A 115,343-nucleotide genomic window follows, 5' to 3' on the forward strand; every position below is an offset into this window, starting at 1 on the left:
AACGGTTTGTTAACTATAAAGCGGTCTAGTGCGGAGGAAGGATCACCGCGCACGACTCGTCTCATGCGCATCTTCAGGAGCAGAAGGTGGCAAACGGAACTCAAAGCCGCGTTTTTGGAAATCGTGCTCCCGAGCACGTTCTCATTCTCGCAAGCGGCGAAAAGATCCGCCACATGACGATCCGCCCCTGGATGGCGGCAGTGTCCGTCTGCGTCGTCGGCGCGTTGGCGATCGGATATCTCGGCGCCACCAGCTATCTCGTGATCCGCGACGATCTGATCGGCGCAACGATGGCGCGCCAGGCGCGCATGCAGCATGATTACGAAGACCGGATCTCTGCCCTGCGCGCCCAGCTCGACCGCATCACATCCCGTCAGTTGCTCGATCAGCAGGTCGTGGAGCAAAAGGTCGAGAAACTGCTTGAACAGCAAAACGCCCTCTTTTCGCGGCACGGCAAGCTTGGTTCGCTTCTAGACCGCGCGGAAGAATCGGGCATCGTCCCGTCCGCCGGCACCTCGTCGTCATCAGCTTCAGCCTATCAGGCAGAAGGCAAGGACAAGCAGGCATCCGTCAGTCATGGACTGGACGCGATCGAAGGCCTGTTGTCGAACCATTCCGCTCCGGCGGATCTCGGCGTCGCCAACCCATTGGCCTACACCCCGCTTCGCGAAAATCTCGCGGATCGAGCCGACCGCATCTTTTCCAAGGTGACTCTGTCCTTGAAGGACATCGAGAAGCGCCAGATCGTCAAGATCGCCGATCTCACCACTGGCGCATCGCAGACGGCAGACGCCATCACGTCCATCCTCCGGCGTACGGGCGTGCAGGTCGCGGCCGCTCCTCCGACCGAACCGGACCCGGGTATTGGTGGGCCCTACGTCCAGCCTCAGCTGTTCTCGGACACGTTCGACACATCGCTCGATGATCTCGATTCCGCGCTTAACCGGCTCGAAAGCGTCCGCGACGTGGCGCGCGAGCTGCCATTCGGAAACCCGGCCCCAGGCCGTTCCGTCACCAGCCGGTTTGGTAACCGGATGGACCCGTTTGTCGGACGCCTCGCGCTGCATGCAGGCATCGATTTTCAAGCCGAGACCGGTGACGACGTGAAAAGTACGGGCGCCGGCAAAGTCGTTGTCGCCGGTCCCTCAGCAGGCTATGGCAATCTGGTCGAGATCGATCATGGCCAAGGCATAACCACGCGCTATGGCCACATGTCGCGCATCCTTGTCAGAGCCGGAGAGACTGTGGCTCCCGGCGAGGTGATCGGACGTGCAGGCTCCACCGGACGGTCCACGGGACCGCATGTTCATTACGAAGTGCGACGCGACGGTTCGCCGGTCGACCCCGTGCATTTCCTGAACGCCGGTATGAAGCTCTACAATTATCTCAATTAGGCCGCAAAGATGCGCGAGAGGTCCGGAATGGGTCATGCGTTGCGAAACTGAGCGCGTTCGACAACACATTGGAAGCCTTGCCGCCTCTATTCACCACATCCGGCAGCAATATTCCGGGATTTCTTGACTTTCCGGCATTTTGGTCCTATGTCGCGGGCCAGTTGTCGTACGCCAGTTACCGTCGGCACCGGATCACTTCCCCGAATTGCAACGGAAACAGATTTCCCTTTGACCACATTCGCTGATCTTGGCCTTAGCCAGAAAGTACTCTCTGCAGTCACCGACTCGGGCTACACCATCCCGACACCGATCCAGGCTGGTGCCATCCCCTTTGCCCTGCAGCGCCGCGATATTTGCGGCATCGCGCAGACGGGAACAGGCAAGACGGCATCCTTCGTGCTGCCGATGCTGACACTTCTGGAAAAAGGCCGTGCCCGCGCCCGCATGCCACGGACGCTGATCCTCGAGCCGACCCGCGAACTCGCGGCACAGGTCGCCGAGAACTTCGAAAAATACGGCAAGAATCACAAGCTGAACGTCGCTCTCCTGATCGGCGGCGTGTCGTTCGACGAACAGGATCGCAAGCTTGAGCGCGGCGCCGACGTGCTGATCTGCACGCCAGGCCGCCTGCTCGACCACTGCGAGCGCGGCAAGTTGCTGATGACCGGCGTCGAGATCCTGGTGATCGACGAAGCCGACCGCATGCTGGACATGGGCTTCATCCCGGATATCGAAAAGATCGCCAAGATGATCCCGTTCACGCGTCAGACGCTGTTTTTCTCGGCCACCATGCCGCCGGAAATCCAGAAGCTGGCCGACCGCTTCCTGCAGAACCCGGAACGCATCGAGGTGGCAAAGCCTTCTTCGACAGCAACGACGGTGACGCAGCGCCTGGTCGCCGCCCACAACAAGGATTACGAGAAGCGGGCAACCCTTCGCGACCTGATCCGCGCGCAGGACGACCTGAAAAACGCGATCATCTTCTGCAACCGCAAGAAGGATGTCGCCGACCTGTTCCGCTCGCTCGAGCGCCACGGCTTCTCTGTCGGCGCGCTCCATGGCGACATGGATCAGCGCTCGCGTACCAACATGCTGGCAGGCTTCAAGGACAACCAGATCACGCTACTGGTCGCCTCCGACGTCGCAGCGCGCGGTCTCGATATTCCCGACGTCAGCCACGTCTTCAACTTCGACGTTCCAATCCATGCGGAAGACTATGTCCACCGCATCGGCCGTACCGGCCGTGCAGGACGGTCCGGTCGTGCATTCACGCTTGTGACAAAATCCGATGCTAAGTATCTCGATGCGATCGAAAAGCTGATCACTCAAAAGATCGAATGGCTGAACGGTGACATCGCTGCCCTGCCGGCACCGATGGAAAGCAGCGACAAGGGTCAGGAACGCGGCCAGGGTCGCGATCGTGGCGGCAAGCGTGGCGAGCGCGACAAGGATCGCGGTCGCGGCAAGCGCGCCGAGCAGACCAGGAGCGTAGAAGCTCCGGTCAAGATTGCAGAACCGACGAGCCAGGATGATCGGAGCCAGACGGAAAATATGATTGAAGCCAGGGTAGAAGACGTAAAGCGCGAACGTAGCGCCGACAGGAAGCCGCAGAACAATGGCGCACAACGCGCTCCTCGCCCGGCCCCTGCTCCGAATCCTGCCAATGACGACAACCGCGAGCGTCGCCGTCACTACCGCGACCACGATGACGGCCCGACACCAGTCGGTTTCGGCGACGACATTCCGGCATTCATGCTGATCGTCGCCAACGCCAAGGTCTGAATTTGTCCTTGAGACCCGGCATAGACTTTCCCGGCGTCGGCGCCGGGTTGGTCATTTTGCGGGATGATGGGAGGGTTCTCCTCTGCCGTCGCCTGAAGGCGCCGGAAGCCGGTTACTGGAACATCGTCGGCGGCAAGGTCGATAAGATGGAGCCGTCCGTAGATGCGGCACGTCGTGAGGCCGAGGAAGAAACCGGCCTGTCGATCGGCAAAGTTGAGTTTCTCTGCACGACTGAACAGATCCTCCCGGAAGACGCACAACACTGGATCTCCATGATCTACGTCACACGCGATTTCTCCGGCGAGCCACGCTTGACCGAACCGGACAAGCTTTCGGATCTGGGATGGTTTGACCCTGCCGATCCGCCACTGCCACTCTCGGTCTTCTCGATCCGCGCATTTGAACATCTTTCCAAAATCTGAACACACAACTTCCAGCCCGCGGCGGACGTCGATAAAACAGCAACGCAAAAAGCCGTCCCGGTTTCCCGGAACGGCTGCCCGTGATGAAATAGCGTTGTGTTTTACGTCAGATGGAAACGCACCGACTGCTCGGTAAGCCTGCATCCCCCATTACGATGCCTATTTTAGCGCGAAACCTGTTGCCTATTCAATACGCGAAATCTCGCAGTGCCAAAAATATAGGTTACCTGTCGATTTCACTTCGGATTGCGGCCTCGTAGGCCAGTCTTGTCCACTTTGACATGAGGTCGGGGTCCTCGAACGCATCTTCCGGTACCGTCCAGTAAGGCATCATCACGGACTTGCCCTTCTTGCCTTCGTAGCTCCACTGCCGCGCGCCTGCAGAAGCGAACTCAGGCGCGCTCACGGCATCGGCTTTCAGCATCAGTTCGTCGCGCAGCTCGATCGCGACGATGAGGCCCTGATGGTAGATGCCCTTGCCGCCGAACATCCGACGGATGCTGACGGGCCCGAGACCTTCGAACATCTCTTCGATCGCAATATTATCCATCGTTACGTCCTCAGAACGCCACCTGCAGCCATGACCGCTTCGGGCGTATCCACATCAAGATGGGCTGCCGGACCGATATCGACATCGATCACCGGAAGACCGGAAGTTTCGATAATCGCCCTTGCGCCGACATCGCCCTGCAGGTTCCGTACAGCATCATAGGTGGCGCGCGGCAGAATAACCGGATTGCCGCGCTTGCCGTTGGAGACTGCGCGCACGATCGCCTCGCCACCGGCGTCCCCAAAGGCACCGAGCAAGGCATCGATATGGCTGACGGTCACGCCCGGCATATCTGCCAGCATGACGAGGACCCCATCCGCTGCCGCGACATCCGGCCGCGTGAATCCGGCAATCAACGAACTTGCCATCCCGGCTTCATGGGAGGGGTTGTCTTGGAGACGGACGTCGAGCGAAGATAGCTCGGCAGCAATATCCTGCTGTCGGTGACCGGTGACAACGACCACGGGTGTGGCCTTCGAGGCCAACAGAATCTCGGCGGAGCGGCGCACGAGCGGCACACCGTCAAACTCAGCAAGCAGCTTGTGAAGGCCACTTTCTCCCATGCGCCTGGCCTGACCGGCGGCCAACAGGACAGCCGCCACCGAAAGCGAGACATCGTTCTTGCTCTCGCTGCGGTCCCGCGGCGCAGGCCTTGTCGGGATCTCCATCAAAAGTCCTCCCACACCCAGTGCGGCAATATCGTCCGATGTCGGTCTTTCGCCGGCAAGCAGCCGGTGGAGCATCCAGTCAAAACCGTTTTCCTTCGGAGACCGTGCACAACCGGGGGCTCCCAGCACCGTGACACCACCAATATGGCCGTAAACAAGAAGATTGCCGGGATCGACCGGCATGCCGACGCGGATCACCACACCGCCAGCGGCTCGGATCGCAGCCGGAATGACGTCCTCTTCATCGGCAACGGCGGACGCACCAAACACGATCACCAGCGAAGGCTCGCGACAGTTCCCGAGATCAAGCGCCTGCAGTGCGGCGGTCAGGGCGTCGTGCGTATGCGGAATACGGATCTCGCGCACCAGTGTGCTGCCCGAAAGTGCAAGCCGCTGCTCGATGAGCTTCGCCGTTCGATCCATCACCGACGTCTTCAGCGTCGGAAGCTCCGTTGCAATCAACGTGAAAGCATGAGCCTCGAACGGTTTGACCTCAAACGGTGTAGAAGCCCCAAGCAGCGCCACAGCCTTCCCGAGACAATCGCCATCGACAGCGAGCGGAATGATCTTGAACGTTGCGACCATGTCGCCTGCCTTGACCGATACGCGATCCTTGAGACAGGCCAGCGTGATCGACGGGTCCACGCCGTTGAGCGCGTTGACGACGTGCGTGTTGGCGACGAACAGACCGGCCGTTGCCGCATAAACGTTGACACGTCCCGTTGCTGGCTCCGAAAACGTGAGGTGATCGGGTGCGATTGCGGCGGCCAGCATTCCCGCCGCTTTGTCTTCAAGAACGTCTCCTGCATCTAGCCGCACGCCTATGACGGAAGCGATACCCTCTTCGCGAAGACGCTCGATGTCATCAGGCGCTAGCCGGTGACCCTTGTGCAGTCGTCCGCGCTGACCTTCGAACCGGATTGAATGGGCAAGCACTATGTTTTCGGCCTCACGCAACGGGAAGCTGGCGTATTTCATTCCCTAACCCTGCGTAAGGAGGTCGCGCCGGCGCAACGACCTGACGATGTCGGCAAGTGTGGCAAGCGCAATCTCGGCCGGGTTCGCAGCACCGATGTCGAGACCGATCGGCGCTGAAATCCGGGCAATCTCCTCCTCGGAATGTCCCATATCCTTCAGTCGATCAGCGCGCTTCGCATGAGTTTTGCGGCTACCGAGCGCCCCGACGTAAAAACAGCCCGCCTTCAGCGCCTGCGACAAGGGAAAATCATCGATCTTCGGATCATGCGTCAGGGCCGCGACAGCCGTATAGCTATCGAACGGTCGCTCTCTCAGCACGTCTTCGGGCCACTCCGCGATGACATCGACATCACCAAACCGTTCTTCGGTGGCAAAGGCTGTCCGAGGATCGATGATCGTGAGGTCGTAGCCCGCCACCGGCGCCAGACGGGCGAGCGCCTGGCTGATATGAACCGCGCCAATCACGACGATCCTTGGCGGCGGCAGATAGACATTGATAAACAGAATGCGATTGTCGATTTCGACGCTCGTGGCCTTGCCGCTGCGCATCGCGTCCGCGATGGCGGAACCAAGCGGACCCTCCGGAACCGTTTCCTCGGAAACAAGAGAAATTTCGCCCGACGCAAGGTCGGTTATTGTCGCTGAGGCCCGTCTTTCCTGCCGGGCGCCGTTGAGACGCGCCAGATCATCGAACTTCATCGGCCGAGCCTTTCCACATAGACGCGGATCTTGCCACCGCAGGAAAGCCCGACCTGCCACGCCGTCTCATCGGCAACGCCGAATTCCAGCATCTTCGGCGTGCCTGACGAAATCACCTCTATCGCCTCGGTAATCACGGCGCCCTCGACGCAGCCACCCGAAACGGAGCCGACGAAATTTCCCTCGCCATCGATCGCAAGATGGCTTCCGATCGGACGTGGTGCAGATCCCCAGGTCTCGACGACGGTTGCGATCGCCACATCGCGGCCGCTTTCGGCCCAATTCTGGGCGGTGACGAGTGGATCAAGACTGGATGTGACGGTCATCGGTGCCTTTCAGACGGCAATTTTCGAAACACGCATCGGCGCGTTGTGACGATATGGAAGCCTTACCCGCGCTTTTCCACGTCTGCGCGCAGTTTTTATCGTCGTGACGCGATTCTCTTTGACCGGTCGGATGGGAAAGCTAAATGTGCTGGAACGCAAGCCGCAATGAGTTAAGGGAAGGCATGGACATTCGCACTTTGATATCAGCCGGCCTGTTTGCCTCATTCCTCGCTGCTCCGTCTGCATCGGCTGCGATCATCGGCGTGGTCGCACCGAAATCGGGTCCATACGCCCTCCTCGGAGCCCAGATCTACCAAGGCGCCCGTGCGGCCGCTGAGGCCAATGGCGATACGCTGGTGGAGCTGGACGAGAGCTGTGACGAGAATGGCGGGCTCGCGGTATCGAAGTCTCTGACGGATGCAAAGGCCAGCGCGGCCATCGGCTTCCTCTGCGTGGAAACGCTGACGACAGCGCTGCCCGCTCTGAAGGCCGCCGCTATTCCAGCCGTTTCGGTCTCGGTGCGGTCGAAGATCCTGATGGAGGATGCACTTCGCAACGGCTGGCCGTTCTTCCGTCTGGCACCAACCGAAACCGCCGAAGCGGATGCTGTTGCATCTGCCATCCTATCCCGCTGGAAAGCCGAGCCGATCGCATTCATCGATGACGGTACGATCTATGGCCGCGAGCTCTCAAGCGCCGTGCGCCAGAAGCTGGAACCGTCAGGCATCCGCCCCGCGTTCACCGACGTGTTCAGGCCTGGCCAGGAGCAACAGATCGCTCTCGTCCGCCGCCTGGCAAAGGCCGGCGCGACCCATGTCTTTATCGGTGGCGACCGAAACGATACCGCCATCATCGTTCGCGACGCTGCAGCCGAACGCGTTTCCCTGACAGTCATGGGCGGAGATGCGCTGCGTGCCGCAAACCGTCCTGTTGGCCTTGCCAACGGCGTGCTCGCGGCAGCCCTTCCGGATTACGCAGTTGCGCCTGAAGCTTCCACCGCCGTCACGCAACTACGCGCAGGCAATGTCGAGCCGGAAGGCTACGTTCTGCCCGCTTATGCGGCAACAGAACTTGTTCACCGGGCGGTGACCGAGACGTCCAATGGTCGTTCCCTGACCGACACTCTTGCGGCAGGCTCCTTCACGACTGCGATCGGTCCCGTCGCCTTCGGCCCGGACCACGAGTTGAAGCAGAACCCGTTCCGTCTGGTGGAGTGGCAAGGTAAGGACTTTGTGGAGATCGGGCCGGCCACCGACTGATGGTCTGGCCAGCGATTGTTCCCGTCGCAACGGGATGTTAAAGCCTTCCGAAAACCGGAGACCAATCCCATGACCCTGCCGATCCGAATCGCACCGTCCATTCTTGCCGCCGATTTCTCCAAGCTTGGCCAGGAAGTCATCGACGTCGTGCAGGCCGGTGCCGACTGGGTGCATCTCGACGTCATGGATGGTCATTTCGTACCCAACATCTCATTCGGACCTGACGTCATCAAGTCGCTGCGACCGCATACGGATGCGTTCTTCGACTGCCATCTGATGATTGCACCGGCCGACCCCTTTCTTGAGGCCTTCGCCAAGGCCGGCTGCGACAGCATTACCGTCCACGCTGAATCGGGCCCTCACCTGCATCGCTCCCTGCAGACGATCCGCAGCCTCGGCAAGAAGGTCGGTGTGACGCTCAACCCGGCAACGTCGCTGTCCTCGCTCGAAAACGTGCTCGATGACGTCGATCTGATCCTGATCATGAGCGTCAACCCAGGCTTCGGCGGCCAGAAATTCATCCCCGCCATGCTCGACAAGATTCGCGCGACGAAGTCCCTGATCGGTGACCGCGAGATCGAGATCGAAGTCGACGGCGGCATTACAGCAGACACGATCGGCGCTGCGAGCGCTGCCGGCGCCAACGTCTTCGTTGCTGGCTCCGCCATCTACAAGGGTGACGGCATCGACGCCTATCGCACCAATATCGAAGCACTGAGAACAGCGGCAAGCGGCGCGCGCTAACCATCCGGCGCCCTCTTTCCTGCAAACAAACCCGAAGTTATTGAGCTTTGGCCCGCTTGTTGCTACAGGCTGGGCAACACTTGACAGGAAAGCCGCACGCTCATGATCCCTCGCTATTCCCGGCCCGAGATGGTCGCCATCTGGTCGCCAGAGACGAAGTTCCGCATCTGGTTCGAAATCGAGGCGCATGCCTGCGACGCGCTTGCCGCGATCGGCGTGATCCCGAAGTCGGCGGCTGAGACAATCTGGGAAAAGGGCGGCAGCGCAACGTTCGATGTCGCGCGCATCGACGAGATCGAAGCCGTCACCAAGCATGACGTCATCGCCTTCCTCACCCACCTCGCGGAATTCGTCGGCCCCGACAGCCGGTTCATCCACCAGGGCATGACATCCTCGGACGTCCTCGACACCTGCTTCAACATCCAGCTCGTGCGGGCGACCGACATCCTGATCGCCGGCATTGATCGTGTTCTTGAAGCCCTCAAGACCCGTGCCTTCGAGCACAAGGATACGGTCCGTATCGGCCGCAGCCACGGCATCCATGCCGAGCCGACCACGATGGGCCTCACCTTTGCGCGCTTTTATGCGGAAATGTACCGCAACAAGACCCGTCTGCTCGAAGCCCGCGAAGAAGTTGCCACCTGCGCAATCTCTGGCGCCGTCGGCACGTTTGCCAACATCGATCCCCGCGTCGAGGAGCATGTCGCAGCAGCGCTCGGCCTGAAGGCAGAACCGGTTTCCACGCAGGTCATCCCGCGCGACCGTCATGCGATGTATTTCGCGGTCCTCGGCGTCATCGCCTCGTCGATCGAAAACGTCGCGATCGAAATTCGCCACATGCAGCGCACGGAAGTTCTGGAAGCGGAAGAATTCTTCTCGCCCGGCCAGAAGGGCTCGTCGGCCATGCCGCACAAGCGCAATCCTGTTCTGACCGAGAACCTGACCGGTCTTGCTCGCCTCGTGCGCATGTCGGTGGTTCCGGCGATGGAAAACGTTGCTCTATGGCACGAGCGTGACATCAGTCACTCGAGCGTCGAACGCGCCATCGGCCCGGATACGACCGTCACCCTCGACTTCGCCCTCAACCGTCTCGCCGGCGTCATCGAAAAGCTGGTGATCTACCCAGAGAACATGTTGAAGAACATGAACACGTTCAAGGGTCTGGTCATGAGCCAGCGCGTCCTTCTGGCGCTTACGCAGGCAGGCACGTCGCGCGAGGATGCGTATCGCCTCGTTCAGCGCAACGCCATGAAGGTCTGGGAGGAAGGCAAGGACTTCCTCGAAGAGCTGCTGGCCGATCAGGAAGTCCGGGCCGCCCTTTCCGAGGAAGAGATCCGCGAGAAGTTCGACCTCGGCTACCACACCAAGCATGTCGACACGATCTTCACCCGCGTCTTTGGCGAAGCGTGATACAGGCAGCTTGATATTGAAATCACACAAACACAGATAAGCGGCATGAAAGCATCCGAAGCCGATATCCTCATCATCCCGGGTTACACCAATTCCGGTCCAGGCCACTGGCAAACGCGGTGGGAGTCGAAACTCGCCACCGCCCGCCGGGTCGAGCAATCGGAATGGGCAAAGCCGGTCAAAGACGACTGGGTCCAGCGGCTCCCNCAGCGGCTCGCGGACGAAGTGAATACTTCGACGCGACCCGTTGTGCTCGTCGCCCACTCGCTGGGCGTGGCAACAGCCATCCACGCGATTCCTCTTTTCAAGAAGAAGGTCGCCGGTGCGTTTCTGGTCGCACCGCCCGAGGTGGCCAATCCGAAGATCAGACCCAAGCACCTGATGACGTTCGGACCCTACCCGCGCGATCCACTGCCGTTTCCGGCCTTGACAGTCGCCAGCCGCAACGATCCTTTCGGCTCCTACGATCACGCTGACGATATCGCCGCGTCCTGGGGATCAGTACTGGTCGACGCGGGCGAGTCCGGGCATATCAACGAAGAATCGGGGCATGGTCCATGGCCGGAGGGTACGATGGTGTTTGCCCAGTTCCTCGGCAAACTGAAGCCCTGACCTCGGCGGTCACGCCGGAATCATGACGCATTTTTCCTGCTAGGCTGGAGCGTTGCCGCGGTACACGACTGAGTCGTCTGCGGCCTATGCGGTAGAGGGAGCCGGCATAGCTTTTTTCATCGGGATGAAAACCGGACGGATGGCCCCCGCATTGTGAAATGCGATCTTTTCCGATATGGACCCCTCAAACACGATCCATTGCGCCTGCCCCGGGTGCCAACAACGAGAAAACAATCATGAACCGTCGCCGCCGTATTTACGAAGGCAAGGCAAAGATCCTTTACGAAGGCCCGGAGCCAGGCACGCTGATCCAGTTCTTCAAGGATGATGCCACCGCTTTCAACAAGAAGAAGCACGGTGTGATCGACGGCAAGGGCGTTCTGAACAACCGCATTTCGGAATATCTCTTCACACACCTGAACAAGATCGGCATTCCCACGCATTTCATTCGTCGGCTGAACATGCGCGAGCAGCTGATCAAGGAAGTGGAGATGATCCCGCTCGAGATCGTCGTGCGCAACGTCGCCGCCGGCTCGCTGTCGGAACGTCTGGGCATCGAGGAAGGCACCGTTCTTCCCCGCTCGATCATCGAATTCTACTACAAGTCCGATCAGCTTGCCGATCCGATGGTGTCCGAAGAGCACATCACCGCCTTCGGTTGGGCAAACCCGGCTGAGCTCGATGATGTCATGGCGCTCGCCATCCGCGTCAACGACTTCCTGTCCGGCCTTTTCCTCGGTGTCGGCATCCAGCTCGTCGATTTCAAGATCGAATGCGGCCGCCTTTTCGAAGGCGACATGATGCGCATCATCCTGGCTGACGAGATCTCGCCCGACAGCTGCCGTCTCTGGGATATCGAGACGAAGGAAAAGATGGACAAGGATCGGTTCCGCCGCGATCTCGGCGGTCTGGTCGAAGCCTATTCCGAGGTGGCCCGCCGTCTCGGCATCATCAACGAAAACGAGCCGCTCCGCGGGACCGGCCCGGTTCTTGTCAAGTAATTCGGGGGATATTCAGTGATCAAGGCACGCGTGACCGTTACGCTCAAGAACGGCGTTCTAGACCCGCAGGGCAAGGCCATCGAAGGCGCGCTCGGAAGCTTGGGCTTCGAAGGCGTCGGCCATGTTCGTCAGGGCAAGGTGTTCGACCTTTCCCTTGAGGGCACCGACAAGGTAAAAGCCGAAGCAGACCTGAAGTCGATGTGCGAAAAGCTTCTGGCTAACACGGTAATCGAGAACTATACTATCGCAATCGACTAACGGTTGCGGGGTGTGTGATGGCTGACGTCACGAATGAACTGATGTACGAACTGGTGAAGCGCGTGCAGGCAGACATATCTGACATCAAACTCGGCCAACGGGAACTGAAGTCAGAAATGAATGCTATGCGTGGTGCGATGGTATCGCTTCATCAGGACATGCATAATATCCACACGGCTCTGGCGCGCCATGACATGCGTCTCGACCGTATCGAAAACCGCCTCGAGTTGCGCGAGCTGTCTGAGGCCAAGGCAAGGTTTGAACCGCACCCATGAAGTCCGCCGTTGTCCAGCTCCCCGGCCTCAATCGCGACCGCGACATGATCGCCGCCCTCACCAAGATCTCCGGCCAGGCGCCCGTCACCATCTGGCAGACGGAAACTGAGATCCCTGATGATATCGACCTGATCGTCATTCCGGGCGGGTTCTCCTACGGCGACTATCTGCGCTGTGGCGCGATTGCTGCCCGCATGCCGGTCATGCAGGCCATCAAGCAGAAGGCCGAACAGGGCGTGAAGGTCATGGGCGTCTGCAATGGCTTCCAGATCCTGGTCGAAGCCGGCATGCTGCCGGGTGCGCTGATGCGCAACACATCGCTGAAGTTCGTCTGCAAGGACGTGAAGCTCGAAGTGGTGAATGCCGAAACGGATTTCACCCGCGCCTATGGCAAGGGCCAGATCATCCGCTGCCCGGTCGCCCACCATGACGGCAACTACTTCGTTGACGCAGAAACTCTCGCGTGCATGGAAGACAAGGCCCAGGTCGTGTTCCGCTATGCGGAAGGCACCAACCCCAACGGTTCGTTGAGCGATATCGCTGGCGTCATCAACGCGCGCGGCAACGTTCTCGGCATGATGCCGCACCCGGAAAACCTGATCGAAGCCGCGCATGGCGGCAGTGACGGTCGCGGCCTTTTTGCCTCGGCGCTCGACGTGATCGCTGCCTGACCGGTCTCAGGTCTCCGTAGAAGACAATACCATAACCCTCCGGGAACGACATGCAGATCTCTTACCGTACTATGACTGCCATTTCTCTTGTCGCTCTCGGGACCGCGCTCGCGTCCTGCCAGTCGAAACCACCCGTCAAAGCGGTCAGCAACGCATCGGCGCTCGACGTGATGGAAAAGGTTGCCGTTGGCGCCAATCGCTGCTGGTTCCGGTCGGGCGACCCGGCCTTCAAGTCCTACGCGTTCGCGCCGGAACTGACGTCCTTCTCCGGTCGTCCACGCTTTCTTCTGACACGCAAGGGCTCGTCCGATATCCGTCCGCTTCTCGTGGTGCAGGCGGAGGGCAGACCTGCCAAGCTTTCCACCTTCGGCCCGCTGATGAGCGAGCCTGTGTCGGGCCGCGTCAACGCCGATGTGCAACGCTGGGCCGCTGGCAACACCAACTGCTGATCTCGACCGTCAGAAGCCTTCTGTCGATAGCGTAAGCTCCGTACGAGTTTCGCAGACCACTCTCTCCTCAAACGGCAACATAATGCCGATTCGGAGAGTAGTTTGCCGCCGATTTCCCTGACACTGCCGGCGCGGATCGCCCTCGCTGCACCCTTGGCATTCCTGTCCATGGTCGCGACACCGATCGTTGCTGCCGAACAACTGTTCGACGACGCGCGTTTTGGAGTCCTCACCTCCCTGGACAGCGGTCGCAAGGAAAACGGCGTCTTCCTGACGGGAATGCTCCTCACCGATCCGTTCGGTCGTGAACAGGCGACGGGCGTTGAGAAGGTCCTGCGGCCACGCCTTCACGTCGGCGGCGAACTCAGCACCACGGGCGAAACGAGCCAGGTCTATGCAGGCTTCTCGTGGACAGTGCCGGTCACGCGCAATGTCTTCGTGGAAGCAGGCTTCGGCGGCGCGCTGCATGACGGCAACCTGGACAGCGGCGACGACCCCCAGCTTGGCTGCCGCGCACTCTTCCACGAATATGTCGCCGCAGGCGTCAAACTTCTCGGAAACTGGCAGCTCTTGGCGCAGGCGGGCCATTCGTCTCATGCCAATCTCTGCGACGGACCAAACGATGGTCTGACCCGCGCGGGTCTCACGGTAGGTTACCGGTTCTGATCTCGGCTTTTGCCTGTGGCGCGCCGGCATTTTCTTGTCGCGCCTCGTCAAGACATAGGCTAAAGAGCGGCGCATATCTCGCTCCGCAACATAGAGAAGATCATGACCATTCCGAACAGCTTCCCGATCACGCCAGAACTCGTCGCATCCCACGGCCTCAAGCCCGACGAATATCAGCGGATCCTGGATCTGATCGGCCGCGAGCCGACCTATACGGAACTCGGTATCTTCTCGGCCATGTGGAACGAGCACTGCTCCTACAAGTCGTCCAAGCGCTGGCTGCGCACGCTGCCCACCAAGGGCCCGCGCGTCATCCAGGGGCCTGGCGAGAACGCCGGCGTGGTCGACATCGATGATGGCGATGTCGTTGTCTTCAAGATGGAGAGCCACAATCATCCGTCCTATATCGAGCCCTACCAGGGTGCGGCGACGGGCGTCGGCGGCATCCTGCGCGACGTCTTCACCATGGGTGCACGGCCGATTGCGGCCATGAACGCCCTGCGTTTCGGCGCTCCTGACCACGCGAAGACAAAACACCTCGTCTCCGGCGTCGTTGCCGGCGTCGGCGGTTACGGCAACTCGTTCGGCGTGCCCACGGTCGGAGGCGAAGTCGAGTTCGACGAACGCTACAATGGCAACATTCTGGTCAACGCCTTCGCAGCCGGTCTTGCTAAGTCCGACGGCATCTTCCTGTCGGAAGCCAAGGGCGTCGGTCTGCCTGTCGTCTATCTCGGCGCGAAGACCGGCCGCGACGGTGTCGGTGGCGCCACGATGGCATCGGCCGAATTCGACGCCGATATCGAGGAAAAGCGCCCGACCGTTCAGGTCGGCGACCCCTTTACCGAAAAGTGCCTGCTCGAAGCCTGCCTCGAGCTGATGAAGACCGGAGCCGTCATCGCCATCCAGGATATGGGTGCCGCCGGCCTCACCTGCTCGGCCGTCGAAATGGGCGCCAAGGGCGGCCTCGGCATCGAACTGCAGCTCGATCAGGTCCCGGTGCGCGAAGAGCGCATGACGGCTTATGAAATGATGCTCTCGGAAAGCCAGGAGCGGATGCTCATGGTGCTGGAGCCTTCGAAGGAAGAAGTCGCCAAGGCGATCTTCGTCAAATGGGGCCTCGATTTCGCAATCGTCGGCAAGACCACGGATGACCTGCGTTTCCGCGTCATCCATCAGGGCGAGGAAGTCGCCAACCTGCCGATCAAGGAACTGGGCGACGAAGCGCCGGAATACGACCGCCCCTGGATCCAGCACAACCCGCGCCCTGACCTATCCGCGGCAGACGTTGCAGCCCCGACAGATTACAACGATGCCATTTTGAAGCTGGTCGGCTCTGCCAACCAGTCCAGCCGTCGCTGGGTCTGGGAACAGTATGATACTCTGATCCAGGGCAATTCGCTGCAGCGCCCCGGCGGCGATGCCGGCGTCGTGCGCATCGAGACCCATCCCACCAAGGCGCTGGCCTTCTCGTCTGATGTCACGCCGCGTTATGTCGAGGCGGACCCGTATGAAGGTGGCAAGCAGGCTGTGGCCGAATGCTGGCGCAACATCGTCGCAACCGGCGCCGAGCCGCTCGCGGCGACCGACAACCTCAATTTCGGCAATCCCGAAAAGCCTGAAATCATGGGCCAGCTCGTCGGCGCCATCAAGGGTATCGGCGAAGCGTGCCTCGCCCTCGATTTCCCGATCGTCTCCGGCAACGTGTCGCTCTATAACGAGACCAACGGCGTCGCCATCCTGCCTACCCCGACGATCGCAGGCGTTGGCCTGCTGCCCGACTGGCAGAAGATGGCAAGGATCGGCTCGGCCGGCGACGGCGACGTGCTGATCATGATCGGTACCGATGGCAGCCATCTCGGCTCCTCGATCTACCTGCGCGACATCCTCGGCTCGACGGAAGGCCCGGCGCCCACAGTCGACCTTTCCGCCGAACGCCGAAATGGTGACTTCGTCCGCTCGGCAATCCGCAACGGCCATGTCAGCGCCTGCCACGACATCTCCTCCGGTGGCCTGGGTCTCGCCCTCGTCGAAATGGCGATGGCGTCGGAAAAGGGCATGACCGTCAGCCTGTCGGAACAGCGCGGACCGGCGCATGCTCTCCTGTTCGGGGAAGACCAGGCGCGTTACGTGATCGCCGTTCCCGCCGACATCGCGAATTTCCTGCAGGCCAATGCCGAAGGTTCAGCCGTACCCTTCCGTCAGCTTGGCAAGGTAACGGGTGATCGCGTCGTCATCGACGATATCGTCGACATCACTGTTGAGGATCTGACAATCGCCCACGAAAGCTGGTTCCCCTCCTTCATGGCGTGAGTCACGGTTAGGGCAGCTTGGATCGATCCAAATCCTCTAGCAATCTGGATTTGAGGTTGTTACCTCTTTGACCGGAGGACGGCTTTCAGGCAGTCTTTCGGTCAAAGCATGCCGCGATATGAGTCTGCGGCCGAATATGAGGAAGACACCATGCCCATGCGTCCCGGTGATATCGAAGACATGATCAAAGCCGGAATTCCCGGCGCCAAGGTCACGATCCGCGATCTGGCGGGTGACGGTGACCACTACGCTGCCGAGGTCGTCGCGGACGCGTTCCGCGGCAAGAGCCGCGTCCAGCAGCACCAGATGGTCTACGAAGCGCTGAAGGGCAATATGGGCGGCGTTCTGCATGCCCTGGCGCTTCAGACCTCCGCCCCCGCCGAGTAACGGAGCTGCCGGTGCGATGTCCGACCTGATCAAGCAGATCGTTACCAGCGTTGTGGACGATGTCGTCAGGCAGCTTCTGGGCAAGTCGCACGGGCGCACGCCTTCCAAGCGCAAAAAGCGTCAGACACGCGCCGCTACATCCCCAGGCACAAGGTCCGCGACCACCGGCAGGTTCACCGCGAAGAAGCCCGGTGCACGATCGAAAGTCGTAAAGCCCGCCAAAAAGCAAACGAGCCGCCGGCGGAGCGCGACCAGTCGCAGCAAGCAACGCAGCCGGTAAACCTCTGCGCGAGGACATCGGGCCTCTCGCCCCAGGGCAAAAACAGTTTGACAGTTCAAGCGGAATTGCGCTGGAATTAGTAAGGTCACCTTGCTATTTAAGGGGCAAGACACCGCAGCGGTCCTTGAAACCGCGTGTGAAAGGAAAGATCATGAGCGGCATTCACGACTTCATCGCAAACGAAATCAAGACGAACGATGTCGTTCTCTTCCTCAAGGGCACGCCTCAGTTCCCGCAATGCGGCTTCTCCGGCCAGGTGGTCCAGATCCTCGATTACCTCGGGCTCGACTACAAGGGCGTGAATGTTCTTGCCGACGCGGAAATCCGCCAGGGCATCAAGGACTACTCCAACTGGCCGACGATCCCCCAGCTCTACATCAAGGGTGAGTTCGTTGGCGGATGCGATATCGTCCGCGAAATGTTCCAGTCGGGCGAGCTCAAAACCCATATCGAGGAACAGGGCATTACCGTCCGCGCAGCCTGATCCGGCTTGATATACTCTCCAAAATTTTGAAGGCGCCGCTCCCACGGCGCCTTTCCCATTCTTTAGGAAATCCCCCGTGACAAATCCTTCACATCCCGTTGTCCCAAAGCTGCAAGGCATGGGAAGGGCACAATTCATTGCCATGATGGCCGCTCTGATGGCACTCAACGCCCTCGCCATCGATATCATGCTTCCCGGACTACAGCAGATCGGCGCAGCACTCGGCGTCGAGAACGAGAACCATCGACAGTATGTCGTCTCGGCCTATCTGTTCGGCTTCGGCATCGCCCAGCTCTTCTATGGCCCGATCTCCGACCGTTTCGGTCGACGCACGCCGCTCCTGATCGGTCTCGGCATCTACATCGTCTCCGCGATCGCCGTCGTTTTCGTCCCCTCCTTTGCGGGCCTGCTCATCCTGCGCTTTATCCAGGGCATCGGCTCGGCCGCGACTCGCGTCATATCTGTCTCGATCGTCCGCGACGTGTTCGGCGGTCGCGCCATGGCGGAAGTCATGTCTCTCATCATGATGGTGTTCATGATTGTGCCGATTATCGCGCCCGGAACGGGACAGCTCGTGCTGCTGTTTGGTGACTGGCACCTGATCTTTGTCTTCATCGCCGTCGTCGCAATCATTGTCACGATCTGGGTTGCCCGCAAGCTGCCCGAAACGCTGGATCAGGCCGATGTCCGCCCGTTCACGGTAAAGTCCATCGTCGCCGGCTTCCTGATCGTTCTCACCAACCGCATGGCGCTCTGCTACACGCTTGCGAGCACGTTTATCTTCGGCGCCCTGTTCGGCTTTATCAACTCGGCCCAGCAGGTCTATGTCGGCATCTACCAGCTCGGCGTCTGGTTCCCAGTGGCATTTGCTGCGGTCGCTCTGTTCATGTCGATCTCGGCCTTCCTCAACTCCCGCTGGGTCGGCAGGCTCGGCATGCGCAAGCTGTCGCACGCCGCCATCATCGGCTTCGTCGTGGTCACCTTCCTGTGGCTGAGCGTACAGCTGCTGTCATCCGAACCGATGCCCTTCCTGCTGTTCCTGGCCTTCTTCGCCATGGCCATGTTCCTGTTCGGCCTGATCGCCTCGAACTTCAATTCGCTGGCAATGGAGCCCCTCGGTCACGTGGCGGGCACTGCTTCGTCAGTTCTCGGCTTCATGGGCACGGTCGGCGGCGCAATCATCGGCGCATCCATCGGCCAGGCCTTCGACGGCACGGCGACGCCGATGGTGGCGGGCTTCTTTACCGTCTCCGTCATCGGCCTGGTCTTCGTGCTGATCGGCGAAAAGGGAAAGCTCTTCCGGCCCCATAACCACAAGGCCTGACAGTCCATCACGTCAGAGCGCAAAAAAGGCCGGAGCGATCCGGCCTTTTTCGGTTCCGCTTTGTCTCGAAGGGTCGGTCAGGTAGAGAGCGAAATGACACTCTAACGGAGAGAGTCAGCTTTCGGCCCGAAGCGGACAGACGGTATGTGCGGAAGGGTAATACAACGGGATTATCGTCCTTCTATTTTTTGCTGCAGTATCATCCGTGTACCTTCTTTCCTTCGTCGTTCCGCCTTGCCAAGTAGCGGTGACGTAGCGTTTTGAAGGATTGAAATCGATGAACCAGACAGTTTCCAATGTGAAGTCACGAAACATTCTCGTGCTCGGGGCCGGGGAACTCGGCATGCCCGTCCTTCGCAATCTGGCCCGTCGCGCCAAGGGCATTGAAGACGCAAAGATAAGCGTTCTGCTTCGCGCCAGTGCCGTTAAATCAGACCCACTGGCCAAACAGCGCGACGTCACCGAAATCCGCGACTTGGATATCGAGATCGTCACAGGTGATCTGGTCAATAGCTCAATCGATGAACTCGCATCTCTGTTTGCACAGTACGACACCGTGATTGGCTGCGCTGGCTACGCGGCTGGTATTGATACACCGATGAAGTTGGCCAAGGCGGCGTTACAGTCCGGTATTCCGCGCTACTTCCCCTGGCAGTTTGGTGTCGATTTCGAGGCAATTGGTCGAGGCGGTCCGCAGGACATCTTCGACGCTCAACTCGATGTGCGCGAACTCCTTCGCTCCCAGAGCAAGATGGACTGGGTCATCATCTCCACCGGCATGTTCATGAGTTATCTTTTCGAACCGGAATTCGGCGTCGTTGATCTGGAAAAGAACGCAGTCAACGCTCTTGGCAGCTCCGATACCGCTGTTACGCTGACGACGCCCGACGACATCGGCGTGCTCACCGCTGAAATCGTCTTCTACGAGCCGACCATCAGCAACGAGATCGTCTTCCTGGCGGGCGACACCGTCACCTATGGCGAGCTTGCCGACAAGCTGGAGGCGGGTTTGAACCGGCCCTTCAGCCGGTCCGTATGGACTGTCCCCGTCCTGATGGAAGAACTGGCAAATGACCCGCAAAACATGATGCGCAAGTACCGCACAGCCTTTGGTATTGGGCGAGGAATGGCATGGGACAAGGCCGGCACATTCAACGCGCGCGAAGGCATCAAGGTGACGGATGTGTCCGATTGGATCAACGCGAACCTGAGCGGCAAGTGACATAGCCTCTGAGACGCAGATCGACGGACGATAACAAACGGGAAGCGCGGTATAGCCGCGCTCACAATGAGAGTTGATCCGCAGCAATCATTACGCGGTCGAACACCATGCCGCCGGCATCAGCGGAGCGGGGGCATGTCTCGATTGTTAAAACGTCTGCCAGGAGGGCTTTTCTGGCGGACGGGCATCAAAATCCTCGCGTGACGTTCGAAACTGCTCGGAATTCTCCACGACCCACGTCCACAACGGGATCATGCGAATGAGAAGACCCATTCCCAGTTCTGTCAGTTCGTATTCCACCCGAGGCGGCACCTCAACGAGATCGCGACGCGTAACGAGACCATCTCTTTCGAGTTGGCGTAGCGTGCGAGTGAGCATCCGCTGCGTTACACCGTGCATTCGTTTTCCGATGTCTGCGTGGCGAAGCCTGCCATAGACACCGAGGGTGTGTATGACGCCGAGCGACCACCGGCTTCCGGCATGAGTGAGAACCTCGCGTCTCACCCCATCGTCGTCCTCACGAAGACCATCGCAAACCGCTTGGGAATAGCTAAGAATTTCTTCTCTGGTCATTGCTCTTGCCTCCGGTATTGCTGCCTGTCGTATTACCAACCTTCAGAAAGCATTTCACCTGTCTCCCCCGACGTGTTGGAACGTTTATAAAGTCGGCAGGGATATGCGCGTCGTTGGTGTCGCCGATGGCCGAGGACGTCCGTCGTTGGCGCAAAGCTGCAAAAGACATCTTTCGGCCCGTTGCGGACATAGAACGGCGCCGCGAGATTGGTTTGCTTTGCCTTCACCACCCGCGAAAAGCTCGGTGGGGTAGCGCCTAAGGCATACGTTGCCCCGATGCGTTTCCGCAACCGCGCTACTCAGCTTTGCTGGTCAGCAATTCGTCGAGCTGGTCCAACTGCTCGGGCAATGCGACCGCCGAGCCCTGCATGGCCTCCTCAAGTGCCTCCTTGGACGGATAGACCTCGTGGAAACGCAACAGCGTCATGCCGCCCTGGTCCTTGAGGCTCACGGTCGTGACCGCGCCCTCTTCGCCCTCGTCGTTGGTCCAGACAATGCGCTCGTTCGGTACGACCTCGAGATACTTGCCATAGAAGGCCATGGTATCGGAATCGCCACCGGCACCGAATTCCAGCCGATACTTGCCGCCGGTACGCACGTCCATGTCGCACGATACGAGCGACAGGCCAGGGACCGATTTTGGCACCCACCAGGCCTGGAACATCTCGGGCTCACTCCACGCCTTGAAAACGGCCCTCGGCGGCGCATTGAATGTCCGCATGACGACCAATTCGCGATCGCCCCTGCGCTCCACTGATGTCCCGTCAACTTGCTGTTTCATCGGTTACCTCCCGTTGCATGGTACTGATGAGTTCATTCAATGGTTCGAAGCGGGCCTCGAAAATCTTTCGATGCGCCTCTATGCACTCGGCTTCCGCCTCAAGTCCGTGCTTCGCAAGCCTGCAGGTTCTCACCCGTCCGGTCTACTCGGGGACAACGAGCCCCGCTCGTTCGAGAACCTGGATATGCTTCCGCATGCCGCCCTCAGGCACCAGAATACACGAGGGTTCAACGGGGACAACGGAGTTGGCTTACGGTGTCGTTTCACCCTCTACTGGGACCGACCCCTTGAAGGCTCAGTCGCCGATGAGTTCGCGACGCAGCATCTGCCAGCTGTCCTTGCAGGTCGCGACCAGCAGCCCGCCATCCACGTGGTCCGGCAGGTAATCGGATCCGTCGAAGCGCGCCGCATAACCGCCGGCCTCCGTGGCAATCAGGGTGCCCGCCAGATGATCCCAAGGCATGAGCTTGTTGTAGAGAAGGTATTGCACGTGCCCGCCGGCAAAGGTGCGATACTCGTGCGCGGCACATCGATAGTTGGCAAAGAAACGCACCTTCGCCAGATTGGCCAGCAGCCGCTCTCTCTCCTCGCCGAAGAAATACCCGGGTGACGCCATTCCGACCATGTCGCCGATCGGTGTCGCTTCCGCGACCGCAAGGCGCACCGCATCGCCGTCAGGACGGCGCAGGAAGGCGCCTGCGCCCTTTTCCGCCATCACCCAATCGTCACCCATCGGATCGTAGATGATGCCGGCGACCGTTTCGCCTTTCCAGACGACAGAGGCCATGACACCGAAGGCAGGAATGCCGGAGGCGAAATTGAACGTGCCATCGACAGGATCGACGACGATCGCGAAATCCGAGCCTCCAAGCTTGGCGAGAAGCGACGGATCGGCGGCCACCGATTCTTCGCCAACAAACAGAGCATCAGGCGCCAGCGCTTCAAGCTCGCGGCGGATCAGACGCTCGGCTGCCTCGTCCGCTTCGGTCACCAGATCCGACGGCTCGCTTTTGGAACGCACGTCGCCGCTTCCAAGCCGCCGGAACCGCGGCAGGATCTCTTCCTTCGCCGCAAGGCGCAGGATGTCGGCAAGCTTGGCTATATCGAGCGGCATGGTCATGGTGTGAGATCCTGCAGTGGTGGGAGCAGCTTGTTGGGGATCAGGCGGCGGGGTTGGCGCTGAGGCCGGAGAAGTCGAACAGTTTCGGGTCAAGCAGATGCGACGGGTTCACATGCGCCAGCGCCCGCAGCATCGTGTCCTTGCGGCCCGGCATGCGCGTCTCGATATCGGCAAGCATGGCCTTCATCGCGTTGCGCTGCAGCCCGTCCTGCGAGCCACAGAGGTCGCAGGGGATGATCGGGAATTCCATGGCGGCAGAGAATTTCGCCAGATCGTCCTCGGCGCAATAGGCAAGCGGCCGCAGCACCATCACGTCGCCTTCGTCGTTCAGAAGCTTCGCCGGCATGCCGGCAAGCCGTCCGCCGTGAAAGAAGTTCATGAAGAAGGTTTCGAGAATATCCTCCCGGTGGTGCCCGAGAACCAGTGCATCACACCCCTCTTCGCGGGCAACCCGGTAGAGATTGCCGCGCCGAAGCCGCGAACAGAGCGCGCAGTAGGTTCCGCCCGCAGGCACCTTTTCCTTCACGATCGAATAGGTATCGCGATACTCGATCCGGTGCTTGACGCCGATCGAGGTGAGATAGTCCGGCAGGATGTGTTTGGGAAAGTTCGGCTGTCCCTGATCGAGATTGCAGGCCAGCAGCTCGACCGGAAGCAGGCCGCGCCATTGCAGATCAAGAAGGATGGCCAGCAGCGAATAGCTGTCCTTGCCGCCCGACAGGCCGACAAGCCAACGCTTCTGATCCTTCAGCATGCCGAAATCGTCGAACGCCTGGCGAACCTGCCGCAGCAGCCGCTTGCGCAACTTGTTGAACGAGACCGAACTCGGCGCATCCCTGAATAGGGACGGCACGAGGCCATCCACGACCTCGTCGATCTCATCCGGTATCGTTGCGTTCAATCCCATGTCCAAACCTCATGTGAAACGGGCGGCCAGTGGCCGCCCGATCATTCCAACTCTCAGGCGCCGAGCGCTGCGGCCACGGCTTCCAGCGCTTCACTGGCCTTGGCACCGTCAGGGCCACCGGCCTGCGCCATATCCGGCCGTCCGCCGCCGCCCTTGCCGCCGAGCGCTGCAGAGGCGATCCGCACCAGATCGACAGCACTGAAGCGACCGATAAGATCAGGCGTCACCGCCACGACCGCACTTGCCTTGCCGTCTTCGGACACGCCAACCAGCGTCACGACGCCGGAACCGAGCGTGGCCTTGCCCTCGTCCGCGAGCCCCTTCAGGTCCTTCGCGTCGATGCCGGCCAGTGCCTTGCCCATGAACTTGATGCCCGCGATGTCACGGATGTCGTCGGCAGAACCACCCTGCTGACCGCCACCCATGGCGAGCCGGCGCTTGGCGTCTGCCAGTTCCTTCTCGAGCTTGCGACGCTCGTCGATCAGCGCCTCGACACGGGAGACAAGCTCACCGGGCTGAACCTTTAGCGCACCGGACAAGGTCTTCACGCGCTCATCCTGCTCGGCGAGATAGACACGCGCCGCATCCCCCGTCACCGCTTCGACACGGCGAACACCAGCGCCAACGGCGCTTTCGGAGAGAATGCGCACGAGGCCGATATCGCCCGTCGCGTTCACATGCGTGCCACCGCAGAGTTCGATCGAATAAGGCTTGCCGGCCTTCGGGCCATCGACGGCCTTGCCCATGGAGACAACGCGAACTTCATCGCCGTATTTCTCGCCGAACAATGCCATCGCACCTTCGGCGATCGCATCGTCGACGCTCATCAGGCGCGTGGTGACCTGCGCGTTCTGCAGAATGATGGCGTTGGCCATATCCTCGACGACCTGCAACTCCTCGGATGACATCGGCTTCGGATGCGACACGTCGAAACGAAGACGCTCCGGCGCAACCAGCGAGCCCTTCTGCGCCACATGGGTGCCGAGCACTTCGCGCAGGGCTTCATGCAGCAGATGCGTGGCGGAATGGTTCGAGCGCAGGCGCGAACGGCGTGCGTGATCGACGGCGAGGATGACCGCGTCACCAGCCTTCAACGTGCCCTCGGTCACGGTCGCGATATGGACGAACAGCCCCTCGCCCCGCTTCTGGACGTCGGTCACTTCAAGCTTGGCGTGGTCGGTCGAGATCAAACCGGCATCGCCCATCTGGCCGCCGGATTCACCGTAGAACGGCGTCTGGCTCACGACGATTTGGACGGCATCGCCGCTCGAGGCACTGTCGATGGCCTTGCCATCCTTGACAATCGCCTGGACGACGCCTTCGGCAGTCTCGGTGTCATAGCCGAGGAATTCGGTGGCGCCGAACTTTTCCTTGATTTCGAACCAGACGGTTTCGGTCGCCTTGTCGCCGGAGCCTGCCCAATGCGAGCGGGCTTCCGCCTTCTGGCGTTCCATCGCATCGGTAAAGCCGGAGAGATCGACGCCGATTTCGCGGGCGCGGAGCGCGTCCTGCGTCAGGTCGAGCGGGAAACCGTAGGTGTCGTAAAGCTTGAACGCCGTCTCGCCGTCGAGCATGTCGCCCTTGTCGAGCGTGCTGGTCGCGTCCGAAAGCAGCGACAAACCACGTTCGAGCGTCTTGAGGAAGCGGGTTTCCTCGAGCTTCAGCGTTTCCGCGGTCAGCGCCTCGGCGCGCACCAGTTCCGGATAGGCGCGGCCCATTTCCTGCACCAGCGTCGGCAGGAGCTTGTACATGACCGGTTCTTTGGCACCGAGCAGCTGCGCATGGCGCATGGCGCGGCGCATGATGCGGCGAAGCACGTAACCACGGCCTTCGTTGGATGGCAGGACGCCGTCGGCAATCAGGAACGCGGACGAACGCAGATGGTCGGCGATGACGCGGTGGCTGGCACTGCCCTCGGCCTTCACGCTCAGGACATCCTCGATCGTTCCGATCAGCGTCTGGAACAGATCGGTGTCGAACACACTCTGCTTGCCCTGCAGGACACAGGCCATGCGCTCGAGACCCATGCCGGTATCGATCGACGGGCGCGGCAGCAGCGTACGCTCGCCGGGTGCCGTCTGCTCGTACTGCATAAAGACGAGGTTCCAGAATTCCAGGAAGCGGTCGCCGTCTTCTTCAGGCGAGCCCGGAGGTCCACCCCAGACATTCTCGCCCTGGTCGATGAAGATTTCCGAGCACGGACCGCAGGGGCCGGTATCGCCCATCTGCCAGAAGTTGTCGGAGGTCGGAATGCGGATGATCTTGTCGTCGGAAATGCCGGCGATTTTCTTCCACAGCGTCGCAGCTTCCTCGTCTTCCGAATAGACCGTGACCAGCAAGCGGTGCTTGGGCAGATCGAAGCCTTCGGTAACCAGCTTCCAGGCAAGCTCGATCGCGTTTTCCTTGAAGTAGTCACCAAACGAGAAGTTGCCGAGCATCTCGAAGAAGGTGAGATGGCGGGCGGTGTAACCGACATTGTCGAGGTCGTTGTGCTTGCCGCCGGCGCGCACGCATTTCTGCGAGGTGGTGGCCGTGGTGTAGGGGCGCTTTTCAAGACCGGTAAAGACGTTCTTGAACTGCACCATACCGGCATTGGTAAACATCAGCGTCGGGTCATTGCGCGGCACAAGCGGGGACGAGGACACAACCTCGTGGCCGTTCATTTGGAAATAGTCGAGAAACGTCGACCGGATTTCATTCACGCCGCTCATGCTAAGCCCTTTTTATCGCCGGGTGCGATGCTGTTATTCGAAGACGAAAGGCTTGTATCGTCCGCGTTCCCGACTGTCCAGCCACAGCACCCCTAATCATCCCAAACCCACCCGAAACGCAGACCGGCCGCGCATCTCGTAGATGGCGGCCGGCAAGATTTGAAAGCCGAAAAACCGGCGAAGATCAGCGACAGGATACCCTAGATCGGCATCCCAACCCAGGTCCGATCAAGGGTCGGGGGCCTGGTCGCCGTCATTGGCATCGGGTCCGCCATTCTGCAGGAACTTATCGGCGATCAGGCCGGCATTCTGGCGCAGCGACGTTTCGATTTCGCGGGCCACTTCCGGATTGTCTCGCAGGAACGACTTCGCGTTCTCGCGGCCCTGACCAAGGCGCTGGCTGTTGTAGGAGAACCATGCGCCCGACTTCTCGACGATCCCAGCCTTGACGCCGAGATCGACGAGCTCGCCGGTCTTGGACACGCCTTCGCCATACATGATGTCGAATTCGACCTGCTTGAAGGGAGGCGCCATCTTGTTCTTGACGACCTTGACGCGTGTCTGGTTGCCGACGACTTCTTCGCGTTCCTTGACCTGGCCGATGCGGCGAATGTCGAGACGGACAGACGCGTAGAATTTCAGCGCGTTACCGCCTGTCGTCGTTTCCGGCGAACCGAACATCACGCCGATCTTCATGCGGATCTGGTTGATGAAGATCACCATCGTCTTCGACTTGGAGATCGACGCCGTCAGCTTGCGCAGTGCCTGGCTCATCAGACGGGCCTGAAGACCCGGCAGGCTGTCGCCCATTTCGCCTTCGATTTCGGCGCGTGGCGTCAATGCCGCAACCGAGTCGATGACGAGAACGTCGACAGCACCGGAACGCACCAGCGTATCAGTGATCTCAAGCGCCTGCTCACCGGTGTCAGGCTGCGAGATCAGGAGGTTATGCAGATCGACGCCGAGCTTGCGGGCGTAGACCGGATCGAGCGCGTGTTCCGCGTCGACGAAGGCGCAAACACCGCCACCCTTCTGAGCCTCGGCAATGGTCTGCAGGGCAAGCGTTGTCTTGCCCGAGCTTTCCGGACCATAGATTTCGACGATACGGCCCTTCGGCAGGCCGCCGATGCCGAGCGCAATATCGAGGCTCAGGGAACCGGTGGAAACTGTCTCGATCTCGACGATGCTATCGTTCGAGCCAAGCTTCATGATCGATCCCTTACCGAAGGATCGTTCGATCTGTGAGAGTGCTGCTTCGAGCGCCTTGCTCTTGTCCACGCCTTTATCCTCTACGAGCCGCAATGAATTCTGTGCCATGAGGTCCCACCTTTAGGTTATTGCCGCCACGCAAGCAATGAAGCAGCCGATGGACATCGTGTACTCTTTTTGTTCTCATCAATCAAGGGTCTTTTATCAGCTTGATTGAACAGCATTATCGCGATTTCGTTCCCGGAAGGTTCTCGCGCGCATAACCTGTGGAAAATCAGGCGTTAAAGCAAGAAGCCTCGCGGTTCGACGGACGAATCGCGAGGCTCCATAAAGGTTGGCAGGCGGATCAGAAAATCAGTCCGAGTCGAGCATCTCGCGAACCGCAACGGCAAGCTGCTTCAGCGAAAACGGCTTGGGCAGAAAACCGAACTTCGCATCGGCCGGCAGGTTGCGCGCAAACGCGTCCTCCGCGTATCCGGAGACGAAGATGAACTTCAGATCCGGATAGGATTTCCGCAGTTCCGTCAGAAGCGTCGGCCCGTCCATCTCAGGCATGACAACGTCGGAAACGACGATATCAACCTTGCCTTCGAGCTCGTCCATGATGTCGAGTGCTTCGACGCCGGATCCGGCTTCGTGCACGGTATAACCGCGCGTTTCCAGCATGCGCTTGCCGCCCCGCCGAACCGCTTCTTCATCTTCCACAAGCAGCACGACCGCAGACTTGCCCGTGAGATCCATATCCTCTGACGGCGCCTTCAAAGCCACGGGCTGTGCGGCTGCCAGAGCTGCAGCCTCTGCGGCCTCCGGCGTGATGACCGGTATTTCGGGAATGTGACGCGGCAGGAACAGCCGGAAACTCGTTCCGCGACCGACTTCCGATTCCGGATAGATATAGCCGCCGGACTGTTTGATGATGCCATAGACCATCGAAAGGCCGAGACCTGTACCCTTGCCCACTTCCTTGGTGGTGAAAAACGGCTCGAAGATCTTGTCCATGATCTCGGGCGGAATGCCCGTGCCGCTGTCGGCAACCTCGACCATCACGAGATCTTCCGCCGGCAGATCGGCCTGATGGAAGCTGCTGGTTTCCTCGGCCGTCACATTGCGGGTCTTGATCAGGATCGTGCCGCCCTGCGGCATCGCATCGCGCGCGTTGACGCAGAGGTTGATGAGAACCTGCTCGAACTGCGACAGGTCGGTACGCACCGGCCACAGGTCACGCCCGTAGTCGACATCGAGCTTGACATTGGTGCCGGAAATCAGCCGGTCGACCAGCATGCGCAGGTCGCCCACCACATCGGTGAGGTTCAGCACCGCCGGACGCATCGTCTGCTTGCGCGAGAAGGCCAAGAGCTGGCGCACCAGAACGGCGGCCCGGTTGGCGTTGCGCTTGATTTCCATCAGGTCGGCAAAGCTCGCATCGGACGGACGCGCCTGCAAAAGCAGGTGATCGGAGGACAGAAGGATTGCCGTCAGCACATTGTTGAAATCGTGGGCGATGCCGCCGGCAAGCGTGCCCACAGCGTTCAACTTCTGGGTCTGCGCCATCTGCGTCTCGAGCGCCTTCTGCTCGGTCGTCTCGACGGAATAGATGATGGCCGCCTCTTCGGGTGCCTCGTCGCTCTCGTCGATCACCGCATTGACGTAGAAACGCAGATAGCGGGTCTCGTCGCCCGGATGCCGCGAATCGATCGGAGTAATGTCGCCCTGACGGTCGCGTGCGGCAGCAAGCGCCGCCATCAGCTGATCGCGGGTCGTCTCGTGCGCGATACGCTCCAGCGACGCACCGCTTTCCACGTCGTCGCGGGTCAGAACCCCGGCGAACAGTCGCAGGAACGGCGCATTGATGCGCAGGATCCGGCCTTCGCCATCAACGGACGCAATGGCCATCGGCGTGTTGTTGAAAAAGCGCGTGAAACGCATTGCCGACGCGGATTGATCGGTGTCCTCACCATGCGGCCGGTTGATCACGACACTGCGGCTTTCGCCGGGCGCACCGTCGCGCATGGAGCTGACGCTGTGAACAAGTCGCACCGGCAGGCTCTGGCCGTTGGCACGGCGCAGGTCGAGATCGAGCGTCTCCGTGCGCTTCAGACCTGGCGCCGGTTGAACCGACTGGATCAGCGCCATGCCCTCGCCCGCCACGAGATCGTCGATCGTCATCGATCCCGGAGAAAACTTGGTCAGATCGAGACCCAGCCATTCAGCCAGCGTGGCGTTGAGATAAAAGATCTCGCCCTTCTTGCCCGCGGAAAAGAACCCGACCGGCGCATGGTCGAGGTAGTCGATGGCGTTTTGCAGTTCGCGAAAGAAGCGCTCCTGGTCCGACCGTTCCGAGGTCGTGTCGGTAATCTGCCAGATGTCGAGCTGCGCCTTGTTGTTTCCCGAACCCGCCAGAAGGCCGGCCTTCAGCCTGTACCAGAAGGCGCCCGCACCATTCTCTCCAACGACGGCAGTGCCCGTGCTGCGGCCAAGCGGCTGCAGCAGGCGGAATTCTTCATGACCCTCGCGGCCTTCCCGCAGCGCGGATGTCAGCCTGTAAAGCGCCTCGTTGGATTCGCGCGACTTGGACAGAAGCGTTTCAAGGGACTGGATATCGCTCTTTTTCGTCGCACCGGTCATCCGACCATAGGCAGCGTTCGCGTAGACGATGCGACCCTTGATGTCCGTGATCAGGATACCGTCCGGATGGCCGGCCAAGAAAGCGCGGGCGAGATCGTCGGACCGCGATTGCGGCATGACTTCCACGAGGCCTATCATCGAAGAGACGAGGAAAAATATGCCGACCATGGCAAGGATGCCCAGCAGGCCGAGCACAATCTCATTGTCGAGTGCCTGCTGAAAAACCACAAAAGCGACTGCAACGCCCAGCAGCACCAGCGCCAGAAGCACGATCCGAAGAATGGTTCCACCCCGCGTCTTACGCTCGACCAGTGGGGTCTCGTAGTTGCCGCCCTGCTGCAACTTCGTCATCAATCCCTCGCATTTCGCAACGGCCGACTGCCGAAGCCATCCTACTGCGGCCGTCATGCTCCACGGAGCCGAAAACCCTATGATTCCTTCTTAGCAAGTTGTCGGCGACGCAAAAAGCTCCGTTGTGCCAGAAAACCCGGGACAGTGAAGACTTGTGCCCTATCTTTCCTCTCCGAAGTGATGTTTTCCATCAAGACAGCATCGCAGCACCCCTTGATCGAAGCGAAAATTGTCGTCTTTTCAAATGTGACGATTGGCATGAGGAGTATCAGCATATGGCCGAAGAACTGATGGGCGCCTATGGCAGCCGGATGGTTATCGCGGTCCTCGGTGTCGGCATCGGGCTTCTCTTCCTGTTCGGCATCTTGTGGATGCTGCGCGGTCGCAATGGACCGTCGCCGTTCGTCCGCGGGGGACGCAACCGCAATCCGCGGCTGCAGGTGCTGGATGCGGCAGCCGTCGATGCACGCCGCCGCCTCGTGCTGATCCGCCGCGACGGCGTGGAGCACCTCGTCATGATCGGCGGGCCGACCGATATCGTGATCGAAACCGGCATCGCGACGAACTCGCCCTCACAACCCTCCGCCATTGAAAGCGCGCCTTCTGAACCGCGTCCCGCACTTGCCCAGAGGCAGCGTCCGGACCCTCGCCCGGCAGCTCTGCCAGAGGCCGAACGGCCTGAGCCCATGCGGGAGATTTCTGTGCGCGACGACGCCCCGCGTGCGAAGCCACCACTCGCGACCCAGCCATCTCCCATTCCCGCTCGCCCTGTGAGCCCGGTATCCCGGTCGGAGCCGACGCCGACTGCGTCCGTATCGCCACCCGCCCCGCAGCGACTGGATCCGCCGGCAAGACAATCCGCCCCCGAGCCACAGCGTCCGGCACCGACCGTCGTCATCCCGGCAACGGTTTCGACAGCCGCTGGCGTTGCCGCAGCGCCGATCGCCGCGGCAGCGATCACGGCGATCCCGCAGCCTGCACCATCCAGGGTCGACGATGCGGCAAACGCGCTTGAAGCCGCGCGCAGTCGGGTTCTTGCTCACGCCGAGCCCGACCAGCCGACAGAACCGTCGCGCGTTGTCCCGATCAATCCTGAGGACCTCTCGACCGGCGGACAGCCGGCCCTCGAAAAGCCGAAGATGCTCGGGAGCGATTTCGAGAAAATTCTGGAAGAGGAAATGGCACAAAACCTTGCGGCGCGGGAAAACGCCGGCCGCGAGACGATCGCGGTACCAGCACCAAACCGCCAGTTGCCGCAGCGCGATCCTGCTGTCGCACCGATTACCGGCGCGACTGCCGAGCCATCACTTCAGGACGAAGTCGCCCGTATATTTGGGGAAATGTCCGCCACGCGCGATAAATGACATGCAGGGCCGCGGGCTTTGCACGTATCCATGACATCAAACGACAAAAGGCACGGTTTCCCGTGCCTTTTGTCGTTTCTGCCGTAGACCATGCGTCAAGCAGAAATCATTCGTCGCGATAGACCTTTTCGCGACGCTCGTGCCGCTCCTGGGCCTCGATCGACAGGGTTGCGATCGGCCGGGCGTCAAGACGCTTCAGTCCGATTGGCTCGCCGGTTTCTTCGCAATAGCCATAGGTCCCGTCGTCGATGCGCTGCATCGCCGCGTCGATCTTGGAGATCAACTTGCGCTGCCGGTCACGGGCACGAAGCTCGATGGCTCTATCGGTTTCCGAAGATGCGCGATCGGCCAGATCGGGATGGTTGGCACTTTCCTCTGCCAGATGATCCAGAGTCTCCCGCGCCTCCCGCAGGATATCGTTTCTCCAGGCCGTCAGTTTTGCCCGGAAATACGCCTTCTGGTTTGCATTCATGAACTCGTCGGTTTCCGAGAGTACATAATTGCTAAGATCGATCTTCTCACTCAACGCGATTCTCCTGAAGAACATCTCGTGGCCGCTCTATATCGCTTTGGTTGTTCCGGTTCAAGCCTTCCGCTCGTTATTGAGGCAATTTTAAAATTGTCACAAAAATCAGCTAAATGACTATTTTCTATGCTTTAATCGACTTCGGTTGAAACCGGTTCCTGGGCAGCGCAACTGGCAATCATGGCGCAGGCGTGGTTGAAGTTCCGAAGTCACGGAATTACCGTCCAGGCGGTCAAAGGAGAATGAAATGGCGTCTTTCACCGATATGCCGACACTCGCGCCGCCGCCGTCACGCATCTACCTTCTCCGGCACGGCCGGGCGGCCAACCCGGAACAGGGTCAGAGAGATTTCGATCGAACACTGACGACGGACGGTTTCGCCGAAGCGGAAATCGTTGCCGACAAGGCGGCGGACCGTCGCTACCGCCCCGACGCTGTTATCAGTTCGACGGCTATGCGTTGCCGCCAGACTGCGGAGGCGGTGCGCCGCGCAATCAGCGAAACCATCGAGCCCGAATTCATCGACGAGGTCTACAACGGATCGGTCGGCACCTATCTCGCGCTGATTTTTACCAGCGACCGCAGCGGATCGGTGATGCTCGTCGGGCATAACCCGACGATCGAGGACGTGTTCGGGGAACTGATCGGAAAAGAGCATGCAGCCCGCGCCCTGCCCTCAGGGTATCCGACGGCAGGCCTTGCTGTCATCGATCACGCAGGCCGAAGCGACGGCTCGCGACCCGCATGGAACCTGACGGATTTCATCACGCCGTGACCACAGATTCCAAGGCATCCCATCCCTTTGCGCATTGCCTGACGGTCCCTATATAGCGACAAACAGTTTTGGAACGACACCTTGCCGCCAGCGCTCACCAGTATCACCGACGACGCGAAGATTGCTCTCGATAATCTCGCCGATCGCGCCTCGAACTTGGTCAATCCGTCGATGCGGCTTGGCGTTACCGGCTTGTCGCGTGCCGGCAAGACGGTGTTCATCTCGTCGCTTGTCCACAATCTCCTGAACGGCGGCCGGCTGCCACTGTTCGAGGCAATGCGATCCGGCCGGGTCTCGCAGGCGCGGCTCGAGCAGCAGCCGGACGACGCGATACCGCGCTTCCAGTATGAGGATCACATCGACGCACTGGTGCGCGAACGGATCTGGCCGGACTCGACGCGCGCGATCTCGGAACTCCGCGTCACGCTGGAATACCAGAGCGCCAGTGGATGGAACCGGATGTTTTCCCGCGGAAGGCTGTCGATCGACATCGTCGACTATCCCGGCGAATGGCTGCTCGATCTGCCGCTGCTGGCACAGGATTACCAGACCTTCAGCCGCAACACCGTAGACCTTGCCCGGACCGGCATTCGCGCCGAGTTGTCGAAGGACTGGCTTTCGTTCGCCTCCGGCATAGACATGGACGCACCGGCGGACGAAGGAACCGCGCGTCGGCTGGCCGAGAGTTTTGCGGCCTACCTGAAAGCCTGCAAATCTGATGAGCGCTCGCTCTCCACCCTGCCGCCCGGGCGATTTCTGATGCCCGGCGACCTGGAAGGTTCGCCCGCCCTCACCTTTGCGCCCCTCGCCGATCTTCCGGATACGCCGGCCCCGAAGGGGTCGTTCCGGGCAATGATGGAGCGCCGCTACGACGCCTACAAGACAATCGTCGTCAAACCCTTCTTCCGCGAGCATTTCGCACGCCTCGACCGGCAGATCGTGCTGATCGACGCGCTCCAGGCGATCAACCGTGGCCCTGAGGCCGTGCAGGATCTGGAACGCGCACTGACCGACGTACTCGCCTGCTTCCGTCCCGGCCACAACAGCTTCTTCTCGTCGCTGGTCGGCCGGCGCATCGACAAGGTGCTGGTCGCAGCCACCAAGGCCGACCATCTGCACCACGAAAGCCACGACCGGCTGGAACGCCTGACCGGCCGCCTCGTCGACCGCGCCATCGAGCGGATCGGCATGGCCGGCGCCGGCATCGACGTGATGGCAATCGCCTCCGTGCGCGCCACGCGTGAAGCTTCCGTGAAGGACGGCAGTCACCAACTGCCGGTCATCGTCGGCACACCGATGGCAGGCGAAACCATCAATGGCGAAGTCTTCGACGGCACGCGGCAGACGGCGATCTTCCCTGGCGACCTTCCGGCCGACCCGGAATCCTTGTTTCGGCAGCTCGGTCAACCCGGCTCCGAGCTTCCGGATGTCAACGTGGTGCGCTTCCGTCCCCCGGCCCTCGACGAAAAGGGCGGTATCACCCTTTCGGTCCCGCATATCAGGCTCGACCGCGCCATGCAGTTTCTGCTGGGAGATCGCCTCGCATGACCGACCGCAAGATCACCGATGACCGCCGCCGCCCGTCTTCCTTCGTCGTGGACGATGACATTCCGACGAAAGAAGAGCCGCAGACCCATCCGAACCGCGCACCCCGCCGGTTTGACGACGGCGTTGCCATCACGCCGGACGAGCTTGATCCGTTCATCAGCCCGCAGGAACTTTCACCAGAAGCGCTGGCCGTCGCCGTGCCGGTGAAGCGGAAGCGTTTCTCCTTCGCCAACCTCGCGGCCGCGGCCTTCGGCACGTTCCTGTCGCTTGCGTTCGGCCTCTGGGCGGATCGGATCATCCGGGATCTCTTTGCACGGTCCGACTGGCTCGGTTACGCCGCAGCGGCAGCACTGGGCGTCGGCATCGTCGCGCTTCTGGTCATGGTCGGTCGCGAAATCATCGGGATGATGCGGCTTGCTGCGGTCCAGACGCTGAAGACGCAAGCGGAAGACGCCCTGAAATCACCAAGGCCGACGGCAGCCAGAACCGTCGTCGCCGCGCTCACGAAACTGACGGGTCACCGTGCGGAGACCGCCCGCGGACGTGCCGCGCTTGATGCGACGAAAGACGACATCATCGACGGCCCGCAACTTATCGATCTTGCGGAGCGAGAACTGCTGTCGCCGCTCGACCGGCAGGCACGCGTCCTCATTCTTGGCGCCTCGAAACGGGTCTCGGTCGTCACCGCTGTCAGCCCCCGCGCGGTCGTTGATCTCGTCTATGTCCTGTTCGAGGTGACACGACTGATCCGCGCGATGGCGGACCTCTACGGCGGGCGCCCAGGCACGCTCGGACTGTTGAAGCTCATGCGGGACGTGATGGCGCATCTGGCGGTGACAGGTTCGATCGCGGTTGGAGACGGAATCGCGCAGCAGGTTCTGGGCCATGGTTTGGCATCGAGGCTTTCAAGCAAACTCGGCGAAGGCGTCATCAACGGCCTGCTGACGGCGCGTATCGGCATTGCCGCGATGGATCTTTGCCGCCCGCTTCCCTTCCGCGCTGTGAAGCGCCCGGGGATCGGCGATTTCATGTCCGACATCTCTCCCGTCGGCCCGCGCAAGACCGATTGATCGCGCCTCTGTGACCCCTAATGACCCGAAAAGATACCAGTCATTAACCATTCCAAGCTAATTTGCGAGGCACTTGAAGTTTCTGGTTTCCAAGGGAAAGCACATGTATTCGCGCTTCTTTTCGCTTTTCGGTGGCATCGTTGCACTGACCATCGCAACTGCTCCCGCCCTGGCACCGGAGGCCTCCGCGGCTTCGCGTGACAAATCCTTTTTCCAGCAGGTCGGTGGTGTCTGGAAGGGTCCGGGCGAAATCGTCGCGGGCAAGTACAAGGGTACGAAGTTCAGCTGCAATCTGATTGGCGCTGCCCAGCCGGATGGCACTGTCGGTATCAAGCTCGACGGCACCTGCCGCGTCGGCGTCTTCCAGCAGCCGATGTCCGCTGTCATCAGCCAGAGCAGCACCGGCTATTCCGGCAAGTTCCTGGACGGCGCCCAGGGCAAGGGCCTCGACATCGTCTCCGGCTCCGTCAATGGCGACAAGGTCGTGATGGGCATCAACCGTGCCCAGCTGAACGGCGCCATGGTCGCCAGCCTGCGCGGCGAGAACAAGATGAACATCACCATTTCGGTGAAGGTCGAAGACCAGATGGTGCCCGTGATCGGCCTGTCGCTGGATCGCGATCTCGATTCGATCGCCGTCGGTTCGATCAAGCCGTAATCCACCAGTCCCTGTCTGCGTCAACGATCCTGATGCCTTCGATGTCCGCCTCTGCCAGCCAGGCGCGGACATTTTTCTGTCCGAGGACCATTTCCGGCGCGACATCGGCAAGCGGCATCATCACAAAGCCCCTCGCCGTCATGCGCGGATGCGGAAGCTCCAGCGTCTCGGAGTGATACGCGCTGTCGCCGTAGGTCAGTATATCGATATCGATCGTTCGCGGGCCCCAGCGCTCGACGCGCTCACGCTTGCGCCGCCTTTCCATATCAAGACAGACATCGAGAAGCGGCTCGGGATGAAGCAACGTCTCGATCAGGGCGCAGCAGTTCAGGAACTCGGCCTGATCCGTCTTCCCCCATGGCGGCGTGGCATAAAGCCGGGATACGGCGAGCACCCGACAGTCCGATCGGGCATCGAGTTCCCTCAACGCGTCTGCCATCGCAGCCCGCGGATCACCGACGTTACCGCCGAGCCCAAGGGCTACCAATTCCATCGAGCCGTCACGCGACATGCTCGATCCTGACTTCGGCATGATCAAGAATTCCTGGGATCGGCACGCTCGGCTTGCGCACCGCCACCTCGACCCGTCGGATCTGCGACGACCAGGCGCAAAGCGCCTTAGCAATGTCCTTGGCCAGCGTCTCGATCAGGTTGCGGCGCGTGCCAGTCACGATCTGCTCTACAATTTTAAAGGCTTCGCCATAGTGCACGGTGCTCTCGACGTTGTCGTCCTCCAGCGCTTCTTCGGCATCCACATGCATGACGAGATCGACATAGAATCGCTGACCGAGCCTCTCTTCTTCCGGAAAGGCTCCATGACGAGCGAAGAAGGCGCAGTTTTTCAAGGCGATGCTGTAGGTCCCCATCAGCTCTCCTCCCGTTGCGCCGCACGGGACGCCAGAACCGCATCTGCCATCAGCAGGGCGTCGCGGTTGGCCGCGACATTATGAACCCGGAAGATCGCCGCACCGGCGAGTCGGAGGATCGCAGTCGTTGCAGCCGTGCCGATATCCCGCTGATCGGCCGGATCCCGCATCGTGACTGAACCGACAAACCGCTTCCGCGACGTCCCGGCGAGCAAGGGAAATCCGAGTGACTGCAACTCGCGAAAGCGGGCGATCAGTTCCATGTCGTCGTCCCGGTTCTTGGCAAATCCGAACCCGGGATCGAGCACGATCGCCGCATCCTTGATCCCGGCAGCATGCGCGATCTTGAGAGACCGCGTGAGGAAATACTGCTGGTCTTCGATCATGTCCGCACGTCGATCCGTCCGGTCGCGTCCCGTATGCATGATGCAGATACCGGCACCTGTCTCGGCCGCGACGTCAGCCATATCGGGTTCGCGCTGAAGTCCATGTACGTCATTGATGACGTGGGCGCCGGCAGCCATCGCCAGCCGCGCCGTTACCGCACGATAGGTATCGACCGAGATGATAGCGTCGGTTTCGCCGACAAGCTTCTCGATCACCGGCAGGATGCGATCCTGTTCTTCGGCAGGCGTCACCGCCGCCGCGCCGGGCCGTGTCGATTCGCCACCGATATCGAGGATGGCAGCACCTTCGGCGACGCAGCTCAGCGCATGCCGCACGGCGCCATCCGTTTGCGCATGCCGACCGCCGTCGGAAAACGAGTCTGGGGTCACGTTGACGATCGCCATGATATGGCCTTGCGCGCCGAGTTCCAGCACGCGTCCGCGCGCCAATTGCCAGTGCGTGTTGCGCCGCGATATCACCGGCCAATCATCTTCGGAGAGTTGACACAAAATTCAGGGACCTCGTGTTGCGCTTGGTCTCGCTATGCCCCAAGCTCTTTTAAAGTTCAACGTTGCAGGCCACAGAATGTTTTCAATGCGCGCGGTTCGCCGTCTCATCGGTACCGTACTTCTTGCAGGCGTCTTCGCCTCTCCCGCATCGGCCGCACCGATCATCACCAAGACTTACTCGTATTTTCAGATCGGCGGCAAAACTGCCGAAGACCTCGACAAGGAGCTGGAAAAACGCGGTCCGCTGACCCGCACGACCGGCCACCGTCATCCCGGTGCAACCGAAATCAAATTCGGCGGGGAAGTGACCTATGTCGAGCGCGCCAATCGCTGCACGGTCGGCGCCGCAAGGGTCACACTGCGTACCCATATCGTTCTGCCACGCTGGATCAATCGACGTCGTGCAGACGCGGATCTTGGCATGATATGGGACACGCTTTCGGCAGACATCAAGCGCCACGAAGAACGCCATGCCGAGATTGCCCGCACCCACGCCCGCATTCTCGAGAGACAGCTTCTGGACCTATCGACGCCCAGCAGTTGCGATAGTCTCGAAAAGAAGGTGGCCGATGCGACTCGCGATCTTCTGGAAGCACACGACCGGGAACAGATGCGGTTCGACCAGGTCGAGTCGAAGAACTTCGACGAGCGGATGACCCGTCTTCTGAAATACCGGATGAAGCGCGACTGATCGGGCAGCGAAAGACGACCTCGATCGGCACAGCCAATCCACCGACCCGTAGCCCGGCCTTTCCCGAGACTTGCGCGGAGCTTTCGCACCACCCTGTCATTCATCGGTGACTTATAATAATATACTAATGTGTGTGTCTGGGCTAAAACCGTAGCAACAGAACGGCGCTGCCAACGACCCATATCAAGGGTCATCCAGCCGCCCGCGATCCCGGCCACGGTGCCCGGATCCACCCGTTCAGGCGCCGCAGATGTTCGCGGCCGCGATCAGGCACTTGGACCGAGAGAGGTCCCGCGTTGTTGCCTTGTACAAGCTTCACAGGTCTCCCCGGCGCAATTGCGGCCGCAGGCGTTTTCCTCCCTCGCCTTGCGGCTATGCGCCTGCCTTGCCTCGCTTGCGCTAACTGCGCAGCGAGGCATTTTTTTGGAGTAACGTCGTCTGGTTTGGTTCAGGCCTGACGTTCTGGAACGTGCACGATCAGACCGTCGAGATCGGCCTTGATCTTGATCTGACAGGACAGCCGCGAGGTCGGCTTCACCTCAAAGGCGAAGTCGAGCATGTCTTCTTCCATCGCTGCCGGAGGACCGACCTTTTCGGTCCAGCCATCGTCGACATAGACATGACAGGTGGCACAGGCACAGGCGCCGCCGCATTCGGCCTCTATGCCTGGCACGGAATTGCGCACGGCGTTCTCCATCACTGTGGAGCCGTTGTCAGCTTCGATATCGAAGCGCGTACCGTCGAAGGCAACGAGGGTCAGTTTCGTCATAATCAGGAAATCCGCATTGAGTGGCAGTCTTGGCCGGTTGTCTTCCGATAAATCACCGGTCCAGTCAACACGAACGGACGACGCGCCGTTGTCTTGCGGCGCCCTTCAACTGTCACGGATCAGCGGCAGAGTTTCAGGATGAAGTTCTCCGCTTCCACGACACACGCGGCAAGCGCGGCCAAATGCGCGGCGTCGGCACCGTCTGCTTCGAGTTTTTCTGCAGCTTTGGAAACGCCGAACGCGCCGACCGCAGATGCAGCACCCCTCAGGCGATGCGCCGTCATCGCAACCCCGGCAGCGTCTGCGCCCGTCATGTCCTGCAGCGCCCGGCGGGCGTTGCGGGCAAACATCATCAGCACTTCGTTTTCCAGTGTCTTGTCGCCCATCGTCTGGCGGGCAAGATGCACGAGATCGATCGGGCGCGACTGCGAAGGACATGCCCCGCGCGGGCTAGTGGGCGTTGAAAAAGCAGTATTCGCCGCTGACATGAAACTCTGTTCCTCTTTGGGGCTCAATCATGCGTCCCAGTGATGCGGGACAGCGGCTGCCTATCCCGTTAAATTCCGGCACAATCACGGCGCAAATTTCGGGACATGGTTAATTTCCATCAACCTCACGGAATGTCAGGGGTTTCGACATTTTTCGTGGTTTAAATTCTGTTAACAACAAATCTGCTTTCCGGGCCGATCCCGGCCGAGCAATTGTGTGAAAGACACGAATGTGTCACTACAGGACGGTTGAGATGGGTGTGTAAACCATCCTGCGTCTGACGGCGGAACGGTGGTAAGCTTTCATTATCATCCGTTTGCAACAACGGCCGTTCGAATTGTGAGTAAAGTGGAATTGCGGCCAGCATGACGCACGGGCCGGGTTCCGGTCGGCGACCCGACTTCCAGCCTGCAGGCGGCAGAGCTGGAACGAAAGCGCCGGGTGAGTGTAACGAGGCGTAACCGCATGGCGAAGAAAACGAGCAGCGAGTCGGTCGATGAGACGGCTTTCCAGGCACTGGAAGAAGCGCTGAAGATCGACTTCAACGGCGAGCAGCCTCGCGCCCGACCAACTCAGACCGCTTCGGAGACCAGAGTGTCGGATACGCCAAGGCAGCGCTCCCCATCGTCCTCACAAAATCCGCAATCCGCTCCGCCTCGTCAGGCCGGTCCCGAAACGACAGCCCGACAGCCCGCTTTCGAGCCGGCCAATGATGCCGGTCGCCGCACCCCGAATGCGATTCTTCGTTCGCTCGAAGGCGGCTCGATCAAGAGCGCCGTCCGCAATGCCGCCATTATCTCGTTCTTCTGGGTTGTTGCGGGTATCGGTCTCGGCCAGCTGATCTACGGCAGCCAGCTGTGGGAATTCACCTCGGTCGCCGGCGTCCTCGCTGCACCGGGAATCGTCGCCCTCGTCGTCGGCATCCTGCTGCCGATCATGCTGTTCTTCGCCTTCGCGATCATGATGGCGAGAGCTGCCGATCTGCGCAATGCGGCCCGCTCGATGGCGGAAGTGGCCCTGCGTCTCTCCGAACCGGAAACCATTGCCTCCGAGCGCATCATGTCGGTCGGCCAGGCTGTCCGCCGCGAAGTGTCTGCGATGAACGAAGGCATCGAGCGCACCATTGCGCGTGCCTCCGAGCTGGAAACGCTGGTTCATTCCGAAGTCAACGCGCTGGAACGCAGCTATACAGACAACGAGCTGCGCGTCCGCGGCCTGGTTCACGAACTCGGCGCCGAGCGCGACGCGATCGTCAACCACGCAGAACGTATCCGCTCGTCGATCGTCGGCGTGCACGAGCAGCTGAAGGAAGACCTGTCGCTGTCGACAGAGGAGATCTCCGTTCGCCTTGCCACGTCAGGCGAGGCCTTTGCCTCGATGATCGACACCCGCGCCGCGTCTCTCATCGCAAAATCCGACGCTGCCGGTGAAGCGCTCAGCTCCCTGATGGCGGCCCGTGCCGAAAACCTCGTCTCGAGCCTGGCATCGTCCGGTATCGCTCTGGCCACCGAGTTCGATATCCGCCTCGACACGCTCACATCGACCATGTCCGAACGCGGTCAGGAATTGCTCGGCCAGTTCGAAACCCGTGCGTCGACCATCGATGCCAACACCGAAAAGCTCAACGCCGCCCTCGCCGACCGCACCCGTCAGCTCAACGAAACGCTGCTTGCCCGCACCCGCGAAATCACCGAGGGTCTGAACGACAGCGAGAAGACGCTCGGCGGCACGCTGGACACGGCGATCGCCGCACTCAACCGCTCGCTTGACCAGAAGAGCGCCACCTTCCGTCAGAGCCTGCAGACTGCTTCCGACGACGCGATCATGGATCTCGACCTCCGCTCCGGCCTGTTTGAAGACCGTCTCCAGGCAACCGTTGGCCAGCTTTCGGCAACCTTCGACGACGGCCTGTCGCATTTTACCACGGCATTCGACCAGCGCGCCGGCACGCTCGACAGCAAGCTGATGGACAGCCTCGCCCGCATCAACGAAACCGTCGCAGGCGGTTCGGATGCTATCGAAGGCATCCTGTCGTCCAGCATCGACCGGATCGGCAATGCACTGACCGACCAGTCCCTTGCGCTCGCAACGACGCTTGGAACCGGCCAGGAAGTGCTGGACTCCATGCTCGAAAACCGCGCCCGCGAGTTTTCCGATGCGCTTGCTGCCCGCAGCAACGAAATCAGCCACAGCTTCGGCGACGCCCACAACAAGGTCGACGCCGTCATGGTCGAACGCGGCACGGCACTCGCCGCCGCACTTTCCGATAGCCAAGCCCGTTTCGAGGACGCCGTCGGTTCACGCGCGGACGCCCTCATCGATGCGGTCACCGGCAGCCACGATCGTCTTGCAGAAGTCCTCGACAGCCGCACCTCGGCAATCAGCGAGCTGATGTCGGGAACACCCGAGCGCCTGTCCTCGATGTTCGACGACAAGACTGAAGTCCTGTCGAAGGCGCTGTCCGAAAGCGAGATCCGGCTCGGCAGCGAACTGGAGCGCAAGGTGACGAGCCTCGACACGACGCTTGCCGCCAACCGCGACCGCCTCGCTGAAATCTTCGATGACCGATCGATGGACATCGCGACTTCGCTTGCCCTGCATGAAGATCGCCTCACAGGCGCACTCGAAGAAAAGACGGCAGCTCTGATCGGCGCCGTATCGGATGCAGACAGCCGTATCGAACACACGTTCGCCGCTCGCGCCGAGGCAATTCGCACGGCCTATACGGACGGCCAGCTCGGTCTCGATCTCTCGCTCGAAAGCCACGTCTCCGAGCTTTCCCGCATCATCGACAGCGGCAGCGAACGGCTCGATAAGTCTGTCGGCGGTGCAGCCGAACGGATCGAAGCCACGTTGGCCGAGCGCACCGAAGCGATCCGCAGCGTCTATCAGGACGGCCAGATTGGTCTCGACATCACGCTTGCGACCCAGACCTCGGAACTGGCGCGCATTCTCGACGGCGGCAGCGAACGCCTCGAGAATTCCGTAGAAGGGGTTGCCGGCCGCATTGAAGCTGCCTTTGCCGATCGCACCGACGCGATCCGCAACGCCTATCAGGAAGGTCAGCTCGGTCTCGACATTACACTCGAAACGCATGCTTCGGAACTCACCCGCATCATCGAAGGCGGCAGCGAGAAGCTTGAGACATCCGTCGGCGGCGCAGCCCAGCGCATCGAGAGCGCCTTCGCCGATCGTACCGAAGCGATCCGCAACGCCTATCAGGAAGGTCAGCTCGGTCTCGACATCTCGCTCGAAACCCACGCCTCGGAACTCACCCGCATCATCGAAGGCGGCAGCAAGAAGCTTGAGACATCCGTCGGCGGCGCAGCCCAGCGTATCGAAACGGCGTTCGCAGATCGTACCGACGCAATCCGCACTGCCTATCAGGAAGGTCAGCTCGGCCTCGACATCACACTCGAAACGCACGCTTCGGAACTTACCCGCATCATCGAAGGCGGCAGCGAGAAGCTTGAGACATCCGTCGGCGGCGCAGCCCAGCGGATCGAAAGCGCCTTCGCCGATCGCACCGATGCGATCCGCACCGCCTATCAGGAAGGTCAGCTCGGCCTCGACATCACACTCGAAACGCACGCTTCGGAACTCACCCGCATCATCCAGGGCGGTAGCGAGAAGCTTGAGACGTCCGTCGGCGGTGCAGCCCAGCGCATCGAAAGCGCCTTTGCCGATCGTACCGATGCCATCCGCAGCGCCTATCAGGAAGGCCAGCTCGGCCTCGACATCACGCTCGAGACCCACGCCTCGGAACTGTCGCGCATCATCCAGTCCGGCAGCGCGCAGCTTGAGACATCCGTCGGCGGTGCAGCGGAACGCATCGAAAGCGCGTTTGCAGATCGCACGGATGCAATCCGCAGTGCCTACCAGGACGGCCAGCTCGGCCTCGACATCACGCTCGAAACCCAGGCTGCGGAACTGTCCCGCATCCTCGACGGTGGCAGCGCTCGTCTCGAAAACTCGGTCGGTGGCGCAGCCACACGTATTGAATCCGCCCTCACCGATGGCACCAGCCGCTTCGAAACCGGCATGGCCGATGGCCTGCAGCGGATGGACGAAACCTTCGACGCCACCCAGCAGCGGATTGCTGCAACGATCGGCCTCGGTCACCAGCAGCTCGCCGATACGCTTGCCACAGCCGGACAGGACATCGCGCAGACGCTCGGCGCCGCCAACTACGAGATTTCCTCGACGGTCGGTTCGGGCGCCCAGAACATTTCCCAGTCCGTCGGCGACGCAACGCGCAACATCGCTTCGACCTTGGATGGAGCAACCCGCACCATCAGCGACACGGTCGGCACCGCTGCCGTACAGATCTCAGGCGTCGTCGATACCGCAAGCCGCGACATATCCGAAAAGGTCACGACGGCACACGGTCAGATGGCCGAGACGCTCGACACCGCAAACCGCCAGCTCTCGTCTACGCTCGATGGCGGCTACGAGCGCATTCGCTCGACACTCGACGATCGCGGCGGCCTGATTGCCAGCACGCTCACCAATGCGCAAAACCATCTGGCCGACTTGATGCTGGATCAGGCAACATCGATCGGCGCCACCATCGCAACCAGCGCCGGCATGCTGGAAATGTCCCTCGAAGCCCAGCAGGAATCGCTGCGCGCCACGATCGACGGCGCCGGTGAAAACCTGGAAACGCGTCTTCGCGAAAACGTCGGCGCGATTGCAGGCCAGCTCAACGAAGCCGCCCGCGAAATCACAGCCTCCGCAGAGGGATTCTCGAGCCGCGTCGAAGAAACTGTCGGCGGCGTTTCTACCGCCCTCGATGGCGCCGGCACCCGGATAGAGACGACTTTCGGTGGTCTGGAAGAACGCATCCGCTCGGAACTGGGCAATGCGACCAGCCTGGTCGACACGGCCGGCAACAGTATCGCCGATGCACTCGGCGCCCGCACCGCGGAACTGGAGCGCGTTACCAGCCTTGCGACCGATCGCGTTTCTACCGTGATGAGTGATCGCACGGCCGAACTGGAGCGCTTGTCGGGAGAAACTGCAGACCGCATCAATCAGGCGCTCGCATCCCGCACGCAGGAATTTGAGCGCATCGGATCCGAAACGTCGGATCGGATCGCCGAAACGCTGGATACACGCACCGCCCGCATCGAAGAACGGCTCGGCACCATGGACCGGGCGCTCACCGTCGGCCTAGACGCCGTGTCGCGCACCATCGAAGGCAAGGCTGTCGGCCTCGCCTCCAGCCTCCGCGACGCCGTCAGCGCCGCAGCGCAGGGCATGGATAGCGAAGCCAGCCGTTCGGCAGAGCTTCTTGCCCGCGCCGGCGCAGACTTCACGGAAGAACTCAGTACCCGCAACGATGAGTTTGCCCGCTCGATCGAACAGCGCTCCAACGATATCGTCGACCGCATTTCGGAAACCCAGAACCGGCTTGCCGGTCAGGCGGCAACCGTGGCGCAGGCCTTCTCGGAAGCCGGCAACGCGATCGTGCACAAGGTCGCCGAAGCAGACAGCCTGGTGAAGAAACAGGTCAATGCGATTTCGGAAGCGCTTGGCGATGCCGAAAAGGCGCTCGATGCCCGCGGTACGTCTCTGCGCGACACGCTTGCCGAAACCGCAGGCGAACTCGACAGCGCTCTCACGGCCGTCGACAAGGCGCTCGCTGCCCGTGGCGAATCGATCCGCTCGTCGCTCGACAGCCGCACCCGCGACCTGAACTCGATGCTCTCAAGCCGTTCGGCCGAACTCTCCAAGCTGATCGACGAAAAGGCACGGCCGCTGGTCGAGGAATATGCCGAGACCGGCCGGTCCGCCGCCGAGCGCATCAGCCAGGCCGCACAGGAAAGCGCCGAGCGCCTTTCCACGGCCGCCCGCGATACGACCGACCGCATCCGCAACGAGAACGACGCACTGGTGGAGGCGATTTCCGCCCGCACCAACGAAACGCTCGCCGCCATCAGCCAGCGGACAGAGAATGCCACCGGTGCCATGCGCGCCGTCGAGCAGAGCCTGTCGGCAAACGTCAACAGCCTGATCGAGCGTCTTGCCGAAAGCAATTCGGGCATCGCATCGCTGGTCGAACAGGCCGCCCGCAATCTCGGCCAGGCAGCGGACCGCGTCAGCGAACAGCTGTCCGACGCCGATCAGAAGCTCGATGCGACCGCCAACCGCTTTGCCGAGTCGGCCAACAGCGCGGCCGACCTCGTGCACGGTTCGAGCCGCCTGCTTGAAAACAACATCGATCGCCTGGTCAGCATTTCCGGCCAGACGCTCAGCCAGGTCGGCGGCATCGTCGGTCGCTTCGACGATCACTCCAAGGTTCTGGCCCAGGCATCCGAGCTGCTCGGCGCTGCCCAGTCGAACCTTGCCAGCACGCTCGACGAACGCCAGACGGCGCTCCGCACCCTCTCTGCCGGTCTCGTCAAGCGTTCCGAGGAAATCGAAGGCACGCTCAATGGTCTGACCTCGCTCGTCGATGGCGCCTTTACCCGCGCCGAAGATCGCACCTCGCAGATCGGCGCATCGCTGCGCGAAAGCCTGCACGCTTCCTTCGCCGATATCGGCCGCGGCCTTGGCGAAACCCAGCAGCGTGCCAACCTCACGGCCCAGGCTATGCGCGAGACGCTGAGCGAGGCTGGCAACGAGGCAAGCCGCGCCATCGAGACGACACTGTCGGATGCCGAAACACGCGCCCGCGATCTCTCCGAACGCCTGCGCGGCAGCATCACCGGTTCGATGGGCGACATTGAGCGCCTGCTGGCCGACGCCGCAAACCGCACCGATGGCGCAGCCCAGCAGTTGCGCGATACGCTGCGGGTTTCGGTTGAAGAGGCGATCGGCCGCTTTACCGGCGCAACCGACGAGATCCGCCGCTCGGCCCAGGACATTCGCCAGGAACTCGATGCGACTCGCACCGAACTGAAGCGCGGCGCGTTCGATCTGCCCGAAGAAGCCAAGGAAAGCGCAGCCGCCATGCGCCGTGCCGTGGCTGAACAGATCAAGGCCCTGCAGGACATCTCGCAGCTAGTCGGCCGCTCCGCCCAGAGCCTCGACTTGTCCGAGCCGGTTGCAGTGTCGCGCCCTGCTCCGGTCGCCCAGCCGGCTCCGCAGCCGGCGGCCCCGCGCCCTGCAGCCCCGACGGCACCAGCCGCCGCGACAAGCGCACCGTTTGGCTCTTCTGTCCTTCGTGACAGTCTGCCACTCGATCGTCCGACGCCGAGCATCGCACAGGGCGTCAGCAAGCCGGTTGCCCAGGCGCCTTCACAGACGCCACCGGTAACGCAGGTTCTCGCACAGCCTCAGGCCCCGGTCTCCCGCGCACCTGAAGCAACGCAGCGTCCAGGTGAAGGCGGCTGGATCAGCGATCTCCTTCGCGGTGCGTCTCGTGACGATACAGCCGGCACAGTTGCTCGCCAGCCGCAGCAGCCTGCACGCCCGGCAGCAGCCGAACCGGCCCAGCCGGTTCGCACCAACGGAGACAACCGCAACCCGCGCCACATGGTGGAATCGCTCAACTCTCTGTCGGTCGACATCGCCCGCGCGATCGATCACGACGCCTCGGTCGACCTCTGGCGCCGTTACCAGCGCGGCGAGCGCGACGTGTTCACACGCCGCCTCTACACGCTGAAGGGCCAGCAGACGTTCGACGACATCAAGCGGAAATACGAACGCGAGCCGGAATTCCGCACCGCAGTCGATCGCTACATCGCCGATTTCGAAAAGCTGCTCGCCGATGTCGCCCGCACAGATCGCGACAAGACGGTCACCCAGAGCTACCTGACCTCGGATACGGGCAAGGTCTACACCATGCTCGCCCACGCGGCCGGACGTTTCAGCTGATCGATCCATTCCGCAGGGAATGCCAAAAACAAGAAAAGCCGCCTTTCGGGGCGGCTTTTTCGTTGGCGGATGAACCCTGAAGAAGCTGTTGGCGAGAGGGTTACCCCGACCTCCCTCATCCCAGCGCTTGTGCCGAAATCCCAGCGGCACGAGGGCTGTTGGGGTCACAGACTCCTTCAGCTCAAGGACACGAGCTGACTGGATCCCCGCCACAAGGGCGAGGATGAGAGGAGTTTGGTGACAGGCTCAGTTTCCAAACCGACCTGCGGAGTTTTTCGCCAGTACTCTTCACAGAACGCTCAGTCGCCCATCAAGCCGGCTTTCGATGGGCTGCACTACATCGGAGCGAACCTGAGTCTGGCCCTCTTTCTACTCAGTTCCTCAACGGCCGCTCTTTTGCCGCGCCCCAGAAAATGAGCCGCGCATCGGGCGCGTGCCTGAGGAGAATGATCTCCATCCGTGGACGAAGGTCGCTGCGAAAGCGTGACGCGTTCCGGGCGTCCCAGACGCCGATATAGCACGCGCCGGAGACATCGTTGCGAAACACCACGGCGCCGCCAATGGCAGAAGCCAGACCACCTTCGCCCACCACGCCGCCTGCGCCATGAACCGCTACGACACTTTGCAACGGTGCAACGCTGACCACGGTGTCACCGGAGGGAGCAAAACCGGATTGCCTGAAAAGATAGACGGGGATCGGACGCCAGTCATTCGCTTGGCTCTCATGAGAGGCAACCGGGATCGGAGCGCTGTTCACACCACAGGTCAACGCCATAACGGCCAGGCTATTAGTTCGGATTGCGAAGCCAGCTGTCAAAGACACATGGCAGGACTTGCGAGGGATCTTAGGGCTGGAAGCAGTATCGTATCGCTCAGCTGGCAGAGCGGGTCCGGAAGCCGGGTGGGCATCCTATCGCGATGCTTGGGACCATCGCCAAGCTTCACCGCCAGCGCCCTTGGGTAGCGCTCGCTCAGCTCACATGACGTACTGCAGGAAAGTGCTTCTCCGCTGCGAATTATTCGGCAGAGAAGTGTCCCCCAGGCCGATATCGCGCGGGTCGTCCCCGCGCGAAAAGGATCACATGGCCTTGAGAGCCCAGTCGACAATATTCGCGCCGACCTGTGCAAATGCCTTGTCCAGCGCTTCGATGAAGCGGCGGTTCTCGGTTCCGGCGACCGGCACCGTTGCCTTGAAGACGGTCTGTGCACGAACGCTGCCGTTGCGGTCGTTCAAGAGCTTTGCCGAGATCTCCACCGTGGCAAGCCTGTTGCCCTCAGTGACCACCTCGAAGCTGCGGATATCGGTTACGACCTGATAGTCGATCGCCAGACCCTGCCCCGGCTTGCCGACGCCGCCAACCCGTCCGGAGTTTTCGAACGCTTCGACCAGCTTCGACTGGACCAGCGCCGGAAGCCTGTCACCCCAGCGGGAATTGGCCAGATACTGAACCTCTGAGGGTGAAATACGCACAACGACCTGGTCGCTGTTGAGCATCTTGACCGCAGTCGGTTCAGGCACCAGGATTTGCCGGCTCTTCGCGGTTGCTCCACTCGCCATCGGCGTGATCGACAGGTCGAACGTGTCGTTGTTCGCCTTGCTGCCACAACCGGCCAGAAGTGCTGCCATCAAAGGGGCTGCGATGATGATCGGATGGCGCATGACGCGAAGCATCGCAGATCCTTGCATGAAACCCTGAACTCCCCGCATGTTAGCGCCGTGTCCTGCCATCGTACTCTTTCACCGTTTCGCCGCCGAAGATCAGGCGCTGGGGGTTCTGGTCAAAATTGCTGATTGCCTGATTGAGCGACTGCACGGTTCCGCGCGTGTCGTTGATCAGCGTTTGGATGTCTCTCAAGCCACCGGACGAAAAGCGCGACAGGTTGTCGGCAATCGGTCCAACGCGCGAATTGATATTGTCGGCGACGGTGCGGAAGGATTCGAGCGTCTTGCGCGCCTCGGCAAACAGACCCTGCGAGTCGTCGCTGGAAACCAGCCCGTCCACCTTGGCCAGAATGCCGTCGACGCGGTTCGATGCGTTGTTCAGCTTGGTCGACATGTCCGTGAAGTTGGAGATTGCACCGTTGATGTCGTCGCGGCGGCGCGACACGTCGTCGATCACGTCGCGCGCCGAGCTGAGCGTCTGGCGTGCGTCTTCGGATGCCGACGAGATGTTGCGGATCGTAGCGCCGACCTGATTGACGTCGACAGCCGCCATCAGCGTATCGGCGCGTTTCAGGGCGCTCTGCGCATCGACGCCTGCCTGCTGGAAGCTCGCAGCCGCCTGGGTCACGTTCTGCACCAGAGGGCCGAAGTTGTCCGAGGCATTGGCAATGTTGCGAGTCACTCGTTCGGCGTTCGTGACAACCTGATTGACGCGCTCCGCATCGATTGCCCGTACCAGCTGGTCGGCTGCTTCGAGCGTCGAGTTCAACGTGCCGGAGACGCGATCGACCGTCGCCGACAGCGTCGAGAGGCTGTTCAGGAATTTGTCGATACTGTCCGAATTGTTGCTGAGCGCAGCCGTAAACGTCTCGACGTTGCGAATGGTCTGCGTCAGCGGACCACGTGCGTCTCCGACAAATCCCTGGATGTCGCCGATCGCCTGGTCGGCCCGGTCGAGGATCTTGTCGGCGGTCGCAAGAAGGTTGGTCACGCTCGACTGGTCGGCGATCAGCACCGCTGGACGGCCACTCTCGATCGCCTTCTGCAGGATGTTTTCTTCACCCTTGGCACCACCCGACATTTCCACATAGGCAGCGCCCGTCAGGCCCTGAACTTCCAGAACGGCCTTGGTCGACTGGTAGACAGGTGCGTCGGCGCGCACTTCGGTGAACGCGATCGAGTAGCGCGGATCATCCGGGTCGATGCTGAGGCTGCGCACGGAGCCGACTGGGATGCCGTTGAAGCGCACCGCCGAACCAACGGAAAGACCGTTTGCGGAGCCCGGAATGCGAATCGCCAGCTCAGCCGTGGGGCCTCCCCGGCCGGACGAAGCCATCCAGTAGACGAACCCGAAAGCGGCAGCCATTACCAGCAAGGTAAAAAAGCCAACGAGGGCGTAATTTGCTTTAGTTTCCATAGGTTACATCACTTCTCAGATTCGCCGTCGGGCCTGGTCTCATCGGTCACGACGGAACGCGCGCGCTTGCCCTTGAAATAGGACTGAACCCACGGATCGTCGAAGGCGAACATATCCTCAAGCGTGCCTTCCACCAAGACCCGTTTCTGCCCAAGCACGGCAATGCGATCACAAACGGAAAACAGGCTGTCGAGGTCATGGGTCACCATGTAGACGGTGAGGCCAAGCGTATCGCGCAGCCTTGCAATCAAGGCATCGAAATCGGCAGCGCCGATGGGATCGAGGCCGGATGTGGGCTCGTCGAGGAAAACCAGATCGGGGTCGAGCGCAAGAGCGCGCGCAAGGGCTGCACGCTTGATCATGCCGCCGGATAGTTCGGACGGATATTTGTCAGCCGCATCGGGCGGCAGGCCCACCATCTCGAGCTTCACATAGGCGAGTTCGTCCATCAGCGACTGCGGCAGATCGAGATACTCGCGCATCGGCAGCTGGATGTTTTCTTTCACCGTCAGCGCCGAAAACAGCGCACCGTGCTGGAACAGCACGCCGAGCCGCGTATCGAGCGCCACGCGCTGCTGTTCGTCGGCCGTGGCATAATCAACTCCGAGGATCTCGATCGTACCTGAGCGCTGCGGCAGCAATCTGAGAACCGTGCGCATCAGCACCGACTTACCGGTGCCCGACGCTCCGACGAAGCCGAGGATCTCGCCCCGGTAGATATCGAGGTTCAGATTGTCCAGCACGAGCTTCGAGCCGAAGCCGACCGTCAGATCCTTGACCGACAGCACGACCTTGCGCTCGTCGCTCTTCGTCTTCGCGGGTTTGGTATTGTCAAAGGTTTGAACGTCTTCCACGCCGGTCCCCATCAAAAATCGATCGCGGAATAGAAAATCGCAAACATCGCGTCGATCAGGATCACCGCGAAGATCGATTTCACCACCGACGAGGTGACGTGCTGGCCGAGCGATTCTGCGCTGCCGCCAACTTTCATTCCCTCGACAGCCGCCACGATGCCGATTGCCAGCGCCATGAACGGCGCCTTGATCATGCCTGATGCCACCGACGAGAAGTCGACCGCCTCCTTGAGGCGCGACAGGAACGTATCAAAAGTAATGCCGGAGTAGACCAGCGTGATCACCGCGGCGCCGTAGAGGGCCGACAGGTTCGCGACGATGGTCAGAAGCGGCAGCGCGATCGTCAGCGCCACGAGACGCGGGAACACGAGCACACCGACGGGATTGAGGCCGATGACGGTCAGCGCGTCGATTTCCTCGCGCATCTTCATGGAGCCGATTTCGGCGGTGATCGCGCTTCCCGAACGGCCGGCGATCATGATCGCCGTGATCAGAACGCCGATTTCGCGAAGCTGCAGAATGCCGACCAAGTCGACGACGAAGATTTCTGCCCCGAAATACCGGAGCTGGAAAGCGCCCTGCTGGGCAATGATCGCGCCGATCAGAAACGACATCAGCAGGATGATCGGAACCGCCCGAACGCCCATCCGGTCGATATGCGTCACGACGGATGCAGGAGAGACGCCGGATCCGCGGCCGAATTTCAGCTGTGCGCCACGGACCGCCGAACCGAGAATGTGCATGGCGGCGACGAAGTCACCGGCAAATTCCGTCATCGTCTTGCCGACCGGGCTGAACACGCGATCAAACAGCGACCGCTTGTCCTGATCGTTGGGCGGCGGTGCCGGGGTCTTTTCCGGCAGGGCGCCAACCAGTTCCTCGATCGTCCCTTCCGCCCCAACCAGTTTCGCGTCGCGACCCTGCTCGGCTTTTGCCGACATAAGACGGCGAATCAGCCAGGCGCCGGATGTATCGATTCCGTCGATCCCCGAGACGTCGATCTCGAGGGATCCAGACCCGCTGCTCTTTTCAAGATCGCCAAACGCCTTGAGGACCGGCGAAATCGAATGATTGCGCCATTCTCCGGCCAGAATGTAGCGCTCGCCATCGCCGCCGGGCAGGTCTTCGGCTTTGATTTCGGCAGGTTGTGACGGCACAGGTTTCTTTCGGCTTAGGTTAAGCAGCACGCGGCTGCGATCTGCTGTTGATCGCAGCACTGAGAGCGGCAATATAGCGACCCTGAACGGATTTGCCACAACGCCCAGGTGGAAAACCATGACGCGTCACTTCGAAGCAACAATCGAGAAATTCCCGATCGCGGGGGTGTTTACGATTTCCCGCGGTTCCAAGACAGAAGCCGAGGTGGTGACCTGTGCGATCACCCGCGACGGCGTGACCGGCCGGGGCGAATGCGTTCCCTACAAACGCTACGGTGAAACAACCGAAGGCGTCCTCGACGAAATCAACTCCCTCGCTTCGATGATGCACGATGGCATGGATCGCCACACACTGCAGACGCGCCTGCGACCGGGAGCCGCCCGCAACGCGGTGGACTGCGCCCTGTGGGATCTGGAAGCCAAAAGCCTTGGCCGATCGGTGGCATCGATGATTGAAGCTGCCGAAAAGCCGCTGATCACCGCCTTCACGCTGTCGCTTGGCGAGCCGGAGGCAATGGCCGAGGATGCGCGCAGGAATGCGGCCCGCCCTCTACTCAAGGTCAAGCTCGGCACAGACGATGACGAAAGCCGAATGCGGGCGGTGAGGCAAGCAGCGCCCGATTCGCGCCTGATCGTCGATGCCAACGAGGGTTGGACAGAGGACAATCTGGCCGGACATCTGGATGTGGCCGACGCCCTCGGTATCTCGTTGATCGAGCAACCGCTGCCAGCCGGCAAGGATGCAATCCTTGCCACCATCCGCCGCAAGGTGATGATCTGCGCTGACGAAAGCGTGCACGCGACCGGCGATCTTGCAAGTTTGAGAAACCGCTACGATGCCGTCAACATCAAGCTCGACAAGACCGGTGGGTTGACGGAGGCGCTGATCATGAAGGAGGAGGCGCAGCGACTGGGCTTTGCCGTCATGATCGGCTGCATGGTCGGAACCTCCCTTGCCATGGCCCCCGCAGTTCTTCTGGCGCAGGATGCCGACTACGCCGATCTCGACGGTCCGCTACTCTTGGCGCAAGACCGCCCGGACGGGCTGCGATACGACGGATCGCTGGTCTATCCGCCCCGGACGAACCTCTGGGGATGATGAGTCCCTTGCACCGACAGGCCGTTACGCGGCCTGCATTCCCCTGATCGTCTCCGGTGCCGGCAGCGTCGTGATTTCCGCAGTCTTCGCGATCTTCTGCCAGGAGATCAGTTCCAGCGTCCCGTCGCGATGCTCGGCAATCGCCGTGCAGCTTTCGACCCAGTCGCCCGTGTTGACGTAGTGGATCCCGTCGATGTCTTCCATCACCGCATGATGGATATGGCCGCAGATGATGCCATCGACATTGTTGCGACGAGCCTCGTCGACGACAACCTTCTGGAACTCGCCGATGAAATTCACGGCGTGCTTCACCTGCAGCTTCGCCCAGGCAGAGAATGACCAGTATGGCAGGCCGATGCGGCGGCGCACCGCGGCAAGACCGACATTGATGGCGATTGCCGCATCATAGGCCCAGTCACCGAGATAGGCGAGCAGACGCGCATTGCGCACCACGACGTCGAACTCGTCACCGTGCAGCACCAGGTATTTCCGCCCGTCTGCCATCTCGTAGATCATTCGGTCTGCGACCTCGATACCGCCGAAATGCATGCCGGGAAAATCGCGCAGGAATTCGTCGTGGTTTCCCGGAATGTAGACGATCCGCGTGCCCTTGCGCGCCTTGCGCAGAAGCTTCTGAACCACGTCGTTACAGCCCTGCGGCCAGTTCCAGCTGCGCTTCAACCGCCAGCCGTCGACGATATCGCCGACCAGCACGATCGTTTCCGCCTCGTGGTAGCGCAGGAAATCGAGCAGAAAGTCCGTGCGGGCGGCCTTGGAGCCGAGATGCACGTCCGAAATGAACAGGGTTCTGAAATGCCTTGTCTCGATTGCATCGGCCACGGAAACGTCCCTTCGTTACCTACCTTGTCCTACCCTTCGAAAATCAGACTCGTGTTTCAGGATGATGACAGGGGCGCGATCGCCGCAGTCGGCGACCACCCGAAACCGGCGGCAAAATCCGACAGCATCGCAAATATTGTAGTTTCTCGATGGATCGATTGATGTAAGGAGGGGACTCGCATGTCAGGACGGAAATCGATACGAGGAGCCATAAGAGCATGGATGGGCACGACAATCCGAAACCATCGCCGGTAACCGGAGATCTCGACGAACAGGCTCTCTTCTTCCACCGCTATCCCCGCCCCGGCAAACTGGAAATCCAGGCCACCAAGCCGCTCGGCAACCAGCGCGACCTCGCACTTGCCTATTCGCCGGGTGTGGCCGCCCCTTGCCTTGCGATCCGCGACAATCCGGAAATGGCCGCGGAATTCACCGCACGTGCCAATCTGGTCGCCGTGGTCTCCAATGGCACTGCCGTGCTCGGTCTCGGCAATATCGGCCCGCTCGCTTCCAAGCCCGTGATGGAAGGCAAGGCCGTTCTCTTCAAGAAATTCGCCGGCATCGATGTGTTCGACATCGAAATCGACGCGCCGGGCATCGAAGCCATGGTCTCGACGATCTCGGCACTCGAGCCGACCTTCGGCGGCATCAACCTCGAAGACATCAAGTCTCCGGAATGTTTCGAAGTCGAGCGTCGTCTTCGCGAAAAGATGAACATCCCGGTCTTCCATGACGATCAGCACGGAACGGCGATCATTGTCGCCGCCGCGATCCTCAACGGCCTGGAGCTTGCCGGCAAGACGATCGATAACGTCAAGATCGTCACGTCGGGCGCCGGTGCGGCGGCGCTTGCCTGCCTGCATCTTCTCGTGTCGCTTGGTGCGAAGAAGGAAAACATCTGGGTCCACGATATCGAAGGGCTGGTCTATGAGGGCCGCGTCGAGCTGATGGACGAGTGGAAGGCGATCTACGCCCAGAAGAGCGACAACCGAGTTCTGGCCGACAATATCGCCGGCGCAGACGTCTTCCTCGGCCTGTCGGCCGCGGGCGTGTTGAAGCCCGAACTTCTGGTGCAGATGGCCGAAAAGCCGCTGATCATGGCGCTCGCCAACCCGACGCCGGAAATCATGCCGGAACTCGCCCGCGCGGAGCGTCCCGACGCGATGATCTGCACCGGCCGCTCGGACTTCGCCAACCAAGTCAACAACGTCCTCTGCTTCCCCTACATTTTCCGTGGTGCGCTCGATTGCGGCGCCCGCACGATCAACGAAGAAATGAAGATGGCGGCGGTCAAGGCGATCGCAGCCCTTGCCCGCGAGGAAGTCTCCGACGTCGCCGCGAAAGCCTATTCCGGTGAAACGCCGATCTTCGGCCCCGACTACCTGATCCCCTCGCCGTTTGATCCGCGCCTCATCCTGCGCATCGCGCCGGCTGTCGCACGCGCTGCGGCCGAAAGCGGCGTCGCCGCTCGTCCGATCCAGGATTTCGAGGCCTATCTCGACCAGCTTAGCCGATTCGTCTGGCGCTCCGGCTTCGTGATGAAGCCGATCTTCACGGCGGCCAAGACTGCCGAAAGAAACCGCGTCATCTTCGCCGAAGGCGAGGACGAACGCGTTCTGAGGGCCGCACAGATCCTGCTCGAAGAGCAGATCGCAAGGCCCATCCTGATCGGCCGTCCCTCGGTCATCGAAGCCCGTCTCCAGCGTTTCGGCATCCGCATCCGCCCGAATGTCGATTTCGCCGTCGTCAACCCGGAAGACGATCCGCGTTACCGCGGCTATGTCGACGACTATTTCGCGCTCGTCGGTCGCCAGGGCGTCAACCCGGAAGCGGCACGAACCATCGTGCGCACCAGCAACACGGTCATCGGCGCGCTCTCGGTCCAGCGCGGCGAGGCCGATGCACTGATCTGCGGCATCGAAGGCCGCTACGACCGGCATCTGCGCGACGTCAACCAGATCATCGGCAAACGCGAAGGCACGAAGACGCTCGCCGGCCTCAGCCTGCTGATTTCGCAGCGCGGTGCGATCTTCTTCACCGACACGTTCGTCAACTACAATCCGACCGCCGAAGAGATTGCCGAGATCACCATTCTCTCGGCCCAGGAAGTGCGCCGCTTCGGCATCAAGCCGAAGGCGGCCCTCATCTGCCACTCCAATTTCGGCTCGCGCAATTCCGAAAGCGCCGCGAAGATGCGCGACGCACTCGCCATCATTCGCGAACGGGCGCCGGATCTGGAAGTCGACGGTGAAATGCAGGGTGGCTCGGCGCTTTCCGAGGAACTGCGCAAGCGCGCCATGCCGAGCACCACATTGTCCGGTGAAGCCAATCTGCTGGTCTTCCCGAACCTCGATGCGGCCAGCATCTCGCTTGGCCTGGTGCGCACCATGATGGACGCGCTGCATGTCGGCCCGATCCTGCTTGGCACGGCAAAACCCGCCCATGTTCTCGGCCAGTCCGTCACATCCCGCGGCGTCGTCAATATGGCGGCTCTGGCCGTCGTCGAAGCCTCGCAGCCAGAGTCGCTGTTCGGCTAGGTCTCACAGAAGCCGGGGCGGTTTAGGATATCTTCATCCGCCCCGGCCTATGTTTGATGGGTTTTAACGAATTGCCGGAAAAGCGATGCGATTTCGCGGCCTGATCTTCATTCCGCTCGTCTTCGTCCCCGCCTCCGTCCTGGCGCGGGATGCGCAGCTTTGTGCGGATCTGTACCGTAAGCTTCACAGCACACCCGTTGTGATCGGCAATACCGCTGAGATGCGCCGATATGCGCAGCACCTCAGCCAGGCAAACTCCGACATCCGCAAACTTCGCGTCGACATGCGGCGCGCCGGATGCGGTGGCGGCAGCATTGTTTCCTTTGGCGCGGCCAAGGCCGACCAGTGCGAACCTCTCCTCGAGCAGCTGCAAGCCCTGGAGGAAAACCGCGAAGTGCTTGTTGACGAGCGCAACAAAGCCCGCAACCTGTCCGTCACCGGTGAAGAGCGCGGCGCAACCATCGTTGCCATCCGCCAGAATGCCTGCATTCCGTCCGATTTCCAGGATGTCGCGAAGGAGGAGGAAAAGGAACGGATCCGGGTAAAGGGGATCGCGCTACCGAAGGATGAGGAGGCCTATTCCGGCAGCATCACCGACCTGCGGACCCGCAAGCCTGCCACCGTCCAGAAGGTTGCGATCGATCCCACGCCGCCGGTACCGGAGCGGAATTACGAAACCTCCGCAAAGGTCCGCACGGTGGGTCCGATTTTTCTCCCTGAAGCCAGTATTGATCTGCGCCACCCCCGCGAAAATGGTCCGCAGCAACAGCAGTAGTCAGTCACCCTGCCAGCGCTCGGAAAACACCAGGTCTTCCAGTGCAAGGCGCTGGCGCCAGCCGCGCACGGCCAGTTCCGGCTCGCTGTAGAGCTTGTCCACATGGCCGAGACAGAGCCAGGCGACGATCGCCACGCGCTCTGGGATACCCAGCAGCCTGCGCACGTCCTCATCGCGGAAAATGCTGACCCAGCCGACACCGACGCCTTCGGCGCGCGCGGCAAGCCAAAGGTTCTGCACGGCGCAGACGGTGGAGTAGACATCCATGCGCGGATTGTGGGTGCGACCGAGGACCACCGGTCCCGCCCTGTCCGGATCACAGGTAACGCAGATCGACAGTGGCGCCTTGCGAATGCCTTCAAGCTTGAGGCTGCGATAAAGATCGCGCTCGCCGCCGGAGAACATCTCCGCCGCCTCGTCATTGGCCTTTGAAAAGGCCTCCCACGCCGCCTGCCGCATCACCTCATCACGGACGAGGATAAAATTCCACGGCTGCATGAACCCGACTGACGGTGCGGCATGCGCGGCCGCCAGAAGACGGGAGACAAGCTCGTCGCTCAAGGGATCGGCAAGGAACTGATCGCGAACGTCGCGTCGCGTTTCGATCACCCGGTAGATCGCTGCCCGCTCCGCCGCGGAAAAGGCGCCGGCCGGAGCAAGGCCCGCTTGCGTATCGTCGGACGGGTCTGGAATTGGCGGCATCGTCTATCCCCAACAATGCTTGCGACGGCTGAAGCAAAACTGCCGAGGCTATGCCCGACCATACCAGATATCGCAAGCCCATCACGAAACAGGAAAATACCTGACATAGGCGAATTCGTCACCGTCCGGTGACCAGTTTGGCGAATTCATCGTGCCCTGCCCGCCGAACAGTTCGAACAGCGTTTCGACATTGCTGCCATCCATATCCATCAGCCGAACCCGGACATCGAGATCGCGCGGATGATCGAACACATCGCCGTCATAGGACACGAAAACGATCTTGTCTCCCTTCGGTGACGGATGCGGAAACCAGTCGCCATAGGGGCTGTCGGTGATGCGCTCCGCCGAGCCGCCCAAAGCCGGCACGCGCCAGATCTGCATGGTGCCCGTGCGGCTCGAATTGAAATAGATCCAGTTCCCGTCCGGGGAGTAGTCAGGCCCGTCGTTGCGGCCTTCGCCATGGGTGAGCCGCATCTCCTCGCCGCCTTCGACCGCAATCGTATAGATATCGAAAACGTCGTCGCGGATGCCGCAATAGGCGAAGCGCTGTCCGTCCGGAGACCAGCCGTGCCAGTAGGAGGGAAGCTTCGGTGTTACCAACCTCGGCTTGCCCCCGGTCGCGGCAAGCACATAGATCGCGGACTTGCCGAATTCGACCTTGTCGGAGATCGCAATCAGCGTGCCGTCGGGCGAGATGCCATGGTCGTTGTTGCAGGCAACCGCGAACTCGGTGTCAAGGATGATCGGAGGCGTGTCGCCGGCCACGGGCAGCCGATAGATCAGCCCGTCGCTGTTGAGCATGAGAAAACGTCCGTCCGGCGCCCAGTTCGGCGCTTCGAAAAGCGCGCTCGTTTGCCAGACAATCCGGCTCTGTCGCGTCCGGATATTATAGATTTCGACCGAACTGCGCATTGCATCCTCTCACGGCTATTTGCTGGCAGCTCGAGGTTACGACGCCTGAACACAAGGTGGCAAGTCACGCGAATTTACCCAGCGCAGCTCTAAAAACACATCATTAAAAACTGACGGACGCGATTCATGGATTCTTTATAACCGCATACCATTATATTCGAATATACTCATACAATGGGAGTTGGTGATGAGAATCCGATCCTTGCTGCGATGCCGTTCGGGCAGTTCCGCCGTCGAATTCGCGATCATCGCACCGGTCCTGCTTCTGATGCTCTTCAGCCTGATCGGCTATGGCGTCTACCTCGCTGCGGCTCACGCCGTGCAGCAGATTGCCGCGGATGCGGCACGCACGGCTGTTGCCGGCCTCGATGCCAGCGAACGCCAGAAGCTGGTGCAGGAGTATCTCACCAAGTCGACGATGGACTATGCGCTTCTCGACAAGAAGAACTTCACGACGAAGGTGCAAAGCGACCCGAGCAACCCCAACCAGTTCACCGTTTCGATCGAATACGACGCAAGTACCCTGCCGATCTTCAGTCTCTACAGCTACGCCATGCCGGACAAGCACATAAGGCGCTATTCGACCATGCGGATCGGAGGCATATGAGATGTTTTTCCGCCTGAAGCGTCGTCAGACTATCGCCGGTGACCGGGCCGGCAACATTGCCATTACTGCAGCACTTGCCATGCCGCTTGCCATCGGAGCGCTGGCACTCGGCGTCGACTATGGCAGCCTGACGCTGCAGCAGCGGCAGTTGCAGGCAAGCGCCGACCTCGCCGCGATTGCAGCAGCGGCCAACATTTCGACTGCAGAAAAATCCGCTTTCGACTTTTTCGCGATGAACGGTCAAAGCATTGGCGTCGTCAGCGCCGGCGGCCTGCTGACGGCCAAGGGGGTTGTCCCATTCAACCCCAAGACGGCGCTCGAAGCCTATGGCAGCTATGCCGAGATCACCAGGGGCCGCTATGTACCCGATCCCGCGCAGCCTGCCGCGAACCGTTTTGTCGCCGGCGCAACACCGCCCGATGCGGTCCGCTTGACGCTCCGCAGCAAGAGCAACCTGATGTTCGGGGCAAGTCTCACCACCCCGCCGGCGCTTGCTGCATCCGGCACAGCAGCAACGGATAAGCTTGCGTCCTTCTCGATCGGCAGTCGTTTGGCAAGCGTCAACGAGGGTGTCCTCAATGCCCTGCTTGGCCAGATGCTCGGAACGACGATTTCCCTGAAGGCGATGGATTATCGGGCGCTCGCCGATGCCCAGGTCAATGCCTTGAAGACGATCGACCAGCTTGCTCTTGATCTTGGTCTCCAGTCAGGGACTTACGCGGATGTTCTCACAACCGACATCAACTATGGCAAGTTCGTCGGAGCCCTCGGCAAGACGACCGGACTTACCCCCTCGGTCTCGACGGTCCTCTCCAATCTCGAAAAGACGCTCAACAAGACGAAGGTCATGGTCAAGCTCGAGGATACGCTGAAGCTGGGACCCGTATCTCAAAAGCTGATCGGCCAATCGAGTGGACTATCTGTCAACACCAGCGTCTTCGATCTGCTGTCGGCGGCCGCAACCGCTGCCAGCGGCGGCAAGCAGCTCTCTGTCGACCTTGGGACATCCATTCCCGGTGTCGCATCGTCCAAGGTGACCGTTGCGATCGGGGAGCCGCCGGTCGGGTCGTCCTACCTTGCAGTTGGAGCGCCGGGCACGATCGTCCGCACCGCTCAGACACGCGTGGCGGTCGAGGTCGTGGTTGATGGCCTCCAGGCGATCCTCGGGCTCAAGGTCCGCGTCCCCCTCTACCTGGAAGTTGCCTATGCCGAAGGACGGCTTGCCGGGATCACCTGTACGGGCGCGGCCAACAGCGCCTCCGTCGATGTCGACGCCGTCCCGGGCATCGCGTCGATCGCATTGGGCGACGTCGATACGACTGCATTCACGAACTTCGGCAAAGATCCGCGTGTCACGCGAGCCGACATCATCTCGACCCTTCTTCTCAAGGTCTCCGCCATGGCGGACACCACGTCGACCAATCTCAAGACAGAGCGATTGACGTTCTCGCCGGCGGATATCAGCGCGAACAGGGTAAAGTCGACGTCGGTCAAGAACGTACTTGAGTCGCTGACGACGAGCCTGCTTTCCAAGCTCGTTGTGCGGGTAGACCTTCTCGGCCTTGGGCTCGGGCTGCCGCAACCCATTATCTCTGCCGTCGGCGCCACGCTCGGTGCGGCCATGACCCCGGTCGACACCGTCCTCTACAACGTCCTGCTGACCCTCGGCGTGCGCGTTGGTGAAGCGGATGTCCAGGTCGGTGGCGCGTCCTGCCGCAACCCCGTTCTCGTCCAGTAGGCGACCGTTGAAACGCAAAAGGCCGGCGTTTTAACGCCGGCCTTTTGCGTTGCGTCGAACCGGGGTTCAGCCGTTGACGACCATTCGCTTCTCGTCGCGACCGCTTTTCATACGCTCGGCGAGGAGGAACGCCAGTTCCAGCGCCTGGTCGGCATTGAGGCGTGGATCGCAGTGCGTGTGGTAGCGGTCTTGCAGATCGCCGGCCGTCACCGCCCGGGCGCCGCCGGTGCATTCGGTCACATCCTTGCCGGTCATCTCGATATGGATGCCGCCCGGATGGGTGCCTTCCGACCGGTGGATCTGGAAGAAGCTTTCCACTTCCGACAGGATCCGCTCGAAAGGACGGGTCTTGTAGTTGTTGAGCGTGATCGTGTTGCCATGCATCGGATCGCAGGACCACACGACCTTGCGGCCTTCGCGCTCGACGGCACGGATCAGCTTCGGCAGGCCATCGGCAACCTTGTCGTGGCCGAAGCGCGCAATCAGCGTCAACCGGCCCGGCTCGTTGGCCGGGTTCAGCGCGTCGATCAGCTGGATCAGATTGTCCGGCTGCAGGGAGGGACCGCATTTGAGGCCGATCGGGTTCTTGATGCCGCGGAAGTATTCCACATGCGCATGGTCGAGCTGGCGTGTGCGGTCGCCGATCCACAGCATGTGGCCCGACGTTGCGTACCAGTCGCCGGACGTCGAATCGACGCGCGTGAAAGCTTCCTCATAGCCGAGAAGCAGAGCTTCATGGCTGGTGAAGAAATCCGTCTCGCGCAGGCTCGGCTGGTTGTCGGCCGTGATGCCGATCGCCCGCATGAACTCCATTGTCTCGCTGATCCGGCCGGCCAGCATGCGGTAACGCTCGCCCTGCGGACTGTCCTTCACGAAGCCCAGCATCCACTTGTGGACGTTTTCGAGGTTGGCATAGCCACCCATTGCGAACGCACGCAGAAGGTTCAGCGTCGCCGCCGACTGGCGATAGGCATCCAGCTGGCGCTCCGGGTTCGGAATGCGTGACGCCTCGGTGAAATCGATGCCGTTGATGATATCGCCGCGGTAGGACGGCAGTTCGATATCGCCCTGCTTCTCGATATTGGACGAGCGCGGCTTTGCGAACTGACCGGCGATCCGGCCGACCTTCACGACAGGAAGCTGCGCACCATAGGTCAGCACGACGGCCATCTGCAGGAACGAGCGGAAGAAGTCGCGGATATTGTCGGCGCCGTGCTCGGCAAAGCTTTCGGCGCAGTCGCCACCCTGCAGAAGGAAGGCATCGCCTTCCGCCACCTTGGCAAGCTGAGCTTTCAGGCGGCGAGCCTCACCCGCAAAGACGAGCGGCGGGAATGTGGAAAGCTGTGCCTCGGTTGCTTCCAATGCAGCCATGTTCGGATAGTCCGGAACCTGCTGGATGGGCTTGTTCCGCCACGTGCTCGGGGTCCAGTTCTGCGCCATGATACTCACCTGTTTCCACCCCGGCTCCCCCGCCGGGCAAAGCTTCAAATTTTGCGGGGCTTATAGACCGAACGGCCTCGTTTGCATAGCGGGTAGATAAGCGCCCGGCCGGGCTTCCACCAGTGCAACAAACGACGTCGAACCATCTCACATTGCTAAATTATATTCGTCCCGGTCAAAACAGATCTCAGACCCGCTCGCCATTCCTGATGCGGTAGCTCGGAGTGTACATGGTCACCAGTTCCTCCGAGGCCGTCGGATGCACCGCCATCGTGCGGTCGAAATCGTCCTTCGTCACCCCGGCCTTGAGGCAGATACCGATCAGCTGCGCCATTTCTCCGGCTTCGTGGCCGAGGATATGGGATCCGATCACCTTGCGGCTCTCGGCATCGACGATCAGTTTCATGATCGTCTTTTCCTGCCGGCCGGAGAGCGTTGCCTTCATCGGCCGGAATTCCGCGCGGTAGACTTCGAGCTCGGCATAGCGCTTGGCCGCTTCCTCTTCCGAAAGACCGACCGTGCCGATCTCCGGCTGCGAGAACACCGCCGTCGCAATCAGCTCGTGATCCGGCTTGGTCGGGTTGTTCCTGAACGCGGTCTCGATAAAGCACATCGCCTCATGGATCGCGACCGGCGTCAGCTGTACCCGGTTGGTGACATCGCCGAGCGCATAGATGTTTTCTATATTGGTGCGCGAATACTCGTCGACGACGATGGCTCCGAGCTCGTCCACCTCGACACCGGCAGCCTCAAGTCCCAGACCATCGGTGTTCGGATCACGACCGAGCGCCAGCATCACCGTATCAACGGCAAGCGTTTCGCCGCCCATGGTCGATGCGATGAGATGACCGGCCGGAGATTTCGTCACCTCGGCGATCACGTCGGTGAGAATGACCCGCATCCCCTTGTCTTCCATCGCCTTGCGGAGTCCGTGGCGCATGTCCTGGTCGAACCGCGACAGGATCTCCTGGCCGCGATAGATCAGCGTCACCTCGACGCCGAGGCCATGAAAGATGTTGGCGAATTCCACCGCGATATAACCGCCGCCGGCGATCAGGATCGATTTCGGCAGTTCCGGCAGATCGAAAGCCTCGTTGGACGAGATGCAGAGCTCGTAGCCGGGAAGGGCCACATGCGGGTTGGGCGTGCCGCCCGTGGCAATCACGATCTTGTCCGCCGTCACGGTTCTTCCGGATTTCACCAGGCGCACCGTATGGGCATCGACAAGCTCGGCCCGGTCTTCGATCGCCTCGGCGCCGCTATTGGAGAGATTACGCTTGTAGATCGCCTCGAGCCTCGCGATTTCGGCATCCTTGGCCGCGATCAGCTTCTTCCAGTCGAAGCTGGTTTCGCCGACCGTCCAGCCGAAGCCGACAGCATCTTCGAAATGCTCCGAGAACTGCGACGCGTAGACAAGCAGCTTCTTCGGCACGCAGCCGCGGATGACGCAGGTGCCGCCGAACCGATATTCCTCGGCCACGGCGACCCTCTTGCCGAGCGATGCGGCCACGCGCCCTGCCCTGACGCCACCGGAGCCTGCACCGATCACGAACAGGTCATAGTCATAGGCGGTCATGGCAGGCTCCTGAAGAAAGAACATGGGTGGGATGCTTGGGGCATAGATAGGTGCCAGCCACATATAATGCTGCAGCCGCCATAAACAAAAGCCCGGATTTCTCCGGGCTTTTCAGAAGTCTTTTGGATCAGTCGATCAGGGCTTGGCAGCAGGCGTCGGAGCCGGCTTGGCGCCAGCCGCCGCAGGTGCCGGCGTATCGACGACAGGTGCCTTGATCGGGTTGGCATCGATAACGCCGCGCAGCTTGGCGGTCGCCTGGGTGTTCAGGTCGCGCGAAATGCCGTTGGCCCAGATTTCAGCCGCACGTCCGAGTTCGCGGGCAACCAGCGGCTGGTTGTTCAAAAGCTTCTTGCCGGCTTCGGTCGTGAAGAAGGTCGAGATCGTCTTCAGCTCATCCACGGAAAAGCTTTTGGCGTAGATCGTCGCGGCTTCCTTTTCGAGATCCGCACGACGCGGAGCAAGCGCCAGCGCCTCTTCGTCGACGATGGCGTTGATCTGTTCCTGGAAGTTCGGCGAAGACTGGATAAACTGACCCTTCAACGCTTCGGCCATGTTGGGCAGAATGTTGTCGAACCGATCGGTGACGTTGAGCGAAGCGATAGCATCGCGCGCAGCCGCCATATGGGCCTCAGGAATTTCCTGGGCCTGAGCAGAAACGGAAACGGCGCCGGACATCACAATTGCGAGGGCGGCAGCACGGCCAAGAACCGCGAATTTGATCATGGGTTGATTGCTCCTAAGGTTATTTCGCCTTCAACGTCCGCGCACCAGCCTCGCCGGCGATGATCGCAAAGGACGCGATGTGAATGAACAGCCCGTGCTCGACGACGCCGGGAATGAGATGAAGTTGAGCTGACAAGGCCTCTGCATCAGGAATGCGGCCAAAAGATGCGTCAAGAATATAGTGCCCACCGTCGGTGCGAAACACATCTTCGCCACCGCGGCGCAGCTTCAGTTCGCCGGAAAGGCCGAGCCTGGAGGCCGCCTTTTCGATGGCAATGCGTGTCGAGGCCATCCCGAACGGATTGATCTCGATCGGCAGCGGAAACGCGCCGAGGGTTTCCACGACCTTGCTTTCGTCGGCAATCACGATCACCTGAGCAGACGCCGCCGCGACGATCTTCTCACGCAGCAAAGCCCCGCCGCCGCCCTTGATCAGGGTCAGGTTCCCGTCCACCTCGTCGGTGCCGTCGATCGTCAGATCGAGCTCCGGCAGTTCGTCGAGCGATTTGAGGGGAACGCCGAGTTCGACGCAAAGGCGGGCGGTCCGCTCCGAGGTCGGCACGCCGAGAACCTTCAGGCCGCCATGCACCTTTTCGGCGAGGAGACGAACGAACTCTTCGGCAGTCGAGCCTGTGCCGATGCCAAGACGCATTCCGTCTTCGACATATCCCAGCGCAGCCTCAGCCGCCTTGACCTTCATTTCTCGGGCGTCCATCCGCCAAAAGCTCCAGAATGTTCCTGCGGTCGCTGTTTACACGGCTCTTTTGACAAACGAAAGAGCCTAACGTCTTGCACACAGGCTTGCTGAGGTTTTGCGGCGTCGCCGGATCCGTGTTAGTCGCTGCCTTGCTTTTTCTGTGTTGATATTCCAGCCGGCATTCATCGAAACCAAGAGGCACCCGTGAAAACTCCCCTCGTCATCTTCGATCTGGATGGTACCCTCGTTGATACCGCGCCCGATCTCATCGATAGCCTCAATCACACGATTGCCGCGGCCGATCTGCAGCCTGTCGCCTATGAGGACATCACCCATCTCGTCGGCCAAGGCGTGCGGATGATGATCGCCCGCGCCTTCCACCTGCGCAACACGCCGCTCGACGACGAACTGGCGGCGCGGCTTTTCGATCGCTTCATGGCGCATTACAAGGCGAATATGCCGGGCAAGAGCAAGGTCTATCCCGGTGTCATCGACTGTCTTGATCGCCTCGCATGCGCAGGTGTCCGGCTCGCCGTCTGCACCAACAAGCTGGAAGAACTGGCGCTGCCGCTGATGCAGGGCCTTGGCCTTGCCTCGCGTTTCGACGTCATCACTGGCGGAGACACGTTTGCGGTCCGCAAACCCGATGCCGGGCATATTCTCGGCACGATCGAGAAGGCAGGCGCCGACCCGGCATGCAGCATCATGATCGGCGACAGCATCAACGACATCCTCGCCGCGCAAAATGCAAGGATTGGTTCGATCGCCGTCAGCTTCGGCTATTCCGACGTCCCCGCCGTGGACCTCAACGCCGACATCGTCATTGATCACTTCGACGATCTGACCGTCCAGGTCATCCGGCAGATGATATGAAGTCGATACGAACGAAAACGGCGGCTCGAAGGCCGCCGTTTCCAAATGGACGTCATGCTTTCCAGCTTTAAGCCGAACGTGCCTTCGTGGTTGCCTCGAATGCCTTTCTCACGGCCGCGTCGCGATCGTAGATGTCGTCGAAATACTCGACCTTTCCGTCCTTGTTCGGCCATGCGGTAAAGTAGGAAACGTAGACCGGGATCTTTGCGGTGACCTTGGCCGCAACGTTTTCACCACCGGCGATCCGAGCATCGACCTCCTGCTCGGAAATGCCGAGGACGGCCGCAGCCATCTTGCGCGGCTCTGCAAGTCTCACGCAGCCATGGCTGAGCGCACGCATGTCACGCTGGAAGAAGCTCTTCGAAGGCGTGTCATGCATGTAGATCGCATGGGCGTTCGGAAACAGGATCTTCAGGTCGCCGAGAGCATTGTCGCTCGACGGAGGCTGACGGACCGAGACGTTCTGGGTCGAAGTGTACCAGTTGACGCTGCGCGACGGCACCGCCTTGCCATTGACCGCGACTTCATAGCCGAGACGATCGAGATAGGACGGGTCCGCGCGAAGCTTCGGCAGCATCTCGTTGACGATGATCGACTGCGGCACGCCCCAGTATGGGTTGAACTCGACAGTCTCGATCTCGTCTTGGAAGAAGAACGTCTGATGCGCCTTCGATCCCACAACTGTGCGCATCGAGAACTGCTCGGCGCCGTTCTCGTTGTAGTAAACGCGGAATGCAGGCTGGTTGATGAACACGTAGCGCTGACCGAGATCGCTCGGCAGCCAGCGCGCCTGTTCCATGGCGACCACAAGCTTTTCGATCTTGTCCTGCGACGTATGGCCGACCATCTTGCGAACGGTCGCCGCACCGATGACGCCATCGGCCTTCAGGCCTGCTTCGCTCTGGAACGTCTTGACCAGATCGACCAGCTCGGGCGTGTATTCCGGCGTCTGCTGGTAGCTCGCAAGCGTCGCTTCGTGCTTGGTCTTCAGCGCATCGGACCCCGAATGCTGGATCGCCGCCACAACAGCTGACAGATCAGGGCTGCTGTTGCCCGGCTTCAGGAGCAGATTGTCCGGAAGCTTCACGGCGGTCGCTTCACTCGCAGCTTCAGCACGCAGCCTGACAAGCTCGGCTTTCAAAGCCGTGAAATGCCGATCCTGCGGAGCAAGGCCTGCAAGATAGGCGCCGGGTTCCTGACCTGTCGCCAGGAACGCCATGACGCCATTCAGATCGACGGTCTTCAGCTTGAAGTCGTGGAATCCGGAGATCTTGTTCGGATCGATGCGCCCGCGCGTCATATCCTGCGCAAACGTCAATGCCTTGGCAGACAGAGCAAGCTCGAACTGCATCAGATCGCGGTCGTGACCCTCGGCCGGACCGGCGGCAGGTGATGCTACGGCAGGCGTCTCAGCCAAGGTGGTAGCTGTGTCCGGCGTGGCAGCGACGGGTGTGGCGGTTGCAGCTTCCGGCGCCGCTGCGGGGTCGACAGTGGACTCGGCTTCAGCCGACGCGACCGGCGCTTCGGCAGGCGCGACGCTGGCGGTCGTCAGGTTCGGAACCTTCAACGCGTAGTCGGCGGGATCGAGACCGAAGTCGGCGGCCTTTTCCAGCACGCTGATCAGCGCCCGCGCATGGTCGTTGACATCGCCGCCGGAGACCCAGAGCGGAGCTGCGTTCTTGCTGTAATACGCTTCGAGTGCGGACGCGATCGCAGACGGGGCCGAAACCTTTGCCTGCGCGATCAGGCGGGTCGCATCGGTCGCTGAAGCCGCGGCAAAGCCTGCGGTCTGCACAGCCCGGCTGGCATCGGCTTTATACGTATAGTAGCGGGGTCCGGACACCTTCGGCAGCGGCTCGGGATCGGCCAGCGCCTTTTCGGTAGGAGCAACAGTCGTCACACCCGGAACGCCGTTGTCGGCGGCGCGGCTCTTGCCAGGGCCGCCTTTCAGGAAATCCATCAGAGTCAGGGCGTTGGCGGGGCCGGCCAGGACGGCAAAGGCCGAAATTCCGGAAACCAAAGCCAGAGCGAGCGAAGTCTTTTTGGTATCTTGCGGCAATTTTGTCCCCGTCATTTCCACCCGCTTGCAAATCTGCGGGATCAATTCGTGCAGCCCGCCATCTATCCGATCGCGTGGCCTGTGGAAAGAAACGCCCGAGCGCACACAAAGCCGGATCTGAGCGGCAAAGCATACGCGAACGCCGGCGAAGATTAAGAAATTATTCGTTAAATTTTCACCAATGGGTAACCTAGTTTATTTGGCCGACCATTGTTCCATCGGGCACAATTCCACGCGGCGTGACCGAAATGGCACGCGGACACGGTCACAAATCGACCCCGGCTGCGCTTGAAGTCACCCGGTAATGGTATAGTAATGCCGGCGCCGGTTTCGTGCCCGGCACGCGATAGTTCGCCCGCGTTCGCGGGCATGGGAGACAGAGGCGACACGATGACCACAACGCGCACCGAAACCGATACTTTTGGCCCGATCGACGTGGCCGCAGACCGCTACTGGGGCGCTCAGGCGCAACGTTCGCTTGGAAACTTCAAGATCGGCTGGGAAAAGCAGCCGCTGGCCGTCGTTCGTGCGCTCGGCATCGTCAAGCAGGCCGCAGCCGTCGCCAATATGGAACTGGCAGGCCTTGACAAGACCGTCGGCAAGGCGATCGTCGACGCTGCCCAGGAAGTGATCGACGGCAAACTCAACGATCATTTTCCGCTGGTGGTCTGGCAGACCGGTTCCGGCACGCAGTCGAACATGAACGCCAACGAAGTGATCTCCAACCGGGCGATCGAAGTCCTCGGTGGCGTCATGGGCTCCAAGAAGCCGGTGCACCCGAACGACCACGTCAACATGAGCCAGTCGTCGAACGATACGTATCCAACGGCCATGCACATTGCCTGCGTCGAAACCATCGTCCGCCACCTCCTGCCGGCGCTCAAGCACTTGCATGAGGCGCTGGAAGCCAAGGTGAAGGCTTTCGCCCACATCATCAAGATCGGCCGCACCCACACGCAGGACGCGACGCCGTTGACGCTCGGCCAGGAATTTTCCGGCTATGCGGCGCAGGTCGCCTCAGCCATTGCCAATATCGAGCTGACGCTTCCGGCGCTCTCCAAGCTTGCTCAGGGCGGCACTGCAGTCGGCACAGGCCTCAACGCCCCGGTCGGCTTTGCCGAAAAGGTCGCCGACGAAATCTCGAAGATCACCGGCCTGCCCTTCGTGACGGCGCCGAACAAGTTCGAGGCGCTCGCTTCACACGACTCGATGGTGTTTTCGCACGGCGCGATCAATGCGGCCGCTGCGGCGCTGTTCAAGATCGCCAACGACATCCGCTTCCTGGGCTCCGGTCCGCGTGCCGGCCTTGGCGAACTGTCGCTGCCGGAAAACGAGCCGGGCTCGTCGATCATGCCGGGCAAGGTCAACCCCACGCAGTCGGAAGCGCTCACACAGGTCTGCGCCCACATCTTCGGCAACCATGCTGCCCTCACCTTCGCCGGCAGCCAGGGGCATTTCGAGCTGAACGTCTACAATCCGATGATGGCCTACAACTTCCTTCAGTCGGTTCAGCTGCTCGGTGATGCTGCCGTTTCCTTTACCGACAACTGTGTCGTCGGCATCGAAGCGCGTGAAGACAATATCCGCAAGGGCGTCGAAAACTCCCTGATGCTGGTCACCGCGCTGAATTCCAGGCTCGGCTACGACACCTGCGCGAAGATCGCCAAGACCGCGCACAAGAATGGCACCACCCTGCGTGAGGAAGCCGTTGGCGGTGGCTATCTGACGAACGAGGAGTTCGATCAGTATGTCCGTCCGGAGAACATGATCGGCCCCAAGTAAATCGGTCGCAATAGCGATGACGGGGTCGGTCAACCGATAGGCCCCGTCGTCAAGATTACATCCGGAATGAGCTAGATCGAACCATATGTTTTGCTCGCATGGCAAGCTCAGCCAAGATTTGCACTTTCACGCAATATAACATAGAATCATAATTAAAATAACGCGTACAAAATTGCGCAAATACAAACTGCTCTTAATTGTTTTCCAATATTCGTCACATATAAATTTATCCACACAGTGGATGAGGTCTAGTGGGGGTCGTCGATGACGACGGGTGTGGCGCCGAAGGCGCAATCCAGTGATTTGATCAGTCAAGTCATATACGCAATTCGGGCGATGGGGGTCGCTTCGATACCGCGTAATTATCAGCTATTCTATGAAGCTTACATCGGCTCCAACCCCGAGCTGGCACAGGATCTTGCGGCGCTGGGCTCACGCGCGACGCAAGAGGAACTCGACGACCTTTCTGCCCGGCATCTGGGAACGGGTCAGGTCGATGTCATCGAGAAGGCGCATGACCGCATCTTGACGGAGCTGGACTCCGTTTTGAAGCTGTTGCGTCAGGAACAGGCGTCGCTCGAAAGCTACAGCCGTCTTCTTGGCGAGACCGCCGTCCGTATCAATGCCAAAAGCAGCTTTTCGAGCGAACTGATCCGCAATGCCGTCAGCCTTCTCAACGATGCGACCGGCGACAAGATCGCGCAGGGCGAAAAGACCGCCGGCGACATGGAGCAACGCTCGCAGGAAATGGATCAGGTTCGCCGCGAACTCGACGAGTACAAGCGGATCGCCAATACCGATTCCCTGACGCGGCTTTCCAACCGACGCGCCTTCGACGAGCGCCTGGCAACGATCTTCGACCATGCGCCAAGCCTGCCCGTGACGGCGCTGGTCCTTGCCGATATCGACAATTTCAAGAAGATCAACGACAGCTACGGCCATCCGGTCGGCGACAAGATCCTGTCGACCGTCGCCTCGGTCATCCGTTCGAACGTCCGCAAGGAAGTCTTCGTCGCACGCACAGGCGGCGAGGAGTTTGCGATCATCGTTCAGGGCAACACACCCGACGAGGTCATGATCATCTGCGAGCGGGTGCGTCGTGCTCTCGAAACGCGCGCCTTCCGCAATTCCCGCTCGGGCATCAACTATGGGCCAGTCACCATCTCGCTCGGATACTCGATGGCCTCGCAGGCAGCCGATCCGGGCGATCTCTACGCCCGCGCAGACACGGCGCTCTATCATGCCAAGAACTCCGGACGAAACCGGACGATCTTCTACGAAGACAACATGACCAAGGATTACGTCAGCAAAAGCTGGCTGATCTACAAGAAGTGACCGCCTGCCTTCACCACATCGTCTTGGCGGCACGGTCCGCCCATTCGCGGTCATAGGTTTCCTTGTCGAAGTCGGCCTTGGCCGCCTTCAGCAATGTGCCGGGCGTGGGCAGGCTCTTCGGGTCCACGAAGTGTGCCGGGTTCCACAGGTCAGACCGCATCAGCGCACGCGCGCATTGGAAATAGACCTCGTCGATGGTGATCACCGTCACGCTGCGCGGGTGCTTGCCGTCCATCTCGAAGCTTTGAAGCAGGCCAGGCTCCACCGAGATCACAGCGCGACCGTTGATCCGCATCGTCGTGGTCGAACCGGGCACAAGAAACATCAGCGCGACCCGCGGATCTCGAACGATGTTGATCAGCGAATCGATGCGGTTGTTGCCACGCCAGTCCGGAAGCGCCAGCGTCCGCTCGTCCTCGATCCGCACCACCCCGCCAAGATCGCCGCGTGGCGAACAATCGATCCCTTCGGGACCAACCGTTGCCAGCGCCACAAACGGTGACGCCTCGATCATCTGCCGATATTCGGATGTCAGAACGCGGGTCACCTTGGCAATCGATGCCTCGCTGCTGTCGCCATAGATCGCCTTCAGTTCGTCAACCGTCGTGATAACAGTCATGTTGCTGCCCCCTGTGCCGCTTCCTGGGCCGCCGCCCGCTTTTCCCGTTCGCGCGCCGTCTTGGCGGCAATGATGTCTGCCGGTTGCGCATTGCCCTTGATCAGCGAACGGCCTGCATAGATGCCGCCGACCTGTTCCAGCGCAAACCGTTCGCGATCGACCTCGCGGAACTCCTCGACCATCTGCAGCGCCGTCTCGTCGGCCTCACCCAGAGTGCGCAGAACCTCGCCGCCGAAATTCAGTGCGGAATCGTAGGTCTCGCGGATCTGGTAATCGACACCGGCCTTCAGCAGATCGATTGCATGGCCTCGGTCATAGGCGCGAGCGAGAACCGGAACGAGCGGGAACTCTTCCTTGACGATCTCGGCGATCTTCAGCGCCGCTTCCTTGTCGTCCACACAGATCAGGATCGCCCTTGCCGTCGCTGCACCGGCTGCATGCAGGATCTCGGGTCGGACACCGTCGCCGTAATAGACCTTGAAGCCGAAATCGCCGATGTCGCGGATAAACTCCGCATTGCTGTCGATGATCGACAACGTATAGCCTCGCGCCAGAACCGGCTGGCTGACGATCTGTCCAAAACGCCCGAAGCCGATCAACAGCACCGTATTTTCGATATTCTCTGGCTCGGCCAGACCGCTCGTATCCACTTCCGGCTTCGGCGCGGTGCGCACGTAGATCGCAACGACCAGCGGCGTCACCGCCATCGAGATAACGATCGTCGCCGTCAGCACGGCATTCGTATCGGAATCCAAGATGCCGACGGAGGCCGCCGCCGCGTAGAGCACGAACGCGAATTCGCCGCCCTGCGCCATCAGGATGGCACGGCCGAGACCTTCGGCGTGGGACGTGCCGAGCAGCCTTGCGACCCCGTAGATCACCAGCCCCTTGACGATCATGTAGGCGATCACGGCCAGAAGCACATGCTGCCAGTTGGCGGCAATCACCGACAGATCGACCGCCATGCCGACGCCGAGAAAGAACAGACCCAGCAGGATGCCGCGAAACGGTTCGATATCGGCCTCAAGCTGGTGCCGGAAGGATGATTCGGAGAGAAGAACGCCGGCGAGAAACGCCCCCATCGCCATCGACAGTCCCGCAAACTGCATCAGCAGCGCCGATCCGAGCACGACGAGCAGCGCCGCGGCGGTCATCACCTCCCGGGCGCCGGAATTGGCCAGCAGGCGGAAGAACGGGTTGAGCAGGTATCGCCCGGCAAGAACGAGTGCGGCAAGCGCTGCAAACCCGATGCCGACCGATTGCAGCCGCTCGGTCAAGGATACGGCCTCGCCCTGCGCCGCCAGGAGGGCGACGATAGCTAGCAGCGGCACGATGGCGAGATCCTCAAACAGCAGGATCGCAACGATATGTTGGCCCTTCGGCGTGTGCAGATGGTTGCGCTCCTGAAGCATCTGCATGACGATTGCCGTCGAGGTCAGGACGAAGCCGGTGCCGGCGACGAAGGCGACAGGCGCCGGATAACCGAAGCCGATCCCGACAGCCATCAGCAAAACAATACAGGCGCACACCTGGAGTGCGCCAAGCCCGAAAATATCCTTTCGCATGCTCCAAAGCCGCGATGGCTGCATTTCCAGGCCGATGACGAACAGGAACATGACGACGCCGAGTTCGGCAATGTGCAGGATCGCCTGCGGATCCGAGACAAGCTTCAGTCCAAAAGGCCCGATCGCCAAACCGGCGGCGAGATAGCCGAGCACGGATCCGAGACCGATCTTCTTGAAGAGGGGTGCCGCAATAACCGCTGCCCCGAGAAGCGCGACGACCTGAACCAGATCGCCCGCATTTGATTCCGCTGCCACCCCGACAATCCCCTTTGTTTTCGAAATCGCTTTAGCGCGTCTGCGTGACACTATCGCGGCTCAGTCCCTTCGCCACCAGATCATTTTCGTAACCCTGGAAAAGCGCGTCGCCCTCGGTCCCGAGCTCGCGCAGATAGCGCCAGGTAAAGATGCCGCTGTCATGGCCGTCGTCGAACGCGATGCGGACCGCATAATTGCCGGTCGCGACGACGTTGCGTATGCCCACAAGACGCTTTCCCGGTACCGTCACCTTCTGGTCCGGGCTGTGGCCCTGAACCTCTGCGGAAGGCGAGAGCACGCGCATCATCTCGGCGGACAGGGCGTAAGACGCACCGTCTTCAAAGCGCACGGTCAGTGTTCTCTTGTCCGGCGAAACCCGCAATTCCGTCGGCCAGCTGTCGTTGGGAACGTCAGTCATGTTTCTCTTCCAATTTGAATGTCTCACGATTATGGACTTCGCTCATGCCTCGCAAGCCCGTTCGCCGTGAACGGTCCATCATCACGTTAAGGAGTACAAACCTTGACGTTGCCCCGGATCGGACCCAAGTTCTGGCGTCAGGAGTATTTACCCGTGAATTCATTTGTCATACCGCCACTGACTGCCGGCCCTGCCGCGACCAACGCACCGATGATCGACAAGTTTGGTCGCGCGGTGACCTATCTGCGTGTCTCGGTCACGGATCGCTGCGACTTTCGCTGTACCTATTGCATGGCGGAAAACATGACGTTCCTGCCGAAAAAGGACCTGCTGACGCTGGAAGAGCTCGACAGGCTCTGTTCGGCCTTCGTCGCAAAGGGCGTCCGCAAGCTTCGGCTAACCGGCGGCGAACCTTTGGTGCGCAAGAACATCATGTATCTGGTCCGCTCGATCGGTCGCCACATCGAAGAGGGCAATCTCGACGAGCTGACGCTGACGACGAACGGCTCCCAGCTCGCCCGCCATGCACAGGAACTCTACGATTGCGGCGTGCGTCGCATCAACGTCTCGCTCGATACGCTCGATCCCGACAAGTTCAAGACCATCACACGCTGGGGTGACTTCTCCAAGGTCATGGAAGGCATCGATGCGGCGCAAAAGGCGGGCTTGAAGATCAAGCTGAATGCGGTCGCGCTCAAGGATTTCAACGAATTCGAGATCGCCGACATGCTGCGCTTTGCGCATGGCCGCGGAATGGACCTGACGGTCATCGAGACCATGCCGATGGGCGAGATCGAGGAAGACCGCACGGACCGCTATCTGCCGCTGTCGAAGCTGCGCGCCGATCTCGAGCAGCAGTTCACGTTCACCGACATCCCCTACAAGACCGGTGGCCCTGCCCGCTATGTCGAGGTCGCCGAAACCGGTGGCCGCGTCGGCTTCATCACGCCAATGACGCATAACTTCTGCGAAGGCTGCAACCGCGTCCGCCTGACCTGCACCGGCACGCTCTACATGTGCCTCGGCCAGAACGACGCTGCCGATCTTCGGGCAGCGCTGCGCGCATCGGACGATCCGGCCGTTCTCTCGGCGGCGATCGACGAGGCAATCTCGCGCAAGCCGAAAGGCCACGACTTCATTATCGACCGCAACAACCGCCCGGCGGTGTCGCGGCACATGAGCGTCACCGGCGGGTGATGTAAACGAAGCAAAGTCAGATGTGAAAAGAGCCGGCTTGAGCCGGCTCTTTTCATTTTGGGACTGCAGCGATCGCCTCAGGCGACGTCGCGTCGCTGCTGATCGCGCCGGTCATAACTGCCCATGCCGAACTGTGTATGCGGTTCGCGGGTCTTGAACCGCTCGATCTTTTCGGAGAGAACGCCGACCCGTTGGCGCAGGCCGTGGATCTCGGCATTGTTTTCTTCCACCATCGCGGCGTTCCGCTGGGTGATGTGTTCCACTTCCTGAACCGCGCGGGTGACTTGGCTGATCCCCGTCGACTGTTCCTCGGCAGCATCGGAGATCTGCGTCACCAGTTTGCGCACGTCGGTCACATGGGCGATGATCTGCGAGAGCGCGCCACCTGTCTCTTCAACCAGGTGCACGCCATTGGTCACCTGGGCGGAACTTGCCGAGATCAGCCCCTTGATTTCCCGGGCAGCGCCTGCGCAGCGTTGCGCCAGTTCGCGGACTTCCTGCGCGACCACGGCAAAACCGCGACCCGCCTCACCTGCGCGTGCGGCTTCGACACCGGCATTGAGCGCAAGCAGGTTGGTCTGGAAGGCGATCTCATCGATGACGCCGATGATGGTTGCAATCTTCTCCGACGACCGGCTGATCTCGCCCATGGCGCCGACAGCGCGTGCCACGACCTCGCCCGAACGCACCGCAAAAGCTTCAGTCTCGTTGACGGATGTCGAGGTTTCGCGAGCGCTCTGCGCCGTTGCGCGGACGATGTCGCCGAGATGGCGGAGCGCACGCGAACTCTGCTCGAGTGCCGCCGCCTGCTGCTCGGTGCGCCGGGCAAGGTCGTCGGCGGATGCCGCAAGATTGCCGGTGCCGCCTTCGATCTCGTCGGCCGTGGAACGGACGTCGGCAAGCGTGCCGCGCAACTCTTCGACAGCGCGGTTGTATGTGCGGGCCATCTCGATGAAATCCTCGGGCAGGTTTTCATCCATGGTCTGCTCCAGGTCGCCTTCGGCAAGCTGGCCGAGAACGCTCGAGAGAGCGGTCAGCGCCTGACGCTGTTCGGCGGCAATCCGGGCACGTTCGCTTGTGCGGCGGTCCGATTCGGCGCTCGAAAGCTCCCGTGCCGACGTCGCCTCTTTTTCCAGCCGGATATTCTCCAGCGCCGAATCGCGGAACACGCTGACCGAGCGCACCATGTCGCCGATCTCGTCGCCCCGCTCGCGGCCTTCGATCTTAACATCGAGGTCGCCATCGGCCAGACGCTTCATGATCTCGGTGACGCGGCGCAAAGGTCCGCGCAGCGTCTCGACCAGCATGAGGCCGCCGGCGATGGCAAGCAGCGTGCCCGCCACCATGGCGATCACGGAAACGGTGGCCGAACGCTCGCTGTCCGCCTTGCCCACCTCCTGCGCTTGCGCCACGAAGTTCTTGAGGCCGGCCATGCCTGCCGTCAACGTTTCTGTCGCCTTCGTGCGTGCCGCAGTCCATTCACCCGCGTTGACAATCGTCGTCGCCGTGCTCTTCTCCAGCGCGCTCAGCAGTGTCGCAAGGGTCGGTCCAAAGTCGCGGGTGGCGGCATTGCGTGAATTGAGTTCGGAGACTTTTGCGCTTGTTGCCCTCAGCGCCACGATGTCGGCAATGATATGCGAACGTGCTTCATCGGTCGGCACCGTCATGAACCGCTCGGCATGCAGCTGCATCGCGTTCGAAATCTGGAGCGACTGGTCGATCTGGTCGAGAACGCTTTTCAGCACTTCCACCTCGCCTTCGAGATCGACGAAACGCTCGGCTGCGTCACCGGATTTCTTCGTCACTTCGGCGGCAAGTTCCCCCTGCGGTCTCATGAAGGCACTTGTCGCAATGCGCAAAGCCTGGGCCTTGTCGGCAACCGGCTTGTCGCTGGCGATGACGGCCAGAAGCTGATCGGCTGACTGCTCGATCGGCGCCATGGCCGCCTTGCCGTTGGACGACAGCATCGGCGCGACGATCGCGAATTCCTTTTTGAGCGTGTGGCCGTAAAGCTCCGCGCCCTTGACGGTGGCTTCGTCGGTTTCGGAGGCCCGCACGGCATTGCGCAGATTTTCCAGCCGACGCGCGACGGATCGATACGCGTAGGCTTCAAACAGCTGCCGCTTGGCGAATTTCTCTTTGCCGTCAAACTGTTTCTGAATGATCTCGACCTGCTTGTCGACGCCGTTGGAAGCATCGCGCACGCCTTTGAGGATCTGATTGATCTCCTCGACATTGCGCTTGCGCATCTGTTCGATCGCCCACAGCCCATCCGTGTCGGCTGAGAGCTTAGCCGCAAGCTCGCGGACAACGGCTATCCGGTTACGGTCACCCTCGGTCTGCAACAGCCCTTGCAACCGGCCGACGCCGTCAGCCTGACGCGCGATACTGGACCGCAGGGTCGCGACGGTCTGATCCGACGGAGCCTCGGTGAATGCCTGAAGCGATGACTGGAGATCTTCGAAATCGCCGATATTTTCGATCGTGGCACGCGTCACGGTCATATGACCGTTCAGCGTTTCGGCCGTATAGAAGCCAGCCATTCCCACGCCTGCAATCAGAAGCACCAGTGGCACGACGAAGAGAAGAACCTTGGTGACAATTTTGCGTCTTTGAAGCAGACGATCGACGAATGACATGGAACCCCCGGGTTGTTGAGTAGCCCCCGGCTCCGCTGTTCATTCGCGGGTTATCCAGCAAGCGCCCCCACGTCATGCGGGTAACATTGCTGCACACAATCTGCAAATTCGGTTGAACAAGCGTTAACTCAAGGACGTCCGAGTTGCGATTTCGCAAGAACGGGGACATGTGGCTGCTGGCGGACCGTTTGAAGCTGCGTTAAGACGGCGCGGTCCCGAGGAGACATCATGAGTCTGTCCGAAAACGCACGCGGCGCCCTGGTTATGGCGTTCGCCATGGCGGCATTTACCTTCAACGACGCTTTGGTCAAATCCGTTACGTCAGAGCTCAGCATTGCACAGATCATTGCCGTGCGCGGGGTCATGACCACAACCCTCGTCTATTTCATCGCGCGCCACCTTCGCGCGTCGATTTCGCTGAAAACGCTGAGCCATCCCCTCGTCCTTTTGCGAGGATTTTGCGAACTCGGCGCCACCCTTGCGTATTTCACCGCGCTCGCCCGGCTCGAATTTGCCACCGCTGCCTCCATCATGCAGTCGCTGCCACTGGTCGTCACGCTCGGCGCAGCACTCATTTTTCGTGAACCGGTTGGCTGGCGGCGCTGGAGCGCGATCGGGGTCGGCTTGGTCGGCGTTCTTTTGATCCTGCGCCCCGGCGCGGAAGGATTTTCGGGGGACGCAATCTATCCGCTGATCGCACTTTGCTTCACCGCCTGCCGCGACCTCACGACAAGGCGGATCAGCGCGGAAATTCCGACCATCAGCATCACCTTCTTCACCAGCTTTGCCAACACGCTTCTCGGCATTATCCTGATCGTGCCGATGGGCGGCTGGCAACCGTTGAGCGCCGGCACCTTCTCCATTCTCGTCCTGACATCGCTCCTCGTTTTTGCGGGTTATCAGACCGTGATCATGGCGATGCGCACGGGAGAGGTCTCGTTCGTGACGCCGTTCCGCTACACGAGCCTGATCTGGGCTCTGGCGATCGGGATCCTGTTCTTCGGCGAGGAGCCGAGCGGCAGCATGCTTGCGGGAGCGGCAATCGTGATCGGCTCCGGTCTCTACACGTTCGCGCGCGAAAAGAAGAGGAAGCAGCAGGTCGCGACCGCCGCCGACGTCGCCCCGCCCGGCTCCACGCAGACGAGAGAAACGGGCCGATGATAACTGCCTCAAACGATCTCCCGGCTCTCATTCTCGCCGGCGGCCGATCCAGCCGCATGGGGCAAAACAAGGCTGATCTGCCGCTCGCCGGAAAGACGATCCTCGGCCATGTCGTCGATCGGCTCGCGCCTCAGGTGATATCGATCGTTCTGAATGCGCCCGAAGCCCCAGAGAATATTCGCGGGCTACGTCTCGTTCCCGACTTGAGACCGCGCCAGGCCGGCCCGCTCGAAGGCGTCCTGGCCGGTCTTTTCGACCTTCAGGCGCAGGACACCGATGCGTCCCATCTGGTGACGGTCCCCTGCGACAGTCCGTTCCTGCCGCTCGATCTGGTGGCACGTCTCGAAGCCGACGCTGGCCCTGAAACCATTGCCGTCGCTACGTCGGATGGTCGCACGCATCCCGTTTTCGCGCTCTGGCCGAAGTCGATCGCCGACGATCTCGAACACTGGCTTGTCGATCCCGACAACCGTCGCCTCAGGGCATTTCTGGATCGCCATTCGACGGTCTATGTGGATTTCCCAGTTCTCGACATCGGCGGCGAAATGCTCGATCCTTTTCTCAATATCAACACTCCGGAGGATCTGGCCTTGGCCAAGCGCTTCACCGAGGCTCTGAGATGACAGTGCCGCCCCGTGTCTTTGGAATTGCAGGCTGGAAGAACTCCGGCAAGACTGGTCTTGCCGTGCGACTGGTGACGGAGTTCACCCGCCGCGGCTACAAGATCTCGACGATCAAGCACGCCCACCACGATTTCGACATCGACAAGGTCGGCGCCGACTCGTTCCGGCACCGTCAGGCTGGCGCGCATGAAGTGACGATCGTCTCCGGCACCCGGTTTGCCATCATGCACGAGCTGCGCGGCGATCCGGAACCCAGTCTGCAGGACGTTCTCGATCGTATCGCGCCCTGCGATCTGGTGCTGATAGAGGGCTACAAGCGCGAGCCTGTGCCCAAGATCGAGGCCCGCAGGCTCGAATCGAAAAGCCGCGAGCCACTGGCTCCGACCGATCCGCACATTGTTGCCATCGCTGCCGATCATGCGTTGGAGGGAACGTCCCTGCCCGTCTTCGATCTCGACGACACGGTCGCCATCGCGGACTTCATCGCGAACGTCGTTTCTCTCCCGCAGAAATGAAAACGCCCGGATAAACCGGGCGCTCTCTGATCAACTCTGGTGAACCGTACTATTTCGACGCAACCGGCTTTACCAGCGCCGTGATGCGGCGGATGGTGACGCGGCGGTTTTCCTGGTTCGGTCCGTCGGTGCGAACCTTCAGGTAGCGTTCGCCGTAGCCCTGGGTCGCCAGGTTTTCCGGCGGGATGCCGTAAGCGTCGGTCAGAACGCGGGCAACGCTTTCCGCACGCTCGTCGGACAGGACGAGGTTGGCGTCATCCGCGCCGACGGCGTCGGTATGGCCTTCGATCAGGAAGGTTTCAGCCGGGTCCTTCTTCAGCACCTGGTTGATCGCATCCGCAACCTTGCGCAGCGAGCTTGCCTGATTCATCGGAATTTCGGCACTGCCTGTTGCAAAGGTGACCGTATCCAAGTCGATACGACGAACCTTGTCGCGGATACGGGCAGAGTAGCGAACCTCATCCAGCGAATAGACGCGCTCGACCTGTTCGACCGGCGGCTGTTCGAGGAACTCGTAGTAGTTCCGGTCAGGCTCCGACGACGTGTCGATAATGTAGTCGTCGAGCGGAACGTCGAGACGCATGGGCGGCAGATCGTCACCCGGATCGCGCCAAGTATAATCTGCACCACGGTTCTGTTCCGACAGTTCCGGCGCATAGTAGAGCACGTATTCCTCACCGCCGCGCACGATACGCGACCGCTGGACGATCTCGCCGTAACGGTTGCGCACGGTGACGATCCGGGTGCCGTCTTCGCGCTCGATCACTTCACGGACACGACCATCGCGCAGACGCTCGTATTCTGGCTGGCGACCGTCTTCTTCATAGAAGCGGCGGCTGTCATCGTGGCGCACGACCGACTGGTTGTCGATAGAGATGATTACGCGGCCACGATCCCTGCCGCGATCGTTACGACCGACGTCCTGGCCGTCCTGACCGCGATAATCCCAGCCACGCGGGCGATCGAACTGCGGACGACGGTCGAGCCGTTCGCCGCGCTCTTCGGACAGTTCGCGGAAATTGCGCCTCTGGTCGGCTGTCTCCCGAGTGTTGGACTGGGAATCAGCGTCGGAACGTGGCGGTGCACGATCGGCCTGCTGGGCATCGCGGTCGCGGTCGCGGCGCGGACGCTCACCATCGCGGTCCGGACGACGCGGACGTGCATCTTCCTTGGCGCTGTCGAGCACCGCTGCACCGTTTTCGACCGGCAGGGTCGGCTGTTCGCCGCGCTGCGCAGACTTCGGATCCTTCGCCAGTTCCTTGGCGCGCTCCACCTTGTCAGGCGTATCGGCAACCTGTGGCGGCCGCGGACGGCCGTTTGCGGGCTGATCGGTCTCCGGCTGATTGCGATCGGCCTGGTTGCGATCGGGACGATCACGGCCGGGCTCGTTCGGATTGGCCTGATCGGCATCACCAGGACGACGGTTGTTCTGGTCGCGATCGGCTGGGTTACGGTCAGCCTGATTACGGTCTGGGCGAGCCACGTCTGGCTGCGTTGCGGTATCCGGACGGGTCTGGTCGCGCTGGTTGCGATCCTTGGCGTCGCGCGGTGGCGTAGCCCCGTTCTCAGCGTCGGTGTCGCGAGCATTGCGTTCCGCAGCCTTCGGATCAACCTTGGGGTCGGCCTTCGGATCTACCTTGTTACGATCGCCCTGCGCGCGCGGACGCTCAGGCGACTGTTCATCGCCTGCCTTTTCGCGCTGCGGACGAGCCTGATCCGGATCGGCCTGGTCTGGCTTTGCACGATCAGCCTGTGCCTTTTCAGGCTTGGCCGGCTTTGCATCGTCCGGCTTTGCCCTGTCGGCAGCATCGGCCTTGGACGGATCGGCGCGGTCACGGGATGGCTTCGGGCGCTCGCCTTCGGCATTGGAACGGTCCGCTGCAGGCGGACGCTCCTTGGCATCGCTTCCCTGCGCTTCACGGCGCGGGCGTTCGCCTGCTGCAGGAGCATCCTGCTGACGCTCGGCATCGCGGCGCGCTGGCTTTTTCTGCTCGGGCTCGCCCTGTTCAGCCTGCGCGCGGCGTGCTGGACGCTCGCTTGCGCCGCCGTTGTCTTCAGCCTGCTGGCGACGCTGCGGGCGCTCGCTGGCACCGCCACCGTCTTCCGCGGCCTGGCGACGCAGCGGCCGCTCTGGCTTGTCTTCGCCCTGGCCTGCTTCGCTCTTTTCGCGGCGCGGACGCTGCGGCTTTTCGCCACCACCATCTTCAGGCGCGATGACTTCCTGCTGAACCTGGATGAAACCTGGTACCGAGGCCGGAGCCTGGTTGACTTCGATGGCGGCCTTCAGCGGCATGGCACCAACCGGCTGCAGCATCAGCGGCAGCGACAGCACCGGCGCAGCCACGCTGGCAAACAGTCTGAATTTTTTAGACATGCAATCTTCCTCTTCTCAAGCGTCTCTTCCCTTGGCGCATCCCGTATTATGCATCGTTCGAAAGAATGACCTCGGGCTGACGCGCCGGCTGAACGGGTATTCAACCGATATGGTTCCGCAAAGACTGTTCCCAACCACATGAATGACAACTGAATGCCGCGTTCACCTCCCGCGAGGTGTCATCAGGCAGGAAAATGCCGTTGCAATTTCCCGTTGGCCGGTATCTATAAAACGTCAGACGGGGCGAGCTGGCCTTAAGCCCCGCAACCCGGATGGCGTATGAATTCAACGCCGCCGGTCTTGCCAACAGAGAGGATCATTATGACCATGTCCCGCCTTTTCGCAGCTGCATCCATCGCGGCTGTATCGCTTTTCGCCGGATCCGCGCTTGCCCAGGAAAAGCTCACGATCGGCACCGAGGGCGCTTACCCGCCCTTCAACGTTCTCGAATCCAACGGCAATCTGACCGGTTTCGACATCGACATCGCCAAGGCGCTGTGTGACGAGATGAAGGTCACCTGCACCTTCGTCACCAACGACTGGGATGGCATCATCCCGGCGCTGCAGTCGAAGAAGTTCGATGCCATCATCGCCTCCATGTCGATCACGCCGGAGCGCATGCAGCAGGTTGCGTTCTCGAAGAAATATTACAACACGCCGCCGGCAGTCGCCGTACCGAAGGATTCGCCTCTGAAGGATGCGACCGCGGCCTCGCTCAAGGGCAAGACGCTCGGTGCCCAGGGTTCGACCACCCACTCGAACTACACCGAAAAGCATTTTCCTGATTCCGAACTGAAGCTCTACCCGACGTCTGACGAGTACAAGCTCGACCTCACCAACGGCCGCATCGACGGCGTTGTGGACGACATCGTCGTCCTGTCGGAATGGGTGAAGTCCGAAGCCGGCAACTGCTGCAAGATCCTTGCACCGCTCCCGGTGGATGCTGAAATTAATGGCGAAGGCGCCGGCATTGCCGTGCGCAAGGACGAAACGGCACTGGCCGACAGGTTCACCGCCGCGATCGCCGCGATCCGCGCCAACGGCAAATACGCCGAAATCAACAAGAAGTATTTCGACTTCGACGTGTACGGCGACAAGTAATCGTCTATACGCCGGAATATGAACGGCGGAAGGCTTGCCCTTCCGCCGTTTTCCTTTTTAATGACACCTATGACTGAAGCGGCATCTTAAAAGCCGCATGGGGAACGAACCGGAATGACCCTATGAGCGGATGGCTCTCCGCCCTCTTCGATACGCTCGACCCGTTTTGCGGCCCGGCCGGCATCTTTACCTGGCTCGGCCAAGGTTCCCTGATCGCCTGCGGCGACGCCGGATGGGGCGACGAGATCGCCTTTGGCGTCAAGGTCACGATCACGCTGGCCTTAGCGACCCTGCCGGTCGGCCTCATCATCGGCTTCCTGATCGCGCTCGCGGCGCAGTCGGAAGAACGGCTGCTGCGGCTGGCTGCCGGCATCTACACCACGATCTTTCGCGGCCTTCCCGAGCTGCTGACGCTGTTCATCGTCTATTACGGTGCCCAGATCCTTCTCCAGACAGTGCTGTCGACCTTAGGCTATGACGGGCGCGTCGAGATCAACGCCTTCGTGGCTGGGATGGTAGCTCTCGCTGTCGTGTTCTCCTCTTACTCGTCGGAAGTGCTTCTCTCTGCCTTTCGCGCCATCCCGCGCGGCCAGTATGAGGCCGGCGATGCGCTTGGCCTTCGGCGCTGGCGCACGATGTTCCTGATCGTCCTGCCGCAGCTGATCCGCATCGCGCTGCCGGGCCTCACCAATCTCTGGCTGATCTTGCTGAAGGATACGTCCTATGTCTCGGTCATCGGCCTTGCCGATATCATCCGCCAGACAGGCATTGCCGCGCGCGTCAGCCGTGAGGCGTTCTTCTTCTATACCATTGCCTGCCTTCTCTATCTTGTGCTTGCGATGATCTCCTCGTTCGGACTGGGCTTCATCGAACGCTGGGCCAAACGCTCGGGAGTATCGCGATGAGCTTTGTGAAAGAGCTGATAGCGCCACGCCCTGCGCCCGCCGTCGTCGCGAGGCCGCTGACCGCTGCCAAGGTTGCGGGCATCGTCGTTCTTGTACTCTGGGGCCTGCTCGCAGCAGCGTTGGTGATGATGGTCATCAACGGCTGGGATACGGCCAAGTTTGAGCGCTATGGGCCGCGCTACCTCAACGGCCTGTGGACGACGATCTCGATTGTCGGCATCTCCATCGTTCTCGGCGCGCTTCTGTCGTTGCCGATCGCGTTCGCCCGCATGTCGAAGAACCGCGTGCTCAACACGATCGCCTACGCCTACGTCTATCTGTTCCGCTCGACGCCGCTGCTCGCACAGCTCTTCCTGATCTATTACGGTCTCGGCAGTTTCAGGGCGGAACTGGAATCGGTCGGTCTCTGGTGGTTCTTCCGCGAAGCCTGGTATTGCGGGCTGTTTTCGCTGACGATCAACACGGCCGCCTACCAGGCGGAAATCCTGCGCGGTGCCATCGAAAGCGTGCCGCGCGGCCAGCACGAAGGCGCCGCGGCGCTGGGCATTTCCAAGCGCATCACGCTGCGCAAGGTCATCCTGCCGCAGGCACTGATCGTCGCCCTTCGCCCTTACGGCAACGAAGTGATCCTGATGATCAAAGGCTCCGCCGTGGTCGCGATCGTTACCGTCTTCGATCTGATGGGCGAGACGCGCTATGCCTTTTCGCGCACCTTCGACTACCAGACCTATCTCTGGGCGGCGATCTTCTACCTGACGATGGTGGAAGCGCTGAGGCACCTCTGGGCATTCATGGAAGCCCGCCTGACCCGTCACCTGAAACGCTAGTCCAGATTGCCAAACGGCGCTCCGCCCCTTAAAGCGCTTCGCAACGAAAAGGATGATGGCGATGACGAAGATCGACGAGGAAGCTCTGGCCGAGGCCTACAACCGCGCATTGGCGCTGGAAAAGGCCGGCGATATTGACGCGGCGGTAAAAGCCTACGAAGACGTGCTGGCAATCGACCCCGAGGATCATGGTGGCGCAGCCGTGCGCATCGCCTCCATGGGTCGTGGCGAAACGCCGCCGAGAGCGCCGGACGCCTATGTCGAAACCCTGTTCGACCAGCATGCCGAAAGCTTCGAAGACATTCTTGTCGAACAGCTCGGCTACGCCGTGCCCGTCATCCTGCGCCAGCGTCTGCAGGAACTGAACCTTGGCCCGTTCAAGCGCATGCTCGATCTCGGCTGCGGCACCGGTCTGACCGGCGGTACGCTGCGCGACATGGTGGACGACATCACCGGTATCGATCTCTCCGAAAACATGGTCGAGATCGCCCATGAGAAGGATCTCTACGAGACGCTTTACGTCGCGGAAGTCGAGGATTTCCTTGATGACAACGACGACGAGCCCTTCGACCTCGTCACCGCAACCGATGTCCTGCCCTATCTCGGCGCGCTTGAGCCCCTGTTCTTCGGCGCTGCCGAAAACATGGTGCCGGGTGGCCTGTTCGCTTTCTCGTCCGAAACGCTCCCCGCATCCGACACCACCCCCTACCGGGTCGGCCCCCACCAGCGCTTCGTCCACTCGGAATCCTACATCCGCTCGCGGCTTGAAGAGACCGGCTTTACGGTCGTGGAAATGACCGAAATCAATGTGCGGATGCAGGACGGCAACCCGAGCCCGGGCCATCTCGTGATTGCGAAGTTGAAGGGCTGAGCTCCTAAACTGGACGGTTCGTCGAGTCATATTGACATTACGTATAAGTTGCGCAAATCTTACCTAATCAACCGATGATAGCATTCGGATTGATTGGGGGGATTGCTATGGATGCCACGTCTTGGACTGGGCTGCTGGATAGCCCCTTGTCAAAATTTTCGTTTTTGGGCGGCTTGTTTTCGAGCATTGACTGGATAGCTCTCGTCATCGCCCTGCTTGGCCCGCTCCTCATCTTCGCAGCTCGAAACGAAGTTCGCTTGCGCCGGCTGCGACAGATCCAGGATTTCTACGTCAACTTCAGCAGTGAAAAAGGCAGTGCCTCAAACACCGTAGCATCGCGACTCGGGACCAATCCATCCTTCGAATTCGTCCGCTCGAAATACACGGCCGATCTGGTTTTTCCGGAGAAGGACAAATTCGATGCACTCCCGGAAGCGGACAAGCTGCGGCAGTTTATCAGTCTCGCGGCAAAGGGCCGCGTGACATTCGCGTATCGTCTGTTCCTGTCGTCGCTGGGGTTTGTCCTTCTCAGCTATATCGGCTTCCACATTTTCATTTCCGCGATCTGCTGCGGGCTGCAAATCTCCGTTCAGTGCCCGGTGCCCGGTCTCGTCGGCGGTGACACCTCCTCGAAGCTTACCGTGATAGGGTCGCTCGCCTTTATCGGTGCCTACATTTCCTCGGCACGCACCCTTCTTGCCCGCCTCGCTGTGTTCGATCTTTCGTCGACCACATTTCTGAGGATCACCATCGAAAGCCTGGCATCGGTTCTCTTTGCGGCCATCCTGTTTGCAGCCTTTCCGGACCCGCTCGGCGGCATCGGACGTGTTCTGACTGGCGGGGCAACCTCAGGTGCCGAAACCACGGGCCAATCCTTGCCGCTCACATGGATAGCACTCGCGCCGATGCTCGGGCTGCTCCCGCAGAGCTCGACCAAGTTCCTCTTCGTCAAGCTCCAGCAGATCTTCTCCTGGGTCAAGGTGAGCGACGACCGCTTCGTGTCCATCACCCCGATCGTGTCGCTCGATGTGATCAACGGCATCGATTACGAAATCCGCTTCCGTCTTGAAGACTGCGGCATCTACGACATCCAGAACCTTGCCACCTACAATCCCATCCTCCTTCACGTCGAAACGCCGTTCGGGATCTATCAGTGCATCGACTGGGTCGCCCAGGCGCAGCTCTGTCATATCGTCGGCCTCGAGCGGTTCCTGGCTTTGCGGGAGTTAAACATCCGGACGATCTTCGACCTCGAACGCGCCATCGACAGCGTCGATTCTCCGGAAGAATTCGACGACATCTACATGAGCATCCTCATGTCGCCGACCAGCAACCTGCGCAAGCTGGCTGACATCGCGAAAATGAACTTCATGATCATGGACGGTACGAATGCCCGCCCGGTCTCGGTGGACGAATACGCCAAGTGGGCGCGGGAGCGGGTCAGCAGCGAGCCGAAACTGATCACGAAAGCCGCCGAACATCTGATGACATGGATTTCGGACGATCTGCACGTCCGCCGCCTGCGTCGGTTGTGGAACGACATTGCTGACAGCCTCGAGCCAGGATCCTCCTACTTCCGGGATTCCAAGCGCAATCCCCAGAACAAAAAGCAGGAAACGTAAGATCCAGCATCGGATACTGTCCAGGCATTGAGCTCCCCGTTCATCATCGGAGCAGCCACATCAACTTCCATCTTCTCATCTCCGTGCCGAACGGCTAAACCAACTTCGCAATGGAGGTGGCGATGGGGCCGCAGCGCTATATTCTCACTCAGGCCTATAACAATGCCTGGGCCAATCACCGGCTGCTCAAAGCCTGTGCCCTGCTGTCGGCTGAGGACGTTGGCGCGCCGCGGCAAAGCTTCTTCCCGTCGATCATCCACACACTCAACCATATCCTCACGGTGGACTGGCTTTACGTCGGTGCGCTCGAAGGACACTGTCCCGGCGCTTCGGCCTTCGAGCCGCAGATACCCTTCCCCGCTATCGCCGATCTCGATCGGGAACAACGGGCCGTCGACCGTCGCCTGATCGATCACTGTCGCCGCATGAGCGAGGCCGAGCTTGACGGTGAAGTCCGCATTCCCCGCCAAAACCATGTCCAGGTGGAGCGTGCCGATCGAATTCTGCTGCACCTCTTCCAGCACCAGATCCATCATCGCGGCCAGGTGCATGCGATGCTGTCTTCCACCCCTGTTCCCCCACCGCAGCTCGACGAGTTCTTTCCGTCGGACCCGCAGGAACAGGCATTGCGCGCAAAAGACTTCGCCGAACTCGGCTTTACCGAATCCATGATCTGGAGTGACTGACCCATGCTGTATTTCGTTCTCAAGACCCTGCACCTCATCTCCGACTTTCTGCTGATCGGCGGCATGCTGGTGAACGCCTTCGTCATCTCCATGGTGCCCCCGACGATCCGGGTCGGCGTCATCCAGTCGCTGCGCAAATACGACCGCACCGTCACGACCGCCGCCCTTGCCGGCGCGTGGATCTTCGGCCTCTGGCTGGCGATCGGCTATGTCGGCTTTTCGGGTGGCTGGCTTCACGCCAAGTTCGTGCTGGTGATCCTGCTTTCCGCGCTGCACGGCATGCAGGGGGCGGCCATGCGCAAGATGGCGGCCGATCCGAAACGCGATCCGAACGCCTTCGTGCGTCTCGGCATGCCCATCATCATGATCTGTCTCGTGCTGATCGTGGCGCTCGCCGTGATCAAGCCGTTCTGATCAGAAGAGAGACCCTGCTCTGCACGACGGTATCACCGAACCAATCTCCAACGCGCCGCAGCCGGCGGGTGGAGCGTCGTGACAGGTCAGCTAGTTAGGCTTGCGAGCGCTTTGCCCTTCCCGTCGGCCTTGCTTTGTTCTAATCCTCGCATCACAGCAATTCAGGGAGTTCCGGCATGGCGAAAGTGGCATTCATCGGTCTTGGCGTTATGGGTTTCCCCATGGCAGGCCACCTGAAGGAAAAGGGCGGCCATGACGTCACGGTCTATAACCGCACCGCGTCCAAAGCTGCCGAGTGGGCAAAGAAGTTCGGCGGAGCCACCGGTGCAACGCCAGCCGAAGCCGCAAAAGATGCCGATTTTGTCTTCATCTGCGTCGGCAACGACGACGATCTGCGCCAGGTGACCACAGGTCAGGACGGCGTTCTCTCTGGCATGAAATCCGGCGCGATCCTGATCGACAACACGACGGCCAGCGCCGAAGTCGCCCGTGAACTGGAGACAGCCGCCATCGAGAAAGGCATCGGCTTTATCGATGCACCGGTTTCCGGCGGCCAGGCGGGTGCCGAAGGCGGCGTGTTGACTGTCATGTGCGGCGGCGATCAGAAAACCTTCGACACGGCAAAGCCTGTGATCGAGGCCTATGCCCGCATGGTCGGCCTGATGGGTCCGGTCGGCAGCGGCCAGCTGACCAAGATGATGAACCAGATCTGCATTGCCGGCGTCGTCCAAGGCCTGGCGGAAGCCGTGCATTTCGGCAAGCAGGCAGGCCTCGACATCGAGACCGTCGTCGGCGTCATCTCCAAGGGAGCTGCCGGATCCTGGCAGATGGAAAACCGCCACAAGACGATGGACCAGGGCAAATACGACTTCGGCTTTGCCGTCGACTGGATGCGCAAGGATCTCGATATCGTCCTCACCGAAGCCCGTCGCAACGGCGCAAACCTGCCAATGACGGCACTGGTCGACCAGTTCTATGCTGAAGTGCAGGCGATGGGCGGCAAGCGTTGGGACACGTCGTCGCTGCTGGCACGGTTGGAGCGGAAGTAATTTATCGATACGACAGTAGTCGTGGCGACGGCCCGTTGACATTGGCCGTTGCTCTATCCTTAGCTAGAGCAGACTGGTGCAAACCCGGACTCGCGGCTACATCAGCATTATGCGACGACGGTGAGCCTGACGCGTGGTGGATGTCCTTGAGACGCCCCATGGGTAGAGGGTATTTTGGAGGACCAAGGTCAGCCGGATTGGTGAATATTTATGGCGCATGACTTTCAGGACGACATAGACGCAGTCCAGCGTATCGGTGCCGTACCAACGATCCTTGATGTTGTCTGTCGCGCGACCGGGATGGGATATGCGGCAGTGGTTCGCGTCACGGAGGATCGGTGGGTTGCCTGCCAGGTTCTCGACAACATCCATTTCGGCCTCCCGGCCGGAGGCGAACTGCCGGTCGAAACGACGCTCTGCCACGAAGTCCGGCAATCGCGCGACGTTATCGTCATCGACAACGTCGCCGAAGACCCTGTTTACTTCCAGCATCAAACCCCGAAGCTCTACGGATTGAAGAGCTACATTTCCATGCCTATCATCCTGCCGGATGGCCGTTATTTCGGAACCCTGTGCGCCATAGATCCCAAGCCGGCAGCGCTTAACAATCCGCAGGTGATTGGAACATTCAAGCTGTTTGCCGAACTGATTGCCTACCATCTGGAAGCCGACGAGAAGCTCGATCGGGCCAATGCAAGCCTGCTCGATGCGGAAGCGACGGCTCGGTTGCGGGAACAGTTCATCGCAGTCCTCGGCCACGATCTTCGAAATCCCCTTGCGTCGCTCGATGGCGGCATCAACATCCTGCAGCGCGAAGCGCAAAGCGAGCGGTCCACCAGGGTTCTCAACATGATGCGCGGCAGTACCCTGCGCATGTCCGGCCTGATCGATAACGTCATGGATTTCGCCCGCGGAAGGCTTGGTGGTGGTCTGGGTCTACGCAGGGAAGCAGATCGTCCGCTTGGCCCCACACTGATGCAGGTCGTCTCGGAAATCTGCTCTGCCCATCCAGAGCGGCAGATTGACGTCGCGATAGAGCTGCCGGGCCTGTTCGATGTCGACCATGACCGCCTTGCGCAGATGTTCTCCAACCTTCTGGGCAACGCGATCACCCACGGCTCTACAGAACATCCGATCCGCATTCTGGGAACGGTCGAAGGGGACGAACTGAAACTGGAAATCGCCAATGCCGGAACCGCGATCACCGGCAAGGCAATCGAAAAACTGTTTCAGCCCTTCAGCCGCAGCGATGCGGGCACCCATGATCAGGGTCTAGGCCTTGGCCTCTACATCGCGTCGCAGATCGCCAAGGCCCATGGTGGCCATATCGATGTCACCTCTGATGATACCCAGACGGTGTTCACCTTCCGCATGCCGGCAATCGTGCCGGAAAGCTGATCAGGAACCAGTATCACGAGCGATCATTCAGCCCGTCGAGCAGCGCCTTGTGGAACCGGTCCGGATCCTGAATCTGCGGCGAATGGCCGAGGTCTTCGAACTCCACCAGCTTCCCACCGGGGATCGATTCCGCCGCCTGCTTGCCGAGCTTGGTATAATCGCCGAGCGATGCGGCGATCGCCTTGCTGGCGCGGTTAGCGCCCGGAGCCGTCTTGTCCGTCGTGCCGATGAGAAGCAGGGTCGGCGTTTTCACCTGCCCGAACTCGTGGACAACAGGCTGGGTAAAGACCATGTCGGAGGTCAGCGCCTGGTTCCAGGCCACCTGATCTCCTCCCTCGCCCGCAGACATGCCGGCGCTCATCTCCACCCACTTGTCATAGTCCGGCTTCCACTGGCCGGAATAATAGAACTTCTGCTGGTAGGCCTTGATGCTCTCGAAGCTGGTCTTCTGCTCACCTTCGAAGGCCGTCGAGATCGACTGGTAGGGCACGCCCTTCGCCTTCCAGTCTTCGAGACCGATCGGGTTCACCAGAACCAGCTGCTCGGTAAAGTCCGTATACATCAGCGCAAACCGCGTCGCCAGCATGCCGCCCATCGAATGACCAACCACCGTCGCCTTGTCGATACCGCGCGCGTCGAGCAGCGCCTTGGTGTTTTGCGCCAGTTGCTGGAAGCTGAATTGATACGCGGCCGGCTTGCTCGACTTGCAGAAACCGATCTGGTCGGGTGCGATCACCCTGTAACCGGCGCCGGTCAGCCGACCGATCGTCGCCTCCCAGGTTGCCGCACAGAAATTCTTGCCGTGCAGAAGCACCACGGTGCGCCCGTTCGGCGTCTCAGGGGCGATATCCATGAAGACCATTTCCAGCGGCTGGCTGTCGCCTGCGGCCGCGGCATCCGGCCTCTGCCCCGCCACGCTGAAGACTTCAGTCTTGAACGGATACTCGAAGCCTTCCAGCCTCGGACCATAGGTCGGGTGCTCCGAGGACACGCCTTGCGCCGCACCGAGGCCCGGCAGGGCTAAGGCAGCAGCAACGACAACGATAGAACGTAGGAATAGCGTGGGCATCAGGTCTCCTTGAGGCTCGCGCCCGGCACATGGCATGCACCGGGTCACACGCTCAAGGTAGGTCCGGCCTCATTGAGGGCAATCGGAAATAACAGCCCTGTGAAGCGCCTTGACCATCAGTCGCTGTCGCCGGACTTCTGATTGTCGAGCAGCATATAGTCGAGCGGCAGTTCAGTCGTGTACTTGATCTGCTCCATCGCGAACACGGACGACACGTCACGGATCTCGATCTTGGCGATGAGGCGCTTGTAGAACGCGTCATAGGCAGCAATGTCGGGGACGACCACGCGCAGCAGATAATCGACGTCACCGCTCATGCGGTAGAATTCGACCACTTCGGGAAAATCCACCACCACTTCGGAAAACCGCTTCAGCCATTCGATAGAGTGGCTTGCGGTGCGGATGGAGACAAACACCGTGACCTTTGTATTGACCTTGACCGGATCGAGCAGCGCCACGCGGCGGCGGATCACGCCGTCCTCTTCCATCTTCTGGATGCGCCGCCAGCACGGAGTCGTCGACAGTCCGACCTTCTTTGCGAGATCTGCAACGGCGAGCGTGGAGTCTTCTTGCAGTATGCGCAGAATCTTGCGGTCCAGGCGGTCCATCAAACGTCCTTTCGAAATGATTTTCCGTTATATACCCGAATATCGCACAGTTAAGCGAAATTTGTTCCCCGCACCAGGCTATCCACATGATGCCGAAGCACTGGAATAACCTCTGCCTCGAACCACGGATTCTTCCGCAGCCAACCGCTATTGCGCCAGCTCGGATGCGGAAGCGGAAGAACGCGCGGGCCCTCATTGGCGAAGAAATACTGCCCCCAGTTTCTGACTGTTTCCGTCATGCTCGGCTTGCGCTGCGCCCCGAGATGCCACGCACTCGCATACTGCCCGATCACGAGGATCGTATCGATCTGCGGCATCGCCGCCATCACCTGGCTGCGCCAGGCCGGCGCACATTCCTTACGCGGCGGCAGGTCGCTGCCCTTCGCGCCATAGCCCGGAAAACAGAAACCCATCGGCACGATCGCAAGGCGCCGCGCATCGTAGAACTCCTTGCGCGTCACGTCCATCCAGTCCCGCAGGCGGTTGCCCGAGGCATCGTTGAACGGCAGACCGCTCTCGTGAACCCTCAAGCCCGGCGCCTGCCCGGCGATCAGCAACCGGGCGGTGGCAGACAGCACCGCAACCGGCCGCGGCTCGTGCGGCAGCCGGTCCGCTTCGCCCTTCAGCGGATGATCGAGACAGATGCGACACTGCGCGATCGAGGCCGCGAGAGACGCGATGCCAGCCGGATCGCCATTCACCACGAAACCGCAGCCTTCAGCCGGTCGAACAGCTCGCCTACGCGATCGACAATCGCCGTTGTGCCCTCGTCGTCATCCATCGCCCCCTTCGCCGCCCGGTACGCTTTCGGCCTCTCGAACGGTCCGGCCCAGATCCCCTCGCCTGCACCCTTCGCGGCCGCCTCCTCGCGTCCGTAACCACCGGATGCCACAGCCATTCCCTGGCGCACCATCTCGCCGTTAATGTCGAGGTCGCCGCGGCGGCAGGAGACCAGAACGCGCCGGTAGCGATCGCGCGCGTCGCCGCGGCACTCGGTCATGGAACTGGCCGCAAGCTTCGACAAGGCTTCGCGAGCCGCATCGCCGCAGGCCCACTCTGCGCCCTTGCCATCTCCACAGGTCTGGCCAGCCTCCGGCGCATCGATATCGACAAGCCGAAGCCGCTCAGCACCGGCGGCCAGCGTGTCGCCATCAATCGCAAAAAACGGACCGTTGATCGCGCTTCCCTGGCCGATATCGAGCTTGGCGATAATCAGCGAGCCCAGGAAGATGAACGCCGCCAGGAACACGGCGTCGCGGCCTATTTTAACGATACGGGTCACATTTGAGCCTTACAACAAAACGGAAGCTTCACGGAAATGGCAAACAAATCCTTTCCCGGCAGCATCTTCTTAAGGTTTGCGGATTAGCCTCTCAAGTACCCCGGGGATATCAGTTTACAGGCCCAGTACACAGCCTATGAGTAGCGGCGTCAGCACATCAACCGACAAGAATATCGTCGATCGCACGCGCAGCCACCGCAACAAGGCTGTCTCGAAGGCTGTCCGTGCGACCCGTGATCGACTGCAGTCGTCGTCCAATGGCAATTTTGCGTTTGATCGCGATATGCTCTCCATCCATATCGGCTCCGGTTTGCAGGCGGCACTGATGACGCCGCTCGTTGTTGCTGTCGTCACCGCCATCGGCTTCTATCTCAATCCAGATATCCACATCTTCGCCTGGGCGCTGCTGATGCTGTGCCTGCACGCGATCAACGTGCTTCTGGCACGCCGTGCGAGCAAGGTGGAGATAACGGCTGCCGACACCAGGAAATGGCGTAGACGCCTTCTGACGGGACATATCCTGCTCGGCTGCGGCTGGGGCGTCTTCGCGCTTCAGGGCTGCTCCACCTGCGCTGGCGACAGCTTCTATTTCTACAAGGGCGCGGTGCTTCTGTTTGCGGTGTCCTACACCGCCATGAGCACGTTCATGCTGCGCCAGAGCGTTCTCTACGGCTTCGTGCCGATGATTGCGGCGCTTCTCGGCATCGCCATCCTGTCGGGTCAGGTCCTCGATATCGGCCTTACCGCCATGTGCGCAACGGCTGTCGTGTTTTTCCATTACGTCGCCGAGCGCCTCTACCGCTCCAACCTGACGCTGATGTCCTATCAGTCGGAAAAGGACGATCTGATCGCCGAACTCGAAGTGGCAAAGTCCATGTCCGACGAGGCTCGCCGCCGTGCCGAAGAAGCCAATCTGGCAAAATCCCGCTTTCTTGCCTCGATGTCGCACGAGCTTCGCACCCCGCTCAACGCTATCCTCGGCTTCTCGGAGGTGATGAGTTCCGAGGTCCTGGGCCCCCTCGCCAACCCGACATACCGGGAATATTCCGGCGACATCCACCGCTCCGGCCAGCACCTCCTGAACCTCATCAACGAGATCCTCGACCTGTCGCGCATCGAAGCGGGCCGCTACGATCTGACGGAGGATTCCCTGTCGCTTCTGGAAGTGGCGGAAGATTGCATCGGCATGGTCCAACTGCGGGCCCGGGCGAAAAGCATCACCATCCGCGACCAGTTCGAAAAGCACATGCCGCAGGTCTGGGCCGACGAGAAGTCGATGCGCCAAGTCATGCTCAATCTTCTCTCCAACGCGGTCAAGTTCACGCCCCAGGGTGGCGAAATCACCGTCAAGGTGGGCTGGACCGCGGGCGGCGGCCAGTATGTGGCGATCAAGGATAACGGACCGGGCATTCCGGAAGAGGAAATCCCGATCGTGCTCTCCGCCTTCGGTCAGGGATCGATTGCCATCAAGAACGCCGAACAGGGGACCGGTCTCGGCCTTCCGATCGTCCAGGCGATCCTTGCCAAGCACGACGGTCAGTTCATCCTGCGCTCGAAGCTGCGCGAAGGCACCGAAGCCATCGCCATCCTGCCCTCGACCCGCATCCTCCAAAGCGTCCCCGCCATCGCCGACGCCCCCGCCATCGAACGCCGCCGCAAGAGTTTCGCTTAACATCACGTTGCGACATCAGTCACGAGCCGGGGCACCAAATGGTCAGTTTCACAACGTCGTCCGGCAAAGTCACAGTCGACAACTGGGGCTATGAGCTCCAGGGCACGAACGGCAATCCGCTTGATGGCGGTCTGCTGGCGTCCGCGACCCATGATTTTCTTGTCATCGATTCCACGCGTGACGGCAGCAATGCGGAGCGGTTTACCGCCGACGAGATCACCCGGATGAAGGACGGCATGGGCGGCCCCTCGGTGGTCGCGTCCTATATCTCGATCGGCGAGGCCGCGGAGTTTCGCGACTACTGGAAGACGACGTGGACATCGGGCGGCGAAGCCCGCGACAAGCTGACGTCGAAAGCCCCTGACTGGCTCGGTCCCGTCAACGCCGACTGGCCGGAATCGCGCAAGGTTCGCTACTGGGACAAGGACTGGCAGGACCTGATCTTCAACGACAAGAAGACCGGGGATTTCGATGCGATCGTCAAGGCAGGCTTCGACGCCGCCTATCTCGACATCGTCGATGCCTACTATTTCTGGGGCGCCGAGGCCTCGGCCAAGGACAGGCAGCCGGGCGATCCGGCAAACACCAAGCAGGCGGCTCAGCGCATGGTGGATTTCATCGTCGCGCTGACCGAGCATGCCCGCAAAACCAACCCCGACTTTTTCGTCATTCCGCAAAACGGCGCCTTCATCATGGAGGACCTCGGCTCCGACAGCGCCCGCAAAAAGGCCTATCTCGGCGCAATCGGCGGCATCGCAGTCGAGGACGTCTATTATGGCGGCGATGCGGATGAGAACAACAAGCTCAACCCGGACCGCGAGACGATCGACATCCTCAAAAAGGATTTCCTCGCGAACGGCAAACCGGTCTTCGCCGTCGATTATATCAACGGCACGGCGCGGATCGATGAGTTCAACAAGCTCGCTCTGAAAGACGGGTTCATCCCATACGCCGCACCAGATCGCGATCTCGACCGCCTGGCCGCCCCCCATGACGGCGACCCGGCCTTCATCCGCCCCACCGACAAGAACGATAGCCTGCGCGGCTCGCAGCTTGCCGATACGATCGACGGTCTTGCCGGCAACGACCGGATCGACGGACGCAACGGCAATGATCGCCTCGATGGCGGCAGAGGCAACGACACCCTGATCGGCGGATCCGGCAACGACAAACTCTACGGCGGCGCCGGCAAGGACACGCTCGCAGGAAGCAGCGGCGCCGATATCTTCGTGTTCGATACGAAGCGCGGCGCGTCCAATATCGACACGATCAGCGCTTTCAGTGCGAAGGACGACACGATCTGGCTGGACGACGATGTGTTTGCCAAGGCGGGCAAGGTCGGCGATCTCCTGTCCAGCGCATTCCACACCGGCACCAAGGCGCATGATGCCAGCGACCGGATCATCTACGACAAGCTGACCGGCAAGCTGTTCTACGACGCCGACGGTACCGGCAAGACCGCCGCCGTGCAATTTGCCCAACTCGACAAGAACCTCGGCCTCACCGCCGGCGATTTCGATATCATCGGCTGAGGCACAAGCGCCTTTCGGATCAGATCCAGATCGGCTTCACCACCACATAGAGCGCAAACAGACCGTTGGCGCAGAGAAGGCAGAACACGGCGAAGGATCCGAGATCCTTCGCATGCCGCCCGACCACCGAAATCTCCGGTGACACCCGGTCGACCAGTTCCTCGATCGCCGTGTTGAGCGCTTCCACGCAAAACAGCACGAGCATCAGGATGATGAAGATGAAATAGTCGCCAAACCCGGCTCCGGCGACCGCAAAGATGACGATCCCGATCAGGAAGGCATAGACCTCCTGCCGGAAAGCCGCCTCAAGCCAAAGCCTGGCAAGGCCCTGCATCGAATACCGGAACGAGGCGATGATCCTGCGAAAGGTCGCCGCCTTCTCGATATTGCTGTCCAGCGGCGTCTTTTCCATGCAGGGACTAGTCCTTGTTGCTGACGCCAGCCTGCTTGAAGGTCGCCATGCCGGTGTGACACGCAGCCGCCGCCTTGACGATACCGGCCGCAAGCGCTGCACCGGTGCCTTCGCCCAGCCGCATGCCGAGCGCCAGAAGCGGCGTCTTGCCGAGCTTCTCGATGGCCTTCAGATGCCCCGGCTCGCCGGAGACATGGCCGATCAGGCAATGGTCGATCGCCGATGGATTGGCAGCCTTCAAGATAGCGGCCGCAGCCGTCACCACATAGCCGTCGAGCAGAACGGGGATCTTCTCCATCCGCGCCGCGAGAATAGCGCCCGCGATCGCTGCAAGCTCGCGTCCGCCGAGGCGACGCAGCACTTCCAGCGGATCCGACAGGTGCTCCTTGTGGAACTCCACCGCCTGCTTCACCACGGCCACCTTGCGGGCCAGAAGCTCGCCATGCGAACCGGTCCCGGGACCAACCCAGTCTTCCGCTTCACCGCCGTAGAGCGCCAGATTGATCGCGGCCGCAACCGTCGTGTTGCCGATCCCCATTTCACCGATGCAGAGAAGATCGGTGCCGCCGGCAATCGCCTCCATGCCGAATGCCATGGTCGCCGCACAGTCGCGCTCGGAAAGCGCCGCTTCGGTGGCGATGTCGCCGGTCGGATAATCCAGCGCCAGATCGAAGATCTTGAGACCCAGATCATGCGTCACGCAGATCTGGTTGATCGCCGCACCGCCTGCCGCAAAATTCTCGACCATCTGCTGCGTCACGGACGAGGGAAACGGCGTGATCCCGTGTCTGGTAACACCGTGATTGCCGGCAAAGATCGCCACCAGCGGCCGGGTCACGCTCGGCGCCCGCCCCGACCAGGCCGCCAGCCAGTAGGCGATCTCCTCAAGACGTCCGAGCGAGCCCGCCGGCTTTGTCAGTTGCGCGTCGCGTTCGCGGGCCGCCACCAATGCCCTTGCATCGGGGCCGGGAAGGTTCTGCATCAGGGTGCGGAAATCGTCGAACGGCAGGCCGGTCATGCTCATGGAAAACTCTCTTCGGTCTTTTCGGGCGGTATCGTCTTCTGACGCTGGATCGGGTAGGGATTGATCATTCAGCAAATCATACTTTATGCGCCATCTCATAATCGGCTATCAGCGACGCGACAAGGTCAGGTCGGACGGGACAAGGTCAAAAAGGCTGCGGCCGAAAAACCCATTCTAAAAACAGGCCTCGCAAAGGCAGGAGAGACAAACTGCTACACGCAAACCACTTCGTTGCAGATCTCGCCCGCTCGGTAGGGTTCCTCAGCCGCCTGCCCGTGCCGGATCGCTTCTTTGCCGGCTATGATGGCACCGTCTCACGCGCCGTGCGCGCCTTTCCGGTCGCCGGATTGCTGATCGCGTTTCTTCCCGCTCTCCTTCTGCTGAGCCTCTGCAGCATCCAGTCAACCGCTGGAGATACGCTCCTGCCGGTCCTGATCGCACTCGCACTCATCACCCTCTTGACCGGCGCGCTACACGAAGATGGCCTTGCCGACGCAGCCGACGGTCTCGGCGGCGGACGCGATGCAGATCATGCGCTCCTCATCATGAAGGACAGCCGCATCGGCTCCTATGGCGTCGTAGCGCTGATCCTGTCCTTCGGCCTGCGTGCCGCAGCACTGGCCGGCATTGCGCGGCTTTCGCCGGAAGCGGCCGCTCTCGCCCTTCTCGCCAGCGCCGCCGTCAGCCGCGCACTTCTGGTCGCCCACTGGCGCGCCCTGCCCCCCGCGCGAAACAACGGTGTCGCAGCCGGTGCCGGAATGCCCGACGACGCCGCCCGCAATCTCGCGCTCGTGATCGGCGCTGCCGCCGGCCTCGTCATGCTCATACCCGGTTTCGGCCTGCTGCATGCGCTGATCGCGCTTGGCCTGTCTGCCGCCGCCGCATGGGGTTTCACCCGCTACGTCTCGAAAAAACTTGGCGGACATACCGGCGATACGATCGGCGCCACACAACAACTCTGCGAGATCGCCCTGTTATCGGCCCTTGCTCTCGGCCTTTGAACCCACGATATGGACGCGATGATTTCGCCTTGCACACTGATATGTTCGATCGACCTGAAAACAGGCTTTTGCGTCGGCTGCGGCCGCACTGGCAACGAGATAGCCGGATGGACCGGTTTCACCGATGACGAGCGCATTCAGCTGATGGACCTGCTGCCGACACGGCTCGATACCGTCGACCCCGTCAAGCTCCTGCAAGTCAGTCGCAAGAGAACCGCAGACGCCAAGATCAGGAAGGAAACAACAACCGCATGAACGGCTTTACCGTTGTCCTCCTCATCCTCGGTGCCGGTCTGGCGCTGCTTGTCTACAACCACGACAGCGGCCGCACATTCGGCATGGCCAACGAGGATTTCGGCAGCCTCGTCTATCTGATCCCGATCGCCGCACTCTTGTCCGCCGGCGTCCTGCAGGGTCGCCGCGGCAATCTCGGAACGGTAGCCCGCCAGATCGCCATCTGGCTGGTCATCATCATGGCGCTGGTCGCGGGCTATCTCTACCGAAACGATTTCAGCAGCTTTGGTGCCCGCATGACGGCAGGACTGATGCCGGGCACCGCGGTCGTCACCACATCCAGCGACGGCAGCAGCGAAGTGGTCATCCACAAAACACTCGGCGACCATTTCAAAGCCAATGTCGGCGTCGAGGGCAAGGTCCTGCCGATGCTGGTCGATACCGGTGCCAGCAGCATCGTGTTGACCTATGAGGACGCCAACCGGATCGGCCTTGATCCTTCGGCGCTCAGCTATTCGGTAACGGTCATGACCGCCAACGGCCGCGCCCAGGCAGCGCCGGTCCGCCTGAACGAAGTCTCGATCGGCCCGATCGTCAGACGCGATGTCCGCGCCATGGTGGCGGAAGAAGGCAGGCTCGACGAAAGCCTCCTCGGCATGACCTTCCTCTCCACACTCAGCTCGATGCAGATGCAGTCCGATGAGCTGAGGCTGAAGGATTAGCGGCTTCCGCTTCCAAATCTACTCGGCAGCGACCAAGGACACCTCAGCAAGGGGCGCCATCGCGCGGACCGGATCGCCCTTGATTCGATAATGACTCGGCGGATCGCCGATCACGCGTTTGAAGGCGCGGCTGAACGAGGCCTCGGCGTCATAGCCCAGCCGCTCGGCAACCATCGCCACACGCATCCCGTCCTTCAGCCACAGCCGGGCCTGGTGCATCCGCACCCGTGCCACATACCGTGCTGGCGTTTCGCCGACGACGCGTGCGAACCGTTCCGCAAAGCCGGAGCGGGAGATGCCCATCAGCCGCGCCAGCTCGACATTGTTCCAGTCCCGTTCCGGCTGAAGATGGATCGCCGCGAGCACACGGCCGACATCGGGGCTCCGGACGGCCGCAATCCAGCCGCGCGTCTCGCCGCAGCCGTGTTCGACCCAGGTGCGGATCATCGTCGCCATCAGTACGTCAGCGAGGCGCGCCAGAATGCCACCGGCGCCAACCCGGTCCATATCCACTTCGCGCGTCATCGCCTCGAGAAGATGCGGAATGGCCGGATCATCCTTGGCGAGATCACTGGTCAGCATCGTCTCCGGCATCATCTGGAGCAGCGGATGCAGCCGGTCGACGTTGAAGCGCAGGGAGCCGCTGAACACCAGCGTGCCGCCACTCTCCGCCGTATTGCGGCACTTCAGGTCATAGATGCCGGTGCAGACTTCCTTGCGTCCATAGTGTTCGAACGGCAGGGTCGGTGCATCGGCAGCGCTCGCCAGAACATGCGCCTCGCCGCGCGGGATCAGCACCGCGTCGCCTGTTTTCAGTTCCTGCCAGTCGCCGGATTCGGTCTTGATGATCGCCCGGCCGCATTTGATGAAATGAAACCGCGCGGCATCCTGCGCCGGAAACGCCGTTCCCCACGGCTCGGCCAGACGGCAGCGACCGTAGTCGACCCCGTCAAGACGAAGCCCCCGCAACATCTCGGTCAGCGGATCGGAGGTATGGTCAGATGTCAGATTGGACGAATGATCAAGCATATCGGATTATCTAGCATGGAAAATCCGGCGAGTGAAGCCTATCCAGGGCGCATCATTCAGTCAGGAGTCTACACCAATGGATATGAGCGTCCAACGAGCCACGTCGCCGCAGGCCGACGACACACCCGCGCGCTGGGGAGCTGTCATATCGTTGACGCTTGGCGTCTTCGGCCTTGTCACCGCGGAATTCCTGCCCGTCAGCCTGCTGACGCCGCTGTCGGCGGATCTCGGCGTCGGCACCGGCGTTGCGGGCCAGTCGATCACGACGACCGCCGTCATTGCAGCCATCGCCGGGCCCGGCGTCATCATCGGCACCCGCAATATCGACCGGCGCTGGACGGTTCTCGCCCTGACCACGCTTCTGATCCTGTCGAGCCTGCTGGCGGCAGTCGCCAACCACATCGTCATGCTGCTGGCCGCCCGTGTCCTGCTCGGCATCGGCCTTGGCGGGTTCTGGGCCATGTCGGCAGCACTTGCCATGCGCCTCGTGCCGCCGGCCCGCATGCCGCGCGCCATGGCCATCATCATGGCCGGCGTCTCGCTCGCCACCGTCTGCGCCGCTCCGCTCGGCGCTTGGCTGGGTTCGACGCTCGGCTGGCGCTCAGCCTTTTACCTCTCAGCAGCCGTTGGTGTGGTCGCGCTGGCCGTTCAGGCCTTCACCCTGCCCGCCCTGCCGCCGACCGGCCATGCAGGTCTTGGAACGCTCGCCGCCCTGATGCGCCGTCCGGCCATCCGCACCGCACTCTTCACCATCCTTCTCTTCGTTGCAGGCCATTTCGCCGGCTTCACCTATATCCGGCCGTTCCTGGAACGCGTGCCGAAGCTTGACGTCGAAACGATCTCGCTGATCCTGCTCGGCTACGGCATCGCAGGCTTCGTCGGCAACATCCTCGGCGGCATTGTCTCGGAACGCAGTGCACGTCTGTCGGTGACGATCTTCGGAAGCCTTGTCGCCGTATCGGCCCTGATATTGGCGATCGGCGGCGCATCGCTTGTCGTCTCAGCTGTCGCAATCGCCCTCTGGGGCCTCGCCTTTGGTGCATTCCCGGTCAGCATCCAGAGTTTCGTCGTGCGTCACGCCCCTGACGAAGCCGAAAGCGCCGGTGCGCTCGTGATCCCCGCCTTCCAGATCGCGATCTCCAGCGGTGCCGTCCTCGGCGGCATCCTGATCGAAACACAGGGACCGATCGCCGTCATCTCGTTCCTCGGCCTCGCCGCCCTCGCCGGCACCTCGGTCATGGCCGCCCGCGGCGAACGTCGGCGACTGTCACTGGGCTAAACCTGCCCGAACCACCGCGCAAAAGAAACGCCCGCAACAGCGATGTTGCGGGCGTTTCTGTGAGGGTCTCTTGAGTGCCGGCTGCCAGGTGCGAACCGGCTGCGCCTTTTAGTTCCGCAACCGATACCCGGTCTTGAACATCCAGCCCAACACCGACAGGCAGATCACCAGAAACAGCGCGATCATGCCGACCGAGATCATCGGGTTGACGTCGGCGATTTCATAAAAGCTCCAGCGGAAACCGCTGACCAGATACAGCACCGGGTTGAGGTGGCTGACCGCCTGCCAGAAGGGCGGCAGCATGTCGATCGAGTAGAAGCTGCCCCCGAGAAACGTCAGAGGCGGGACGACCAGCATTGGCACCACGTTCAACTGCTCGAAATTCTTCGCCCATATGCCGATGATGAAACCGAACAGGCTGAAGGTGATTGCCGTCAGCACCAGGAATAAGATCATCATAAATGGATGGGCGATGCGGATTTCCACGAAGAAGGACGCGGTCGCCAGAATGATCAGGCCGATGATCAGCCCTTTACTCGCCGCTGCTCCCACATAGCCGAGCAACACCTCGGTCATCGCCACCGGCGCAGACAGGATCTCGTAGATCGTGCCCGTGAACTTCGGGAAGTAGATGCCGATCGAGCCGTTCGAAACGCATTGCGTCAGCAATGTCAGCATGATCAGGCCCGGCGTGATGAACGACCCGTAGGACACGCCCTCGATGGTCTGGATGCGCGAACCGATAGCCGTGCCGAACACGATGAAATAGAGCGACGTGGTGATGACCGGCGACAGCACGCTTTGCAGCAGCGTGCGGCGCATGCGGGCCATCTCGAAGAAATAGATCGATTTGACGGCTTCGAAATTCATGCCTGTTCTCCCGCTTTTTCAGCCACCAGCGCCACAAAAATATCCTCCAGCGAACTTTGCCGCGTGGAGAGATCGCGGAAATGAATGTGTTCCCGCGCGAGCGTCGCCAGAAGCGAGGCAATACTGTCCTGGGCTTCCTCGCCCTGATAGTCGTGGATGAGTGTCGTTCCATCATCGGACAGAGTGAGGTTTAAGGGGACGAGGCTTTCCGGCAGCGCGGAAAGTGGTGCTGCAAGCTCCAGCCGCAACTGCTTGCGGCCGAGCTTCGTCATCAGCTTTGCCTTTTCCTCCAAGAGCAGAAGGCTGCCGCCATCGATGACACCGACGCGGTCGGCAATCTCCTCCGCCTCCTCGATATAGTGGGTGGTGAGAATGATCGTGACGCCGCTTTCGCGCAGCTTCTCCACCACCAGCCACATGTCGCGGCGAAGGTTGACGTCGACGCCGGCGGTCGGCTCGTCGAGGAACAGCACTTTCGGCTCATGCGACAGCGCCTTGGCAATCAGCACGCGACGCTTCATGCCGCCGGAAAGCTCGCGCAGCATGCTGTCCTTCTTCGTCCAGAGCGAGAGGTCCTTCAGGATCCGCTCGATCAGCGCGGGGTCCGGCTTGCACCCGTAGACGCCGCGCGAAAAGCAGACGGTGTTCCACACGGTTTCGAACTGGTCCGTGGTGAGTTCCTGCGGCACCAGTCCGATCAGCGAACGGGTCTTGCGGAAGTCCTTCACGACGTCGTAGCCGCCGACTTTGACAGTGCCGAAACTCGGGTTGACGATCCCGCAGATGATCGAGATCAGCGTCGTCTTGCCGGCGCCGTTGGGGCCGAGAAGCGCTAGGATTTCGCCCTCCTCGATATCGAGATCGACGCCCTTCAGCGCCTGAAAACCATTACCGTAGGTCTTGGTCAGCTGGCGGATGGAAACGATAGAAGTCATTGTTACTCGCTGGGGGACTTGAATGGGGAACTGAATTTCTGAATTGGCATCAGATATAGGCTCAACGCATCACGCAACCATCCCCAGGCAGTCGAATATTGCGTTCGGATTTCGCGACCAATGGTGTCAGGCAAACACGCTCAAGAAGAACTGGATCGATATTCCCACCAGAAACAGCGCGAAACCGAATTCCAGCTGCCGCTTCGACAGCGCGTGCGCCAGCCTTGCGCCATAGGGTGCCATCAGCAGCGTCACCGGGATCAGCAGAGCCACCGCCATCCAGTTGATGTAGCCGGTGGAAAACGGCGGCAGACCGGGCTCACCCCATCCGCCCCAGACGTAACCGATCAGGCCCGGCAGCGAAATCAGCACGCCGACGCCAGACGAAGTCGCGACGGCCTGATGGATGGAGCGTCCGTAAAGGGTCATGAAGGTGTTGTTCATCACGCCGCCGCCAATGCCCATCAGGCCTGAGAGAATGCCGATCCCCGTGCCAACCAGGAATTTGACCGGGTTCTTGGGCAGATCGTCGCCCAGCTGCCAGCTTGCCCGGTTGAAAATCATTCGCAGCGCCAGAAGCAGCGAGATGACGGCAAAGATGATCCTGAGCTCGGTGCTGGACGACCATGCCGCGACGACGGCGGCAATCATCGTGCCGAGCGGCACAGCAATGATCCAACCCTTCAGGAGATCGATGTCGACAGCACCGGCGTTTTTCTTTCGATGCGCCATGAAGGAGCGGATCGACGTCGGCACGATGATCGCAAGCGAGGTGCCGAGCGCCAGTTGCATGCGCACCGCATCGGAAATTCCCAACAGGCCGAACACGTGAAAGAAGATCGGCACCAGGATCGCACCGCCACCGATCCCGAACAGACCGGCAAGAAGTCCCGCCAGCACACCGGCGGCCAGAAGTGCTGCGATGAAAGGCAAAAGGTCTGCCAGCGGCGGCATGAGAGGCTGCATCGTTCGTCTCCGAAGGCAGCGCTCAAAAACTGGATTCTGCATGCCGCTGTCATTTTCCCGTGACGTTCTGACAGCATGATTGCGCAGAGGCAAGCAATGGACGCCCGGTTCCAGGTTTCTGGAGTGCCGCAACACCAAGCCGGTCGGCCGTTATCACCAGATCCTTTTCAGCATTTTCTTTCGCTTGCCGCATCACCCCGCCTCAGCCAAAGGCGGGTCTCCTACCGGGAGACAGGCTTCCCCCCGCGAGCCCTCTCCATTTCGCCGGCCTCCGGGTGAAAACCCCGAGCCGGCTTTTTTTTGCGGGCTTCGGCGTCAGCAACCGTAGCGTGGACGTCAGCTACAGTAGCGTCGACCGCCCTTGCGCGGGCGCAGGTCGAAGTGGAAGTGGTTCCAGTGCTCGGCATTGCTGCCGGGTCCAAGCACCGTGTTGAAATACTTGCAGCTGTCGGTCCGCACGGATTTGAGCAGCGCACCCTCGCGGAAGGAAAACAGCCCCTTCTTGCGCACGTTGATATCGTGACCGTTCTTGAGGACGATGGCGCCGATATCGATCGCATTGCCCTTGGCATGTTCCGACATCGGGTTGTAGCGCTGCCGTGAATTGTTCATGCGACGGCAGGAATAGCCACCCATCGGCTGGATCTTCTGGATACCCGAAAGGTATCGCAGGCGCGCCGATGGCGCGAGTTCGCTCTTCACCCATTTGGCGAAGGCGAGCGTCACCTGACAGTTCAGCGTCACCGCCGGCTTGACATCGATGCCGCCGGAAAGACCTGAAAGCTTCACGGGGTAGTCGACGCCGCAGCTCGGACCGTTGGAGATGCGCGGCTGATCCCGGAACTCGACGCCCATCCGGCGCAGTTCCGCCCGGCAGCTCACTTCCGATTGCGGCATGACGTTGCGCAGAAACGGCTTGTCCGGCTCGCTCATCGGACCCGACTGGATCGTCGGATTGTTGGGACGCAGCATCGCCACCTGCTGGCTACGAACCGGCGCGCGGCTCGGCGGCGTCACGGGCGAACGGTCGCCCCAGACCTGGCTACCGCCGGCCAATCCGTCATTCGTCATTTCATCGCGCGCGCCCGCGCCGGAACGCTTCGGCGGCACGATGACGCGATCGTCTTCGACTTGGGAAATCGGCTGGCGTCTTGCACTCAGTGCACGCGGATTGTCCGTGCCGATACCGTCGACCACCGGCTGGTCGCCGACGCCTTCGGCAATATCGCTGTCCTGCTCTTCCGCAAGGCCCGTCACACCGCTCTCGTCCGGATCGAAGCCGAGCTCGCTATCCATGTTGACGCCCTCTTCAGGCGAGGCGGTGGGCATTCCGCCCTGCCCGAGCGGCGAGGAGGATATGGGTGGCGCCAGCGAGGCTGACTGCATCGGTTGCGGCGCGCGCAGATAATGTCCCCCGTCACCGGGAGGGCTGTTCGAGGCGACCGGAGCGTTCATCATGCCAACCGAAGCGGCTGGCGAAGGACCAGCCTGATAACCGGCGTTTGTCTGGTAGGGCGACTGGGCTATCGTGTCGGGCGGCAGCGGCGCGACAGGCTGGATCGCGCCGACGCGCGTCCCGCTATCGATCGACGCAGGCGGAACAAGGTCGCTGGAAGAACAGGCGGCAAGCATGGTGGAGACCATCAGCAGCGCCAAAGCTTTGCGCATAAAAGTCTTCGGGGCCATCCGTTGGGCCTGCTTCTCGAGAAGCGCATACGCCATACCAGTTGCCACCCTCTGGTGCCGAAATCACACAAGCGCAAATTGTAGGAAGATTCGGTAAACGAAGCCTTGCCCAATCGAGGCCGTTTCATGGTCATTTCATGCAGGCAGCGCGAGCGGCCACACACTACAACTGCACCTTTGTGAAGACCATCGCATGTCCGCCGCGCGTAAAAACGCCCGCCCGCAAGCTGCGGACGGGCGCATCGACGTCAGTCACTCAGGCCGCGCGAACCCGGTCCGGTTGACAAGTGTCCCTTACGGCCTCGCCATTCAGTCGGAAGGTCGAAAGCAGATGCTGCAGATGATGGCTCTGTTCGGCCAGGGTCTGGCTGGCAGCCGTCGTCTCCTCGACCATGGCGGCATTCTGCTGGGTCATCTGGTCCATGTGGTTGACGGACGCGTTGATCTCCCGAAGCCCACCCGACTGTTCGTGCGCGGTCGTTGCGATCGTCTCGACATGGGCGTTGACCTTTTCGACCAGCACGGCAATCTCCACCAGCGCATCACCGGTTGACCGCACCAGCGCGACGCCGGTCTCGACTTCGTGCACCGAGGTGCTGATCAGCGTCTTGATCTCCTTGGCGGCGTTGGCCGAGCGCTGCGCCAGTTCGCGCACTTCCTGCGCAACGACTGCAAAGCCGCGACCCGCCTCACCTGCCCGTGCCGCCTCGACGCCGGCATTGAGCGCCAGAAGATTGGTCTGGAAGGCGATCTCGTCGATGACCCCGATGATCTGGCTGATGCGGCTGGACGACGCCTCGATACGGCCCATCGCATCCACCGCGCTGCGGACGATCTCTCCGGAACGGCCGGCACTTGCCTTGGTCTCGGCGACCATGACGCGTGCCTCGCGAGCCCGCTCTGCCGCAGTCCCGACAGTCGCGGTGATCTCGTCGAGTGCGGCTGCCGTCTCTTCCAGTGCCGCAGCCTGCTGCTCGGTCCGCTTGGCAAGGTTGCCGGTAGCGCCGGAAATGTCGGAAGCGCTGTCGCGCACCACATGGCCGGTTTCCGAAATTGCAGCGATGGCATTGTGAAGCGCTTCGACCGCCGCATTAAAATCGCGCCGCAGCTTCGCATAATCAGCGCCAATGTCACCGAGCGAAACGGAGAGGTTGCCGGCGGCAAGTGCCTCCAGCGCCCATCCCAGCTCGCCGATCGCCCGCGCCTGTCTCTCGGCCGCAGCACCGCTGCTGCGCTCGCTTTCAAAACGTTCAGTCGCCATGGCACGCTGCTGATCGGCCTCGCGTGCCCGAAGTGCCGCGCTTTCTTCAACGCTGTTGCGCAGCACTTCGACGGCACGTGCCATCTCGCCCACCTCGTTCGGATAAGCCGTGCACGGAACCGCCATGCCGGTCTCGCCGGCCGCAATCGCGGTCAGCACGCCCTTTACCTGACGGATCGGTCGGGTCACGCTTCTGACCACAAACCAGGCGCCGGCAAGCAGCAGCACCGCACCACCCGCAAACATGGCGGCAAACTTCATCGCATCTTGGCGGAACATCGCCTGAAGGTCGTCCGTATAAACGCCGGTACCGACGATCCAGCCCCAGGGCGAAAAGCCGATGACATGCGAGTATTTCTCGACCGGTTCGGCGGCACCGGGCTTGGGCCAGTAATAATCGACAAAGCCCTGACCGCCAGCCTTCACCACATTGGTGAATTCCACAAACAGGAATTTCCCGTTGGGGTCCTTGTTCTTGGTCAGGTCCGACCCGTTCAGTTCCGGCTTGATCGGATGCATCACCATGGTCGGGTGCATGTCGTTGATCCAGAAATACCCCGATCCGCCGCCATAGCGCATGGCGCTGACGATGGCCTTGGCGGCTGCCTGCGCCTCATCACGGCTCATCGTGCCGGCAGCTTCGAGACCCTGGTACTTCTTCAGGATGGCAACAGCGTTGTCGTTCATCTGGGCAAGACCCGCCTTGCGCTCCTGCTCCGACGAACGATAGCTTTGAAACAGGCTGAACACCATCGCGCCACCGAGAATGACGAGCGACAGGACGACAAGGCTGTAGAGACGCCAAGAAATAGCGATACGCTGCATAGTTTCCCCCTCCAGTAAAACTGCGCGGAGCTTAAGTGAAGAGGGTTAGCAGGTCGTAAAGCATGTAAGCGGCGGAAACACTTACTCGGATTGGGTGCGCACGCACCAAAGCGGCATGTATCCAAGCCATGTTGCTGGAGCATTGCTCCAATCCAAAACAAGGGTGGGCCGGACCTGTCTTTCGCTCTATTCTGGTCTCAACAGATACGAGACTCAGCAAGGACGTGACGAATGACCGAACAGCCGCAACCTGCCTCTCCGACCGGCGAACTGACACTGCGCACACTTGCGATGCCGGCCGACGCCAATCCAGCCGGGGATATCTTCGGCGGCTGGGTGATGGCCCAGATGGACCTTGCCAGCGGCATCCGCGCCACCGAGCGGGCCCATGGCCGCACGGTGACCGCAGCCGTAAAAGAGATGGCGTTCCAGCTTCCCGTCAAGATCGGTGACACGTTGAACGTCTACACCGAGATCACCCGCGTCGGCACGAGTTCGATCACGCTGAATGTGGAAGCCTGGGCGCAGCGCGCCCGCTACCGGATGCTGGAAAAGGTAACGGCCGGGACCTTCGTCATGGTGGCGCTCGGCGACGACGGCAAACCGAGACCCGTTCCCGCAGAATAGTGGCCAGGTCGGACCGGCCCCAGTCGATCCCTGCAGATAGCCGGTCTATCGCTGTAGATAGCCAGTTACCCCTGAAGATAGATGGAGGACCTGTCGAAGGACAGCCCGGGAAAGACGCGCGACGTCAGCTTGTCCGGCGCAATGCCGAACTGCTTGTGCAGCATGGCCGCGGCGATCTCGCGCACATCACCGGTCGGCATCAGATCCTGGCCATCCAGAGACCTGTCCTCGGCAAGACCGGGCCAGGTCCCCATCACCTTCCCACCCGACACCGCACCGCCGGCGAGAACGGCAACGCCGCCGGTGCCGTGATCGGTTCCGCCGGTGCCGTTCTCGCGCACGGAACGTCCGAATTCCGTGACGGCCAGCACCACCGTGCGGGCCCAGGCGTCAGCACCCAATGCGTCCTTGAGCGCGACGATGGCAGCGGCAAGCTCGCCAGCCACCGATCCGAACTGGCTAGCCTGCTCCACATGCGTATCCCAGCCGTTGATCGAAAAGCTGGCAATCCGGTAGTCTTCCCGCAGCATGCCACCGGCAAGCCGCGCCATGTCGACGACGCTGCGGTTCCGCTTCTGGCGGTACCCGTCAGCCGAAAACCCCGTCCGCTTGACCTCCTCCATCGCCGCGGCAAACGGCGCGTCGGCTGCGTAGAGCCGCTCGAGAAAGCCGATCTCGTCCTGCGCCATCTCCACGTCGCCAGTTCCCGGACGGTTGTCGGCCTTGTTCGGCCCGCTCAGGATCAGTTCCATCGACGTATGGATGTCGAGCGCCTTGCGGCCGTCGGTGCGCGGAATGACCGCCAGCGTCCGGTTGAGCCAGCCACTCTTCTGCGACGCGTCGGTACCACCGTTTTCCAGCATTGTCTGGCCGTCGAAATGACTGCGCCCGTCGCGGTAGGGCGTCGCGACCGCGTGCACGAAGGACAGCGCATTCTCCTGCCAGAGCGGCATCAATGCCGACGCCGCCGGGTTGAGACCGAAAAATCCGTCGAGATCAACAAGTCCGGTCCCGGGCGTCAGACCGAGCGTCGGTCGCAATCCGGCGAAAGCCGCATCGCCATAGGGCTGCACCAGATCCAGGCCGTCCATCCCTCCGCGCAATATGATCGTCACGAACCGGCTTTCGCCAGGAGCAGCCGCAAAGCCGACCGGTGTCAGCACGGGTGCGGCAGCGGCACAGCAGGCGCCGGCCAGAAAGCCGCGGCGGGAGAGCGAAAAGCTTGGCTTGATCGTCATCGCTATCTCCTGTTGAACTCGGGCGACGCCAGAACCATCGCAATGGCGTGGTTGGTGTTGGGTGCCTGAGCAATCACGTCCCTGGTATTCTGGCCCGCCGCGTCCCCGAGCGCCGCATCGAGAAACGTGCCGGGATCACGCCTCTGGCCGAAACGGCCGGCCATCAGCCGCGCCCAGGCGATCCGCTCGCTCAGCTGGCCCGGCGACAGCCAGACACTCGCCAGGTCGGCATAGCCGGCCGGGCTCGGTGGCTGCCAAATCGGCTGGTCCATCCGCTGGAGCGCGGCAAGCGTCAGGTCGTTGGCGCGCGCGGCACGCTGCTTGGCATCCGCGCGGGCAGCCGTGCTGCTGGCCATCTTCAGCGCCTTTCGCATCGGTCCGTCGTCTTGCTGCTCATCGTCGTCCATCTCGTCCAGCAACCGGGAGAGGTCCTTATCGGAAATGTCGACGGCTCGGAATCCGGACACGACGAATTCGAACGGACGCTTGATCTTCTGTCCAGGATCGCTCCAGGCACGGGGATGATCCAGCATGGCACGATAGACGGCCTTCAGATCGCCCTCGGTTTCAGCCCAGGCTGCCGTCATCGCGGCAACCACATCCGCCGGGGGTTCGTCGGCAACGAAGTGGATCACCAGTTTTCGGCAGACATGTTCCGCCGTCATCGGGTTCAGCGCCAGATCCTCAAGCATCCGTAGATGGTCCTGGCTCCCCGCCTCGTCGTCCTCATAAACCTCTCCGAGCAAGCTGATCGAGCCGCCTTCGGAAATGCGTGGCCGGTAGACGACTTCGAGAGCGCGGCGATCGACCGACAGTCCCGTCAGGATCAGCGCGGCGGCCCGGACATCCTCCTGGGTATACCCGCTCCCAGCTCCCAGCGTGTGCAGTTCCAGCAGTTCGCGGCCAAGGCTTTCGTTCACGGCACGCCCGCCCGACCGCCCCGCGGGGGCGTCCATGCCGGCACCATCACTCTGGTCGAGATAGATCAGCATCGCGGGATGCAGCATGGCGGCTTTCAGCAGGTTCGCGAACGACCCGGCCAGATTGGGACGGATCGCCTCCGCCTCGTACAAAGGCACGACCATCCGCATCGGCAGCGACTTGAGCGCGCTGGTGGAAAAATGGTCCGTCCAGAACGATGCCAACCGTTCGTGAAACCCGAAGGGCGACAGGATCGCCTGCGCCAGCCGCGCCATCGCATCCTGCCGATAGATCTGCAGCGCTTCCTTCTGGGTTTCCTTGCGAATGCTTTCGTTCGGCTTGCCGTCCTTCGCCGCCTTCGCTTCGGCCGCCCGCAACGACATCACCCGAGAGGCCGTCTCGCGGCGGCCACCCGCTCCCTCGCGCGGAAAACGCGGCTTCCGCTTTGCGGCCTGATCGAGCTGGGCCAGCAGAGCCTCGGCATCGCGGGGCGACTCCTCGCCGGGACGCAGCCCGTAGCCGAAGCGAATCGCTGCCAATGTCGGTCTCGAAATCGCCATCCGGCCACTCCTGTTTCAGTCCCCCAGAGTCGGAGACGAATGTGTCCGAAACGAAAGACAATTACGGCCATTTCGCGACCCGGACGATTTGCCGCCAGCCAACCGCGGTCTGGGACCGAAGAACCTCGGAAGTGGCTCCTCTAAACGATTGCCATATGCCTCGGCAAGAATGCCATCAGCTGCGATATCGCCAACGACGGCTCGCCTGTCCAGCCACGGTCGGTACAACATTCTGTCATCCGGTCACTTTACGGCAGGGACTTCGAACACGACAGGGCGACCCGCAGGCCGGATCCACAACGTTCTCCCGCTCAACACCGGAATGGGCTTAACCTTTGCGACGCCCTTTAGCGATTGCGGTCAATCCCGCGCCGGACTACCGTCGCGCGAAAGAAGTGAACTGCGCATGCCGGGGAAGCTGAATGGTCAATGCCGTCTTCTACCATAAGGAGGACACCACCTATAAGGACGTGAGAGGCAAGCTTTACCATTTTCCTGGCAGCTACCTTTCCCGCGTGGTCCAGACGATTGGAAGCCTGATCGTTTACTATGGCCCGCTACCCGGTGTGACCGGCCGTCACTACTCGGGCATTGCCCGCGTCCGCGCCGTCGAGCAGGATCCGGACCTTGCCAACCACCACTTT

The 115,343-nt window shown here is 61.2% G+C and carries 103 protein-coding genes and 2 pseudogenes (1 of these 105 only partly in view); 55 read left to right on the top strand and 50 right to left on the bottom strand.

The genetic code is table 11. The features are described from left to right. Positions 1–86: 86 nt before the first annotated feature. From ASF70_RS15225 to ASF70_RS15235, 3 genes are all read left to right on the top strand, one after another. On the top strand, positions 87–1,394 hold the full coding sequence (locus tag ASF70_RS15225) for a M23 family metallopeptidase (RefSeq protein ID WP_062580810.1): 1,308 nt from the start codon (positions 87–89) through the stop codon (positions 1,392–1,394). Between the two features lie 228 nt (positions 1,395–1,622). After that, positions 1,623–3,176: a DEAD/DEAH box helicase gene (locus tag ASF70_RS15230; protein WP_062456700.1), complete on the top strand. Its 1,554-nt coding sequence runs from the start codon at positions 1,623–1,625 to the stop codon at positions 3,174–3,176. Then, positions 3,173–3,598: an NUDIX domain-containing protein gene (locus ASF70_RS15235; protein WP_113165601.1), complete on the top strand. Its 426-nt coding sequence runs from the start codon at positions 3,173–3,175 to the stop codon at positions 3,596–3,598. Before ASF70_RS15230 ends, ASF70_RS15235 begins: the two co-directional genes overlap by 4 nt. A gap of 223 nt (positions 3,599–3,821) precedes the next feature. On the opposite strand, the gene ASF70_RS15240 is transcribed toward ASF70_RS15235, so the two are convergent. From ASF70_RS15240 to ASF70_RS15255, 4 genes are read right to left on the bottom strand one after another with little or no spacing between them, the layout of a single operon-like run. Continuing rightward, complete coding sequence (locus tag ASF70_RS15240) at positions 3,822–4,148, bottom strand: TfoX/Sxy family protein (RefSeq protein ID WP_062580814.1); 327 nt, start codon at positions 4,146–4,148, stop codon at positions 3,822–3,824. A gap of 2 nt (positions 4,149–4,150) precedes the next feature. Next, positions 4,151–5,794 carry a molybdopterin-binding/glycosyltransferase family 2 protein gene (locus tag ASF70_RS15245; RefSeq protein ID WP_062580816.1) on the bottom strand — a complete coding sequence of 548 codons (1,644 nt, stop codon included), beginning with the start codon at positions 5,792–5,794 and terminating at the stop codon, positions 4,151–4,153. Positions 5,795–5,797: 3 nt separating this feature from the next. Further along, positions 5,798–6,493: an XdhC family protein gene (locus ASF70_RS15250; RefSeq protein WP_062580818.1), complete on the bottom strand. Its 696-nt coding sequence runs from the start codon at positions 6,491–6,493 to the stop codon at positions 5,798–5,800. Continuing rightward, positions 6,490–6,819 (bottom strand): XdhC family protein, encoded by a 330-nt coding sequence (locus tag ASF70_RS15255; RefSeq protein ID WP_062456684.1) that lies wholly within the window; start codon positions 6,817–6,819, stop codon positions 6,490–6,492. Before ASF70_RS15255 ends, ASF70_RS15250 begins: the two co-directional genes overlap by 4 nt. Before the next feature lie 182 nt (positions 6,820–7,001). On the opposite strand from ASF70_RS15255, the gene ASF70_RS15260 reads away from it, so the two are divergent. The 16 genes and pseudogenes from ASF70_RS15260 (at position 7,002) to ASF70_RS15335 (ending at position 20,171) form a co-directional block, all read left to right on the top strand. Continuing rightward, entirely contained in the window at positions 7,002–8,078 is a 1,077-nt protein-coding gene (locus ASF70_RS15260) for a branched-chain amino acid ABC transporter substrate-binding protein (protein ID WP_156461850.1), read from the top strand. A 69-nt stretch (positions 8,079–8,147) separates the two neighbouring features. After that, on the top strand, positions 8,148–8,822 hold the full coding sequence (rpe, locus tag ASF70_RS15265) for a ribulose-phosphate 3-epimerase (protein WP_062580820.1): 675 nt from the start codon (positions 8,148–8,150) through the stop codon (positions 8,820–8,822). Between the two features lie 102 nt (positions 8,823–8,924). After that, positions 8,925–10,232, top strand: a complete 1,308-nt coding sequence (gene purB / locus ASF70_RS15270; protein WP_062580822.1) for an adenylosuccinate lyase — start codon at positions 8,925–8,927, stop codon at positions 10,230–10,232. 45 nt (positions 10,233–10,277) lie between these two features. Beyond that, a partial coding sequence (locus tag ASF70_RS24645) for an alpha/beta hydrolase (protein ID WP_244474069.1) occupies positions 10,278–10,438 on the top strand: 161 nt, incomplete at its 3' end. 1 nt (position 10,439) lies between these two features. Further along, positions 10,440–10,844: pseudogene (locus tag ASF70_RS15275) on the top strand (alpha/beta fold hydrolase); the annotation flags it as partial. Between the two features lie 236 nt (positions 10,845–11,080). Then, positions 11,081–11,845: a phosphoribosylaminoimidazolesuccinocarboxamide synthase gene (gene purC, locus ASF70_RS15280; protein WP_062456672.1), complete on the top strand. Its 765-nt coding sequence runs from the start codon at positions 11,081–11,083 to the stop codon at positions 11,843–11,845. 15 nt (positions 11,846–11,860) lie between these two features. Beyond that, a complete protein-coding gene (gene purS, locus ASF70_RS15285) occupies positions 11,861–12,103 on the top strand; it encodes a phosphoribosylformylglycinamidine synthase subunit PurS (protein ID WP_062456669.1) in 243 nt (80 codons plus the stop codon). A gap of 17 nt (positions 12,104–12,120) precedes the next feature. Further along, positions 12,121–12,378, top strand: a complete 258-nt coding sequence (locus ASF70_RS15290) for a hypothetical protein (protein WP_062580826.1) — start codon at positions 12,121–12,123, stop codon at positions 12,376–12,378. Continuing rightward, positions 12,375–13,049 carry a phosphoribosylformylglycinamidine synthase subunit PurQ gene (gene purQ / locus ASF70_RS15295; RefSeq protein WP_062580827.1) on the top strand — a complete coding sequence of 225 codons (675 nt, stop codon included), beginning with the start codon at positions 12,375–12,377 and terminating at the stop codon, positions 13,047–13,049. The genes ASF70_RS15290 and purQ overlap by 4 nt, the downstream gene beginning before the upstream one ends. A 71-nt stretch (positions 13,050–13,120) precedes the next feature. After that, positions 13,121–13,498, top strand: coding sequence for a hypothetical protein (locus ASF70_RS15300; RefSeq protein ID WP_062456663.1), 378 nt, complete (start codon positions 13,121–13,123; stop codon positions 13,496–13,498). Positions 13,499–13,600: 102 nt separating this feature from the next. Next, positions 13,601–14,164: an acyloxyacyl hydrolase gene (locus ASF70_RS15305; protein ID WP_244474046.1), complete on the top strand. Its 564-nt coding sequence runs from the start codon at positions 13,601–13,603 to the stop codon at positions 14,162–14,164. Between the two features lie 102 nt (positions 14,165–14,266). Further along, on the top strand, positions 14,267–16,474 hold the full coding sequence (gene purL, locus ASF70_RS15310; protein ID WP_062580829.1) for a phosphoribosylformylglycinamidine synthase subunit PurL: 2,208 nt from the start codon (positions 14,267–14,269) through the stop codon (positions 16,472–16,474). Between the two features lie 150 nt (positions 16,475–16,624). Then, a complete protein-coding gene (locus ASF70_RS15315) occupies positions 16,625–16,861 on the top strand; it encodes a BolA family transcriptional regulator (protein ID WP_062581431.1) in 237 nt (78 codons plus the stop codon). Positions 16,862–17,292: 431 nt separating this feature from the next. Beyond that, positions 17,293–17,625, top strand: coding sequence for a Grx4 family monothiol glutaredoxin (gene grxD / locus ASF70_RS15325; protein ID WP_062456655.1), 333 nt, complete (start codon positions 17,293–17,295; stop codon positions 17,623–17,625). Positions 17,626–17,743: 118 nt separating this feature from the next. Next, a complete protein-coding gene (locus tag ASF70_RS15330) occupies positions 17,744–18,949 on the top strand; it encodes a multidrug effflux MFS transporter (RefSeq protein WP_062580832.1) in 1,206 nt (401 codons plus the stop codon). A gap of 277 nt (positions 18,950–19,226) precedes the next feature. Further along, on the top strand, positions 19,227–20,171 hold the full coding sequence (locus tag ASF70_RS15335) for an aromatic alcohol reductase (protein WP_062580834.1): 945 nt from the start codon (positions 19,227–19,229) through the stop codon (positions 20,169–20,171). 147 nt (positions 20,172–20,318) lie between these two features. Here ASF70_RS15335 and ASF70_RS15340 read toward each other — a convergent pair whose 3' ends face one another. The 8 genes and pseudogenes from ASF70_RS15340 to ASF70_RS15370 all read right to left on the bottom strand — a co-directional run bounded on the left by ASF70_RS15340 (position 20,319) and on the right by ASF70_RS15370 (position 30,448). Continuing rightward, positions 20,319–20,744, bottom strand: a complete 426-nt coding sequence (locus ASF70_RS15340; protein ID WP_062580836.1) for a helix-turn-helix domain-containing protein — start codon at positions 20,742–20,744, stop codon at positions 20,319–20,321. Between the two features lie 295 nt (positions 20,745–21,039). After that, positions 21,040–21,525 (bottom strand): SRPBCC domain-containing protein, encoded by a 486-nt coding sequence (locus tag ASF70_RS15345; RefSeq protein ID WP_062580838.1) that lies wholly within the window; start codon positions 21,523–21,525, stop codon positions 21,040–21,042. After that, positions 21,509–21,724: pseudogene (locus ASF70_RS24820) on the bottom strand (ArsR family transcriptional regulator); the annotation flags it as partial. The pseudogene ASF70_RS24820 and the gene ASF70_RS15345, both read right to left, overlap by 17 nt. Positions 21,725–21,820: 96 nt before the next feature. Continuing rightward, the gene (locus tag ASF70_RS15350; protein ID WP_062580840.1) at positions 21,821–22,645 is read right to left on the bottom strand and encodes an inositol monophosphatase; all 825 of its coding nucleotides are present in this window, start codon (positions 22,643–22,645) and stop codon (positions 21,821–21,823) included. A 40-nt stretch (positions 22,646–22,685) separates the two neighbouring features. After that, entirely contained in the window at positions 22,686–23,552 is an 867-nt protein-coding gene (gene ttcA / locus ASF70_RS15355) for a tRNA 2-thiocytidine(32) synthetase TtcA (RefSeq protein ID WP_062580842.1), read from the bottom strand. A gap of 53 nt (positions 23,553–23,605) precedes the next feature. Next, positions 23,606–26,263, bottom strand: a complete 2,658-nt coding sequence (gene alaS, locus ASF70_RS15360; RefSeq protein WP_062580844.1) for an alanine--tRNA ligase — start codon at positions 26,261–26,263, stop codon at positions 23,606–23,608. 228 nt (positions 26,264–26,491) lie between these two features. After that, positions 26,492–27,580, bottom strand: a complete 1,089-nt coding sequence (gene recA / locus ASF70_RS15365; protein WP_062456635.1) for a recombinase RecA — start codon at positions 27,578–27,580, stop codon at positions 26,492–26,494. A 246-nt stretch (positions 27,581–27,826) separates the two neighbouring features. Then, positions 27,827–30,448, bottom strand: coding sequence for a PAS domain-containing sensor histidine kinase (locus ASF70_RS15370; RefSeq protein ID WP_062580847.1), 2,622 nt, complete (start codon positions 30,446–30,448; stop codon positions 27,827–27,829). Positions 30,449–30,723: 275 nt separating this feature from the next. Here ASF70_RS15370 and ASF70_RS15380 point away from each other — a divergent pair, with 275 nt between their 5' ends. Further along, a complete protein-coding gene (locus ASF70_RS15380; RefSeq protein ID WP_062580851.1) occupies positions 30,724–31,812 on the top strand; it encodes a flagellar biosynthetic protein FliO in 1,089 nt (362 codons plus the stop codon). Positions 31,813–31,918: 106 nt separating this feature from the next. Here ASF70_RS15380 and dksA read toward each other — a convergent pair whose 3' ends face one another. Continuing rightward, complete coding sequence (dksA, locus tag ASF70_RS15385) at positions 31,919–32,338, bottom strand: RNA polymerase-binding protein DksA (protein ID WP_062456626.1); 420 nt, start codon at positions 32,336–32,338, stop codon at positions 31,919–31,921. Positions 32,339–32,603: 265 nt separating this feature from the next. Here dksA and ASF70_RS15390 point away from each other — a divergent pair, with 265 nt between their 5' ends. From ASF70_RS15390 to ASF70_RS15405, 4 genes are all read left to right on the top strand, one after another. Continuing rightward, positions 32,604–33,113 (top strand): histidine phosphatase family protein, encoded by a 510-nt coding sequence (locus ASF70_RS15390; RefSeq protein ID WP_062458026.1) that lies wholly within the window; start codon positions 32,604–32,606, stop codon positions 33,111–33,113. An 81-nt stretch (positions 33,114–33,194) separates the two neighbouring features. Then, entirely contained in the window at positions 33,195–34,661 is a 1,467-nt protein-coding gene (locus ASF70_RS15395) for a YcjX family protein (protein ID WP_062580853.1), read from the top strand. Next, on the top strand, positions 34,658–35,731 hold the full coding sequence (locus ASF70_RS15400) for a TIGR01620 family protein (RefSeq protein ID WP_062580855.1): 1,074 nt from the start codon (positions 34,658–34,660) through the stop codon (positions 35,729–35,731). The genes ASF70_RS15395 and ASF70_RS15400 overlap by 4 nt, the downstream gene beginning before the upstream one ends. Positions 35,732–35,834: 103 nt before the next feature. After that, complete coding sequence (locus ASF70_RS15405) at positions 35,835–36,389, top strand: hypothetical protein (protein WP_062456618.1); 555 nt, start codon at positions 35,835–35,837, stop codon at positions 36,387–36,389. Here ASF70_RS15405 and folK read toward each other — a convergent pair. Genes folK through folP form a run of 3 tightly spaced genes read right to left on the bottom strand, consistent with a single transcriptional unit; the run spans position 36,379 to position 38,046 of the window. Further along, positions 36,379–36,921 (bottom strand): 2-amino-4-hydroxy-6-hydroxymethyldihydropteridine diphosphokinase, encoded by a 543-nt coding sequence (gene folK / locus ASF70_RS15410; RefSeq protein WP_244474047.1) that lies wholly within the window; start codon positions 36,919–36,921, stop codon positions 36,379–36,381. The genes ASF70_RS15405 and folK overlap by 11 nt on opposite strands. After that, positions 36,890–37,255, bottom strand: coding sequence for a dihydroneopterin aldolase (gene folB, locus ASF70_RS15415; RefSeq protein WP_062580859.1), 366 nt, complete (start codon positions 37,253–37,255; stop codon positions 36,890–36,892). Before folB ends, folK begins: the two co-directional genes overlap by 32 nt. Beyond that, entirely contained in the window at positions 37,255–38,046 is a 792-nt protein-coding gene (folP, locus tag ASF70_RS15420) for a dihydropteroate synthase (RefSeq protein ID WP_082471952.1), read from the bottom strand. Before folP ends, folB begins: the two co-directional genes overlap by 1 nt. Before the next feature lie 181 nt (positions 38,047–38,227). Between folP and ASF70_RS15425 the strand changes: the two genes are divergently transcribed. After that, positions 38,228–38,842, top strand: a complete 615-nt coding sequence (locus ASF70_RS15425) for a DUF922 domain-containing protein (RefSeq protein WP_082471927.1) — start codon at positions 38,228–38,230, stop codon at positions 38,840–38,842. A gap of 448 nt (positions 38,843–39,290) precedes the next feature. On the opposite strand, the gene ASF70_RS15430 is transcribed toward ASF70_RS15425, so the two are convergent. Together ASF70_RS15430 and ASF70_RS15435 are read right to left on the bottom strand one after the other, a co-directional pair. After that, the gene (locus tag ASF70_RS15430) at positions 39,291–39,611 is read right to left on the bottom strand and encodes a 2Fe-2S iron-sulfur cluster-binding protein (protein WP_062456606.1); all 321 of its coding nucleotides are present in this window, start codon (positions 39,609–39,611) and stop codon (positions 39,291–39,293) included. Positions 39,612–39,730: 119 nt separating this feature from the next. Next, positions 39,731–40,099, bottom strand: a complete 369-nt coding sequence (locus tag ASF70_RS15435; protein WP_062456603.1) for an Hpt domain-containing protein — start codon at positions 40,097–40,099, stop codon at positions 39,731–39,733. A 466-nt stretch (positions 40,100–40,565) separates the two neighbouring features. Between ASF70_RS15435 and ASF70_RS15440 the strand changes: the two genes are divergently transcribed. Continuing rightward, positions 40,566–47,921 (top strand): hypothetical protein, encoded by a 7,356-nt coding sequence (locus ASF70_RS15440; protein WP_062580861.1) that lies wholly within the window; start codon positions 40,566–40,568, stop codon positions 47,919–47,921. Positions 47,922–48,294: 373 nt separating this feature from the next. Here the strand turns inward: ASF70_RS15440 and ASF70_RS15445 are convergent, their stop codons facing one another. The 5 genes from ASF70_RS15445 to ASF70_RS15465 form a co-directional block, all read right to left on the bottom strand. After that, positions 48,295–48,567, bottom strand: a complete 273-nt coding sequence (locus tag ASF70_RS15445; RefSeq protein ID WP_156461851.1) for a hypothetical protein — start codon at positions 48,565–48,567, stop codon at positions 48,295–48,297. A 432-nt stretch (positions 48,568–48,999) separates the two neighbouring features. Beyond that, positions 49,000–49,593, bottom strand: coding sequence for an ABC-type transport auxiliary lipoprotein family protein (locus ASF70_RS15450; protein ID WP_113110840.1), 594 nt, complete (start codon positions 49,591–49,593; stop codon positions 49,000–49,002). Between the two features lie 37 nt (positions 49,594–49,630). Continuing rightward, on the bottom strand, positions 49,631–51,001 hold the full coding sequence (locus ASF70_RS15455) for an MlaD family protein (RefSeq protein WP_062456594.1): 1,371 nt from the start codon (positions 50,999–51,001) through the stop codon (positions 49,631–49,633). Between the two features lie 8 nt (positions 51,002–51,009). Continuing rightward, entirely contained in the window at positions 51,010–51,855 is an 846-nt protein-coding gene (locus ASF70_RS15460) for an ABC transporter ATP-binding protein (RefSeq protein WP_244474048.1), read from the bottom strand. Between the two features lie 11 nt (positions 51,856–51,866). Continuing rightward, entirely contained in the window at positions 51,867–53,012 is a 1,146-nt protein-coding gene (locus ASF70_RS15465) for an ABC transporter permease (protein WP_062456586.1), read from the bottom strand. 118 nt (positions 53,013–53,130) lie between these two features. On the opposite strand from ASF70_RS15465, the gene dgcA reads away from it, so the two are divergent. Further along, a complete protein-coding gene (gene dgcA, locus ASF70_RS15470; protein WP_062580867.1) occupies positions 53,131–54,111 on the top strand; it encodes an N-acetyl-D-Glu racemase DgcA in 981 nt (326 codons plus the stop codon). A 24-nt stretch (positions 54,112–54,135) separates the two neighbouring features. Here dgcA and ASF70_RS15475 read toward each other — a convergent pair whose 3' ends face one another. Then, positions 54,136–54,951 carry a UDP-2,3-diacylglucosamine diphosphatase gene (locus ASF70_RS15475; RefSeq protein ID WP_062580869.1) on the bottom strand — a complete coding sequence of 272 codons (816 nt, stop codon included), beginning with the start codon at positions 54,949–54,951 and terminating at the stop codon, positions 54,136–54,138. A 218-nt stretch (positions 54,952–55,169) separates the two neighbouring features. On the opposite strand from ASF70_RS15475, the gene ASF70_RS15480 reads away from it, so the two are divergent. Continuing rightward, positions 55,170–57,488 (top strand): NADP-dependent malic enzyme, encoded by a 2,319-nt coding sequence (locus tag ASF70_RS15480; protein WP_062456577.1) that lies wholly within the window; start codon positions 55,170–55,172, stop codon positions 57,486–57,488. A gap of 85 nt (positions 57,489–57,573) precedes the next feature. Beyond that, complete coding sequence (locus ASF70_RS15485) at positions 57,574–58,263, top strand: hypothetical protein (protein ID WP_062580871.1); 690 nt, start codon at positions 57,574–57,576, stop codon at positions 58,261–58,263. Here the strand turns inward: ASF70_RS15485 and bluB are convergent, their stop codons facing one another. Continuing rightward, positions 58,264–58,965, bottom strand: coding sequence for a 5,6-dimethylbenzimidazole synthase (gene bluB, locus ASF70_RS15490; protein WP_062580873.1), 702 nt, complete (start codon positions 58,963–58,965; stop codon positions 58,264–58,266). A gap of 81 nt (positions 58,966–59,046) precedes the next feature. After that, positions 59,047–59,877 carry a TolB family protein gene (locus ASF70_RS15495; RefSeq protein ID WP_062580876.1) on the bottom strand — a complete coding sequence of 277 codons (831 nt, stop codon included), beginning with the start codon at positions 59,875–59,877 and terminating at the stop codon, positions 59,047–59,049. A gap of 187 nt (positions 59,878–60,064) precedes the next feature. On the opposite strand from ASF70_RS15495, the gene ASF70_RS15500 reads away from it, so the two are divergent. Together ASF70_RS15500 and ASF70_RS15505 are read left to right on the top strand one after the other, a co-directional pair. Further along, a complete protein-coding gene (locus ASF70_RS15500) occupies positions 60,065–60,484 on the top strand; it encodes a TadE/TadG family type IV pilus assembly protein (protein WP_062456567.1) in 420 nt (139 codons plus the stop codon). A gap of 1 nt (position 60,485) precedes the next feature. Next, complete coding sequence (locus tag ASF70_RS15505) at positions 60,486–62,222, top strand: pilus assembly protein TadG-related protein (protein WP_062580878.1); 1,737 nt, start codon at positions 60,486–60,488, stop codon at positions 62,220–62,222. A 66-nt stretch (positions 62,223–62,288) separates the two neighbouring features. Here the strand turns inward: ASF70_RS15505 and ASF70_RS15510 are convergent, their stop codons facing one another. The 4 genes from ASF70_RS15510 to rpiA form a co-directional block, all read right to left on the bottom strand. After that, positions 62,289–63,662: a 3-deoxy-7-phosphoheptulonate synthase class II gene (locus tag ASF70_RS15510; RefSeq protein WP_062580880.1), complete on the bottom strand. Its 1,374-nt coding sequence runs from the start codon at positions 63,660–63,662 to the stop codon at positions 62,289–62,291. A 187-nt stretch (positions 63,663–63,849) separates the two neighbouring features. Beyond that, entirely contained in the window at positions 63,850–65,238 is a 1,389-nt protein-coding gene (gene gor / locus ASF70_RS15515; protein ID WP_062581433.1) for a glutathione-disulfide reductase, read from the bottom strand. Positions 65,239–65,373: 135 nt separating this feature from the next. Next, positions 65,374–65,961, bottom strand: coding sequence for a DUF2059 domain-containing protein (locus ASF70_RS15520; protein ID WP_062580883.1), 588 nt, complete (start codon positions 65,959–65,961; stop codon positions 65,374–65,376). A gap of 19 nt (positions 65,962–65,980) precedes the next feature. After that, positions 65,981–66,676 (bottom strand): ribose-5-phosphate isomerase RpiA, encoded by a 696-nt coding sequence (gene rpiA, locus ASF70_RS15525; protein WP_062456553.1) that lies wholly within the window; start codon positions 66,674–66,676, stop codon positions 65,981–65,983. 186 nt (positions 66,677–66,862) lie between these two features. Here rpiA and ASF70_RS15530 point away from each other — a divergent pair, with 186 nt between their 5' ends. Next, positions 66,863–67,531, top strand: coding sequence for an HAD family hydrolase (locus ASF70_RS15530; RefSeq protein ID WP_062580885.1), 669 nt, complete (start codon positions 66,863–66,865; stop codon positions 67,529–67,531). A 67-nt stretch (positions 67,532–67,598) separates the two neighbouring features. On the opposite strand, the gene ASF70_RS15535 is transcribed toward ASF70_RS15530, so the two are convergent. Then, positions 67,599–69,605 carry a L,D-transpeptidase family protein gene (locus tag ASF70_RS15535; RefSeq protein WP_082471953.1) on the bottom strand — a complete coding sequence of 669 codons (2,007 nt, stop codon included), beginning with the start codon at positions 69,603–69,605 and terminating at the stop codon, positions 67,599–67,601. A 375-nt stretch (positions 69,606–69,980) separates the two neighbouring features. Here ASF70_RS15535 and fumC point away from each other — a divergent pair, with 375 nt between their 5' ends. Both fumC and ASF70_RS15545 read left to right on the top strand, forming a co-directional pair. Further along, the gene (fumC, locus tag ASF70_RS15540; protein WP_062580887.1) at positions 69,981–71,372 is read left to right on the top strand and encodes a class II fumarate hydratase; all 1,392 of its coding nucleotides are present in this window, start codon (positions 69,981–69,983) and stop codon (positions 71,370–71,372) included. A 264-nt stretch (positions 71,373–71,636) separates the two neighbouring features. Continuing rightward, a complete protein-coding gene (locus ASF70_RS15545) occupies positions 71,637–72,707 on the top strand; it encodes a GGDEF domain-containing protein (protein ID WP_062580889.1) in 1,071 nt (356 codons plus the stop codon). 10 nt (positions 72,708–72,717) lie between these two features. On the opposite strand, the gene ASF70_RS15550 is transcribed toward ASF70_RS15545, so the two are convergent. The 3 genes from ASF70_RS15550 to ASF70_RS15560 are packed head-to-tail and all read right to left on the bottom strand — an operon-like array spanning position 72,718 to position 75,564. Beyond that, positions 72,718–73,326 carry a pyridoxamine 5'-phosphate oxidase family protein gene (locus tag ASF70_RS15550; protein ID WP_062580891.1) on the bottom strand — a complete coding sequence of 203 codons (609 nt, stop codon included), beginning with the start codon at positions 73,324–73,326 and terminating at the stop codon, positions 72,718–72,720. Next, a complete protein-coding gene (locus tag ASF70_RS15555) occupies positions 73,323–75,146 on the bottom strand; it encodes a monovalent cation:proton antiporter-2 (CPA2) family protein (RefSeq protein ID WP_062580893.1) in 1,824 nt (607 codons plus the stop codon). The genes ASF70_RS15550 and ASF70_RS15555 overlap by 4 nt, the downstream gene beginning before the upstream one ends. A gap of 31 nt (positions 75,147–75,177) precedes the next feature. Next, positions 75,178–75,564: a DUF971 domain-containing protein gene (locus tag ASF70_RS15560; RefSeq protein ID WP_062580895.1), complete on the bottom strand. Its 387-nt coding sequence runs from the start codon at positions 75,562–75,564 to the stop codon at positions 75,178–75,180. A gap of 210 nt (positions 75,565–75,774) precedes the next feature. Between ASF70_RS15560 and moaA the strand changes: the two genes are divergently transcribed. After that, positions 75,775–76,761 carry a GTP 3',8-cyclase MoaA gene (gene moaA / locus ASF70_RS15565; RefSeq protein ID WP_113110841.1) on the top strand — a complete coding sequence of 329 codons (987 nt, stop codon included), beginning with the start codon at positions 75,775–75,777 and terminating at the stop codon, positions 76,759–76,761. Positions 76,762–76,838: 77 nt separating this feature from the next. On the opposite strand, the gene ASF70_RS15570 is transcribed toward moaA, so the two are convergent. After that, complete coding sequence (locus ASF70_RS15570) at positions 76,839–79,400, bottom strand: methyl-accepting chemotaxis protein (protein ID WP_062580898.1); 2,562 nt, start codon at positions 79,398–79,400, stop codon at positions 76,839–76,841. A gap of 228 nt (positions 79,401–79,628) precedes the next feature. On the opposite strand from ASF70_RS15570, the gene ASF70_RS15575 reads away from it, so the two are divergent. Genes ASF70_RS15575 through mobB form a run of 3 tightly spaced genes read left to right on the top strand, consistent with a single transcriptional unit; the run spans position 79,629 to position 81,699 of the window. Beyond that, a complete protein-coding gene (locus ASF70_RS15575; RefSeq protein WP_062580900.1) occupies positions 79,629–80,561 on the top strand; it encodes a DMT family transporter in 933 nt (310 codons plus the stop codon). Further along, positions 80,558–81,184, top strand: a complete 627-nt coding sequence (gene mobA, locus ASF70_RS15580) for a molybdenum cofactor guanylyltransferase MobA (protein WP_062580902.1) — start codon at positions 80,558–80,560, stop codon at positions 81,182–81,184. The genes ASF70_RS15575 and mobA overlap by 4 nt, the downstream gene beginning before the upstream one ends. Then, positions 81,181–81,699: a molybdopterin-guanine dinucleotide biosynthesis protein B gene (gene mobB, locus ASF70_RS15585; protein ID WP_062580905.1), complete on the top strand. Its 519-nt coding sequence runs from the start codon at positions 81,181–81,183 to the stop codon at positions 81,697–81,699. The genes mobA and mobB overlap by 4 nt, the downstream gene beginning before the upstream one ends. Before the next feature lie 49 nt (positions 81,700–81,748). Here the strand turns inward: mobB and ASF70_RS15590 are convergent, their stop codons facing one another. After that, on the bottom strand, positions 81,749–84,073 hold the full coding sequence (locus tag ASF70_RS15590) for an OmpA family protein (protein ID WP_062580907.1): 2,325 nt from the start codon (positions 84,071–84,073) through the stop codon (positions 81,749–81,751). 321 nt (positions 84,074–84,394) lie between these two features. Here ASF70_RS15590 and ASF70_RS15595 point away from each other — a divergent pair, with 321 nt between their 5' ends. The 9 genes from ASF70_RS15595 to ASF70_RS15635 all read left to right on the top strand — a co-directional run bounded on the left by ASF70_RS15595 (position 84,395) and on the right by ASF70_RS15635 (position 92,946). Beyond that, positions 84,395–85,174: an ABC transporter substrate-binding protein gene (locus tag ASF70_RS15595; RefSeq protein ID WP_062580908.1), complete on the top strand. Its 780-nt coding sequence runs from the start codon at positions 84,395–84,397 to the stop codon at positions 85,172–85,174. Positions 85,175–85,296: 122 nt separating this feature from the next. Continuing rightward, positions 85,297–86,079, top strand: a complete 783-nt coding sequence (locus tag ASF70_RS15600; RefSeq protein ID WP_062580910.1) for an ABC transporter permease — start codon at positions 85,297–85,299, stop codon at positions 86,077–86,079. Next, the gene (locus tag ASF70_RS15605; protein WP_062456514.1) at positions 86,076–86,906 is read left to right on the top strand and encodes an ABC transporter permease; all 831 of its coding nucleotides are present in this window, start codon (positions 86,076–86,078) and stop codon (positions 86,904–86,906) included. The genes ASF70_RS15600 and ASF70_RS15605 overlap by 4 nt, the downstream gene beginning before the upstream one ends. Positions 86,907–86,961: 55 nt before the next feature. After that, positions 86,962–87,777, top strand: a complete 816-nt coding sequence (locus tag ASF70_RS15610) for a class I SAM-dependent methyltransferase (protein WP_092660781.1) — start codon at positions 86,962–86,964, stop codon at positions 87,775–87,777. Positions 87,778–87,923: 146 nt separating this feature from the next. Continuing rightward, positions 87,924–89,399, top strand: a complete 1,476-nt coding sequence (locus tag ASF70_RS15615; protein WP_062580915.1) for a hypothetical protein — start codon at positions 87,924–87,926, stop codon at positions 89,397–89,399. A 122-nt stretch (positions 89,400–89,521) separates the two neighbouring features. Next, positions 89,522–90,085: a DinB family protein gene (locus tag ASF70_RS15620; RefSeq protein ID WP_062580917.1), complete on the top strand. Its 564-nt coding sequence runs from the start codon at positions 89,522–89,524 to the stop codon at positions 90,083–90,085. 3 nt (positions 90,086–90,088) lie between these two features. Next, positions 90,089–90,499 (top strand): CopD family protein, encoded by a 411-nt coding sequence (locus ASF70_RS15625; RefSeq protein ID WP_062456502.1) that lies wholly within the window; start codon positions 90,089–90,091, stop codon positions 90,497–90,499. Between the two features lie 176 nt (positions 90,500–90,675). Continuing rightward, positions 90,676–91,548 carry an NAD(P)-dependent oxidoreductase gene (locus tag ASF70_RS15630; protein ID WP_062580919.1) on the top strand — a complete coding sequence of 291 codons (873 nt, stop codon included), beginning with the start codon at positions 90,676–90,678 and terminating at the stop codon, positions 91,546–91,548. Positions 91,549–91,758: 210 nt separating this feature from the next. Beyond that, positions 91,759–92,946: a GAF domain-containing sensor histidine kinase gene (locus ASF70_RS15635; RefSeq protein WP_062580921.1), complete on the top strand. Its 1,188-nt coding sequence runs from the start codon at positions 91,759–91,761 to the stop codon at positions 92,944–92,946. A 13-nt stretch (positions 92,947–92,959) separates the two neighbouring features. Here ASF70_RS15635 and ASF70_RS15640 read toward each other — a convergent pair whose 3' ends face one another. The 4 genes from ASF70_RS15640 to ASF70_RS15655 all read right to left on the bottom strand — a co-directional run bounded on the left by ASF70_RS15640 (position 92,960) and on the right by ASF70_RS15655 (position 95,905). After that, positions 92,960–94,015 (bottom strand): alpha/beta hydrolase, encoded by a 1,056-nt coding sequence (locus ASF70_RS15640; RefSeq protein ID WP_062580923.1) that lies wholly within the window; start codon positions 94,013–94,015, stop codon positions 92,960–92,962. Between the two features lie 116 nt (positions 94,016–94,131). Next, entirely contained in the window at positions 94,132–94,623 is a 492-nt protein-coding gene (locus ASF70_RS15645; RefSeq protein WP_062456489.1) for an Lrp/AsnC family transcriptional regulator, read from the bottom strand. Positions 94,624–94,673: 50 nt separating this feature from the next. Next, positions 94,674–95,327 (bottom strand): uracil-DNA glycosylase family protein, encoded by a 654-nt coding sequence (locus ASF70_RS15650; RefSeq protein ID WP_244474049.1) that lies wholly within the window; start codon positions 95,325–95,327, stop codon positions 94,674–94,676. After that, the gene (locus ASF70_RS15655; protein WP_082471929.1) at positions 95,321–95,905 is read right to left on the bottom strand and encodes a thermonuclease family protein; all 585 of its coding nucleotides are present in this window, start codon (positions 95,903–95,905) and stop codon (positions 95,321–95,323) included. Before ASF70_RS15655 ends, ASF70_RS15650 begins: the two co-directional genes overlap by 7 nt. Positions 95,906–96,041: 136 nt before the next feature. On the opposite strand from ASF70_RS15655, the gene ASF70_RS15660 reads away from it, so the two are divergent. Both ASF70_RS15660 and ASF70_RS24765 read left to right on the top strand, forming a co-directional pair. Next, the gene (locus ASF70_RS15660; RefSeq protein ID WP_062580927.1) at positions 96,042–97,577 is read left to right on the top strand and encodes a HAMP domain-containing sensor histidine kinase; all 1,536 of its coding nucleotides are present in this window, start codon (positions 96,042–96,044) and stop codon (positions 97,575–97,577) included. Positions 97,578–97,615: 38 nt separating this feature from the next. Continuing rightward, positions 97,616–99,109 (top strand): endo alpha-1,4 polygalactosaminidase, encoded by a 1,494-nt coding sequence (locus ASF70_RS24765; protein WP_062580929.1) that lies wholly within the window; start codon positions 97,616–97,618, stop codon positions 99,107–99,109. A gap of 19 nt (positions 99,110–99,128) precedes the next feature. Here the strand turns inward: ASF70_RS24765 and ASF70_RS15670 are convergent, their stop codons facing one another. Further along, the gene (locus tag ASF70_RS15670; protein ID WP_062580932.1) at positions 99,129–99,521 is read right to left on the bottom strand and encodes a diacylglycerol kinase; all 393 of its coding nucleotides are present in this window, start codon (positions 99,519–99,521) and stop codon (positions 99,129–99,131) included. 7 nt (positions 99,522–99,528) lie between these two features. Then, positions 99,529–100,545, bottom strand: a complete 1,017-nt coding sequence (gene cobT, locus ASF70_RS15675) for a nicotinate-nucleotide--dimethylbenzimidazole phosphoribosyltransferase (protein WP_062580934.1) — start codon at positions 100,543–100,545, stop codon at positions 99,529–99,531. A gap of 209 nt (positions 100,546–100,754) precedes the next feature. Between cobT and cobS the strand changes: the two genes are divergently transcribed. Genes cobS through ASF70_RS15690 form a run of 3 tightly spaced genes read left to right on the top strand, consistent with a single transcriptional unit; the run spans position 100,755 to position 102,502 of the window. Further along, a complete protein-coding gene (cobS, locus tag ASF70_RS15680) occupies positions 100,755–101,546 on the top strand; it encodes an adenosylcobinamide-GDP ribazoletransferase (protein ID WP_062580936.1) in 792 nt (263 codons plus the stop codon). An 18-nt stretch (positions 101,547–101,564) separates the two neighbouring features. Beyond that, positions 101,565–101,801, top strand: a complete 237-nt coding sequence (locus tag ASF70_RS15685; protein ID WP_062581438.1) for a DUF1289 domain-containing protein — start codon at positions 101,565–101,567, stop codon at positions 101,799–101,801. Next, entirely contained in the window at positions 101,798–102,502 is a 705-nt protein-coding gene (locus ASF70_RS15690) for a TIGR02281 family clan AA aspartic protease (protein WP_062580937.1), read from the top strand. The genes ASF70_RS15685 and ASF70_RS15690 overlap by 4 nt, the downstream gene beginning before the upstream one ends. A gap of 18 nt (positions 102,503–102,520) precedes the next feature. Here ASF70_RS15690 and ASF70_RS15695 read toward each other — a convergent pair whose 3' ends face one another. After that, complete coding sequence (locus ASF70_RS15695; protein ID WP_062580940.1) at positions 102,521–103,531, bottom strand: AraC family transcriptional regulator; 1,011 nt, start codon at positions 103,529–103,531, stop codon at positions 102,521–102,523. Positions 103,532–103,613: 82 nt separating this feature from the next. Between ASF70_RS15695 and ASF70_RS15700 the strand changes: the two genes are divergently transcribed. Then, entirely contained in the window at positions 103,614–104,810 is a 1,197-nt protein-coding gene (locus ASF70_RS15700; RefSeq protein ID WP_244474071.1) for an MFS transporter, read from the top strand. Between the two features lie 108 nt (positions 104,811–104,918). On the opposite strand, the gene ASF70_RS15705 is transcribed toward ASF70_RS15700, so the two are convergent. From ASF70_RS15705 to ASF70_RS15725, 5 genes are all read right to left on the bottom strand, one after another. Beyond that, a complete protein-coding gene (locus ASF70_RS15705) occupies positions 104,919–105,680 on the bottom strand; it encodes an ABC transporter permease (RefSeq protein WP_062580942.1) in 762 nt (253 codons plus the stop codon). Next, a complete protein-coding gene (locus ASF70_RS15710) occupies positions 105,677–106,615 on the bottom strand; it encodes an ABC transporter ATP-binding protein (RefSeq protein ID WP_062580944.1) in 939 nt (312 codons plus the stop codon). Before ASF70_RS15710 ends, ASF70_RS15705 begins: the two co-directional genes overlap by 4 nt. A 126-nt stretch (positions 106,616–106,741) precedes the next feature. Then, entirely contained in the window at positions 106,742–107,569 is an 828-nt protein-coding gene (locus ASF70_RS15715; RefSeq protein WP_062581439.1) for a sulfite exporter TauE/SafE family protein, read from the bottom strand. 348 nt (positions 107,570–107,917) lie between these two features. Beyond that, a complete protein-coding gene (locus tag ASF70_RS15720; RefSeq protein WP_062581441.1) occupies positions 107,918–109,267 on the bottom strand; it encodes an extensin family protein in 1,350 nt (449 codons plus the stop codon). Positions 109,268–109,523: 256 nt separating this feature from the next. Beyond that, positions 109,524–111,353: a methyl-accepting chemotaxis protein gene (locus tag ASF70_RS15725; protein ID WP_062580945.1), complete on the bottom strand. Its 1,830-nt coding sequence runs from the start codon at positions 111,351–111,353 to the stop codon at positions 109,524–109,526. Between the two features lie 231 nt (positions 111,354–111,584). Here ASF70_RS15725 and ASF70_RS15730 point away from each other — a divergent pair, with 231 nt between their 5' ends. Continuing rightward, a complete protein-coding gene (locus ASF70_RS15730) occupies positions 111,585–111,980 on the top strand; it encodes an acyl-CoA thioesterase (protein ID WP_062456448.1) in 396 nt (131 codons plus the stop codon). A gap of 65 nt (positions 111,981–112,045) precedes the next feature. Here ASF70_RS15730 and ASF70_RS15735 read toward each other — a convergent pair whose 3' ends face one another. After that, positions 112,046–113,218: a DUF1501 domain-containing protein gene (locus ASF70_RS15735; RefSeq protein WP_062580947.1), complete on the bottom strand. Its 1,173-nt coding sequence runs from the start codon at positions 113,216–113,218 to the stop codon at positions 112,046–112,048. Positions 113,219–113,220: 2 nt separating this feature from the next. Further along, positions 113,221–114,699, bottom strand: coding sequence for a DUF1800 domain-containing protein (locus ASF70_RS15740; protein WP_062580949.1), 1,479 nt, complete (start codon positions 114,697–114,699; stop codon positions 113,221–113,223). A 422-nt stretch (positions 114,700–115,121) separates the two neighbouring features. Here ASF70_RS15740 and ASF70_RS15745 point away from each other — a divergent pair, with 422 nt between their 5' ends. Further along, positions 115,122–115,343, top strand: the 5' end (the start) of a protein-coding gene (locus ASF70_RS15745) for an HNH endonuclease (RefSeq protein ID WP_062580951.1). It continues 681 nt past the right edge of the window; only the first 222 of its 903 coding nucleotides appear in the window; it begins with the start codon at positions 115,122–115,124; its stop codon lies beyond the right edge, outside the window.

The organism is Rhizobium sp. Leaf321, from assembly GCF_001423215.1.
Taxonomy (GTDB): domain Bacteria; phylum Pseudomonadota; class Alphaproteobacteria; order Rhizobiales; family Rhizobiaceae; genus Neorhizobium; species Neorhizobium soli.

Coding starts and splice junctions, on each gene's coding strand:
- ASF70_RS15330 (WP_062580832.1), top strand. CDS start 17,744: ATGGGAAGGGCACAATTCATTGCCATGATGGCCGCTCTGATGGCACTC.
- ASF70_RS15630 (WP_062580919.1), top strand. CDS start 90,676: ATGGCGAAAGTGGCATTCATCGGTCTTGGCGTTATGGGTTTCCCCATG.
- ASF70_RS15715 (WP_062581439.1), bottom strand. CDS start 107,569: ATGCCGCCGCTGGCAGACCTTTTGCCTTTCATCGCAGCACTTCTGGCC.
- ASF70_RS15730 (WP_062456448.1), top strand. CDS start 111,585: ATGACCGAACAGCCGCAACCTGCCTCTCCGACCGGCGAACTGACACTG.
- ASF70_RS15660 (WP_062580927.1), top strand. CDS start 96,042: ATGAGTAGCGGCGTCAGCACATCAACCGACAAGAATATCGTCGATCGC.
- ASF70_RS15260 (WP_156461850.1), top strand. CDS start 7,002: ATGGACATTCGCACTTTGATATCAGCCGGCCTGTTTGCCTCATTCCTC.
- alaS (WP_062580844.1), bottom strand. CDS start 26,263: ATGAGCGGCGTGAATGAAATCCGGTCGACGTTTCTCGACTATTTCCAA.
- ASF70_RS15455 (WP_062456594.1), bottom strand. CDS start 51,001: ATGGAAACTAAAGCAAATTACGCCCTCGTTGGCTTTTTTACCTTGCTG.
- ASF70_RS15450 (WP_113110840.1), bottom strand. CDS start 49,593: ATGCTTCGCGTCATGCGCCATCCGATCATCATCGCAGCCCCTTTGATG.
- ASF70_RS15670 (WP_062580932.1), bottom strand. CDS start 99,521: ATGGAAAAGACGCCGCTGGACAGCAATATCGAGAAGGCGGCGACCTTT.
- ASF70_RS15435 (WP_062456603.1), bottom strand. CDS start 40,099: ATGTCAGCGGCGAATACTGCTTTTTCAACGCCCACTAGCCCGCGCGGG.
- ASF70_RS15705 (WP_062580942.1), bottom strand. CDS start 105,680: ATGAATTTCGAAGCCGTCAAATCGATCTATTTCTTCGAGATGGCCCGC.
- ASF70_RS15610 (WP_092660781.1), top strand. CDS start 86,962: ATGGCGATGACGAAGATCGACGAGGAAGCTCTGGCCGAGGCCTACAAC.
- ASF70_RS15440 (WP_062580861.1), top strand. CDS start 40,566: ATGGCGAAGAAAACGAGCAGCGAGTCGGTCGATGAGACGGCTTTCCAG.
- ASF70_RS15425 (WP_082471927.1), top strand. CDS start 38,228: ATGTTTTCAATGCGCGCGGTTCGCCGTCTCATCGGTACCGTACTTCTT.
- gor (WP_062581433.1), bottom strand. CDS start 65,238: ATGACCGCCTATGACTATGACCTGTTCGTGATCGGTGCAGGCTCCGGT.
- ASF70_RS15685 (WP_062581438.1), top strand. CDS start 101,565: ATGATTTCGCCTTGCACACTGATATGTTCGATCGACCTGAAAACAGGC.
- ASF70_RS15380 (WP_062580851.1), top strand. CDS start 30,724: ATGGCCGAAGAACTGATGGGCGCCTATGGCAGCCGGATGGTTATCGCG.
- ASF70_RS15250 (WP_062580818.1), bottom strand. CDS start 6,493: ATGAAGTTCGATGATCTGGCGCGTCTCAACGGCGCCCGGCAGGAAAGA.
- ASF70_RS15245 (WP_062580816.1), bottom strand. CDS start 5,794: ATGAAATACGCCAGCTTCCCGTTGCGTGAGGCCGAAAACATAGTGCTT.
- ASF70_RS15340 (WP_062580836.1), bottom strand. CDS start 20,744: ATGACCAGAGAAGAAATTCTTAGCTATTCCCAAGCGGTTTGCGATGGT.
- ASF70_RS15405 (WP_062456618.1), top strand. CDS start 35,835: ATGTATTCGCGCTTCTTTTCGCTTTTCGGTGGCATCGTTGCACTGACC.
- ASF70_RS15620 (WP_062580917.1), top strand. CDS start 89,522: ATGGGGCCGCAGCGCTATATTCTCACTCAGGCCTATAACAATGCCTGG.
- ASF70_RS15560 (WP_062580895.1), bottom strand. CDS start 75,564: ATGACTGACGTTCCCAACGACAGCTGGCCGACGGAATTGCGGGTTTCG.
- purB (WP_062580822.1), top strand. CDS start 8,925: ATGATCCCTCGCTATTCCCGGCCCGAGATGGTCGCCATCTGGTCGCCA.
- ASF70_RS15640 (WP_062580923.1), bottom strand. CDS start 94,015: ATGCCCACGCTATTCCTACGTTCTATCGTTGTCGTTGCTGCTGCCTTA.
- ASF70_RS15740 (WP_062580949.1), bottom strand. CDS start 114,699: ATGGCGATTTCGAGACCGACATTGGCAGCGATTCGCTTCGGCTACGGG.
- ASF70_RS15600 (WP_062580910.1), top strand. CDS start 85,297: ATGAGCGGATGGCTCTCCGCCCTCTTCGATACGCTCGACCCGTTTTGC.
- ttcA (WP_062580842.1), bottom strand. CDS start 23,552: ATGGGATTGAACGCAACGATACCGGATGAGATCGACGAGGTCGTGGAT.
- ASF70_RS15710 (WP_062580944.1), bottom strand. CDS start 106,615: ATGACTTCTATCGTTTCCATCCGCCAGCTGACCAAGACCTACGGTAAT.
- folB (WP_062580859.1), bottom strand. CDS start 37,255: ATGGGGACCTACAGCATCGCCTTGAAAAACTGCGCCTTCTTCGCTCGT.
- ASF70_RS15255 (WP_062456684.1), bottom strand. CDS start 6,819: ATGACCGTCACATCCAGTCTTGATCCACTCGTCACCGCCCAGAATTGG.
- bluB (WP_062580873.1), bottom strand. CDS start 58,965: ATGCCGCCAATTCCAGACCCGTCCGACGATACGCAAGCGGGCCTTGCT.
- ASF70_RS15590 (WP_062580907.1), bottom strand. CDS start 84,073: ATGTCTAAAAAATTCAGACTGTTTGCCAGCGTGGCTGCGCCGGTGCTG.
- purQ (WP_062580827.1), top strand. CDS start 12,375: ATGAAGTCCGCCGTTGTCCAGCTCCCCGGCCTCAATCGCGACCGCGAC.
- ASF70_RS15430 (WP_062456606.1), bottom strand. CDS start 39,611: ATGACGAAACTGACCCTCGTTGCCTTCGACGGTACGCGCTTCGATATC.
- ASF70_RS15570 (WP_062580898.1), bottom strand. CDS start 79,400: ATGTCATTCGTCGATCGTCTGCTTCAAAGACGCAAAATTGTCACCAAG.
- ASF70_RS15700 (WP_244474071.1), top strand. CDS start 103,614: ATGAGCGTCCAACGAGCCACGTCGCCGCAGGCCGACGACACACCCGCG.
- dgcA (WP_062580867.1), top strand. CDS start 53,131: ATGACGCGTCACTTCGAAGCAACAATCGAGAAATTCCCGATCGCGGGG.
- ASF70_RS15635 (WP_062580921.1), top strand. CDS start 91,759: ATGGCGCATGACTTTCAGGACGACATAGACGCAGTCCAGCGTATCGGT.
- purC (WP_062456672.1), top strand. CDS start 11,081: ATGAACCGTCGCCGCCGTATTTACGAAGGCAAGGCAAAGATCCTTTAC.
- ASF70_RS15535 (WP_082471953.1), bottom strand. CDS start 69,605: ATGACGGGGACAAAATTGCCGCAAGATACCAAAAAGACTTCGCTCGCT.
- moaA (WP_113110841.1), top strand. CDS start 75,775: ATGATCGACAAGTTTGGTCGCGCGGTGACCTATCTGCGTGTCTCGGTC.
- ASF70_RS15510 (WP_062580880.1), bottom strand. CDS start 63,662: ATGGCGCAGAACTGGACCCCGAGCACGTGGCGGAACAAGCCCATCCAG.
- ASF70_RS15520 (WP_062580883.1), bottom strand. CDS start 65,961: ATGATCAAATTCGCGGTTCTTGGCCGTGCTGCCGCCCTCGCAATTGTG.
- ASF70_RS15595 (WP_062580908.1), top strand. CDS start 84,395: ATGACCATGTCCCGCCTTTTCGCAGCTGCATCCATCGCGGCTGTATCG.
- rpe (WP_062580820.1), top strand. CDS start 8,148: ATGACCCTGCCGATCCGAATCGCACCGTCCATTCTTGCCGCCGATTTC.
- ASF70_RS15240 (WP_062580814.1), bottom strand. CDS start 4,148: ATGGATAATATTGCGATCGAAGAGATGTTCGAAGGTCTCGGGCCCGTC.
- ASF70_RS15315 (WP_062581431.1), top strand. CDS start 16,625: ATGCCCATGCGTCCCGGTGATATCGAAGACATGATCAAAGCCGGAATT.
- grxD (WP_062456655.1), top strand. CDS start 17,293: ATGAGCGGCATTCACGACTTCATCGCAAACGAAATCAAGACGAACGAT.
- ASF70_RS15645 (WP_062456489.1), bottom strand. CDS start 94,623: ATGGACCGCCTGGACCGCAAGATTCTGCGCATACTGCAAGAAGACTCC.
- ASF70_RS15605 (WP_062456514.1), top strand. CDS start 86,076: ATGAGCTTTGTGAAAGAGCTGATAGCGCCACGCCCTGCGCCCGCCGTC.
- ASF70_RS15505 (WP_062580878.1), top strand. CDS start 60,486: ATGTTTTTCCGCCTGAAGCGTCGTCAGACTATCGCCGGTGACCGGGCC.
- fumC (WP_062580887.1), top strand. CDS start 69,981: ATGACCACAACGCGCACCGAAACCGATACTTTTGGCCCGATCGACGTG.
- ASF70_RS15335 (WP_062580834.1), top strand. CDS start 19,227: ATGAACCAGACAGTTTCCAATGTGAAGTCACGAAACATTCTCGTGCTC.
- ASF70_RS15485 (WP_062580871.1), top strand. CDS start 57,574: ATGCGATTTCGCGGCCTGATCTTCATTCCGCTCGTCTTCGTCCCCGCC.
- ASF70_RS15290 (WP_062580826.1), top strand. CDS start 12,121: ATGGCTGACGTCACGAATGAACTGATGTACGAACTGGTGAAGCGCGTG.
- ASF70_RS15300 (WP_062456663.1), top strand. CDS start 13,121: ATGACTGCCATTTCTCTTGTCGCTCTCGGGACCGCGCTCGCGTCCTGC.
- mobB (WP_062580905.1), top strand. CDS start 81,181: ATGACAGTGCCGCCCCGTGTCTTTGGAATTGCAGGCTGGAAGAACTCC.
- purL (WP_062580829.1), top strand. CDS start 14,267: ATGACCATTCCGAACAGCTTCCCGATCACGCCAGAACTCGTCGCATCC.
- ASF70_RS15345 (WP_062580838.1), bottom strand. CDS start 21,525: ATGAAACAGCAAGTTGACGGGACATCAGTGGAGCGCAGGGGCGATCGC.
- ASF70_RS15575 (WP_062580900.1), top strand. CDS start 79,629: ATGAGTCTGTCCGAAAACGCACGCGGCGCCCTGGTTATGGCGTTCGCC.
- ASF70_RS15625 (WP_062456502.1), top strand. CDS start 90,089: ATGCTGTATTTCGTTCTCAAGACCCTGCACCTCATCTCCGACTTTCTG.
- ASF70_RS15690 (WP_062580937.1), top strand. CDS start 101,798: ATGAACGGCTTTACCGTTGTCCTCCTCATCCTCGGTGCCGGTCTGGCG.
- ASF70_RS15400 (WP_062580855.1), top strand. CDS start 34,658: ATGACCGACCGCAAGATCACCGATGACCGCCGCCGCCCGTCTTCCTTC.
- ASF70_RS15550 (WP_062580891.1), bottom strand. CDS start 73,326: ATGACTGTTATCACGACGGTTGACGAACTGAAGGCGATCTATGGCGAC.
- ASF70_RS24765 (WP_062580929.1), top strand. CDS start 97,616: ATGGTCAGTTTCACAACGTCGTCCGGCAAAGTCACAGTCGACAACTGG.
- folP (WP_082471952.1), bottom strand. CDS start 38,046: ATGGCGATCGTCAACGTGACCCCAGACTCGTTTTCCGACGGCGGTCGG.
- folK (WP_244474047.1), bottom strand. CDS start 36,921: ATGCCGAAGTCAGGATCGAGCATGTCGCGTGACGGCTCGATGGAATTG.
- ASF70_RS15545 (WP_062580889.1), top strand. CDS start 71,637: ATGACGACGGGTGTGGCGCCGAAGGCGCAATCCAGTGATTTGATCAGT.
- ASF70_RS15720 (WP_062581441.1), bottom strand. CDS start 109,267: ATGGCCCCGAAGACTTTTATGCGCAAAGCTTTGGCGCTGCTGATGGTC.
- ASF70_RS15370 (WP_062580847.1), bottom strand. CDS start 30,448: ATGACGAAGTTGCAGCAGGGCGGCAACTACGAGACCCCACTGGTCGAG.
- ASF70_RS15695 (WP_062580940.1), bottom strand. CDS start 103,531: ATGCTTGATCATTCGTCCAATCTGACATCTGACCATACCTCCGATCCG.
- cobT (WP_062580934.1), bottom strand. CDS start 100,545: ATGAGCATGACCGGCCTGCCGTTCGACGATTTCCGCACCCTGATGCAG.
- ASF70_RS15500 (WP_062456567.1), top strand. CDS start 60,065: ATGAGAATCCGATCCTTGCTGCGATGCCGTTCGGGCAGTTCCGCCGTC.
- mobA (WP_062580902.1), top strand. CDS start 80,558: ATGATAACTGCCTCAAACGATCTCCCGGCTCTCATTCTCGCCGGCGGC.
- ASF70_RS15725 (WP_062580945.1), bottom strand. CDS start 111,353: ATGCAGCGTATCGCTATTTCTTGGCGTCTCTACAGCCTTGTCGTCCTG.
- ASF70_RS15495 (WP_062580876.1), bottom strand. CDS start 59,877: ATGCGCAGTTCGGTCGAAATCTATAATATCCGGACGCGACAGAGCCGG.
- ASF70_RS15390 (WP_062458026.1), top strand. CDS start 32,604: ATGCCGACACTCGCGCCGCCGCCGTCACGCATCTACCTTCTCCGGCAC.
- rpiA (WP_062456553.1), bottom strand. CDS start 66,676: ATGGACGCCCGAGAAATGAAGGTCAAGGCGGCTGAGGCTGCGCTGGGA.
- recA (WP_062456635.1), bottom strand. CDS start 27,580: ATGGCACAGAATTCATTGCGGCTCGTAGAGGATAAAGGCGTGGACAAG.
- ASF70_RS15480 (WP_062456577.1), top strand. CDS start 55,170: ATGGATGGGCACGACAATCCGAAACCATCGCCGGTAACCGGAGATCTC.
- ASF70_RS15735 (WP_062580947.1), bottom strand. CDS start 113,218: ATGACGATCAAGCCAAGCTTTTCGCTCTCCCGCCGCGGCTTTCTGGCC.
- ASF70_RS15350 (WP_062580840.1), bottom strand. CDS start 22,645: ATGACCATGCCGCTCGATATAGCCAAGCTTGCCGACATCCTGCGCCTT.